Annotated in this window: 83 protein-coding genes, 1 tRNA gene, 10 pseudogenes and 1 riboswitch; of the genes and pseudogenes, 64 read left to right on the forward strand and 30 right to left on the reverse strand. The window is 61.0% G+C overall.

Translation table 11 applies throughout. The annotated features are described in order from the left end of the window. The 6 genes from ACM61V_RS00005 to ACM61V_RS00030 all read right to left on the reverse strand — a co-directional run. The coding region (locus ACM61V_RS00005; protein ID WP_419713682.1) for an alpha-D-ribose 1-methylphosphonate 5-triphosphate diphosphatase at positions 1-911 on the reverse strand (911 nt) is incomplete at its 3' end. A gap of 43 nt (positions 912-954) precedes the next feature. Further along, positions 955-1,788, reverse strand: a complete 834-nt coding sequence (locus ACM61V_RS00010; RefSeq protein ID WP_198356566.1) for an IS5 family transposase — start codon at positions 1,786-1,788, stop codon at positions 955-957. A 143-nt stretch (positions 1,789-1,931) separates the two neighbouring features. Beyond that, positions 1,932-3,032 carry an isopenicillin N synthase family dioxygenase gene (locus tag ACM61V_RS00015; RefSeq protein WP_419713683.1) on the reverse strand — a complete coding sequence of 367 codons (1,101 nt, stop codon included), beginning with the start codon at positions 3,030-3,032 and terminating at the stop codon, positions 1,932-1,934. Positions 3,033-3,055: 23 nt separating this feature from the next. Continuing rightward, positions 3,056-3,910, reverse strand: coding sequence for a phosphodiesterase (locus ACM61V_RS00020; protein ID WP_124811530.1), 855 nt, complete (start codon positions 3,908-3,910; stop codon positions 3,056-3,058). 14 nt (positions 3,911-3,924) lie between these two features. Continuing rightward, positions 3,925-5,061 carry a cobalamin-independent methionine synthase II family protein gene (locus ACM61V_RS00025; protein ID WP_419713684.1) on the reverse strand — a complete coding sequence of 379 codons (1,137 nt, stop codon included), beginning with the start codon at positions 5,059-5,061 and terminating at the stop codon, positions 3,925-3,927. 184 nt (positions 5,062-5,245) lie between these two features. Then, entirely contained in the window at positions 5,246-7,648 is a 2,403-nt protein-coding gene (locus ACM61V_RS00030) for a TonB-dependent receptor (protein WP_419713685.1), read from the reverse strand. A 296-nt stretch (positions 7,649-7,944) separates the two neighbouring features. Here ACM61V_RS00030 and ACM61V_RS00035 point away from each other — a divergent pair, with 296 nt between their 5' ends. From ACM61V_RS00035 to ACM61V_RS00085, 11 genes are all read left to right on the forward strand, one after another. Then, positions 7,945-8,709, forward strand: a complete 765-nt coding sequence (locus ACM61V_RS00035) for an IS6-like element IS6100 family transposase (RefSeq protein ID WP_001389365.1) — start codon at positions 7,945-7,947, stop codon at positions 8,707-8,709. A gap of 82 nt (positions 8,710-8,791) precedes the next feature. Then, the gene (locus ACM61V_RS00040; RefSeq protein ID WP_419713686.1) at positions 8,792-9,772 is read left to right on the forward strand and encodes a hypothetical protein; all 981 of its coding nucleotides are present in this window, start codon (positions 8,792-8,794) and stop codon (positions 9,770-9,772) included. Between the two features lie 83 nt (positions 9,773-9,855). Next, positions 9,856-10,806, forward strand: a complete 951-nt coding sequence (locus ACM61V_RS00045; protein WP_419713687.1) for an ArdC family protein — start codon at positions 9,856-9,858, stop codon at positions 10,804-10,806. Continuing rightward, a complete protein-coding gene (locus ACM61V_RS00050) occupies positions 10,775-11,167 on the forward strand; it encodes a hypothetical protein (RefSeq protein WP_419713688.1) in 393 nt (130 codons plus the stop codon). Before ACM61V_RS00045 ends, ACM61V_RS00050 begins: the two co-directional genes overlap by 32 nt. A 47-nt stretch (positions 11,168-11,214) precedes the next feature. Beyond that, positions 11,215-11,856, forward strand: coding sequence for a hypothetical protein (locus ACM61V_RS00055; RefSeq protein WP_419713689.1), 642 nt, complete (start codon positions 11,215-11,217; stop codon positions 11,854-11,856). 12 nt (positions 11,857-11,868) lie between these two features. Then, entirely contained in the window at positions 11,869-12,162 is a 294-nt protein-coding gene (locus tag ACM61V_RS00060; RefSeq protein WP_419713690.1) for a hypothetical protein, read from the forward strand. A 591-nt stretch (positions 12,163-12,753) separates the two neighbouring features. Beyond that, on the forward strand, positions 12,754-14,676 hold the full coding sequence (locus tag ACM61V_RS00065) for a reverse transcriptase domain-containing protein (protein WP_024018999.1): 1,923 nt from the start codon (positions 12,754-12,756) through the stop codon (positions 14,674-14,676). Next, positions 14,673-15,047: a DUF6927 domain-containing protein gene (locus ACM61V_RS00070; RefSeq protein WP_419713691.1), complete on the forward strand. Its 375-nt coding sequence runs from the start codon at positions 14,673-14,675 to the stop codon at positions 15,045-15,047. Before ACM61V_RS00065 ends, ACM61V_RS00070 begins: the two co-directional genes overlap by 4 nt. A 16-nt stretch (positions 15,048-15,063) precedes the next feature. Beyond that, on the forward strand, positions 15,064-15,264 hold the full coding sequence (locus tag ACM61V_RS00075) for a hypothetical protein (protein WP_058456862.1): 201 nt from the start codon (positions 15,064-15,066) through the stop codon (positions 15,262-15,264). A gap of 110 nt (positions 15,265-15,374) precedes the next feature. After that, complete coding sequence (locus ACM61V_RS00080) at positions 15,375-15,725, forward strand: antitoxin Xre/MbcA/ParS toxin-binding domain-containing protein (RefSeq protein ID WP_054590611.1); 351 nt, start codon at positions 15,375-15,377, stop codon at positions 15,723-15,725. Between the two features lie 4 nt (positions 15,726-15,729). Then, the gene (locus ACM61V_RS00085) at positions 15,730-16,224 is read left to right on the forward strand and encodes an RES family NAD+ phosphorylase (protein ID WP_419713692.1); all 495 of its coding nucleotides are present in this window, start codon (positions 15,730-15,732) and stop codon (positions 16,222-16,224) included. Between the two features lie 7 nt (positions 16,225-16,231). On the opposite strand, the gene ACM61V_RS00090 is transcribed toward ACM61V_RS00085, so the two are convergent. Next, a complete protein-coding gene (locus tag ACM61V_RS00090; RefSeq protein WP_419713693.1) occupies positions 16,232-16,729 on the reverse strand; it encodes a hypothetical protein in 498 nt (165 codons plus the stop codon). A 67-nt stretch (positions 16,730-16,796) separates the two neighbouring features. Between ACM61V_RS00090 and ACM61V_RS00095 the strand changes: the two genes are divergently transcribed. The 4 genes from ACM61V_RS00095 (at position 16,797) to ACM61V_RS00110 (ending at position 20,929) form a co-directional block, all read left to right on the forward strand. Continuing rightward, positions 16,797-18,083 (forward strand): hypothetical protein, encoded by a 1,287-nt coding sequence (locus tag ACM61V_RS00095; protein ID WP_419713694.1) that lies wholly within the window; start codon positions 16,797-16,799, stop codon positions 18,081-18,083. 47 nt (positions 18,084-18,130) lie between these two features. Continuing rightward, positions 18,131-18,766 (forward strand): DUF7007 domain-containing protein, encoded by a 636-nt coding sequence (locus ACM61V_RS00100; protein ID WP_419713695.1) that lies wholly within the window; start codon positions 18,131-18,133, stop codon positions 18,764-18,766. A gap of 103 nt (positions 18,767-18,869) precedes the next feature. After that, the gene (locus tag ACM61V_RS00105; RefSeq protein WP_419713696.1) at positions 18,870-20,543 is read left to right on the forward strand and encodes an ATP-binding protein; all 1,674 of its coding nucleotides are present in this window, start codon (positions 18,870-18,872) and stop codon (positions 20,541-20,543) included. A gap of 59 nt (positions 20,544-20,602) precedes the next feature. Continuing rightward, complete coding sequence (locus tag ACM61V_RS00110; RefSeq protein ID WP_419713697.1) at positions 20,603-20,929, forward strand: hypothetical protein; 327 nt, start codon at positions 20,603-20,605, stop codon at positions 20,927-20,929. Positions 20,930-21,185: 256 nt separating this feature from the next. Here the strand turns inward: ACM61V_RS00110 and ACM61V_RS00115 are convergent, their stop codons facing one another. Beyond that, positions 21,186-21,728, reverse strand: coding sequence for a transposase (locus tag ACM61V_RS00115; protein WP_419713698.1), 543 nt, complete (start codon positions 21,726-21,728; stop codon positions 21,186-21,188). 188 nt (positions 21,729-21,916) lie between these two features. Beyond that, a complete protein-coding gene (locus tag ACM61V_RS00120; protein WP_022684655.1) occupies positions 21,917-23,068 on the reverse strand; it encodes an IS110 family transposase in 1,152 nt (383 codons plus the stop codon). A 19-nt stretch (positions 23,069-23,087) separates the two neighbouring features. Between ACM61V_RS00120 and ACM61V_RS00125 the strand changes: the two genes are divergently transcribed. The 9 genes from ACM61V_RS00125 (at position 23,088) to ACM61V_RS00165 (ending at position 27,285) form a co-directional block, all read left to right on the forward strand. After that, on the forward strand, positions 23,088-23,225 hold the full coding sequence (locus ACM61V_RS00125) for a DUF3768 domain-containing protein (protein ID WP_120222518.1): 138 nt from the start codon (positions 23,088-23,090) through the stop codon (positions 23,223-23,225). Between the two features lie 72 nt (positions 23,226-23,297). Next, positions 23,298-23,648 (forward strand): hypothetical protein, encoded by a 351-nt coding sequence (locus ACM61V_RS00130; RefSeq protein WP_419713699.1) that lies wholly within the window; start codon positions 23,298-23,300, stop codon positions 23,646-23,648. A gap of 203 nt (positions 23,649-23,851) precedes the next feature. Beyond that, positions 23,852-24,352, forward strand: a complete 501-nt coding sequence (locus ACM61V_RS00135; RefSeq protein ID WP_066044081.1) for a DUF736 domain-containing protein — start codon at positions 23,852-23,854, stop codon at positions 24,350-24,352. Positions 24,353-24,535: 183 nt separating this feature from the next. Continuing rightward, positions 24,536-25,051 carry a hypothetical protein gene (locus ACM61V_RS00140; RefSeq protein WP_419713700.1) on the forward strand — a complete coding sequence of 172 codons (516 nt, stop codon included), beginning with the start codon at positions 24,536-24,538 and terminating at the stop codon, positions 25,049-25,051. Beyond that, positions 25,045-25,416, forward strand: coding sequence for a hypothetical protein (locus ACM61V_RS00145; protein ID WP_419713701.1), 372 nt, complete (start codon positions 25,045-25,047; stop codon positions 25,414-25,416). The genes ACM61V_RS00140 and ACM61V_RS00145 overlap by 7 nt, the downstream gene beginning before the upstream one ends. 33 nt (positions 25,417-25,449) lie before the next feature. After that, complete coding sequence (locus ACM61V_RS00150; RefSeq protein ID WP_419713702.1) at positions 25,450-25,794, forward strand: type II toxin-antitoxin system prevent-host-death family antitoxin; 345 nt, start codon at positions 25,450-25,452, stop codon at positions 25,792-25,794. Beyond that, the gene (locus ACM61V_RS00155) at positions 25,775-26,179 is read left to right on the forward strand and encodes a hypothetical protein (protein WP_419713703.1); all 405 of its coding nucleotides are present in this window, start codon (positions 25,775-25,777) and stop codon (positions 26,177-26,179) included. Before ACM61V_RS00150 ends, ACM61V_RS00155 begins: the two co-directional genes overlap by 20 nt. Before the next feature lie 469 nt (positions 26,180-26,648). Further along, a complete protein-coding gene (locus tag ACM61V_RS00160; RefSeq protein ID WP_419713704.1) occupies positions 26,649-26,984 on the forward strand; it encodes a single-stranded DNA-binding protein in 336 nt (111 codons plus the stop codon). Continuing rightward, a complete protein-coding gene (locus ACM61V_RS00165) occupies positions 26,935-27,285 on the forward strand; it encodes a hypothetical protein (RefSeq protein WP_419713705.1) in 351 nt (116 codons plus the stop codon). Before ACM61V_RS00160 ends, ACM61V_RS00165 begins: the two co-directional genes overlap by 50 nt. 31 nt (positions 27,286-27,316) lie before the next feature. Here ACM61V_RS00165 and ACM61V_RS00170 read toward each other — a convergent pair whose 3' ends face one another. Continuing rightward, the gene (locus tag ACM61V_RS00170; protein ID WP_419713706.1) at positions 27,317-30,286 is read right to left on the reverse strand and encodes a Tn3 family transposase; all 2,970 of its coding nucleotides are present in this window, start codon (positions 30,284-30,286) and stop codon (positions 27,317-27,319) included. A gap of 140 nt (positions 30,287-30,426) precedes the next feature. Here ACM61V_RS00170 and ACM61V_RS00175 point away from each other — a divergent pair. Next, positions 30,427-30,981, forward strand: a pseudogene (locus tag ACM61V_RS00175) (recombinase family protein); the annotation flags it as partial. Between the two features lie 45 nt (positions 30,982-31,026). On the opposite strand, the gene ACM61V_RS00180 reads toward ACM61V_RS00175, so the two are convergent. Beyond that, positions 31,027-31,791 (reverse strand): IS6 family transposase, encoded by a 765-nt coding sequence (locus tag ACM61V_RS00180; RefSeq protein ID WP_066522521.1) that lies wholly within the window; start codon positions 31,789-31,791, stop codon positions 31,027-31,029. Between ACM61V_RS00180 and ACM61V_RS00185 the strand changes: the two genes are divergently transcribed. The 4 genes from ACM61V_RS00185 (at position 31,751) to ACM61V_RS00200 (ending at position 34,594) form a co-directional block, all read left to right on the forward strand. Beyond that, positions 31,751-32,230, forward strand: a complete 480-nt coding sequence (locus tag ACM61V_RS00185; RefSeq protein ID WP_419713707.1) for a zincin-like metallopeptidase domain-containing protein — start codon at positions 31,751-31,753, stop codon at positions 32,228-32,230. The two genes, ACM61V_RS00180 and ACM61V_RS00185, sit on opposite strands and share 41 nt — an antisense overlap. A gap of 150 nt (positions 32,231-32,380) precedes the next feature. Then, the gene (locus tag ACM61V_RS00190) at positions 32,381-32,641 is read left to right on the forward strand and encodes a hypothetical protein (RefSeq protein WP_313922277.1); all 261 of its coding nucleotides are present in this window, start codon (positions 32,381-32,383) and stop codon (positions 32,639-32,641) included. Positions 32,642-32,644: 3 nt separating this feature from the next. Further along, the gene (locus ACM61V_RS00195) at positions 32,645-33,925 is read left to right on the forward strand and encodes a Fic/DOC family protein (RefSeq protein ID WP_419713708.1); all 1,281 of its coding nucleotides are present in this window, start codon (positions 32,645-32,647) and stop codon (positions 33,923-33,925) included. A gap of 324 nt (positions 33,926-34,249) precedes the next feature. Then, entirely contained in the window at positions 34,250-34,594 is a 345-nt protein-coding gene (locus ACM61V_RS00200) for a DUF3768 domain-containing protein (RefSeq protein WP_419713709.1), read from the forward strand. A 256-nt stretch (positions 34,595-34,850) separates the two neighbouring features. Here the strand turns inward: ACM61V_RS00200 and ACM61V_RS00205 are convergent, their stop codons facing one another. Next, positions 34,851-36,002 (reverse strand): IS110 family transposase, encoded by a 1,152-nt coding sequence (locus tag ACM61V_RS00205; RefSeq protein WP_022684655.1) that lies wholly within the window; start codon positions 36,000-36,002, stop codon positions 34,851-34,853. A 61-nt stretch (positions 36,003-36,063) separates the two neighbouring features. On the opposite strand from ACM61V_RS00205, the pseudogene ACM61V_RS00210 reads away from it, so the two are divergent. The 4 genes and pseudogenes from ACM61V_RS00210 to ACM61V_RS00225 form a co-directional block, all read left to right on the forward strand. Next, a pseudogene (locus ACM61V_RS00210) lies at positions 36,064-36,159 on the forward strand (DUF3768 domain-containing protein); the annotation flags it as partial. Between the two features lie 11 nt (positions 36,160-36,170). Further along, on the forward strand, positions 36,171-36,473 hold the full coding sequence (locus tag ACM61V_RS00215) for a hypothetical protein (RefSeq protein ID WP_313922280.1): 303 nt from the start codon (positions 36,171-36,173) through the stop codon (positions 36,471-36,473). 6 nt (positions 36,474-36,479) lie between these two features. Beyond that, positions 36,480-36,689, forward strand: a complete 210-nt coding sequence (locus ACM61V_RS00220; RefSeq protein ID WP_313922281.1) for a hypothetical protein — start codon at positions 36,480-36,482, stop codon at positions 36,687-36,689. Positions 36,690-36,757: 68 nt separating this feature from the next. After that, the gene (locus ACM61V_RS00225) at positions 36,758-37,219 is read left to right on the forward strand and encodes a hypothetical protein (RefSeq protein WP_419713710.1); all 462 of its coding nucleotides are present in this window, start codon (positions 36,758-36,760) and stop codon (positions 37,217-37,219) included. A 459-nt stretch (positions 37,220-37,678) separates the two neighbouring features. On the opposite strand, the gene ACM61V_RS00230 is transcribed toward ACM61V_RS00225, so the two are convergent. Next, on the reverse strand, positions 37,679-38,017 hold the full coding sequence (locus ACM61V_RS00230; RefSeq protein ID WP_313922283.1) for a hypothetical protein: 339 nt from the start codon (positions 38,015-38,017) through the stop codon (positions 37,679-37,681). A 96-nt stretch (positions 38,018-38,113) separates the two neighbouring features. Beyond that, positions 38,114-38,758, reverse strand: coding sequence for an SOS response-associated peptidase family protein (locus ACM61V_RS00235; RefSeq protein ID WP_313922284.1), 645 nt, complete (start codon positions 38,756-38,758; stop codon positions 38,114-38,116). Positions 38,759-38,932: 174 nt separating this feature from the next. On the opposite strand from ACM61V_RS00235, the gene ACM61V_RS00240 reads away from it, so the two are divergent. The 5 genes and pseudogenes from ACM61V_RS00240 (at position 38,933) to ACM61V_RS00260 (ending at position 43,478) form a co-directional block, all read left to right on the forward strand. Next, entirely contained in the window at positions 38,933-39,367 is a 435-nt protein-coding gene (locus tag ACM61V_RS00240) for a LexA family protein (RefSeq protein WP_313922285.1), read from the forward strand. An 8-nt stretch (positions 39,368-39,375) separates the two neighbouring features. Then, a complete protein-coding gene (locus ACM61V_RS00245) occupies positions 39,376-40,638 on the forward strand; it encodes a Y-family DNA polymerase (RefSeq protein ID WP_313922286.1) in 1,263 nt (420 codons plus the stop codon). Positions 40,639-41,219: 581 nt separating this feature from the next. Further along, positions 41,220-41,765 (forward strand): annotated as a pseudogene (locus ACM61V_RS00250) (DUF4942 domain-containing protein); the annotation flags it as partial. A gap of 872 nt (positions 41,766-42,637) precedes the next feature. Next, positions 42,638-42,955: a hypothetical protein gene (locus ACM61V_RS00255; RefSeq protein ID WP_313922288.1), complete on the forward strand. Its 318-nt coding sequence runs from the start codon at positions 42,638-42,640 to the stop codon at positions 42,953-42,955. A gap of 301 nt (positions 42,956-43,256) precedes the next feature. Continuing rightward, positions 43,257-43,478 carry a hypothetical protein gene (locus ACM61V_RS00260; protein WP_313922290.1) on the forward strand — a complete coding sequence of 74 codons (222 nt, stop codon included), beginning with the start codon at positions 43,257-43,259 and terminating at the stop codon, positions 43,476-43,478. Between the two features lie 93 nt (positions 43,479-43,571). On the opposite strand, the gene ACM61V_RS00265 is transcribed toward ACM61V_RS00260, so the two are convergent. The 3 genes from ACM61V_RS00265 to ACM61V_RS00275 all read right to left on the reverse strand — a co-directional run bounded on the left by ACM61V_RS00265 (position 43,572) and on the right by ACM61V_RS00275 (position 44,342). After that, positions 43,572-43,706, reverse strand: a complete 135-nt coding sequence (locus ACM61V_RS00265; protein ID WP_419713711.1) for a hypothetical protein — start codon at positions 43,704-43,706, stop codon at positions 43,572-43,574. 76 nt (positions 43,707-43,782) lie between these two features. Continuing rightward, positions 43,783-44,040 (reverse strand): hypothetical protein, encoded by a 258-nt coding sequence (locus ACM61V_RS00270; RefSeq protein WP_419713712.1) that lies wholly within the window; start codon positions 44,038-44,040, stop codon positions 43,783-43,785. An 11-nt stretch (positions 44,041-44,051) separates the two neighbouring features. Continuing rightward, on the reverse strand, positions 44,052-44,342 hold the full coding sequence (locus tag ACM61V_RS00275) for a helix-turn-helix transcriptional regulator (RefSeq protein ID WP_313922293.1): 291 nt from the start codon (positions 44,340-44,342) through the stop codon (positions 44,052-44,054). 259 nt (positions 44,343-44,601) lie between these two features. Next, positions 44,602-44,675: riboswitch (Fluoride riboswitch) on the reverse strand. 371 nt (positions 44,676-45,046) lie between these two features. Between ACM61V_RS00275 and ACM61V_RS00280 the strand changes: the two genes are divergently transcribed. From ACM61V_RS00280 to ACM61V_RS00305, 6 genes are all read left to right on the forward strand, one after another. Further along, on the forward strand, positions 45,047-45,718 hold the full coding sequence (locus tag ACM61V_RS00280; RefSeq protein ID WP_419713713.1) for a hypothetical protein: 672 nt from the start codon (positions 45,047-45,049) through the stop codon (positions 45,716-45,718). 146 nt (positions 45,719-45,864) lie between these two features. After that, on the forward strand, positions 45,865-46,980 hold the full coding sequence (locus ACM61V_RS00285) for an IS110 family transposase (protein WP_419713714.1): 1,116 nt from the start codon (positions 45,865-45,867) through the stop codon (positions 46,978-46,980). A 435-nt stretch (positions 46,981-47,415) separates the two neighbouring features. Then, entirely contained in the window at positions 47,416-48,585 is a 1,170-nt protein-coding gene (locus ACM61V_RS00290; RefSeq protein ID WP_419713715.1) for a cysteine desulfurase family protein, read from the forward strand. A 9-nt stretch (positions 48,586-48,594) separates the two neighbouring features. Further along, on the forward strand, positions 48,595-49,518 hold the full coding sequence (locus tag ACM61V_RS00295) for a DUF4007 family protein (RefSeq protein WP_419713716.1): 924 nt from the start codon (positions 48,595-48,597) through the stop codon (positions 49,516-49,518). Continuing rightward, positions 49,515-52,823, forward strand: a complete 3,309-nt coding sequence (locus ACM61V_RS00300; RefSeq protein ID WP_419713717.1) for a hypothetical protein — start codon at positions 49,515-49,517, stop codon at positions 52,821-52,823. Before ACM61V_RS00295 ends, ACM61V_RS00300 begins: the two co-directional genes overlap by 4 nt. Further along, on the forward strand, positions 52,820-53,659 hold the full coding sequence (locus ACM61V_RS00305; RefSeq protein WP_404479034.1) for a phosphoadenosine phosphosulfate reductase family protein: 840 nt from the start codon (positions 52,820-52,822) through the stop codon (positions 53,657-53,659). Before ACM61V_RS00300 ends, ACM61V_RS00305 begins: the two co-directional genes overlap by 4 nt. A gap of 48 nt (positions 53,660-53,707) precedes the next feature. Here the strand turns inward: ACM61V_RS00305 and ACM61V_RS00310 are convergent, their stop codons facing one another. From ACM61V_RS00310 to ACM61V_RS00320, 3 genes are read right to left on the reverse strand one after another with little or no spacing between them, the layout of a single operon-like run. Further along, complete coding sequence (locus ACM61V_RS00310; protein ID WP_419713718.1) at positions 53,708-59,119, reverse strand: FtsK/SpoIIIE domain-containing protein; 5,412 nt, start codon at positions 59,117-59,119, stop codon at positions 53,708-53,710. Further along, positions 59,116-60,657, reverse strand: a complete 1,542-nt coding sequence (locus tag ACM61V_RS00315) for a hypothetical protein (protein ID WP_419713719.1) — start codon at positions 60,655-60,657, stop codon at positions 59,116-59,118. The genes ACM61V_RS00310 and ACM61V_RS00315 overlap by 4 nt, the downstream gene beginning before the upstream one ends. A 2-nt stretch (positions 60,658-60,659) precedes the next feature. Further along, positions 60,660-62,465 (reverse strand): hypothetical protein, encoded by a 1,806-nt coding sequence (locus ACM61V_RS00320; protein ID WP_419713720.1) that lies wholly within the window; start codon positions 62,463-62,465, stop codon positions 60,660-60,662. Between the two features lie 146 nt (positions 62,466-62,611). On the opposite strand from ACM61V_RS00320, the gene ACM61V_RS00325 reads away from it, so the two are divergent. The 6 genes from ACM61V_RS00325 to ACM61V_RS00350 all read left to right on the forward strand — a co-directional run bounded on the left by ACM61V_RS00325 (position 62,612) and on the right by ACM61V_RS00350 (position 68,976). Next, entirely contained in the window at positions 62,612-63,037 is a 426-nt protein-coding gene (locus ACM61V_RS00325; RefSeq protein ID WP_419713721.1) for a transposase, read from the forward strand. Further along, the gene (tnpB, locus tag ACM61V_RS00330; protein WP_419713722.1) at positions 63,034-63,387 is read left to right on the forward strand and encodes an IS66 family insertion sequence element accessory protein TnpB; all 354 of its coding nucleotides are present in this window, start codon (positions 63,034-63,036) and stop codon (positions 63,385-63,387) included. Before ACM61V_RS00325 ends, tnpB begins: the two co-directional genes overlap by 4 nt. Before the next feature lie 49 nt (positions 63,388-63,436). Beyond that, a complete protein-coding gene (gene tnpC / locus ACM61V_RS00335; protein ID WP_419713723.1) occupies positions 63,437-64,990 on the forward strand; it encodes an IS66 family transposase in 1,554 nt (517 codons plus the stop codon). After that, the gene (locus ACM61V_RS00340) at positions 64,987-65,568 is read left to right on the forward strand and encodes a UPF0149 family protein (protein ID WP_419713724.1); all 582 of its coding nucleotides are present in this window, start codon (positions 64,987-64,989) and stop codon (positions 65,566-65,568) included. The genes tnpC and ACM61V_RS00340 overlap by 4 nt, the downstream gene beginning before the upstream one ends. Before the next feature lie 664 nt (positions 65,569-66,232). Then, on the forward strand, positions 66,233-67,165 hold the full coding sequence (locus ACM61V_RS00345; protein WP_419713725.1) for a hypothetical protein: 933 nt from the start codon (positions 66,233-66,235) through the stop codon (positions 67,163-67,165). Beyond that, positions 67,162-68,976, forward strand: coding sequence for a hypothetical protein (locus ACM61V_RS00350; protein ID WP_419713726.1), 1,815 nt, complete (start codon positions 67,162-67,164; stop codon positions 68,974-68,976). Before ACM61V_RS00345 ends, ACM61V_RS00350 begins: the two co-directional genes overlap by 4 nt. Before the next feature lie 4 nt (positions 68,977-68,980). Here ACM61V_RS00350 and ACM61V_RS00355 read toward each other — a convergent pair whose 3' ends face one another. Beyond that, on the reverse strand, positions 68,981-71,878 hold the full coding sequence (locus ACM61V_RS00355) for a Tn3 family transposase (RefSeq protein ID WP_288936969.1): 2,898 nt from the start codon (positions 71,876-71,878) through the stop codon (positions 68,981-68,983). Between the two features lie 94 nt (positions 71,879-71,972). Here ACM61V_RS00355 and ACM61V_RS00360 point away from each other — a divergent pair, with 94 nt between their 5' ends. Together ACM61V_RS00360 and ACM61V_RS00365 are read left to right on the forward strand one after the other, a co-directional pair. After that, positions 71,973-72,602, forward strand: coding sequence for a recombinase family protein (locus ACM61V_RS00360; protein WP_147037438.1), 630 nt, complete (start codon positions 71,973-71,975; stop codon positions 72,600-72,602). Continuing rightward, positions 72,599-73,387 (forward strand): HEAT repeat domain-containing protein, encoded by a 789-nt coding sequence (locus tag ACM61V_RS00365; RefSeq protein WP_267224365.1) that lies wholly within the window; start codon positions 72,599-72,601, stop codon positions 73,385-73,387. The genes ACM61V_RS00360 and ACM61V_RS00365 overlap by 4 nt, the downstream gene beginning before the upstream one ends. Before the next feature lie 684 nt (positions 73,388-74,071). Here ACM61V_RS00365 and ACM61V_RS00370 read toward each other — a convergent pair. Then, positions 74,072-75,103, reverse strand: coding sequence for a tyrosine-type recombinase/integrase (locus ACM61V_RS00370; RefSeq protein WP_419713727.1), 1,032 nt, complete (start codon positions 75,101-75,103; stop codon positions 74,072-74,074). A gap of 153 nt (positions 75,104-75,256) precedes the next feature. On the opposite strand from ACM61V_RS00370, the gene ACM61V_RS00375 reads away from it, so the two are divergent. Continuing rightward, positions 75,257-76,183, forward strand: a complete 927-nt coding sequence (locus ACM61V_RS00375) for a hypothetical protein (protein ID WP_060977766.1) — start codon at positions 75,257-75,259, stop codon at positions 76,181-76,183. A gap of 5 nt (positions 76,184-76,188) precedes the next feature. On the opposite strand, the gene ACM61V_RS00380 is transcribed toward ACM61V_RS00375, so the two are convergent. From ACM61V_RS00380 to ACM61V_RS00400, 5 genes and pseudogenes are all read right to left on the reverse strand, one after another. Continuing rightward, positions 76,189-76,470, reverse strand: coding sequence for a WGR domain-containing protein (locus ACM61V_RS00380; protein WP_082730673.1), 282 nt, complete (start codon positions 76,468-76,470; stop codon positions 76,189-76,191). A 1,012-nt stretch (positions 76,471-77,482) separates the two neighbouring features. Then, positions 77,483-78,736, reverse strand: a complete 1,254-nt coding sequence (locus ACM61V_RS00385; protein WP_067513343.1) for a replication initiator protein A — start codon at positions 78,734-78,736, stop codon at positions 77,483-77,485. A gap of 178 nt (positions 78,737-78,914) precedes the next feature. Continuing rightward, positions 78,915-79,931, reverse strand: a complete 1,017-nt coding sequence (locus ACM61V_RS00390) for a ParB/RepB/Spo0J family partition protein (protein ID WP_058803371.1) — start codon at positions 79,929-79,931, stop codon at positions 78,915-78,917. Beyond that, on the reverse strand, positions 79,928-81,127 hold the full coding sequence (locus tag ACM61V_RS00395) for an AAA family ATPase (protein WP_060978114.1): 1,200 nt from the start codon (positions 81,125-81,127) through the stop codon (positions 79,928-79,930). Before ACM61V_RS00395 ends, ACM61V_RS00390 begins: the two co-directional genes overlap by 4 nt. Before the next feature lie 319 nt (positions 81,128-81,446). Further along, positions 81,447-81,791: pseudogene (locus ACM61V_RS00400) on the reverse strand (IS6-like element IS6100 family transposase); the annotation flags it as partial. Positions 81,792-81,793: 2 nt separating this feature from the next. Here ACM61V_RS00400 and ACM61V_RS00405 point away from each other — a divergent pair. Then, a pseudogene (locus tag ACM61V_RS00405) lies at positions 81,794-82,222 on the forward strand (hypothetical protein); the annotation flags it as partial. A gap of 4 nt (positions 82,223-82,226) precedes the next feature. Here the strand turns inward: ACM61V_RS00405 and ACM61V_RS00410 are convergent. Continuing rightward, the gene (locus ACM61V_RS00410; RefSeq protein ID WP_419713728.1) at positions 82,227-82,496 is read right to left on the reverse strand and encodes a hypothetical protein; all 270 of its coding nucleotides are present in this window, start codon (positions 82,494-82,496) and stop codon (positions 82,227-82,229) included. A 223-nt stretch (positions 82,497-82,719) separates the two neighbouring features. Between ACM61V_RS00410 and ACM61V_RS00415 the strand changes: the two genes are divergently transcribed. The 5 genes and pseudogenes from ACM61V_RS00415 to ACM61V_RS00435 form a co-directional block, all read left to right on the forward strand. Next, a complete protein-coding gene (locus tag ACM61V_RS00415; RefSeq protein ID WP_419713729.1) occupies positions 82,720-82,959 on the forward strand; it encodes a hypothetical protein in 240 nt (79 codons plus the stop codon). Beyond that, positions 82,956-83,822, forward strand: coding sequence for a DUF7146 domain-containing protein (locus ACM61V_RS00420; RefSeq protein ID WP_419713730.1), 867 nt, complete (start codon positions 82,956-82,958; stop codon positions 83,820-83,822). The genes ACM61V_RS00415 and ACM61V_RS00420 overlap by 4 nt, the downstream gene beginning before the upstream one ends. A 34-nt stretch (positions 83,823-83,856) precedes the next feature. Beyond that, positions 83,857-85,755: a strawberry notch-like NTP hydrolase domain-containing protein gene (locus ACM61V_RS00425; protein WP_419713731.1), complete on the forward strand. Its 1,899-nt coding sequence runs from the start codon at positions 83,857-83,859 to the stop codon at positions 85,753-85,755. Continuing rightward, positions 85,721-86,218 (forward strand): annotated as a pseudogene (locus ACM61V_RS00430) (IS6-like element IS6100 family transposase); the annotation flags it as partial. The gene ACM61V_RS00425 and the pseudogene ACM61V_RS00430, both read left to right, overlap by 35 nt. 62 nt (positions 86,219-86,280) lie before the next feature. Beyond that, positions 86,281-87,092: pseudogene (locus tag ACM61V_RS00435) on the forward strand (IS3 family transposase); the annotation flags it as partial. A 214-nt stretch (positions 87,093-87,306) separates the two neighbouring features. Here ACM61V_RS00435 and ACM61V_RS00440 read toward each other — a convergent pair. Then, a pseudogene (locus ACM61V_RS00440) lies at positions 87,307-88,603 on the reverse strand (IS110 family transposase). Positions 88,604-88,757: 154 nt separating this feature from the next. On the opposite strand from ACM61V_RS00440, the pseudogene ACM61V_RS00445 reads away from it, so the two are divergent. From ACM61V_RS00445 to ACM61V_RS00455, 3 genes and pseudogenes are all read left to right on the forward strand, one after another. Next, a pseudogene (locus tag ACM61V_RS00445) lies at positions 88,758-89,075 on the forward strand (integrase core domain-containing protein); the annotation flags it as partial. 24 nt (positions 89,076-89,099) lie between these two features. After that, positions 89,100-89,372 (forward strand): annotated as a pseudogene (locus ACM61V_RS00450) (DDE-type integrase/transposase/recombinase); the annotation flags it as partial. 195 nt (positions 89,373-89,567) lie between these two features. Next, positions 89,568-89,644 (forward strand) — tRNA-Arg (locus ACM61V_RS00455). A 43-nt stretch (positions 89,645-89,687) separates the two neighbouring features. On the opposite strand, the gene ACM61V_RS00460 is transcribed toward ACM61V_RS00455, so the two are convergent. Then, positions 89,688-90,623, reverse strand: a complete 936-nt coding sequence (locus tag ACM61V_RS00460; RefSeq protein WP_226019448.1) for a phytanoyl-CoA dioxygenase family protein — start codon at positions 90,621-90,623, stop codon at positions 89,688-89,690. 29 nt (positions 90,624-90,652) lie between these two features. On the opposite strand from ACM61V_RS00460, the gene ACM61V_RS00465 reads away from it, so the two are divergent. Together ACM61V_RS00465 and ACM61V_RS00470 are read left to right on the forward strand one after the other, a co-directional pair. After that, positions 90,653-91,144 (forward strand): Lrp/AsnC family transcriptional regulator, encoded by a 492-nt coding sequence (locus ACM61V_RS00465; protein ID WP_221885205.1) that lies wholly within the window; start codon positions 90,653-90,655, stop codon positions 91,142-91,144. A gap of 86 nt (positions 91,145-91,230) precedes the next feature. Next, positions 91,231-91,995, forward strand: a complete 765-nt coding sequence (locus ACM61V_RS00470) for an IS6-like element IS6100 family transposase (protein ID WP_001389365.1) — start codon at positions 91,231-91,233, stop codon at positions 91,993-91,995. Positions 91,996-92,050: the final 55 nt, after the last annotated feature.

Here is a 92,050-nt window from a genome sequence, read left to right on the forward strand (position 1 = left end):
CTAAGGATGTCGACGAGACCGGCGTGCGCAAGTTCGATTGCGCTGACATTGCCCGAGTGGGACTTGCCAAGAACGACGTTTGGCGCGCCCATGACGTTCTTCATCCCATGATCGTGAGCGCGCTGGGCCGCTTCGAGCGTGGTCGGAAACTCGCAGATACCCACGCCGTACGTGTGCGACTGGTCGACATCCTCGACAGTGGTATCGTCATGGCTCGCCAGGGGCAGGCCATGAAGGGCAGCCTCTGCAAGGATTGCATCGCGGCTACGGGGGGTATGGGTCTGCTGGTTGTTCCGGCAGACTTCGAGATGCGCTGCAAACTCTTCATCATTCCAGACCCGCGCATGCTTTTTGCGGTAGTATTCGCGGTAGATGTCCAGGTTGCGCCATTGGCGCTGGCCGGGCGTGTGATCCATGAGGCTGATGAGGCGGACGGTTGGGTCTGCCAGCCTGCCTCTCGCAAACTCGAGGACACCGGGATCGGCAAGCTCGCAGCGCAAGTGAAGGTAGTGCTCAGCCTTCAGCAAGCCGGCGTCGCGCGCCGCTTTCAGACTGCTGATCGCTCCGTCAAGCATGGCTGCACGGGCACCATCGCCATCGTAGTCGCCGAGCGCGAGTGAATCGACAACCGTGGTGATACCGGCGCCGAGGAGTTCCCAGTCGTGCGTCAGAACCGATCCGATCGGGAACGGCCAGGTCACGCGAGGGCGCGGACGGAAGTGGCGCTCGATATTGTCGGTGTGAAGGTCGATCAGCCCCGGCAGCAAGAAGTCGCCTTCCAGGTCTTCGCCCGGGACTGCGAGTGTCGCCTCTGGTTCGACGGCAGCGATTTGCGCGCCGTCAAGGCGGATGCTGCCCGTGACGACGCGGTCGGCCAGAACCAGTTGGGCGTTTGTGAGCAGATCAGCCATTCAAGGGGCCTTTCGAGACCTTAGAGCCCGATTCAAAAGTTTCTCAATGGTTTGAGAATGTTGCGATCCTGCGGGTGAGCATGCGGATGCTGGCCACGGTGGCCCATGCGGTGGAGCTTTCGATGGATCGCTCCCAGTCTTTGGCCAGACGGCGGCACCGGCCCAGCCATGCGAATGTGCGTTCGACCACCCATCGGCGCGGCAAGATCTCGAAGCCTTTGGCGGTATCCGATCGCTTGATGATTTCGAGCGTCCACCTGCCGTGGCCCTTGAGCGCGTCCTTGAGTTTGCTGCCTGCATAGCCGCCATCGGCGAAGACGTGCCGCAGCCAGGGGAACCGGAAGCGGACGGCTTTGAGGACATCGGGCGCGCCATCGCGATCCTGGATGTCGGCGGCATGGACGAGGATGAAGATCAAAAATCCGCAGGTGTCGGTGAGGATGTGCCGCTTGCGGCCCTTGATCTTCTTGCCCGCATCGTAGCCGGAAACGCCGCCGCTTTCCGTCGTTTTGACCGACTGGCTGTCGATCACGCCCGCCGTCGGGCTCGCCTCCCGGCCAACCTGCTGGCGCGCTGTCATCGCCAGAAGATGGTTGATTGTCGTGAGCAGGCCACTGTCCCGCCAGCCGTAGAAATAACCGCGCACTGTCGAGATCGGTGGAAAGCATTTGGGCAACATGCGCCATGCACAACCGCTCGACGCTATGTACAAGATCGCGTCCATCACCGCGCGCAGGCGCGTTGTCCGCGGCCGCCCACCACTGCGAGCCGGTGGCAACAAAGGCTCGATCAGCGCCCATTCCCCGTCGCGTAAATCGCTTGGGTAGCCCGGCCCATTGCGCATATGCTGCCGCCGGGCGGTATCAGTCCAGGCCATGTGCTTCTCCATTCGTCTCGACAACGACGGTGAATCACATCCTGCTGATATCGCTCAACTACTTTCCGCTCGGGCTCTTAGGGAGACAACTTGCATTCAGCGTCTCTGCGAATGCAAACGAAAGCGTGATTGAACCTAGATGTCTAGACATCATTAACCCCATGGGTTTGCGTTGCCTTAGCGCTTGTGGCGGCATCGGGATCGATCAGGTCACCGTAATGGGCCCGCGCAACATCGGGATGCGAACGGATACGCGACTTCAGGTGGTTCTCACCGACGCTGCGGAACAGCGGGTTGGCCGGGTCAGAGCTCACGCCGCGGGCGACCGCCTTGAGTTCGGGCGGGAGGTCGATGAGAGGGATATGTCCTTCGTGGCTGGCACCAAGAAAGAACGGGATGGAGTACCGAACGATTCCGGAAGGCGGTGTCACCGCTGCATGGACGTCTGCGCGCACGAAACCATCCGTTGCAAGCTCGAGCAATTCCCCGGTGTTCACGACAAAGGTGCCCGGGATCGGTGGTGCTTCGACCCAGCTGCCATCCTGGCGCTGGACACGGAGACCCTCGGTGCTGTCCTGGAGCAGGATCGTCACGAGACCGCCGTCCTTGTGCGCCCCGACGCCCTGTTCAGAGCGGGCCACATCACGGCCGGGATAGCGAACGATCTTCAGGTGCTGACGCGGAGCCGATTTGTAGAGCGGCTCGAAAGCACCTTCCGGTTGCCCGAGAGCAAGTGCGATGGCTTTCAGCAAATCGATCGCGACGCGGGTCACTTCGGCCTGGTACGTCGTGATGATCGGCTTCAGGCTGGGCATTGCCGAGGGCCACTGGTTAGGGCCAATCGTCCGCTTCCATGCGGGCGTGTCCGGACCAATCTCGGCGAAGTCCTCCTCGCGGTCGAAATCGACCTGCTCGCGCCAATCCTGTCGGCCGCCGGTCAGTTCACCGCCGATACGGGTGTAGCCGCGGAATTGGGCCGATTTGACGATGTCGATTTCGAGCTTGGCCTCGCGCGGCAAGGCAAAGAACATCCTCGATGCCGTCAGGGCCTGCGAGATGAGGTCGGGCCTGACGCCGTGACCACGAAGATAGAAAAAGCCATGATCGAAAAGGATCTCGCGCAATTCGCCGACCAGCTGCTGACGGTCCTCCTGGCTGCCATACAGGAGTGACAGATCAAGGAAGGGCAACTGGCTCGTCGACACAGCTTCCGCCGACGTGAACTCGTTGGTGCGCTGGAGCACCGGATCGGGGAGTTGGGTGACAGTCACTGGGCGTTGTCCGTGATGCGGGTCTCGCGCGGCGCCATACGAACGACCTGCTGCTCCACGGGGAGGTCTGGATCGTACATGTACTTCGGGCTGGCATCGAGAAAGTCGTGGGTGTGAACGATGACGGCTCCGCCTTGCAGGAATGCGATGGCATAGGCCGGCGGCTCCATGCTGCAGGGGATGCCGCGCTCGATGGTGAAGTCGAGCCAGAGTTGGTGGTTGAGGCCGCGCAGGGTAGTGAAGGGAATGCCGCGCCAGCTCCCTGCGATCGGCCGGTGCACGTGGCCGAAGAAGATGTGCCGGATATCGTGTCCTTCAAGCACCTTTGCAAAGGCGTCCGGATCCTCGAGCATGATCTCGTCGACCGCGCGCAGGTTCACGGGCAGCGGATGGTGATGCATGAACAGGTAGCATGGACGACCCGCTGCCTCTTCAAGCCGCGCCTTCAGCCATGCCTGTCGCTTTGCGCAATAGGCGCCTGCGTGCCCGGTCGCCTTCTTGGTGTCGAGGAACAGGAGGCGCCCGGCGTCGGTGTCGATGAAAGACTGAACGAAACCATCTGCGTCGGTTGGCTCTTCGGGAAACACCTGGAGAAACTCGTCACGGGCGTCGTGATTGCCGATAACCAGGCGGACGGGCACCGGCAGCGCTTCTAGCGCTTCTCGCAGGCGGATGTATGCGCCGTGCTCGCCATGATGGGCCAGGTCGCCGGTAATGACACACAAGTCGGCATCAGCGTGGTTGGCAGCGATATCGGCGATGCAGGCCTCAAGCCGCACGCCGGGATCGTTTTCGAACAGACTTCGCCCTTTGGGAACAAGGTGCAAATCCGTAATCTGGATGATTTTCATCTTACGGGTCTCGCTCAGCGCCACAGGCGGCGCGAGGCGATCTCGGCGCCCTGAACCATCGCTTCGAGCTTACGCCAGCCAATTGCCGGATCGACGGTATGGAAGGAGGCGAAGCTTGCAAACCCGCAGTCTGTACCGGCGATCACGCGTTCGCGGCCCACCAGATTGGCGTATTGCTCGATACGCTGCGCCACCACTTCCGGGTGCTCGATATAGTTCGTGCAGGTGTCGATGACGCCAGGCACGATCACCTTGTCCTCGGGAAGCGGCGTCTCCTTGAACAGGCTCCATTCGTGGGAATGGCGCGGGTTGGCCGCTTCGAGCAGGATCGCCATCGGCTTGGCGGTCACGATCAGGTCGAAGATTTCGTGCAGGTCGATGTCGTGGTGGTGGGGCGATTCGTAGTTACCCCAGCACAAGTGCAGACGCAGACGGTCGGCCGGAATGTCGCGCAGGGCGTGGTTGAGCACTTCGACGTGAAGTGCGACTTCCTTACGGAAGTCCGCGACTTCCATCGGCTGCGCGCGGAAATGCCGGCCAAGCGCGAGTTCGGGACAGTCGATCTGAAGGAGAAGGCCGGAGGCGACGATGGCGTCGTACTCCCGCTTCATCGTGTCTGCGAGCGCGTAGAGGTATTCCTCCTGCGTCGCGTAAAACTTATTGGGCATGTAATGCGCCATGATGCCTGGCGAAGAGGCATTCATGAACGCGTCCTCAACCGCGACGCCTTCAAGCGCGGCCTTCAGGTTGTTGATGTCGGACGCGACATGCTCATCGCCATGATAGGAGAGCGGGCCGACGCAGGCCGGGGTCTTGATTTCCATCACGATCTTGCTGGCGAACTCGGGGAATTCGGTGAGCTCGGACAGGGCCAGCGGGTGATCGACGCCGGTGAGGCCGGTCATGCGGTCACGCGCATAAGTTGCATAGGCGTATTTGCTCATCTCGCCGTCGTCGACGATGGAGATGCCAAGATCGGCCTGCCGCTTCACCACGTCGCGAACCGCAGTCGTGATTTCATCGGGCATCGCGTCAAGCGATGCGGCGTCGAGTTCGCCGCGTTCGCGTGCCAGCAGCTTGGCTTCCAGGCTTGCCGGACGCGGCAAGCTGCCAACATGGGTGGTGAGAATGCGATCGGTGCTGATCTTCATGTCATACTCCTGAGCATTTTGCAGACCTGTTCCTGAGCAACCCGGCAGGTCTTCGCGCTTGTGCGCTCACTGTGAACGTTTTGATCGACCAGCGCCCATTGCGAGATCATGCTTAGCAAATCTGGGCGGCAATCGGGTTAAGAGGTCGGATCGACAAGCGCCGATCCGACCGTGATTATTGAACTTAGAACCGCTTCGATGCCGACATGCCGATCGTGCGGGGCCGGAAGGTGGTGTCAGTGAAGAGATCCGATCCCACCAGGTCCTGGTAGCGGCCAAGTGCCGGATGGGCGTTCAGCGCGTTGGTCATGAAGAGCGCGATATCGACGTTCTGCCAGTTCACGCCTGCACGCAGGTTGAGCTGGTTAGTCGCCGGGTTTGCCGGGATGTCGGGCTTGTAGAGCACCGGCGATGCCGGGTTCTGCGAGTTGAACGGTCCCGGATTACGGCTGTGGAAGACATCTTCTGCACGCAGATAGCCATCGATGTCGCCGGGCAGGACGAAGGTATATTCCGCGGTGGCGCGCAGGTCCCAGGGCGAATTGACCCAGGGCGGTGAGCCGATGACATCGCCCTTGGTGTTCAGGATGACGCCGTACTGCTCGATCGTCTCCTTCATGCGGGTGCCCGTGTAGCTGGCGGACACGCCCAGCTTGAACGCGTCGGTCACCTTGGCATTGAGGGTGAGATTGAAGCCGTTGACCTCAGCCTTGCCGGCGTTGGTCGTGTAGGTGTAGCCGCAGGTCGGGATATAGACACCCTGCTGGATGTCGTTCCAGTCGATATGGAAGGCGTTGGCGTCCACGCCCAGACGGCCGCCGAACAGCTTGCCCTTCAGACCGGCTTCGTAGCTCCAGACCGAATCCGCCTTGAAGGAGGCCGGCTGCGAGGGAACCGGGCAGCCAACGCCGCCCTCTTCGGTCTGCAGCGGGATCGGGATGTTGGTGCCGCCGACGCGGTAGCCCTTGCCGGCCGATGCATAGAGCATGAGGTTCGGGCTGGCATGATAGGTCACGCCCACCTTGGGGGTGAATGGCTTCTCGTGGTTCTTGCCGCTCGAAACCGGGAACAGGCCGCCGGTCCAGTAGCCGCTCTGCTCCTGGTAGAAGCTCGATTTGGTGCTCGCGATACGAGCGCCTGCCGTCAGCGTCAGGCCCTTGACCACTTCCCAATCGACCTGACCGAAACCTGCGATCTGCTTGTCGTAGGAGTAGAGGCTGCCGGTGAACTCGGACACGTAGGGATCCATGCCGAGGTAGGCTGAATAATACGGGTCGATCGAAACGTGGGTGTCGTGCTGGGTGCTGTCGGAGTAGAATGCACCAACGGTCCACTTTAGCGCAGCATCCGGGTTCGAGGAGGAAAGACGCACTTCCTGCGTGAACTGGTGCAGCGAGGTGGTGACATCCTTCCAGGCCGCGTCGGTTTGGCGCGCGGGATAGGCGAGGCCCATCGGGTTGCCATAACCGACAGTTACCGCGCCATAGAAGCTGGTGATGTCAGCGAGCACGCTGCCCTTGCGGTCGAGGTACGAGCTGACCGAGGTCAACGTAACACCGCCTAAATCGGCTTCGAGCTTCAGCGAGGGAAGCACGAACTGATCTTGGTTAGGCTGACGCAGAAGACGCCCGTTCTTGAACTTGCCTTCGCTCGGATCGGAAAGGTACTCGTAGTACGAAGCGCTGTCGTTCGTATTGACCTTCTGGAAGTAGATCGACGGCGTGATCTTCAGCCACTCCGTCGGTGCTGCTGTCACTGCAGCGCGAAGCGCATAGGAGTCGGAGAAATTCGAGTTCGCCTGCACGGTCTTCAGGTTGAACGGATCGACCCGGTCGATGTAACCGCCGTCGTGGCGATACCAACCGCTGACCCGGAACCCGAGCTTGTCATTGACAATGGGCCCGCCGAGCGCGGCGCCGGCTTCGTAGCTTGGGCTGCCGCCCTGCGTGAACGAGAGCTCGGTACGCGCCATACCCGTGTAATGATCGAGACCGGGCTCAGGGCTGATGAAGCGCAGCGCACCGCCTTCTGCGCCTGCGCCAAACAGCGTGCCCTGGGGGCCGCGGTCGACTTCGACGTGATCCACATCGAACATCAGGGGCAGAGGATTGCCGAAGCCCGAAATCCACGTGGCACGCGCCTGGATCGGGGTATCGTCGATATAGATACCGGTCGTGGAGTGACCGACGGACGAGTTGATGCCCCGGATGGCGATGTTGGTCAGCGCACCGCCGCCATAGTATCCGGCCGACTTGTCGAACTGGACGCCCGGCGTCATCTGGGCGAGGTCGGACACGCTGCGGATGGCTGATTTTTCCAGCGCTTCGGGATTGTAGGCCTCGACGCTGATAGGCACCTTCGAGATCTCTTCACGGCGCTTGGTTGCCGTCACGACGATATCGGAGCCATCGCTGTCAGCGGCGGCTTCGTCTGCGATGGCTGGCTGAGCGCAAATGCCAAGAGCCACGATGCAGGCCGCGCCAAGGAGGCTGGCGCGACGGGCGCCGAAAACTCGTTCGGATGAATAGTGCGACTTATTTGTGGTGGAGTCGTAGCGCTCCAGCAATTCGGTTGCGGAAACAGTCATTTGAACCCTCGTGAAATCCATGTTTGAACCGATTGGTCCGCGCAGCTGACCGTGCCCCCGGCCCGCCCCGGCCTGCGCGCCGGGACATCCCTGAAACATTCGAATGTCCCGCTAGTGTTGGATTATGATAGTTTCACGACATGGGGAAAAATTCATCCGAATGATTTGACGATCGCAGGTCAGACGTTCGCAAAAGTCCGCAGATTTCCGCGAGTTTTACCAGCCAACCTTCGACGGCTCTGTTGCAAAAATCGTGAAGCTTGAGCATGCTTGGCGGAGATTGGACGGACGGAACGATGACGGATTTCAAGTGGCGCCATTTCCAGGGTGATGTGATCCTGTGGGCGGTGCGCTGGTATTGTCGCTATCCGATCAGCTATCGCGACCTTGAGGAAATGCTGGCGGAACGCGGCATTTCGGTCGACCATACGACGATCTATCGCTGGGTCCAGTGCTACGCCCCGGAGATGGAGAAGCGGCTGCGCTGGTTCTGGCGGCGTGGCTTTGATCCGAGCTGGCGCCTGGATGAAACCTACGTCAAGGTGCGGGGCAAGTGGACCTACCTGTACCGGGCAGTCGACAAGCGGGGCGACACGATCGATTTCTACCTGTCGCCGACCCGCAGCGCCAAGGCAGCGAAGCGGTTCCTGGGCAAGGCCCTGCGAGGCCTGAAGCACTGGGAAAAGCCTGCCACGCTCAATACCGACAAAGCGCCGAGCTATGGTGCAGCGATCACCGAATTGAAGCGCGAAGGAAAGCTGGACCGGGAGACGGCCCACCGGCAGGTGAAGTATCTCAATAACGTGATCGAGGCCGATCACGGAAAGCTCAAGATACTGATCAAGCCGGTGCGCGGTTTCAAATCGATCCCCACGGCCTATGCCACGATCAAGGGATTCGAAGTCATGCGAGCCCTGCGCAAAGGACAGGCTCGCCCCTGGTGCCTGCAGCCCGGCATCAGGGGCGAGGTGCGCCTTGTGGAGAGAGCTTTTGGCATTGGGCCCTCGGCGCTGACGGAGGCCATGGGCATGCTCAACCACCATTTCGCAGCAGCCGCCTGATCGGCGCAGAGCGACAGCCTACCTCTGACTGCCGCCAATCTTTGCAACAGAGCCGTTCCTGGTTCTCACCACCCGCGGCGAGATGGTGCTCGAGGCCGATTACTACAGCGAAAAGCGCCTGTCGTTCGAGACCGATGAGAATGGCAAGGTGACAGCGACGGCCGAAGAGCCGGTGTCAGGTTCCACCAAGCGCGGTAACGCTGCACCTTCAAGGCCCGAGGCAGTTGCGCCGGGCACGGAGAAGCCGATCAGCGCCCGCCTGTTCGACGAGCTTTCCGTGCAGCGCCGCAATATCCTGTCGGCATCGATGCTCACCGATGCGGGGCTCGCGCTCGACTTCGCCATCTTCGCGCTGGCTGACAGCCGCAGCTATGAAGGCCGGGGAACCTCGATCAGGGGCGGACGACCCAGCGATCCGGCGACCGGAGAACTTTCGCAGTCCACAGCCGAAGGGATTCTCGCCGAGGCCGAGGGCGCGCTCGACACGGCATGGCAGGAACATGGCTGTGCAGCCCAGCGCTTCATTGCCTTCCGCGAACTTGCCGACGAAGCCAAGGCGGCGTGGCTCGCCTATGCGGTGGCCATCTCGCTCGAAGCCAAGAAGGGCTATGGTTCGGAATACCATCCGATCCATGCTGTCATCGGCAGTATGCTCGACATCGATGTTGCAGCGATGTGGCGCCCGACAGCCGAGAATTTCTTCGACCGGGTGAGCAAGACCTCGTGTCTTGCGGCACTGACCGAAGTCGGCGGCAGCGATCTTGCAGCGCGCTATGCCGCATCGAAGAAGGCTGACCTCGCCAAGACCTGTGAGACGATCTTCGCCGGTAAGGCCATCGTTGAACAGGACGTCAAGGAAGCAGCGCTGGCCTGGCTCCCCGAAGGCATGAAGTTCACGATTGGTGCCAATCCCGCTGATCCGGTCATCCCGGACACCGACGAAAACGACCCTGTCGCCGACGTCTGCGATGGCGATGACGGTGGAGCCGACAGCGAGGCCGACGAGCTGATCGGTGACCACGAACCTCAACACGCCTGTGAAGAAGCGGCGGTAGCCGCCTGAGGCGGTCAATCGCCCCTCCTGATGACCTGGCCCGGCCACTCGCCTGAGTGAGCCGGGCCTCTTTTTTGTTGAGGAGCAGGCCAATGCGCCAACGACCCAAGCGCGACGTCGCGCAGGAAATCACCAATCTGATCATCGCTACAATTGAGGCTGGAACACTGCCCTGGCGCCGACCCTGGAAGAAGACCGGGATGGGCGGAGCGCCGCTGCGCGCAGCAGGCGTCCCCTACACAGGGATCAACCGCCTCTATCTTTGGGCGGTCGCTGACCACTATGGTTATGGCTCACGCTACTGGATGACCTGGCGGCAAGCCATCGAGCTTGGCGGACAGGTCCGCAAGGGCGAGACCGCCGAACCGAGCATCTACTTCAACAGCACGAAGAAGACAGCGATCGACCATGCGACGGGCGAGGAATCGTCAAAAACAATCCGCTTCATGCGTGCCTACAGCGTGTTCAACGCCTCTCAGATCGATGGCCTGCCGCCGCATTTCTATCCGAGCCCCGTGCCCGAAGCGCCGCCGACGCCTTCGCAGAAGGCCGCTGCGATCGAGCGCTTCTTCTCACCCGTTCCGGCTGACATACGCCTCGGCGGAGACCGCGCGTTCTACTCGCCGGGCGCTGATTATATTCAGCTTCCGCACCCCAATGTCTTCAACACCGAAGACGGCTTCGTGGCCACGAAAGCGCATGAACTCGGACATTGGTCGGGCCATGCCTCGCGGCTCGCCCGCGAGTTTGGCAAGCGTTTCGGCGACAAGGCATACGCTTTCGAGGAGCTGGTGGCCGAGCAGGTGAGTGCCCGAGTCTGCTATGAATTGGGTCTGCCGGCAGACCTTCACGAAAGCCATGCCAGCTACGTCTCGCACTGGCTGGAGATCCTCAAGGCCGACAAAACGGCCATCATCACCGCAGCCGCGAAGGCCGATCAGGCGTTCAACCATCTTGCGGCCTATTCGGGCTACCAGAGCGAACCTGTGCAGGAAGAGAGGGAGGAAGCCGATGAAACGGCGCCAGTTCCGGCTTGTGCTTGAGCCGGCACCGGAGGAGGTCGTTCGCCTCACCCAGCTTCACCGTTATGCGGGCGATGTCGCAGGCCAGGGGAGGGCGCCCATCGGTGGTGTGCTGGCTGAGTATATCGCAAGCCTGTTCCCCCAGAGGGATCCACGCCAGGTGCTGGACGGTCTTCTCGGCAAGGGGGACGCCGGTTGGTCGCTTGGCACAGCTCCGGGTCAAGGCCGATCGCTCATCATCCAGACAACCGAGGCGGGCGTAGCGGTCTCGGCAATAGCGAGGATCCTCGAACAGATTGCGCCAGGGGCGCTCCTGCGACCGATGATCTACGAGCCGTTGCCGCTGGAGAACCCGAGCGAGCACCGCGGCAGCCTGCATTGAGGGAAGGGGGATGGGGCCATTGCATCTTGCAATGGAAAGGAAGCCTCATGTCCTGCGACATCGATTACCGTTACCGCCGCGCACTCCAGCCTGATGGACTGACAACCTTCGAAAATGCGCTGCGAGCATTGAACGAGGCCGTGGATGATGTTCGCCTTGCAGGCCGGCAGGCCGCAACCTGTCCGGCAGTGCTGCTGCTGACGCGCCACCTTCAACGCATTGCTGACGGAAGGCCGACCGAATGTGAGGCAGACGACCAGGCTCTGCGGTCCCAATGCATTGAACGCCTTGCCGAGCTCAAACACAGGCCTGCGATCATTGCGCTGGTCAAACGCGGGATCGACTATCGTCCCGAAGAACTGCGCCACTACCGGCGCGAGGGCACGCGGGCGCTGCGCCAGATCGCAGCAGGGATCGGGCTCGAGCACGCCGATTATCGCATCAGCTATTACACCTCGCAGGAACAGCTCGCGGGCGAGCATGTGCTGGAAGCCGACGGGATCTACGTCCGGATCAGCCCGGAAAGGTTCGGCGAGCCGGGTCTGGCCTGGCGCAACCCGTTCTGGAAACCGCCTGGCGCGGTGATGCGCAAAGCGCCGATCACCGCCCTTGCAGACATTCCCGCACTCACGGCGCGGATCGCGCGCGAATTGAAGATTGCTCCCCCGGTTCAGCCGGGGCTTATCTGAAGGAGAACGCACATGGGCTGGCTTTACATGCACCGTGCAGGAATGGGCGGCTTCGACACTCCCAAGGCCTATCTCGACAATCAGCTCACATGGGAGCGCGAGAATGAAGAAACCGGCACCTTCGAAGGATGCCGGGTCATCAGAAGCGTGTCCACAACCGGGGCCTATTACGCGGCTGTCCAGCGCTATGGACCGAACAACCAGACCCACGCCATCTCCGCGGTGATCTGTCTGGTGCGCTGGAACCCCAAGGCCGCAGACGGCTTCCTGTTCGGCTACAAGGACTGTGCGCCGTTGCGGCGCTGAAATGGAGTATCAGTGATGATGAGGTAAGTTGAGAATGCCTCTGCTCGCCGGACTAACCTCGGGCCTCACAAGGTCTGAAATCCCGAAAGGGACGGGGAACAATAGCATGTTCGGAAAAGGCCAGATGCGTCTTAGTCGCAAATGGAGGCGATGACGGTCAGGGCAAGGTGCGTATGGTGAAGGCTACACTGCTTAAATCCCAGTCTGCAGCAATCTATATAGCGATACTGGCGAAAGCGACTGTCACGCCAGGTCCGGATGATGACAGCGGTCTCATGTCTTGGCCGCCTGTTTCTCAGCCCATCCGGTGCGCCTCTCGTCGAGGGGTTTAGTGGACGAACGGGACACCTAACCGCGCCGCATCTCCATTCAGCGTAACTACGGGATGCCCTAAACAGGCGGCTTCTGCCGGCCTGCATGGGTACGGAGCCGCCATATTACTCAAATGCCCGGGGTAATGCCCGGGACATCGACCTCTTCGGAGGCGGCGGTGCAACTGTATAAGGTCTCGAGCGATCGGGCCGAAAGCGGGGAAGACCGGGGGAAGGGCGGCAGCTGTGATTCTTCAACCACCGATCATGGGGTGTGCTGATGCTGCCAGAAACTGTGAAAGGCCGGTTGGAGGCCATTCCGGCGCTCGTTGCGTCGGGCAAAAGGGTGAATGGACTCTATCGTCTGATGGGGTCTCGCCTCCTTTGGGAGGAGGGGCTCCAGAAGATCGGATCCAACAAGGGTGCGATGACGCCGGGTATTGACGGCGAGACCTTCGCGGACTTCGGACCGGAAGACCTCGACCCGATTATCGCCAGCGTGACGGCAGGGACCTATGATCCCAAACCAGTGCGTCGGGTGTTTATCCCGAAAGGCAAGGGCAAACGGCGTCCGCTGGGTATTCCCACGCGCGACGACCGCCTCGTTCAGGAAGTGGCGCGGCAACTGCTCGAACGGATCTATGAACCGGTGTTCTCGAACGCCTCCCATGGATTCCGGCCGGGCCGGTCGTGTCATACGGCGCTTGAACACGTCAAAGCCGTATGGACGGGGGTGAAATGGCTCGTAGATGTGGATGTCGCGGGGTTCTTCGAGAACATCGACCACGACATCCTCCTGCGGCTGCTGCGGAAAAGGATCGATGACGAGAAATTCATCGGCTTGATCGGCAGCATGCTTAAGGCGGGTGTTATGGAAGACCGGGTTCACACCCGGACCTACAGCGGCACTCCGCAGGGCGGTATCGTCTCTCCAATCTTGGCCAACATCTACCTCCATGAACTCGATATGTTCATGGCGGAACGGATCGCGGCTTTCGAGAGGGGGAAGGTCCGTGCCACGAACCCGGAATATGGGCGACTGGCTGGGCGCATCCAGAAACAACGGAAGCGCGTCACCATGCTGCGGGCCAAAGACAATGTCGACGAGGTGAAGGTTGCGGCCTCCTTGGCCAAAATCCAAACCTTACTGCCGCAAAAGCGGTCCATCCCGTCGAGAGACGCGATGGACCCCGGTTATCGCCGACTTCGTTACTGTCGCTACGCGGACGACTTCATGATTGGGGTTATCGGTAGCAAGGAGGATGCACGAAGCGTGTTCGCCGAAGTCAGGGCATTCCTGACCGAGGCGCTGGCGCTCACGGTGTCCGAGGAGAAAAGCGGTATCCGCAAGGCGAGCGATGGAGCCGCCTTCCTTGGATATGAGGTCCGCACATATACGACACGCCAACGGGTTGTCCGGAGCCGACAAGGTTCCGTCAGCTTCCTTCGTAGGCCGCCGTCGGAAGTGATGCAGCTGCATGTCCCTTGGGAGAAGGTCCACGCGTTCGCTTCTGCAAAAGGTTATGGTGATCTGTCGGTGTTGAAGCCGCGTCATCGTAGCCTGCTGCTCAGCTGCAGCGACGTTGAGATCGTCCTAGCTTACAACGCCGAATTGCGGGGTTTTGCGAACTACTATGCTCTCGCCAAGGATGTGAGCTTCAAGCTGAACAGGCTTGAGTTTCTCCAGCGGTGGAGCTTGTTCAAGACCTTGGCCAGCAAGCACAAAACCAATGTGCGAGCGGTCGTGGCCCGCATGAGGACGGGGCAGGAATTCACCATCGGCTACGACGTCGATGGCCAGCCCCGATCGGTCAAAGTCTGGAAACTGGCTCATCTGAAACGTGATCCGGCCACCTCGTCCAGGATTGATATCCAGCCTTGGACGCAGGTGTTCACCCACTCACGTACGGACTGGGTTGATCGTCAGAATGCCAAGCAATGCGAGGCTTGCGGTCGATCCGATGTTCCGTGTCAGGTGCACCATATCCGGGGGATGGCCGATGTTTCGCACCGCGGTTTTGTCGTGAGAATGAAGGTGGCACGCGCCCGCAGGACGGTGGTCCTGTGCGAGCAATGCCACTGGGATACTCACAGAGGCCGCCTGCCCGATCTACGGCAAAGTGATGGTTCGTCACAGTGGAGAGCCGCATGCGGTGAAAGCTGCACGTGCGGTTCGGCGGGGGGATCAGGGCTGACTCCATGAGCAGCACCAATCCTACCCGACTGGATGAAAATTCAGGGCCGGTCGAGGCCGGGTGTCCCAGAAGTATCCTCGAGGAGTTGGGGCCAACCAGTCACCCTTATGCCCTTGACTGGCGGAACCGGTGCTACCGCCAGCTCCGGCTCAAGGAACGCAAGATCGCCGATGGCGATATGATCCGGCTGCCTGAACCCATGAAGTTCACCGACGGCAGCGAACACGCTGAATTCAGGGTGACAAAGCGCGGCGCGAAAATTGAACTCAGCACGCCCGATGGCCGAGGCCGGTTTCGCATCAGCAGATTGATGGAGCGCCGATTTGAAGTCGTGCCCCCAAAGCGCGCGGTTCGCACATTCTTCCCGGCAACGCCGTAACGCTCGGGAGGTGATCATGCTGCCTCAGAGCCTGGACCCCAGAAGGGCGATCCTGTGCGGGCGCGCCAATGCCGAGCGTGTCGCCATTCGGATGACCGCAAATTCCGGGCAGAGCCATGCCGTGGTGAGGACGGACAGCAAGCTCCAGCCCTTCTGCGTTCTGCCTGCAGAAGAGGGCCTTGCCGGTGCAATCGAATTGCAGGTCGTGGTTCTGTAAGAGCGGGTAACCTCTTCGGCAAAACCGGAACACCTGCTGGGTCTGACACCCAAACCTTGATTACCGCAAGATTTGACGCTATATCGCGTCAGATTTCATGGGAAAGTGCAATGGCGATTCAAAACTACGCTGACAACGGCGCGTTTGCTCCGCGCAAGATCGTCGACGCGCTGCGGACGACCAGCGACGAACTCGCACGCTCGCTGGGCCTCGGCAAGGATGCGATCCAGCGCAAGGACCGGATCGCCTCTGATCGCACCCAGCGCCGCCTTCGCCAGATGGTCGAGGTGCTCAACAAGGTCGAGCCGCGCTTCGGTTCTGCGCTGCTGGCCTACGCCTGGTACCGCTCGGAACCACTGCCCGGCTTCTCGGGCCAGACTGCCATGCAGCTGGTGCAGAGCAACCGGGCCGATGACGTGCTGACCTATATCGACGCGGTCGACGCCGGCGTCCACGCTTAGTCCAATGCACTTTACCGGGCTGCTCTACCGCGCCCACAATCCGGTCTGGTCCCGTGAACCCCTCTCAGGGGAGGGGGCCGCCCGATTTGGCGGACGATTCAATCGCATGGGGCGCATCGCGCTCTATACTTCCCTCGCCCCTGAGACCGCGCTGCGCGAGGCCAATCAGGTTGGCACCCTCCAGCCCACCACGCTGGTCGCCTATCAGGCCGACATCGGGCCGCTGCTCGATGGCCGGGACACGGCTGCATTGCATCCCTTCGGCATCACACCGGCTGAGCTCGCCGACCCGTCATGGCGTGATCGGATGCTCTCCGGCAAACCGGTCCCGACGCAGGACCTGGCGGAGGCCGCGATCGCGCAAGGCTATGCTGGCATCGTTGTCCCGAGCTACGCCCGCGGTGCCCCCGCGGACGCGCTCAATCTTGTTCTGTGGGACTGGGACGGGCGCATCACGCTTGTTGATGACGACGACCGACTTGGCCTTCGCAATAACTGATGGCCTCTTATTCGTCGATCATCCCTCCGAGGCCGGGATCGAGATACCACGATGGGCCTTCGGTAAAGTGGGCATTGCGGGCAGGAACAGGGCCATCAGGCTCTGACGAGACGTAAGGGTTGAGCATCGGTGCCGGGTGCTGGCCCGAGCGCAGAATGTAACCCGACATCTGGCACCGCGGCCCGAGGAGCTCAAAGAGCCATTCGAGATCGTCGAGCATCTGGACCACTCCGCGCCCTGCCAGCGCATAGTAGAGGCAGCGCTGATAGTCATCGCAATGGCAGGACAGGATCTGCGTTAGCCGAGCCTTGGCATTGGGCAGGCCCTGAAACACGCCCTGCAAGGTCTCATAGAGCTCGCGCGCTGAGTAATAGGCATCGAACGGCTCCACTCCGATCGAGGCATTGGCGAGCATACGCTTGGTTGGACGGCAATTGGGATCCAGTGCCGCGTCGCGCAGCGTGACATCGAGGTCGAACTTGCCGATATCAAAGACCTTGTTCATTATTCATGGGCTCCTGCAGATTGTGAACATATCATGAACAAACAACAGGGTCAAGGCGTCACCATGCATGTGGCTGGTAGGTAAGGACACCACAGGAAAGACCGGCAGGGTCGCCATCAGCGACGAGCTGAAGGCTGCGCTGGTGCGCTGGTATACTGGCCGGGGCAGCGAGGCCGACCACCGCGCATCGGTCTCACTGGTCTCCACCGCGCGCGAGAACCACAAGTGGATCGCCTGCGATTGCCTTGGGGCAGAGCGTCCGCCGCCGCTGATGAGCGCGGCCTATCTCAGTTTTCAGGAAACCTACTATCTCAGGCGCCTTACCTCGCGGCCAGGCCACGATTCAGGCTGCCCGTTTCATCTGCCGCAGGCGCCACCGCGCATCCGCGAGACCGCAAAGGACTCGCTTTACGCTATCGGCCTTCCCAAGGGCCTGTTCAGCGCGCACCAGAAGGCACCGGAGAAGCTCGCACAGAGGCCAGAGGACATCGAGCCTGACGACCGCTCACGCGGCGTCGCGATCCCGCGCCTGGGCAAGCTACTCTGGCTGCTGCTCGAGCGGGCAGGTGCAAACGTCCTGCGCGAATTGCCGCCCAGTGGCCGACGCGAAGGCTCGATCAGCGCAGAAATGCGGCACCTCAAGCGCGCAGCCGAGGGCCTCGAGATCGCCCCGGGCATTCGGCTGTCGGATCACCTCTACACCAACGCCATCGATTACGAGAAGCGGCGTGTCCATGCCCGGTTACGCTCTGCCGCCGAGACCTGGCCGCTCGAGTTTGCGCCGCAGGCCTTTCTGCTTCTCGAAGCGAGCGAGGTGACGTCGAGCGAGGTCGTGACGGGGCTCGGCACCGTCGAAATCCGCAACCGCATCCAGCATACCGGGATCATCCGCGCCGAGGTCGAGCCACCGTTTCTGGTGCTTGCTGTCGTCGGCGAGCACAGCCGGCGCGAAGGATACCTTGCGCTGCGGGCCTATGCCCAGCCTGTGTTCAGCGGAAACCAGTTCGTGCCCGCCGAGCGCGACCACGATCGCGATGTGCTGCGCGCGCTCCAACAGGCCCAGTATGAACTGCGCCGCCTCGGTGTCAGGATGGCAGTCAAGAAGGTCCTCTTTGACATCACGCTGGATGCTGGCTCGGCGAGGCCGGATTTCTTGGTGGCGCTGCTCGATGAGCATAGCGGGGTTGAATGCAAGTTCGCGCTCCAGATCCTGCAGTCGGATGATGCTGACTATCTTGAGCTACGCAGCATCGAGCGCGAGCGTCTCTGTCAGGCCGGGCTTGTCGTATCCCTGCCGGTGAGCAGCGTGTCGCCTGAGGCAATTATCAGCGAAGCCCGCCGCATTCTCGAGTGAAGGGGAGGGGGAGGATTTGAGCGAACCTGAAGAAGGAGAGTTCGCTCATGCCATGCTTTGCTCCGTCGCCGCGCCCATCGACATCGATCTGGGGTGCTGTCCAGCAGGCCGATCAACTGGCACCCGGCATATGGTCCGTTATGACCGCCAGCCACGGCGGCATCATTCTGTCCGAACAGAGGCAGGCCGCCATGCCGCCGGCGCTAACGATCGAGGGCGGGTCCTACGAGGAAGACTGCGACTGGTCGCTCCCGATCCTGGCCTTCACCAGCGAGCTTGAAGGGCAGGGATCCTGTTCCGCAGGCTTCCTTCAGCTTGCCCGCGATACTGCCCGATGCTGGCACCCGGATCGCTTCAGCGCCTTTACCGGCGAGGCCGTAGAGGAGAAGCTTTGCGCGATCCTGCGAGCGCGCAAGGCCTACATCGCCGCGATCGGCGAATTCTGCGTCACCAGCGCCTGGGGCGATTGGGCCGAATGGGTGCCGGAAGGCAAGGTCGGCGTGATTGCCCGGCAAGTCGAACGCGTCGATCACCTTGGCCGGCCAACCTATGGCGAGGCCGAAGTCTGCGCGCTGATCGCCAAGGACCTCTACGCCGCGCGCGGCGAGGTCACGGCGCTGCGCGATACGGCGCACGAAGTGATCCCGATGCCTGAGGCCCTGCGGCCCAAACGAGTGGGCTGATGAGCTCGCCGAAGGTCGCCCGGCTCTGGCCAGGCATCAATCCGCCGATCTGAAGGGAAGGGGGAGGGGAAGGGCGAACCAGTGCGATGAAGGACCCCTTGCCATGAACCCGACAGTTATCCGGCCCAGCGTCAGCCCGAAGACGATCACCAAAGTCACGCGCCTTTTCAACGGTACCATCGGCGATATTCTGGGGGAGCTCCTCCAGAACAGTCGCCGCGCGGGCGCTTCCCGGATTGATATCACCTGCTGCGCAGATCAGGACGGAGCGCGACTGACCCTTGTCGATGATGGAAGCGGCGTCGCCGATCCCCAGACCATGATTGCGCTGGGGGATTCGGGCTGGAACCAGCACATCCATGAAGCCGAAGACCCGGCAGGCATGGGTGTCTTCAGCCTGGCGGGCAAGGAAACCCGGATCAGCTCGCGTCATACCGATGTCGACATCGGATGGTCGGTCCATGTTCCAGCGGATGGCTGGACCGGTGCGCAGGACATTGCCGTGCAGCCCCTTGCTCGCCCCATCGGGACGACAATCAGCTTCCTGATGCCCGGCGTGAGCGAGCAGACCACCGAGCGGATTCTGCGCGAGGTCGCGAAGTTCTACCCGCTGCCGGTGTTCTTCAATGGCACGGAAATGCCACGCGAGGACTTTCTCGCCAAAGCAATCTACATCGCCGAGTGGAACGGCAGCCAGATCGGCGTGTTCGAAGGGCGCGAATACCACCAGGACCCCACCACGAATTTCCATGGGATGGTGCTCACCCGCAAGCTTGCCAGCGTCTCGGAGAGCCTTGGCGGCAAAACATACCATGCCCGGCTCGATATCGGGGCCACCCCGGGCCTTGCCCTTGTGCTCCCGGCGCGCAAGGAATTCGTCGAGAATGCCGCCTTTGCGGCGCTTCAGGCGGCCTGCAGGCGCACGATCTATGCCGCGCTGACGCACAGAGGCCAGCACCGGCTTTCCTTCGAGAACTGGAAGGAAGCGCGCGATCTTGGGGTTGCCCTACCGGAGGCCGACCCCTGCCTGCCCCGCTGGCATGCTGCCATTGCGGAGAGCGACAACGTCAATGTCGAGTATGAGGAAATCGCAGCAGGTGCGGACACGATCCTTGTCGCGGATCTTGAGCCCGATATTGCCCAGGGACTGGAGCGCGCGCTGCGCGACCACCCCTTGCGCCCGCACCTCGTCGAGAACCATCCCGCATACGCTGGCTATGGCTGGTATGACGCGCTGCATCAGCTCGGCAACGTGCGCTTCTATGTTGAAGCGGGGGAGCAGGGCCACGTTATCGCCGAGAACGGCAGCTTCGCTCCGATCGAGGACCATGTGCGTGCCGAGACGATCGAACTGCGGTTCTGTGTCTTCCACCGCTCCAGCGAAACGCAGCGCGAGGAACGGATCTCGGCAGATGTCGCCTTCGTCGTCGGCGAGGATGGCTGGTACAGCGGCATCGACCAGATCCGCATTGCCTATGTTCCGGGTCCGGCGCTGACTCCTGAAACGCTGGTCGATCTGATCGAGAACGTCTGTTTCTGCGCGAACGACGACAGCGAGGCCGACTCCTGGGACACCCAGCACGAGCACTTCTTGCGCGATGCGCGCGAGCTCGCGGCCCGGGTGCTGCTCGGCGAGGACGAGGCCATTGCGGCGCGTATCCGCGACACGCTTGCCGGCATCCTCTGGGTCATTCCCAAGGACCGGCAGGTTGCCATTACCGTTGCTGCCGGGACCGCGATCGATGTTCAGCTTTCCGCTTTTCAACCTGCGGACTGAGTCCCGCGAGGCCGTCCGGTTGTCCGCTCGTCGTCTCTTGGATCAGGAGGAGGCCTCCAATGCATGACACATCTGACCTCACTTGCGCGCGGCAACGCACCGAGCGCATTGCGCTGCTCAATGATGCCGCGCGCCAGGGCCGTGACCGAACGGCCCGCATCGTCATGACCTCCGGGTTGCTTGCAGAATTCGGCGGCGACACCGTGGCACAAAGCATGATGGTTCAGGCTCGGTTGATGGCCGCTCTGCGCCATTGCACCTTCGCCCCGGATTCGCCCGAGCGAGACTTTGCAAGCATGGATGTCGATGGCATCAAGGTGCTGATGAAAGTCGATTTGTATGATCCGGGCCTTGTCAAGATCGCATTGAACGGTTCCTTCTGTTGACGGGTTGGGAGCCCCCACACGCAATGCTCAAGGATTGGCTTCATTCGTTCCGAGGTCAGCTGATGCACTATCCGTGCATAGACTTGTATCCGGTCGCGGCCGTGCCCGCGCACCATAATCCGTATTCACATCCCCGGATCGAGCAAAGGCGGATGCGGACCAAACTACTACTGGGCGTTTTCAGGCGCCATCAACTTTCCCGGTCACACATCACACCAATCCGCGTCGCCTTATCGAGCCTGTTGCAACATAAGCATCAGGCGGCGCGGAGCTCGGCACCTTGAGGGACCAGACCGGTCTCCACAAAGCGCCAAAGCGCGATTAACAATTTTCGGGCGAGCGCAACGATCCCCACCTTTGCCGCGCGAGCGCCGTTGCCTTTGAACCGGTTGCGATACCAAACGGTCAGTTCGCTACTTGGCTGATATTTCAACCAACACCAGGCAAGTTCCACCATCTGCACACGTGTGCTTCGGTTACCGGCTTTGCTGATGCCCTGATCACGCGACACGTCGCCGCTGGCGAAGGGCGCCGGAGCTAACCCAAGGAAGGCCGCGACGTGTCGTCGGCTTTCGAACTTTCGGCAAAAAACCTCTGCAACCAACATTGCCGCGCTGTTCGGACCAATGCCCTTCAGCTGCTCAAGGCGAACCGCTTTCTCTCGGCATGGGAAGGTAGACTTGTATGATCCGGGCCTTGTCAAGATCGCATTGAACGGTTCCTTCTGTTGACGGGTTGGGAGCCCCCACACGCAATGCTCAAGGATTGGCTTCATTCGTTCCGAGGTCAGCTGATGCACTATCCGTGCATAGACTTGTATCCGGTCGCGGCCGTGCCCGCGCACCATAATCCGTATTCACATCCCCGGATCGAGCAAAGGCGGATGCGGACCAAACTACTACTGGGCGTTTTCAGGCGCCATCAACTTTCCCGGTCACACATCACACCAATCCGCGTCGCCTTATCGAGCCTGTTGCAACATAAGCATCAGGCGGCGCGGAGCTCGGCACCTTGAGGGACCAGACCGGTCTCCACAAAGCGCCAAAGCGCGATTAACAATTTTCGGGCGAGCGCAACGATCCCCACCTTTGCCGCGCGAGCGCCGTTGCCTTTGAACCGGTTGCGATACCAAACGGTCAGTTCGCTACTTGGCTGATATTTCAACCAACACCAGGCAAGTTCCACCATCTGCACACGTGTGCTTCGGTTACCGGCTTTGCTGATGCCCTGATCACGCGACACGTCGCCGCTGGCGAAGGGCGCCGGAGCTAACCCAAGGAAGGCCGCGACGTGTCGTCGGCTTTCGAACTTTCGGCAAAAAACCTCTGCAACCAACATTGCCGCGCTGTTCGGACCAATGCCCTTCAGCTGCTCAAGGCGAACCGCTTTCTCTCGGCATGGGAAGGTAGACTCCTCATGGAGCACAACTTCAGCGCGGTTCCGCTCGATGTCCTTGATCTGATCGTTGAGCAACGCGAGCCGTTCGAAACAGCGCTCAATTTGTCGACGAAGGTTTGGTGGCAAAGGCCGCCCATCGCCGGTGCGCGTGTCGTCGAGCTGTTTTGACCAGTCACCACCCTTGATGGCCTTGACAGTTCGTATGCCCTGTAATGCAAGTAGCCCCCTGATCCGAGAGATAATTCGGGTGCGCTCGTGCACGAGATCGCCGCGCTCCCGCATTACTCTGCGTGCGTCCTCTTCTTCGGGGGAGGGCACGTCCACGACCCGGCACACGCTTTTGTCGCCAGCGAGATAGGCTTTGAGGATCCCGATCATGGCTTCGGCGTCGATGCGGTCGGTTTTTGCGCGCCTGCCTCGCCGCGACACGAGGAAGCTGGCGGGATCCAGCACATATGTATCGATGTCGTTCGACCGCAGTAGCCTTGCGAGCCAGAAGCCATCATATCCAATCTCGAAGCACAGGCGAATGGCGGCAGGTTCACCGATACGATCAGCGGCCTTGCACTCAAGATTGCGAAGGTGACTGATCAGTTCCGCGCTGTTCCCGGCAGGAATTGTCCGTAGCGAAGGCTTCGCCGCTCCTGGCGAGAGCGAAGCAACAAGCCAGTTGCGCTTGCTGAGCTCAACGCTGACAATGACAGAAGTCTTGGGGCAGTAATCTGACGACGAGTTCTCCATGTAGCGTTCTCCGTGAGGTTTGACGGAACAACGGCATAGCCGATCCGGCCTGCATAGGATCTATTACGACACCGAACTGGCATTTGGGTCCGAGGATCCGGCCAATCCAGCGATGACACGGCGCGTCATCACGCTGATGCGGCCAGCGGACTACTGATGAGTTCAGGGGCTGACATGTCAGTGCGCCGCGGGGCATCGGCCCAGTTAAGGGTGGGGAGGTAACGAGCGCATGAGCAGGCACAAAGTACCGCTTCGTGACGGGATTGCTGCTGCCAGTGCCTATGTCGGATGGGACCGACCGCTTCAGACCTATTTCGCGCAGGTTCTGAGCGCTCCTGACGAAGACGGGGAGGAAATCGAACTCGTATGGGTCGGAACCGCTTTCGGCGAGCTGCCCCGAGCGGTTGACGCAATCCGCGCGCTCGAGCCCTATTGCCATATCGAGGCAAGTCTTGCCGCACAGCTCGAGATCGACAGGATGGCCTGCCTCGCCACGCGCGATGGACCCAATCAGCTCGAAGCCAAGGCGTTTATGGCGCGCCTCAACCAGATCAAGGACGGGTCCGAGCCCGAACCTTAGGTCGGTACAGACCGCGCCTGGCTCGAAGCAGGGCCGGTTCAGCCCCAATCCACCTATCGAGACTCCTCAGCCCTCTGGGCTGGACAGGATGACGCGCGCCTGCGGTGGCTGGCGCACGGGCCGGGCCAGAGGCCCGGAGGAGAGGGGGGATGGGAGAAGGTGTTCCGAACAAGGGGTTCGGACGGCATCAGGAGAACTTCGACATGAACATCGGCACCCTCAAGGCCAACGCAGAAGGCGTTCACATCGGCCGCATCACCACCCTGACCTTCAGCGCGACGGTTGCGCTGCGGGCCTTCGAATCCACCAACGAGCGGGCACCCAAGTTCGACCTCATGGCGCTCTCGGCGGACCGCCGCAGCTGGGTCAAGATCGGCGCGCTCTGGGAATACTCGTCGAACGAGACCGGCGAGTGCTTCCTCTCGGGCCAGATCGACGATCCCAGCCTCTCGGCGCCGATCCCGGTCGCCATGTTCCAGCAGAACGATGGCAGCTACAACGTCGCCTGGCGCCGCTCGAAGCCCAAGGCCTCGCTCGACGGCTTCGGCAGCGAGAGTGAAGGCGCCCTGCCGCCGCTGACTGCCACCGGCGACGAACCGGCCAGCGACCGCAGCGTTGACAGCGCTGCTGCCACCGGCGACGGTCTGGGCGACAGCACTGCTCCGGCACCCAAGGGCAAGACGCGCGCGAGCGTCGACGCCTGACCGGGACAAGCCCCCGGTGACCGGTGCCGCGACCCGCGCCGGTCACATCGGGAAGGCCCGTCCGCGCATTCGTCGCGGGCGGGCCTTTTCTTTTGCCCGGTGCTTGCAAGCCGAGCCGACCTGCAGCGGAAACTCTGCCTGCGAGAGAGAAGGGGAGGTGCCGTTCAAGCAAAGGAGGCTTGAATGGCACAGACAAACTGGACTCTCGATCTTGGCGGGGCTCCGTGGAACGAAGACTGTGCGCAGATCGGCCACACCCAGAACTTCGACCTCGTGAATACCGCAGAAGCCATGCTCTACAGGGCTGCGCTGATCGCGGTGGCTGGGCCTCCGCCTCCGGGCGTGACCCTGCGTATCAAGGCTAACGCTCATGATTTCGGAACCTACCGGACGGTCGAGGCGAGCATCGACAATGAGCAGGACGATGGCAGCCATGCCAGCTATCTCGAGGCCCTCGAGACCGGCATCGCCTTCTGGCATCAGGCCGGGTTTGCACCGCCTGAATTCGGCAAGCTGACGGTCAGCGATCAGCTGGCGGGTTTCGTCTTGGATGCCGTCGCAAGCGCGCTGCGGATCACACGGCCGAGCAGCACCGGCGCATTCTTTCCGGCGTCCTCCGGGCCGCTCCACCGCAACCTCACCGCAGCCTTTCCGGAAGCGGCGCAGCGCGCCTTTTCTGAAGGGGGCCTGCCATGCTGACCGACAGCGAGCGCTTCGCCTTCAGCGCCTGGCGGATCCATGCGTTCGCTTCGACGGGCAATGCCTACGACGCCGTGCAGACCGACGAGACTATCGCTGCTGGCGATACTCTGCTCATTCTCGATGAAGGGATTGTCGGCGTCGCGATGACCTGGCCCTTTGCCATCACCGCAGAACCGGGCAAGCTTCACGCGGTCTGTGCGCCGGGCGCTGGCGAAACCCTTGGGCACATTGAAAGGGCGCTCGATGTTCCAGACGGGTCAATCGCTCGAGCCTGCCGCCTCGCACGGACTCTGGACTTTGCGATTGATGCGGGCCTCGTCCCCTTGTTGCCGGAGCTGCCGGTAACAGAGGTGGACAGCTAGCGCAGCTGGGGTCGCCACAGAAAACTTGCTATTTTGGCAATAATTGCTATTTTGGTGCCAAGAGGAGATACCACCATGCCAGCGGCGGCGAACGAGCACCCTAGGGTTCCCCTGACCCGGTTTCACAACAACACCGGCGAGTTCCTCGATCTCGCAACCAAACAGCCGGTCGTCCTGACCAGCCATGGCCGCGAGCGGCATGTGATCGCAGATAGCGAATATTTCCGCCATCTTGAACAGGCGGCGCGCGGTATGATCGCAGATCACATGAATATCGAAGCTGTCGCTTCGTCCGACATGACCGAAGCCGACCGCCAAGCTTTCGCCAATGCACGGCCCTCGGACAGCGAACTCGCCAATGACCGCTGGGAAGACTGACCGCCCCGCCGCAGGCCATATCCTCCGATACGTCTACCTCTTCGAGGAAGAGCAGCGCCAAGGCCGCGACGAGGGCGTCAAGGAACGCTTTGTCGTCGTCGTGGGTGTGGAGGGGTCACGCTATCTGGTCGCCGCGATCACGACCAAGGGTGAGGGGCGCAAGAACGCCATCGTGATCCCCGATGAGACTGCGCGCACAGCTGGCCTGGCTCCCGGTAGCGCCATCGTCATTTCGGAATTCAACCGGTTCACCTGGCCCGGGTTCGACATCAGACCCCTGATGAAGCAGCCCGGATACATTGCCGGACGACTCCCACCGCGGTTCACGGCAAAGATCATCGATGCCATAGCAGCCTGGAGATCAGCTCCCGTCGATCGGGATTGATTGGCGCAACGTGCAGACAGGCAGCCCCCTTGGGGCCTTGTCCGATTGTGCATCAGCGCCAGGCCAGTGGTGCCAACCTTGCGGATCGGCACCCCAGATAGCCAAGGTCAGGTGTTCCGGACTACTGCCGCAAAGGGACTATTCGCTCACCGAAATCAGCGAAAACGGACAATCAGTCCTGCGATCATCCTTGATAGCAGCAAGCCGAGACGCGGCGAGGTTGATGTCCAGGCACGCAATCAGCCCCTGTGCCAACAGCACGTCCGCCGTCCAGTGCCCATGCCTCTCTGGTCGAGCTTAGGGCCAACCTGCAGAAATGCGAGCCGTGTTGCCCGGCAAGCCGGGCTGCCCGCACCACCTCGATTTCCGAGGTTTCCCGCGCGCGAAGGCGCGCGGTGTCCCAGCTCTCCCGCCGAGGCTCGATAAGGGCACCGGCGGACGAGCCGTCGGCATCAAGGAGGCTCTTGCAATGAACATCGTCAACCTCGTCGGCCGTCTCGCCAAGGATCCCGTTGTCCGCGATCGCAGCGACACCCGCATCACCGAACTGATCCTCGTGACCGAACGTCCGGTCATCCGCGACGGCAAGGTCCAGAAGGATCCGGAAACCGGCTACCCGGTCAAGGATGCCGAATTCCACAAGGTCACCGTCTTCAATGGCCTCGGGCTCCCGCTGCGCCAGCACAAGGCCAAGGGTGACCAACTCGCCGTGACGGGCCGCATCCACTACTCGCGCTGGCAGGACGCCGAAGGCAATGACCGCTATGGCTGCGAGATCATCGCAGAGAACGTCGAGTTTCTCTGAACGGCAGGGCGGCGCGCAAGCGTCGCCCAACACCTTGTCACGATGGCGAAAGCTGGACGCCGGTGGCGTCCAGCTTCGTCCCACGGTGGCCGCAGCTGCAGCGCAGGTGTCGCGCAACGATCTCCAGTTTCATCGGAATGGATTTGGCAAAGCATCGGTCTCGCAGTTTGGTTGCGGGGACGATCACAACGCGGTGGCATCCGAGACATTCAACCTGTGCATTGAGGCCATGGCGAACCAGATCGGCGAGGGTATCGAGACGTTTGCTGCTCATGAGGGCATAGCGTGGATGGTACGCTAAACAACGCTAAGGGCGAACAATCAGCGAACGCTTATGCGACGCGGCTATCCGGCGGGAGATTGAGGGCCTTGCGGCCAGCGGAAGCGGCTGCGCGATCCCAGAGGAAATCGCCGGAGAAGGCAATATGCTCCCAACCCACGGGGGACGTATGGGCGAGCAGATAATCAGGCACCGCGACCGAGGTTGATCGTAGATGCTGGGCGGCAGCATCCATGTAGATCGTGTTCCAGTAGACGATCGCGGCGATGACTAGATTGAGGCCGGATGCCCGATATTGTTGCGCCTCATGGCTGCGGTCGATGATCCGGCCTTGGCGGAAGGTGTAGATTGCCTGCGTCAGGGCATGGCGTTGTTCGCTGTTGTTGAGACCAGCATGGCATCGCTGGCGCAGATCGGGATTTTCCAGCCAGTCCAGCATGAACAGGGTTCGCTCGATCTTGCCGATTTCCTGTAGCGCGACGTCGAGTTGGTTCTGCCGTTCGTACGCGGCGAGCTTTCGCAGCATGACCGATGGCGCGACATGGCCGGCCTTGATCGAGCCGACGAGGCGCAGCACGTCATCCCATTGTTCAGCGATGATGTCGGTGCGGATACGCTTGCCCATTAGCGGGGCGATGGCCGGATAGGCCTTAACCGGCGCGATCGGCGCGAGGCGCCGGTCTGGAAAGTCGCGCAGGCGCGGGCAGAAGCGAAATCCCAGCATCGCGCACAGGGCGAAGACATGATCGGTCGCCCCGCCAGTGTCGGTGTAATGCTCGACGATTTTCAGATCGGTGCCGTGGCTGGTGAGGCCGTCGAGAACATAGGGTGCCTCATGCGTCGCGGCAGAGATCACGTTGACGTGGTAAGGCGCACGCTGGTCGGAAACATGAGTGTAGAAGCTGAAGCCATGATCGACGCCATAGCGGGCGTTGATATCGCCGCCCGATGCACCGCGCTTCGCGCCCCTGAAGAACTGGCCATCGGAACTGGACGTTGTGCCGTCGCCCCATACGCGCGAGAATAGCAGGCGGTGATGCGCGTTGATGAGCACGGCCAGCGCCGCGCAGTAGCTGTCGTCGCGGATATAGGCGTCATGGGTCCACAGGAGCTGGTCGCGCGTCACGCCCTGGCTCGCGGCAGCCATGCGCGACAGGCCGAGATTGGTGGCATCCGCAAGGATGGTGGCGAGCAGCGCGTTTTCGTTGGGGCACGCTTCGCCGGTGCGCAGGTTCGTGAATGCAGCAAGAAAGCCGGTTTCCTGCGCCACTTCATGCAGCAGCTCGGTGATGCGGATGCGGGGCATCATCGCATCGAGCCGGTCAGCCAGCGCTTCGGCATCGGGCATCGCGATCGTGCGAACCGGGGATATCTGGAGGCGGCCGTCGCGGAACCGCACACCCTCCAGAGCGTCGCGCTTCAGGCGCTGGGCAAATTTCTTCAGTCGCCAGTCCAGTTCGCGGCCCCGTTGTTCGAGCCATTCGCTGGCTGTGGGTGGCAGACCAAGAGCCGACACGATTGGCTTCGCCTTCGGTTCGCTGAGCAGGTAGCTGTCGAACTGGCGGTATCCCGCCGATCGCTCCACCCAGACATCCCCCGAACGCAACTTGTTGCGCAGATGCGCGATCGTTGCGATTTCCCAGAGCCGCCGGTTGATCTTGCCGTTATCGCCAACGACGATTTTTCGCCATTCTTTACGGAAGGGCATCGGAGCGTCGGTAGGAAGATCGCGTTTGCCCGACCTGTTGAGGTCGCGCAGCATTTCGATGGCAGCGATCGTTTTCGCACTGCCCTTTCCGGCCCTGAACTGGAGCGTCTCAAGCAGGTCGGGGGCGAACTTGCGTAACGTCGCATAGCGGTCGGCCGCGACCGTCAGCGGATCGAGGTTGGCGGTTTCCGCGATGCTCGCCACTTCCGGCCTCGCCTTCATCAGGGTGTTCCACCCGACCGATGCGTCCAGGACCTCAATTGGATCTTCGCCAGTATCGACCGCATCGGTCAGCGCATCGATCGTTCTGCGAAAGATCAGCATCAGCCGCGCCACGTTCTTCGATGTGGCGGCATAGCTACGCGCCTGGGCATTCTTCGCGCGGGTGAAGATGCTGCCGATCAGCTTGTCCGCCATCTCCAGAGCGCTGTCGGTCAGCTGCTCTTCAAGATCGAGCAGGAAGGCAACCAGCGTGGCGCGCCGCCGGGAGGGAACGTATCGCTCGATCATATAGGCAGGCGATGCACGGCCTTCCCGGACATATTGCCGGAAGCGGTCCGCGTGGATGCGGCCAGCCACGTCCGGGGAGATGCCGATCTTCCGCACTTGCCGCAGGCGGTCGAGAATCTGGCGGATATGATCGGGCCTTGCCGCGATGGGAATGGTCTTGAGCGAAGCGAGCTGGCTCATGCCCCCGGCGTCGTCAAAGAGCTGGTCGAGGGCGTGGACCTGTTCAGCGCTGAGATCGTCGATCAGGGCATAGGCGGCTTGCTTGCGGGCACGCGCGCGCCCCGCGCTGCTGGCACGCTCGATGGTGGAGATGGACGGCAGCAGAATCCGGGCCTCACGAAGGGCGGTGACAACACCGGTCGCTATCGTCATCCCCTTGTCGGTCGCCCATGCCGTTTTCGTGGCCGCTTCGATCATGAACGGAATATCGGCACGCGTCGGCCCTCGCAGTCCCAAGCGCGCGGCTAGCTCGCGAGCATGGTCCGTCATGGTCTGGTCCCTCGCCGCATAGTCAGCCAGATCCGTGACGCGCAGGCCAAGCTGTTCTGCGACGAAGGCGGCGAGATCATGGGGCATCGCTCCCCTGTTCTGTATCAACTGCGCCAGTGTGATGCCCGGGTGGCGCAAGAGCGCGAGTTGCAGCGCGACGCCCAACTGGTTCCGTCGTTCCCGTCGCGCGCCGATGATCTCGATGTCCGCAGGCTCGAAGGTGTAGAGCCGAGCCAAGTGGTCGCGATCGGTCGGGATGGCAAGGATCTGATTGCGCTCGCTCTCGGTCAGGAGTTGATGCTTGCGCTTCGTCATGCCGATTCCCGTCCACAAAAGGTCAACTGCGCCTATGGACAGCCATGAGTAAAGAGACATAGTATGTGGACGGCTATGGGCGGGGTGAAGCGGTCGCCCTTCAGAGCGTCCACAGAACGACCGTTTGGGAGACACGATAGATGGGCGGCATTCTGGGCTACGCCCGCGTCAGCACCGGCGATCAGGATGTGGCGGGCCAGACCATGCGACTGGAGAATGCCGGCGCCATCAAGGTGTTCACCGATGTAATATCGGGAAAAAGCATGGAGCGGCCTGGACTGGCCGAACTGATCGCCTATGCCCGCAAGGGTGACACGCTCGCCGTGGTCCGCCTCGATCGGCTTGGGCGTTCGCTGACTGAACTGCTCGCCACAGTCGAAACTTTGCGCAGCCAAGGCATCGCCCTCCTGAGTCTTGAGGAAAAAATCGACACCTCGTCGGCCGCCGGCGAACTCATCTTCCATGTGTTCGGAGCTATCGCCCATTTCGAGCGGCGGCTAATCTCTGAGCGGACCCGCGATGGGATCGCCGCTGCACGCGCCAAGGGCAAGCAGCCTGGCCGTCAGCCGCTCGACATGTCCAAGGTGGATGCGGCCATCAAACTGGTCGAAGCCCGTATCTCGCCGACAGAGGCAGCACGGCAACTCGGCATCGGCAGATCCACCATCTATCGCGAAATGCGCCGCCTGGCTCTGTTGCAAACATGGGGGACTGCCGAGCGGCGTCACCCTGTTGGGGGATCAGGCAGCATTGGCGAAATGCTGATTGAGCACGTCCATGGCCTCGGTCATGACCGAGGGGCCAATGCCAAATGATCTTTCGATCAGACGCACCTCTCCCCTGATCCCTGGCTGCAGGCACCATGCCCGGGCCTGCCCTTTGCGCAGGGCGCGCATGACCTCGAAGCCCTTGATCGTGGCATAGGCTGTCGGCATCGATTTGAAACCACGCACGGGCTTGATCAGCATCTTGAGCTTGCCATGATCGGCCTCGATCACGTTGTTCAGATATTTTACCTGCCGGTGTTCGGTTTCCTCGGCGAGCTTCCCTTCTCGTTTCAACTCGGCGATTGCGGCGCCGTAGCTTGGTGCCTTGTCGGTGTTGAGTTTCGTTGGCTTCTCCCAGTCCTTCAATCCGCGAAGGGCTTTGCCCAGAAAGCGCTTCGCGGCTTTGGCGCTGCGGGTCGACGAAAGGAAGAAGTCGATCGTGTCGCCCCGTTTGTCGACCGCCCGGTACAGGTAGGTCCATTTGCCCCGAACCCTGACGTAGGTCTCATCCAGACGCCAACTCGGATCAAAGCCCCGCCGCCAGAACCAGCGCAACCGCTTCTCCATCTCCGGCGCATAGCGCTGCACCCAGCGATAGATGGTCGTGTGATCGACATCGATGCCACGATCCGCCAGCATTTCCTCGAGATCACGGTAGCTGATGCCGTACCGGCAGTACCAGCGGACCGCCCATAGGATGACTTCTCCGGTAAAATGCCGCCCTTTGAAATCGTCCATCACAACCGACCTTACCAATCCAAGGGCCCAACCTTGGCAACCGCATCAGAGTTTGCAACAGAGCCCCTACTATGATCCTCGCGCGGATTTTATTCAGATGCCGCCATTCGAGGTTTTCCATTCCGCAGATGATTATTACGCCACGCTGGCACATGAGGCGGTGCATCTTGCAGGACATGAGAGCCGCTTAAACCGTAAGACTCTGATTTCAACGAACCGCGCAGACTATGCGCGGGACGAACTTGTCGCGGAATTGGGAGCCTGTTTTATCGGCGCGATTATCGGCTTCAAGGTCGAGGATCGTGAGGATCATGCCGCATATATTGAGCATTGGTTGACCGCTCTTCGCAATGATAAACGCGCCATTTTCGAGGCCGCTCGCGAGGCTCAGAATGCCGCCGATTATCTCCTGGCGATCATGACCGACCAAGGGAGTTGAACGCCGCCCGTTCCACGGCAAAACAAAAGCCGCCGCGCAAGCGCGGCGGCTTACTCCCAAAGGGGTATTTTTGGGGGCGATTCAATGTGGTTTATATACATATCCCGAAATTTTAACTATGGTCGGGAGAAGGTCGTTTTCAGGTGCAAAATGGAACATATCATCGACACCTACCGCAGTAAGATCAAGGCGATGGGCTATAATCCCCGGCGGCAAGAAGATTTGCCTGCTGTGATGGATGCTTATTGCGAAGCTATCGCAAATGTCAAGATCGAAGGGTTAGAATTGCTTTCCAACGATCATGCGTTTTGCTTGTTGTTGGTGGAAACCGAAATACCCGTCGATGTAGCGATTGGGCTGGCACAGGAATATAATCGTGAAGTCCTGAATCGCCAGAAACTCGCTGCATGACAGGTGATTGACCCATACACTTGGCAAAACAGCACCGTTCTTCGGAATAAGCTGGGACTGCGCGACGATAACATTCTCAAAGAGCGGGAAGCCTTCTTCTCGGTATTCAGGCATGGCGAGCTGTTGGTTCAGCGCGCCGCGCCCGCTTCGACGGCGCGCGAGTATCGCGACCTTCATAAACATCTGTTTCAGGACGTTTATGATTGGGCCGGTAAATTCCGAAATGTGGACATAAGCAAACCCGGCAGCACCTTTGCACGGGCGCATTTCGTACCGCACAGCATCGAGCATGAGTTTGGCAAGCTGCCCGACCTTGCAGCGCTCAAAGCCATGGATCGCGACCGTTTTGCCGACGCCATGGGGCGGCACATTTCAGAGCTGAACGCCATCCATCCTTTCCGCGAAGGGAATGGCCGCACCATGCGGCTGCATTTGCAGCTTCATTCCGTGGCAGCTGAGAAGTTTCTTTCAATCCAGGCCATCGCGCCAAAAGACTGGATGGATGCGAGCAAAGACAGCTTTCACACCGGCAATCATGCATCGCTCACCAAAGTCATTCGCGATGCGATGCCATTGGAACACAACCGCACGGAGCCTTTGCGCGGCCCAGGTGGCATTGCGTTGCCGCCTTCTATGGAATCGCTGATGCCCGCAGGCGAAGGCCGTTCCATGAGCATCGAGCAGGCCAAGGAACAGATCAGCCGATACTTGCCCACGGCGCAGGCTGTGGCTTCTAGGCAGGTTGAGCAGTTGAACCGGATTGCCGAAACGTCGGCAGACATGCGCCAGCTGGCGACACGTTCGGCTCAGGAGCTTGCTTTCTTCCGAGATCCGAAAGGGCCGATGCATCATTTGCAGATGATCGAGCAGCGCCGCTATCACCAGATCGAGGTCAATTGGTCGGAGGGTATGGACCCACTACAACGGGTTCGCGCGATCAGCGGCGGCGCTGCTGTCTTTCTTACGAACATGAACGATCGCGACATTCAAGCCGCCGATCGCGCGCTTCGATTGCAGGCGATGCCTCCCGGCGTCAGTCAAGTTGATCTACGCCTTGCCGAGCAATTCCAGAAAAACACACCCGACCAGAATCGGGCCGATGAAAGATTGGCGCCGTTCCAAGCCGCCATTGACAAGCGGCTCGCTGACGCCGCCCAGCGGGGCGTGCCAAAGGATCAGATTGCGGCGGCGGGAGAAACCGCAAAAGCCAATGTGATAGCCGCGTTGCGCGAAGGCAGGGCAACGCCGCAGCCTACCGAGCAAACCAAGGGCCGCGAACGCTAAGAGTGTGCGGCCTTGGCCGCGCGCTTTTGGATTTGCCAGCTGCCACATAGGATCGAGCGGCCCAGGCCGCGCGCCGTTGGTGGTGGCAGCTGCCACCGGGGGAACACCAAGGGCACCTGCCCTTTCGTTCCCGAAGCATAATCGACAGGACCGAGTTGCACGACAAGTTCGGCCAGGCCGACGCGCTCACGCGCGCCGGGCCTCTCTAACCGTGCGGCCCGCACCACTCCCATCGATTTTGCTTCCCCTCCCCATCCCGCGCTTCGCCAGCGGGTCAGAGCCGCAGGCCGTAGGCAGCGGCTTCGCCTAAAAGGAGTGAGGAAAATGGAAGCAACCCCGGAGCAGATCGCGACGATTGCGGCGCTGAACGACCTTGCGCGGCGGACTATGGGGGTCACTTGCCGCACCGTCATTACGCAGGGCGTGGCGGCGCTGGACAGCAGCACGCAAACCAACATCATCAAGATGGTCGAAGCCTTTGAGGATTTCACCACCGACAACGATCCGAGGGGCGAGCATGACGCCGGTTTCCTTTATCGTGACTTGACCGGCCAATGGCACACCAGATGGACCGCAGAGGACGCGCGGCCTTCCCTCTCTGTCATGTGGAAGATCGACTTGTATGATCCGGGCCTTGTCAAGATCGCATTGAACGGTTCCTTCTGTTGACGGGTTGGGAGCCCCCACACGCAATGCTCAAGGATTGGCTTCATTCGTTCCGAGGTCAGCTGATGCACTATCCGTGCATAGACTTGTATCCGGTCGCGGCCGTGCCCGCGCACCATAATCCGTATTCACATCCCCGGATCGAGCAAAGGCGGATGCGGACCAAACTACTACTGGGCGTTTTCAGGCGCCATCAACTTTCCCGGTCACACATCACACCAATCCGCGTCGCCTTATCGAGCCTGTTGCAACATAAGCATCAGGCGGCGCGGAGCTCGGCACCTTGAGGGACCAGACCGGTCTCCACAAAGCGCCAAAGCGCGATTAACAATTTTCGGGCGAGCGCAACGATCCCCACCTTTGCCGCGCGAGCGCCGTTGCCTTTGAACCGGTTGCGATACCAAACGGTCAGTTCGCTACTTGGCTGATATTTCAACCAACACCAGGCAAGTTCCACCATCTGCACACGTGTGCTTCGGTTACCGGCTTTGCTGATGCCCTGATCACGCGACACGTCGCCGCTGGCGAAGGGCGCCGGAGCTAACCCAAGGAAGGCCGCGACGTGTCGTCGGCTTTCGAACTTTCGGCAAAAAACCTCTGCAACCAACATTGCCGCGCTGTTCGGACCAATGCCCTTCAGCTGCTCAAGGCGAACCGCTTTCTCTCGGCATGGGAAGGTAGACTCCTCATGGAGCACAACTTCAGCGCGGTTCCGCTCGATGTCCTTGATCTGATCGTTGAGCAACGCGAGCCGTTCGAAACAGCGCTCAATTTGTCGACGAAGGTTTGGTGGCAAAGGCCGCCCATCGCCGGTGCGCGTGTCGTCGAGCTGTTTTGACCAGTCACCACCCTTGATGGCCTTGACAGTTCGTATGCCCTGTAATGCAAGTAGCCCCCTGATCCGAGAGATAATTCGGGTGCGCTCGTGCACGAGATCGCCGCGCTCCCGCATTACTCTGCGTGCGTCCTCTTCTTCGGGGGAGGGCACGTCCACGACCCGGCACACGCTTTTGTCGCCAGCGAGATAGGCTTTGAGGATCCCGATCATGGCTTCGGCGTCGATGCGGTCGGTTTTTGCGCGCCTGCCTCGCCGCGACACGAGGAAGCTGGCGGGATCCAGCACATATGTATCGATGTCGTTCGACCGCAGTAGCCTTGCGAGCCAGAAGCCATCATATCCAATCTCGAAGCACAGGCGAATGGCGGCAGGTTCACCGATACGATCAGCGGCCTTGCACTCAAGATTGCGAAGGTGACTGATCAGTTCCGCGCTGTTCCCGGCAGGAATTGTCCGTAGCGAAGGCTTCGCCGCTCCTGGCGAGAGCGAAGCAACAAGCCAGTTGCGCTTGCTGAGCTCAACGCTGACAATGACAGAAGTCTTGGGGCAGTAATCTGACGACGAGTTCTCCATGTAGCGTTCTCCGTGAGGTTTGACGGAACAACGGCATAGCCGATCCGGCCTGCATAGGATCTATTATGATCGCGAACTTGAATATGGCAGCGCCGAGCCGTGGAACCCCGATGCCACAACCCGCGTGCTGACCATTCTTCTCGCTAACGAATATTGAGGGAGGCAACCATGAGCAAAATGCCCCCGGTGATAGAACTTAGCTGGCGCGATGAAAACTATGGTGCCGTCTGCGCCGTCGCCGCCTTTCGCAACTATGCCGGATCGCTCGATTGGAGCGACCGAACCCAACAGCGTTTTCGCGGATGCCTGAAACGAGCGGGCTTCGCGTTCCACGATGGCCGGTGCAGCTATATCGCCAGCAGCGGCACCCGTGAGGATCGACAGCGCGCCCTTTGCGACGAGCTGGCCCGCGCGGGCTTCCAGATCGACAGCGGCGACGTGCGCGCCCTTCCCATCAGCGAACAGGAGTGATCCACCATGCAACCCATGCGACACCTTGACCGGGACACCCGCCGCGCGCGCCTTCTGGCGGCGCGGACGCGGCCCGTTGGCGGCATAAACCGGCGCGGCATCTTCACCGGCCATTGGGACGGCGGCGATGTGGTGCGCCAGTTTCGCGGCGACAATGGTTCGTGGATTGGCCTTGCCACCTACAGGCCAAAGGATGACCCGGAGCCGCAGCAATGAGAATTAGCAACACCGCGAGCGCAGTCCGCGTCACTCTCTCCCCTACCGAGATAGGCGAGTTGCAATTCGTGATCGAGGCGGCAGAGCGCGCAGGGCATTATATGCCCGCGCGCGTCCCCAACATCATAGCGGCGCTGGCGAGCAGCGCCGCCGATGTTCGGACGAAGCAGGCCGCGAAGCGTGTGGCGAAAGATAGAGCGGAACGGATCGAGCGCGTTCGCCGCGAGCGCGAACAGCAGTTCATGCTGGGCGACCGTTACAGTGTCATGGCGAGCCGCGCCGACTACGCCGACGCGGCTCGCGATCCTGACGCCTGCCGTTGGGTTGAACTTGTGTTTCATGAGATCATGGGAAGGCCCCTCCCCGACCAATGCGAAATTCGGCGCGATGTGTGGCTTGTTCGCGTGGTCCAATTGGAGGGCGGGACATTCGGTGCGGTTGTGGGTTGCGATTGCACCGAAACCTCCGACCTGGCTGAAATCACCTGCGTAGCGGAACGCATGATTTCTCGCTTTGAGGGCGAGGTTTGAGCAACATTTAAGGCGTGTGGGGTGGTGGCAGCTGCCACCGCTTGGATTGTGGCTTCACGAAATTGTGACGCGCAGAGCGCCCGCATTTCTGAAAATCCGTTGTATAACCTCAATCGAGCGAGGGCGGGGCCTGTAGCAGCGGACCCCGCTAATCCTCTCGCTCAAAGGAGGTGATGTGATTTGACAGCATACGAAGCAGCACAATTGACGATTGCAGCCGTTGCGCTTGTGGTCGCGATTGTGAAGCTGGGGAGGTCCGATAAGGGCTAAGCCAGCGGGGCGGGTGGTCTAGCAGGGCTGCCCGCCCTAAAAGTTTGAACCCGCCGCGTAGCAGCGCGGCGGGTTCAGGTAGGTGTGTGACTGACGCCGCACACGAAGCAATCCCTATATAGCCTCTTTTCCCTGCCAATCCAATAACCGCCTTTTATAGCCCGATTTGCGGCTGACCCGGCAGATGCATCAAACTCCGATGGCCGATGGCAAAAGTATCAAACATGCAAGCTGGCCCGCCACATTTCCGGCCAATTGATAGCCACTGTCGGAAAACCCATCATCCCCGGCCATCCACGTCGCGATCAACCCAGCGGCCCAGCCAATTCCCGGCAAAAGCATGATTTTCATCACAGGTTGGGAGATCGCCAATAGCGCGGGCGTCTCAAAGACGCCGCTGAACCCCGCCAGTGATGAAACCGCATGGAGAACGACCGCCACGCCGACCAAGATCATTTGAGCCAGCATGATATACTGGACCGCTAAAAGTGACGTCTCGTTATAGGCGTATCGTGTTTCGCTCAGCATGATCTACTCCCTCTGAGCGCAGCATATCTTACTCACTTTTGAGAGCAAGCCATGAGCGGACAGGTCGCGGCGCTTCGCGCCGGTCACACGGGAGGGCTATAGCAAAGGCCCCGGTCGCGGTGCTTTTCGCTTCACCCAAGGAATATCAGTTCGCTCGACGGCCATCCTCTCAGCCGGATATGGCCGATCAAATTGATAAAGATCGGCAAGCGGCGCTGTTAGCCAGGTGCGCCAATGCTCTGGATCGAGGATAACCGGCGAGCGATCGTGAATGTCGGCAAACTCAATGCAATTGTCCGTCATGACGCCAGTGTATGAGAGGCCCCAATCCTCATTCGACCACAGCCCCGCCCACGCGAAAATCGGTTGATCGGGAACCGACAACCACGCTTCTGTCATCTTGCCCTTCGCACCGATGGCCTCTGCAAAGCGCGCCGTGGGAATGAGGCAGCGGTTGCCGGGGTCTATCGCCCAGCGCTTCCAAAATGCGCCCAGCTTGTCAAAGCGAGCATTATTGACTGGCTTCGGCGCGAGCGGCTGACCTTTGCGGCCCTTAAGCGTAACCGGGAAGCCCCAGGTCATCCGCTCTAGGACCATCTCACCGTCAACAAGCCGGACGACAGGGCCAAGCTCTTTCGGATGAACGCGATCGGGATTGGCGTTGTACTGCGCGCCATTTCCATTCGCGGGGATCACATCGAGAATTAGCTGGCGATCGCCGGGATTGTATCTGTTGCACATGAGAGGAAGCTGGTGGAGCAGCCTTTGGCTGTCAATCAGCCGGGTTAAGTGCCCGCGCGATTAGCAATGACTGTCTCCGAAAATGACCCCCCACAGGCCATCGACGTTTGAGCGGCGATCCTATGTTCCCTTTCCGTTCCCATATGCGTTAGAAGGGCAAAGAAGGGAATCACGATGTTGCTGCCACTCATGCAGCCGGTCCCGCTTGCCGAGGTGCCAGAGGGACTAATTCCCTTGCTCATCGGGGCGGCGGGAGCTGGCTTTCCCAGTCCCTCGCAGGACTGGGCTGAAGATCGCATTTGCCTGATCGAGTTGCTGCGGCTCGACCGCGCCGCCAGCTTTGTGTTCCGCATTAGCGGCACCAGCATGATCGACGCGGGTATCTACGATAACGATGTGGTGGTGGTCGATCGCGACACGCGCGCGGTCGAGGGCCATATCGTCATCGCCATAGTGGACGGCGGCTTTGTATGCCGTCAGCTCGCCCGCCGCCAGGGCGGCACTTTCCTAGAGGCGCGCAACAGTCGGCAGCACTCCGATCCGACCCCCGCCGAGGGTATCGAGATTTGGGGCGTGGTGCGAACCAGCGTCCGCGATTATCGGCTTTAGGTGGCCTCATGGCGCACGCGATTGCCGACATTTCAAATTTCTACGTCAGTGCAGAGCGGCTTTTCGACCCGAGTTTGCACGGTATTCCGGTCCTTGTTTTGAGCAACAACGACGGTTGCGCGGTCGCGCGCAGCGAGGAAGCCAAGGCCCTGCATATCCGCATGGGCGAGCCAGTTTTCAAAATCCGCGACCGCATCGAGCGGCACGGCATCCAGCTTCGATCGAGCAATTACGAACTCTATGCGGACCTCAATCGCCGTTTCAATGCGGTCATTGCTGAACATTCCGACACGGTGGAGATCTACTCCATAGACGAGAGTTTTTACCGGCTCCCCGCCCTACCCAATGGGCTAGGCGACGTGGCAGCGGCACATCGGTTGCGCGAGGACATATTGCAGCAAGTCGGGCTTCCGACCCGGATCGGCCTTGGACCAACGCGCACGCTATCGAAGGTTGCCAATGGTCTGGCGAAAGCCACCGAAAAAATATGGGGCGGCGTCGTCGATCTTCACGACACCGAATTGCGGCGGCGCCTATTCGAGAAATGGCCGGTTGGAGAGGTGTGGGGCGTAGGCAAGGCGCTTGAAGCGCGCCTTTTGCCCCTTGGCGTTCGCACCACCGCCGACCTGGCCGCGTTGCGGCCAGAGATCGCGCGCGACATTGGAACAGTCGTCCTCGAACGTCTCGTGCGCGAGCTGAACGGCATCGAGTGCATGGATTTTCAGGTCGAACCGGATGCGATGAAGGCTACCGCCGTAACCCGCCAATTCGGGGAGCCGGTCAAGACACTGGACGCGCTGCGCGAGGCCATGGCGCGCCGCGCGGCACGCGCGGCCGAGAAGATACGCGCCCAGGGCCTCGTCGCGAGCCGACTGATCGCCTTCGCGCATGGCTCACGCTATCGGCCTAATCCGCCATCCGCTTCGCGATCGGCGCGCCTGTCGCCGGCGACGAATGACCCCCGCGTGATTCTAGGCATTGTAGGTCAGATGACCGAGGCCATGTTTGAGCGGGGCGGGGTCTATACCAAATGCGGCGTGATGCTGGAGGATTTGACGCGGCAAGGCGAAGCGCAGGCTGACCTGTTCGCTACCGCCGACCCGCGCGGGCCTGCATTGCTGGCCGCAATGGACGGCCTCAATAGCCGGTTCGGGCGGGACACCATCAAGATTGCCGCGCAAGGTCACGGCGCGAAGGGCTTCGACACCAAACGCAGCCGAAAAAGCCCGTCATGGACAACACGGATCAGCGAAATACCCATCGCCAGATAGGCTAGGCAGATTGGCGGAAATGTGGCGGCTGAGCCGCCGCGTCGTTCGATAGTGTCGGGGCCTGTTCCGGCCCCCTGGCGCAAGGGCTGGACCGTCTCGACCGCTACGCGGCCTCGCTTGGCGATCATGGCGGTATCCCCGCCCTTCCTCCGCTGCGCTCCGTGCAGGACGGGCGATCCCCCTCCCCCATGACCGGCCCTCACTGCGCCATTCCCCGACCCAGCTCGCCACTTGGCAGAAGTCGATGGCCCATCGCCTTCGGCTTCGATTTTTAGGGAAAGGAACTGCATATGGGGCAAGAGCTTATGAACCCGCATCAGATCGCGGACATTTGCGAGGGGCGCGATAAAGCGATTTCCCTTTGGCTTGGTCTTTTCGATCAATACCACGCGACAACAGCCGAGGCGGGCAGCATCTGCATTGGTGGAAATCTTGGCCTGTCCGGTGCGCGCGATCATCATCGCGGAGAAGATACCTTAACCGCCGCATTCGTGCGCGCGCGCGCGCTGGACGAACGCGACCCCAAGACGGGCAAGATCACGACGATTGAGGCCCGCGACAATTTCGAGCGGATCGCGACCATGGAAATAGATCGGCGCTGCTGGTCGAACTTGATGGAGCGCCTTGGCTTCGATCAGTTGCTAGATGAAACGGCGCGCCGCGAGTTTTACGAGGGATTGCGCGAGGCACCGGCACCATTCACGACCGACAATTGCGCTGCAACGTTCGGGCATATCTGGGAGAACCGGCGCGACCTCTATTTGCGCGGCATCGCCACCGTTTTTTCAAAGCTGGATCGTCGCTTTCGTTCGCATGACGGTTTCAAGATCGGCGCGCGTCTCATCATCGACGGCGCAATGAACGAATGGGGATCATGGGAGCGTTACGAGCGACGCGACAGCTTGCGGGACGTGGAGCGCGTTTTCCTTGAGCTGGATGACAAAGCGCCCCTGCCCGAAGGGTTGAGCATGGCGGCAATTGTTGGAGAGGCGGCGCGGGATCGCGTGAATCTCCCGACAGTCGTTCACGGTGATTATTTCCGCGTTCGCATCTTCAAAAACGGCAATCTGCATATCTGGTTTGAGCGCGCGGACCTCTTGCAACAGGTCAATTTGCTTCTCGCTGAGTATTACGGCGAGGCGATTGGCGATAGCTACGACACGACCGAGGCAGAGGATGCCCCCCTGTTCCATGTCACCCCTGCCAAGGACTTTGGTGCTTTCATGACCTCACCCACGGTTGCGGCGCAAGTCGTCGAGCTTGCACGGATCATGCAGGGCGACCGCGTGCTTGAACCCAGCGCTGGCAAGGCTGCGATTGCGGGTCGCGCTCGCGACGAAGGCGGCACCGTCACTTGCATCGAGATACAACCCGGCCTGGCACACGAATTGCGCGTGATCCACGGTTTTGCGGACGTGAGGCAGGCCGATTTCCTCACGCTGGAACCGCGTCACTTCGCACCTTTTGATAAAGTGGTGATGAATCCGCCGTTCGACCGTGGGCGCGACTGCGATCATGTGCGCCATGCCTATCAATTCTTGAAGCCGGGGGGAGTGCTCGTTGCGGTCATGAGCGCACGGGCCGAATGGTCGGAGGATAAGCGGCACAAGGCATTGCATCGCATCATCGACAAATGCACCGCGATCTATGGCAACCGCAAATGGATCGACCTTCCCGCTGGATCATTTGCCCATGCAGGGACCAACGTGAACACGGTTTTGCTTGCCATCCGTAAGCCCGATTGATCGGCGCAGGCGGTGGCAGCTGCCACCGCCTAATGACCGCCCGTTGGGCGGACGTTCATTTGTTATATCCCCCCGTCAGTGTCTTCCTAGCATGAGAGACGCGCCGGATCGCATCAAGGATCGTCGGTCCCCCCAATTTGCTGCGCAAATCGGCTCCCCCGTCGCCCGCTATCGCGGCCGCTTCGCGGTCCCTGACCCGACCCGGCGCGGCTCTCCCCCTTGGCCCTGCCAATTATGGCAATAAGGAGGTTGTTATGTCCCATCGTCTGTTCGCCCAGCTTGCATTCGAGCGTGCGCTTGGAAATGCAGCGATCGAGGCGTTGAGGAACGCCCTAAACGATAAGGACCACTTCGACGCTGAAAGCATGTGGCCGAAAGATCCGATGTTCATCGGCAAATCGAGCGCCGATATAGAAGCGGTTTCGACTGAGCTTGCGCAGGTCATTGAAGATCGGATCAGGGACGTTCTTGATGGACCCGGCATTCGGAACATCGAGCGAGGCGATTGCTTCGACGCGCACCTGGTCAACATGATCTTGGCGGCGAAAGCTAAGCGCGAGCAGTCCGGCTGACACCGGACGGGGCGGGCTTAGCCCGCCCCACTTCGCCCTATGGGCGAAAAACCGATGATCTCGGTTTCAACACGGAGCGAGGAAGGGGGCATCGAACCCCCTTCCTCGCAATCTCTTCTCTCTGTGTGTCGTGGCAGTTTGGCATGGGTGCGCGCCAACTTTCAAGGATCGGCGGTTCCCCCAATTTGCTACGCAAATCGGCTCCCCCACCGCCCGCTCTCGCGGCCGCTACGCGGTCCCTGACAGTCGGCGCCGGGGCCCATGCCGTGTTTCTCCCGTCAACAACGAGAAGGAGAACCGGATGCACATCAAATTGTTTAGAGCACTGAAAGCGGCTAATCTGTCAGACGACGCCGCAGCAGAAGTAGTTGAGGCTATCGAGGAGTATATCGCAGTGAAGGTACAGGAGGCGAACAAGGGCCTAGAAAGCAAGCTGACCGCCCAAACATGGGTAATCGGCTCTGTCGGGTTCGTCCTGGCCGTCATCGGCCTCGCGCCAGCATTCGTCAAAATGTTCAACTAAGACCAAGGGGGGCTTCGGCCTCCCTTTTTTTACCCATCCGAGCGAGCTGCATACGCCCACTGTTCAATAGTATGTGTCGCCCAGCGAAGGTGGCTAGTCGTCTATCGCCTTGGCCCGTATCGCTTCGGCAATCTGCGCCAACAGTTCAGCCACCTCGTCAGACTCACCCGCCGAGAACGCTTCTACAATTCGGGCCGACTGTTCAAAGCCATCTGGCGCTTGATCCATTATAAATTGACCTTTCAGACATGGGTGGCATCAGCGCAACCTGACCTATCCAAGCGATTGCTTTTAAGGCTCCTTACTAGGCGGAGGGAGCCATATCTTGTAGTTCCGCTATATCACGCAGCATTGCCGCCCAGCTTCCCAGGATCATTCCTTCCTCTTGGTCGACCTCCCCCGCGGTGACGGCATACATGCCGAGAATATTGGCGACCTCATCCGTTTCGATCAGCCCCTTGCGCGCGAGCAACGTGGCAAAGATCGACAAGGCTCCGCCCATTGCGCGCACAAGTGAAGCGTTCTCAGGGGCATCAAGGCTTTCGCGGTTGTCGTTGGACAATGCACTACTCCCTAATTGGAATGTGACGTGGTTTTGATCGAGCCAGCGCCTTTGGCACTATCTTTCGACGCCAGCAGTTGGACGACCGGCATTCCAAGAGCATCGGCAATGCGCTCCAAAGTGGAAACCGTCGGGTTGGCCTTGGCGCGAGCGATGAATGAAATGTGTGATGCAGCAACGCCGGATCGTTCTGCCAATTCTGATTGTGTAATCCGCAGCTTTTTGCATCTGGCGCGAATGTTCGCGGCAAGCTGGATCATGAGCGGCGACTCTAGATCGCTCAGATTCAGATACACGGGCATGACGATCCTTCCTTCCAACCTGGCGCAGAATGTCGGCCCCGGCAGCATGGCGCAATAGGGTTGCGACGAGAGGTTATTGCGCCAAGGCTTTCGCGCCTAGCGCACATGGTATAGGTAGCGCGCCATGCCGATATATGCTCCCGGAGAGGCCCTGGCATCTCCCTTCTCAGAGCTAAATCGAAAGGTGTTCCGGTCTTGCCGCAGGCGTGATGCCCTCGTCTAATAGGCCAGCCGCCACCGAGACCAGCATGTTGGACGGCGACCGGTAGAAATCATCAGCCTTGACGGCGGTTCGGCCCGAAGACCCGGCAGAATTCCATTACCATTGGTTCTTTATGCCTTCGTTGCAGCGTAAACGGCTCGCGGCCGCCGAATTACCGAAAATGGGGGCGCCCTGACCGGGTGGCCAAAACCTAACCATGATGGGTATGCCTATCTGCAAAATTTCGTCACAGCCTGCTGACCCTCCCGGGCTGAGTGGGTACGGCGAGACGCCGAGCGTCTCGTACGAAGGGAGAAGCCCTATCTTCCCTGAGGAAAGCCAATGCATAGATAATTCTCACCGAGACCATTCGCGCACGAGATCCAGGGAATCCAATTGTCTCCGGCAACGAATCCAAAACCAATTGCCATGTGGTCAAATTTTATATATAATTTCGCCATCCTGACGGAATTGTTCTGCGTGGGATTAGGACCCGAAAGCCATGACAAATCATTCGCTGGAAGCCGTAACTCGAGACATGCTGATCGACGCCGCCCTGAAGGCCGTCACGGAGAAGGGCTACACCTACAAGCGCAGGCCCGGTCGCGGGCTGTCGAACACCTATGAGCTGACCAAGGACAAGGTGACGAAAATCGCCTGCGTGCGGACAACTAAAGATCGTGCCATCGCCTTCGTCCCCCAAGAGGGCGGCAAGCGCTGGAAAACGTTGAGCGACAGCGACCTGGTTCTGGTCAGCGCCATCGACAGCCGTGAACAACCCCGGTTTATCGCGGTACACCTGTTTGACGCGACGGAAGTGACGCAGCGGTTCGACACGAGCCATAAGGTACGCATCAAGAACGGTCACAAGGTCGAGGATGACTATGGGATGTGGGTGCCGCTCGACAAGGCCGACGACACTGTTCCCAGCCAGGCGGGCCACGGCCTTGCGGCCGATTTCCCGCCGATCGCCAATTACAATATCGACGATCTGCTTGAAGACGGGGATGCTGGCGAGGCGCTGGCCGAAGAGGTGGTGCATACCCCGGATGCGGCGCGCGCATTCGATTTAAAGACCGTGGCCGAGGTACTGACCTTTTCGCGTGAAAAGATTGCGGTCCTAACGGGCATGCCGATCGAAGGAATCAAGCTGGATTTGAAGATGGGTATGTGATGTGCCCCATGCTGGGGCAGATAAGGCCCTCATCAGCCTGGCCGTCGAACTCGAAACAGAGGTCTTTTAGACCCCATGACTGCCAGAGCCTCGGTGGCTCAAATCTGAGATGCTGATGATGGATTTTTCAGCAGCGGAGGCGAGTCATGGTGAAGGCAGTGAAATATGTTGGTCTGGACGTTCATAAGGAGACCATTGCGGTCGCAGTTGCCGAAGGGGAACGCGGAGGCGAGGTGCGTTTCGTCGGCACGGTCGCCAATGAGGACGATGCGGTCAGGAAACTGGTCAAGCGGCTGACGTCACCGGGCGTGACGTTGAATGTCTGTTACGAAGCGGGTCCCTGTGGGTATGGTTTGCATCGACTGCTGACAAAGCTGGGACAGAATTGCATCGTCATCGCCCCCTCAATGATGCCGCGACGCCCGGGCGACCATGTGAAGACGGACCGACGTGACGCAATGACGCTGGCGCGGCTTTTACGCGCCGGCGAACTCACGGCGATCTGGGTGCCGGACGAAGCGCATGAGGCGGTACGCGATCTCATCCGCGCTCGACGAAATGCGCAGGACGATGCCATCGGGGCCAAGCAAACGGTGCGCAGCTTCCTGTTGCGACACGATCGTCGTTTTGGCGGCAAGGCAGCCTGGACAAAGATGTACTGGCCGTGGCTGTCCGAGCAGCGGTTCGATTTTCCCCATCAGCAACTGGCATTCGAGGAAATGCAGAAGCGGGTGCTGGAGGCGCAGGCACGGGTCGGGCGCTTAGAAGCGGCGCTGGCTGAAGCGGTGGACGCATGGTGTTTTGCGCCGCTGGTCCGCAATCTACAGGTCCTGCGCGGTATCAGGCTGGTCAGCGCCGCGACGCTGGTGGCCGAGGTTGGCGATCTCACCCGCTTCGACAATCCTAAGCAGTTGATGGCGTATGTCGGCCTGGTGCCGTCCGAGCACTCCAGCGGTGCCCGGACCAAACGCGGCAGGATCACGCGGGCGGGCAACGCGCAGGCACGAACCATGCTGATCGAGGCTGGCTGGTCGTATCGACTGCCCGCACGCGAGGAGCGCCGCTATCGTGAGCGGGTCATCGAGATGCCCGAGGATATCCAAGAGATCGGGTGGAAGGCACAGGTTCGCCTGTGTCAGCGCTACCGGCGCCTGGCCGCCGCCGGCAAACCACAGCCAAAGGTGACCACTGCAATCGCGCGTGAACTGGTCGGCTATGCCTGGGACATCGCCCGTCGGGTGTCACCGGCGGTGGCTGGCTGATCGACGTACAACGATCGCGAGAGGAGGCGCCAGCGCACCAGCTGCATAGCCTTGGCTGGCGTGCCGCGGGCACCCGACTGTGATGGGCAATCCACGGTATACGGTGGGGCAGGTTCGTCCGACGCCCGAACTTAGACGGAGGATAGGCCCAGCGACGGATACGGGTAGTGCGGTAACCAACCCGCGGATGAGAGCATGATCAATCGTCGTCGATCAGGCGTCCGCGGCACACCCGCCAAGGTCAATGCGAACGCTGGTCTTGCGGCCAGCGAAGGGGTAAACTTGGTCAGTATCTCGGATGGCAGTCATGAGAGCGTATATCTTTGCCCGTTATATTTGGGGCCCCCGCCTCGTAGCTTGGTGCCTTGAATGTACTATGCTGGTACGAATGTTTTGGGAGGTACATTTGCCGAAATCCATTAAGAGCGGCAGTCTATGAGCGATCCTATCTACCTCGACGGCTTCTCGACCCTGCCGCTTGCCCCAGAGGCCCAGACCGCCATGGTATCCGCGTGGTCTAAGCCGGGTAATGCCGGTTCGCCCAATGCCGCGGGAGAACGAGCCGCGCGGATGGTGGCTGATGGCCGGGCGGCGGTGGCCGCACTGATCGGCGCCGCACCGGACGAGATCATCTTCACCTCGGGCGCGACAGAGGCCAATAATCTCGCTTTGCTCGGCGCCGCACGCGCCATCGCACGCGAAGCTCCGCATAGGCGGCGCATTCTACTTTCGGCCATCGAGCACAAGGCGGTGATTGAACCCGTGCGCCAGCTCGAAGCCGAGGGATTTGTCGCCACGATCGTGCCCGTGACGCCAAACGGCGTCACCGATATTGCCGCCCTGCGCGCGCTTGCGGGCAACGACATCGCCCTCGGGTCGATAATGCTTGTGAATAACGAACTCGGGACAATCCAGCCCGTAGCCCAGGCAGCGGACATCGTTCACGAGGCCGGCGGCCTCGTCCACTGCGATGCCGCCCAGGCGGTGGGCAAGATCCCGGTCAACGTAATCGATCTCGACATCGATTATCTCAGTTTGTCAGCGCACAAATGCTACGGTCCCATGGGCATCGGCGCGCTCTACGTGTCCGCGGCCGCCATCAGACCTGACGCGCAATTGTTCGGCGGTCATCAGCAAGGCGGCTTGCGTTCCGGCACAGAGCCCGTGCCCCTGATCGCGGGGTTCGGGGCGGCGGCTCGCTTGGCCGAGGCGAGCCTTGCCATGGACGCAGAGCATGGGAACGGTCTGCTTGGTCTGCTTCTCGACGAAATGCGCCGAGCCCAGCTTCGCTTCTCGATCGTTAGCGGCGACGCCGAACGCATCGCCGGAGGCGCTGCAATCGCCATTTCTGACGCCGATGGGGACATTTTGAGCGCACTACTCGCTAGAACAGTGGCAATCTCGACCGGGTCGGCCTGTACATCAGGCCAAATTCGGACATCTCATGTGCTTGAAGCTATTGGTTTTCCAGAGAAAAAGGCTCGATCTGTCATTCGACTTTTCTGCAATCGCTACACAGGTGAACAGGAAATTCGAAATGCTGCCGAACAGATTGTAGAGGCCGTCCACCGATGCGGACTTGCTACTGGTGACATTCGCCAGTAGCACATTTCCATGGCGCGGGATGATTTGAAAATTGATTCGAAGGTGCAGTTCACGGGACATGAAACGTTCCCGCTCCGACTGCTGTGGCTGAAAAAAGCGTATGACGCCGTCGGTGCTGAAGCTCCTATAAGAACATTCCAGGAACAAGAGGCCATAGCGCGCTTCGGCGTCGGCCGCAACATGGCCAATTCGATGCGTTATTGGGCCAATGCCTCAGGCCTGTTCGACGAGGCGGACCGGATAATCCGGCCCACCATGCTCGGCCACGCCATTCTAGCCGATGACGGCCTAGACCCCTTTCTTGAACAGGCCGCATCTATCTGGCTCGTCCATTGGCATATCGCGAGCATCCAGACCAAGGCCACGACGGCGTTTTATGCCTTCAATATCCTAAACGCGATTGACTTCGATCCGGCCAACCTCCTTGAGGAACTGATTGCCGCCGTCACCGCCAACGGTTGGCGCGCCACGCGCGGTACGCTGAAACGCGACATCGAAGTCTTTTTGCGCAGCTATGTGCGCAAAGGCGAGACATTCAGCGAAGACGCTGCCGAACCGCTGCTCGCCGAGCTCTCCCTCATCCGCGAAGCGCGGCTAGGTGGCTGGTATGAATTCGTCCGGGGGCCAAAACCAACGCTGCACGACGCCATTTTCGCCTATGCCCTTGGTGCCTTCTGGGAACGCAGTGGCGGTGCCACGACCCTAACTGCCGAACAGATCTGCTATGCGCTAGGATCACCGGGGCGCGTCTTCAAGCTCGACGAAGACAGCGTGGTTACCCGCCTTATGCGAATTGATGACGTGACCGATGGTGCCTGGCAATGGGTCGATACCGCCGGGCTGCGACAGATCCAGAAGATCAGGGACATCGACGCGAGAAGATTGGTCCCCGCCGCCTACCGCTCGGGAACGGCTTGGAAAGCCGCAGCATGAAGGCACTTGCTACACAGGTCGCGATCGACCGGCGTTTCGCGCGTTCGGCCAGGCTGGATGCCGATCTCAACGGCACGCCGCCGCTCGTCGGTTACGTCCTGCAGGCGACGGTTGCCAAGGCGCTGACCTTGCTCGCCGAAAGCCAGATGGAGAGCCAGCAGGGCGCCTTCACCTGGACCGGCCCCTATGGCGGTGGCAAGTCGAGCGCGGCGCTTTTTCTGGCCAATCTGGTCGCAGGGCCTCATGCTAACCGGAAGATCGCCCGCGAAATTGCCGGTGAAGAGCTCAGCGAGCTCTATGCAAAAGCATTCCCCAAGCGCGGAGGCGACTGGAAAGTCGTCGCCGTGACCGGCGGGCGGGTTCGGCTCCGCGAAGCCATCACTGAGGCGGCAGCGCAAAGCCTGGGATGGGACGGCCAGACAAAGCTGCGCTGTGGCGAGAGCGACGACAACCTGATAGAATCCCTCCTGTCAGCACAGAAAAAGCGCGCGAGCGGAATACTCCTGATCCTCGACGAACTCGGCAAAATGCTCGAGCACGAGGCGCTCGAGGGCGGTGACGTGCATCTGCTTCAGGATCTCGCGGAGCGGGCATCACGCAGCGACGGCAGGCTTGTCGTCATCGGTATCCTTCACCAGTCCTTCGAGCAATATGCCGCTCGCGCAGCGCGCGATGCCCGGCAGGAATGGGCCAAGGTCCAGGGCCGATACCAGGATATCGCGTTCCTCAGCGGCGCGGACGAAACGGTCGCACTCCTCGGGCGAGCCATTGCCAGCACGCCGCCCGCTATCGCGTTCGAGAATGCGCGGCTCGTATCTGAGGCCGTGGCAAAGCGCCGGCCAACGGAAACGGAAAGCCTTGCCCGCGCCCTCGCCGACACTTGGCCGCTCAATCCCGTCACAGCACTGCTTCTGGGGCCGGTTTCGCGTGCGCGCTTCGCGCAGAATGAGCGAAGCGTCTTTGGCTTCCTCAGTTCCGCAGAACCCGCCGGATTCCAGCAGTTCCTCACGGCCACCAAGGTGGGAGCAGGAACCTATGACCCGTCCATGCTGTGGGATTATCTCTCCGCCAACTTCGGTATGGCGCTCGCGAGCGGACCCGATGGCAGCCGCTTCAGCCTTGCCTTCGAGGCGATAGAGCGGGCCGGAGCGAAAGGGGGACCGCTCCATGTCGCCCTCACCAAGTCCGCCGCGGTCATCGAATTCTTCCGTAATGGTTCGGGCCTGGCACTTGCGAACGATTTCCTCGCCGCCGCGCACCCGATGGTCCCGGAGCCCGAACGGGCCGCGGCGATCAAAGATCTCCTCGACTGGGCGGTGCTAATCCGCCAGCCCCGACTGGGCGGATACGCTCTTTTCGCCGGGAGCGACTTCGATCTGGAAGACGCAGTTAACCGTGCAACCACGCCCATAGACAACCGGCAACTCGAACATATTCCCCAGCGCGCAGGCTTCGGGTTCGCGACCGCAAAGCGGCATTATTTTATGTCCGGGGCACTCCGGACCTTCGAGGTCGCACTGCAGATCGTCGGTGCCGATGAAACCGCCGAAACTCTCGCCGCCGCCCTGCTCGCCCGAAGTAAGCGCGGAAGCGGGTTGCTCGCTCTGACCCTCAGCGACGGGGCGCTCCAGCCGTCCGACCTCGACGCTCTTGCCAAGGCGGCAGCGAAACTCCTCAAGCGCAATGGCTGCGTGATAGCGGTAGGAGCGGCGGCGGACAGTTTCGCGCTGCGTTCTTCGGCTGCGGAATTACTCGCTGTCGAACGCGTGATCCGGGACCATCCCCAGCTCGAGGGGGACAGGATCGCGCGCCGGGAAATCGCCGCACGCCAGTCCCTGTGCATCGACGAACTCCACCGCACCCTCGAAGGGGCGCTCGAAACGGCGAGGTGGTTTCTCGCCCCCGCCCCCACGAAGGGATGGCGCGAGCCGCTTGCGGTTGTCGCGAGCGCGCTGGCCGACGCCGGTTATCCGTCCGCACCCATTCTCAAGAGCGAGTTGCTCCAGCGCGACAAACCCTCGTCCAACGCCATGGCGGCACTAAGGGATCTTGCCCACGCCATGGTCAGCCGTTTTGCAGAATCCGATCTCGGGATCACGGGTTACCCCGCCGAGCTTGGCCTCTATCTGACAGTCCTCAAGCCGTTCGGCCTGCATCGCAGCACTGTCAACGAGACTTTCGCCTTCGGTGAACCCGACGACAGCGCCGAAGGTAAATCCCTGCAACCAGCTTGGGATCTCATCGACAAGATGGGGGTGGATGGTCTCGACGTGGTCTTCAACCACTGGGCGCAGCCACCCTACGGGCTCAAAGCTGGTGTGATGCCCGTGCTGGCGCTCGCCTATATGCTGGCGAGGCGGGACACCGTCGCCATCTACATCGACGGCATCTACCAGACGGCGATCGACGACGTGGTCGTCGACAAATTGCTGCAAAACCCAGCCGAGTTCCGCCTGCGGCGGATAGACCGATCAGTTCGCGAAACGGCATTCCTGAGTGGCCTTGGGGAGCTTTTGGGCTGCACGTCGAGTGAGGGATCGCTGCCGGTCGCCGCTGCGCTCTTCCAGCGTTTTGAAGCGCTCCCCGACTATGCCACGCGCACGAGCCGGTTGGATGGGGATGCGCGCAAGGTTCGCTCGGTGGTCCTGAAGGCCGAGGATCCGGAAGCTCTTCTGTTCGACGCCCTGCCCGAAGCGTTCGGCGATCGGCTTTCACCAGACCTCGTCTTCAAAGGTCTTGTGTCCTGCGAGACGAGCTATTCGAATCTCCTTGGCGAACTGCGACAGGCCCTGGCACGAGCCCTCGGGATCGATGTCGACAGCTTTGGAGGCATTTCCGAGCGGGCCGCGACCATCAAGGGCCTGACGAACGACTATGCCTTCGATGCGTTCGCGGATCGCGCGGGCGCGATCGAGCAAGGTACCGGCGATCTGGAAAGCCTTGTGAGCGTGCTCCTCCATCGGCCCGCCCGCAACTGGTCCGACCGGGATCGTGAAGAGGCACTTACAGAAATCGCGCGCTTCGGCCGTCGTTTTCGTGAACTTGAGGCCCTCGCGGTGGTCCGGGACCGCAAGTCCCATACCGAAGCACTCGCGCTTGTCGTCGGCCTCGACCCCAAGACCCCGCCCCTGATGCGCAGCTTCGTGCTGAGCGAAAAGGAAAAAAAGGCTGCGGCGACGCTCGCGGACCGTGTCGTCGCAGAGCTGCGCTCTGATGACAAATCGGGACGCCTGAGGCTGGCGGCGCTCGCACGAGCCGTGGCAATGCTGGCTGCCGAAGCCGACGATGAAGTGGAGGCGGCATGACCAGGGAACGTCATATTCTGGGCCTCTCGGGCGGCCGCGACAGCGCAGCCCTTGCAGTCTATATGCGGCAATATCATCCCGAATTGCCGCTCGAATATTTCTTTACCGACACCGGCAAGGAGCTGCCGGAGGTCTACAAGTTCCTCGACAAGCTCGAAGGCTTTCTCGGACGGTCGATCGCGCGCCTGAACCCTGACCGGGACTTCGACTTCTGGCTCAAGGAATATGGCAATTTTCTGCCATCCCCGCGAACCCGTTGGTGCACGCGCCAGCTCAAATTGCGGCCGCTCGAACACTGGCTGCGACAGGATCTCGACGATGGAACGATCGTCCATTCCTATGTGGCCATTCGTGCTGACGAGCCGAGCCGCGAAGGCTACCAGGCGACCCACGCCAATATGCGCGTACACCTGCCTCTGCGCGACGCCGGCATTGACCGCGCGGGCGTACTCGAAATTCTCCAGCATTCGGATGTTGGCGAGCCGGAATATTACCAGTGGCGCTCGCGCTCGGGCTGCACCTTCTGTTTCTTCCAGCAGAAGATCGAATGGGTGCGTCTTTCAGAGGAACATCCCGATCGGTTCAAGGAAGCCGTGGACTATGAGAAGACGGCGCTACGCGACGGCTCGCCCTTCACCTGGACGCAGGGCGAGAGCCTGACCGAACTGCTCGCCCCCAAGCGCGTCGAGCAGATCAAGGATGACTATCAAAAGCGGCGCGAACGGTTGCTTCGCAACCGCCGCGTCAACCCATTGTCGGCAAAGCCAGCTCCGACCCTCGACGACATTTATGGCGTCGATGAGGGATCGAGCAGCTGCGTCATCTGCCACAAATAGAAGCAGCGTAACAGGCGACGATCCGCCGTCAGAGCATCCCCGCTTTCCCTATTCTGAAGTTCCGTCGCTGGCGATGATGGCATCGACCGCCGCGTCGATATCGTCGTCGGACAAAAACGGCGCCTGCGCGTAGATAATCGCCGGCTCACCGCTGAGGCGCGCGGCCAGATGACCAAGCCCGAGGAGCTGTTCCGCGCCCTTCACACCGAGCGCGATTTCCGAGGTCCCGACGCTTGCCACCTTCAGGATCAGCCGATTGCCGAGGTTATCCCTCAATTGCATCGGCATCACGTTCGCGTCGGGTCGCTGCGCCGCAAAAATGAGGTGCATCCCAGCCGCACGCGCCTTTACGCCGAGGCGCGAGACATTAGATGTGACCGCCGCCTTATAGTCATCCGTCAGCATCCACTCGGCGAATTCGTCGTGGATCAGGAAGACATAGGGCAGCCGCTCGGCCACGCTCACCTTGGTGTTGTAGGCCCGGACGTCGCGCGCGCCCACGACACGGAATTGCTCATAACGCCGCTCCATTTCGGCCACGAGCGATTCCATGACCTCGACGGCCCGCGTCTGGTCGACGATTACGCCGCCCTGCAGATGAGGCAGCCGTTCGATCGCTGCATAGTCCACTCCCATCTTGGGATCGATGAGATGGATATGCGCGAGCGCGCTCGGGTTGGTAGCCGCTATGTCGAGCAGCAGCGCCTGGATCAGTACCGACTTGCCCGAGCCCGTTGCGCCCGCAACGAGCGTATGCGGCTCGTGCTGCTGACCGCCCGCGAAGGGCCCACCCAGATTGAGATAGAGAATGTCACCGTCGAGCTCCTTCAGGCCGAGCACGAAGGAGGCATTGACCCCTGCCGCGTTGCGGTTGAGCTCGCGACGCCCCCACACGTCCCACAAGGACACGATTTGTCGCTGCGGCCGCGCGACTCCGACAACGATCTCGCCAGGATGCGGCGAAACAGAAATCAGGCGCAGGCCATGGGTGGTCAGAAGCGCCGATTGCTTCGCCTCGATGTCCTCCACGCGAAGCCGGTCGCTTCCCATAAAGCGGATCAGCGCCGCGTTGGGCGTTAGCCGCGTGCCGAGCACCTTGGCTTGCAGATTATATCCCATGAGCGCGGAGCGCAGCTTTTGCGCCGTGGCCTCTAGCCAGGCCTGATCATCCGACGAATCCTCCTGCGCGCGCTGCGCGCGCGTCGCGACCAATGCACTGAACGGTGATAAGCCGCCGGAAGGAAGCCTAGTGGGTTCTGAAGCTGGAGTGGCAGAACCTGCGGCGGATAGGCGCTCTACGGGGGACGGCTCGGACGCAGTGGTATCCGCGATAGAGGGGGCTGGCGGTTCGCCCGGAGGCTCTGGCTGCGCGTCCGCTGCGAGGGCAGAAGGCTGTGAAGGCGGTGTTATTGGAACCTGCGCGTAGGCAACCGGGCCTGTTTCCTCCTCGAGATCATCGTCATCATAGTCGTGGCGTATCGCCTCCAGGGCAATGGCCGCCTTGGGCTCGACGTTCACATCCTTGGTCCAGTCCACCCGCGGCGCGGGATCCCGATAGGCCAGTTGGTCCCAGCTATCATTTTCTCCGAGACCCGAGCGTACGGGTTTGAGCGGCTGTCCCGCCTCATAGGCCTTGAGCAGCTGGCGAAGACCCTCGCGCGAAAATGTCTCCTGAAGACCGCCACGGACATCCGCGACCCTCTCCTGCTCCCCGAGCGAACTCCCATCGGTTGCAGGACCGGTGATAAAGATATGGGAATAACCGCGTAGGTCGATTGGGACTGCGCCGCGGCGGATTCCGTCGCGCACCTGCTCGAGCAGATTGGCCTGCCCCAGCGCGGCCGTGCCGTCGAGCAGCAGGTCGGCAATGCGCGAGAGCCACAGATCGCGGTCCAGACGGCCCGGGTCCCCAAACAGCGCGTCATCGATGCGCGCCACTGTCTGGCGCAATTGTTGTCTCGACTTGCGGGTCGCTTCGGCAGCGCCGCTCTGTTCGACATATTTGGCTTCTGTGACGATCGCGCGCAGGCGCGGCTCCATGCCCTCGCCCCCTACCAGGCACAAGGCGAGGATGTCGGCAATGCCCTCTTCGCGCTGGCCCAGCCACTCAGCATAATCGTCGAGCAGGAACCAGGCAACGGCCGGTTGCGCGCCGAGCTCCTCGGCTACAAGTGCCCGGCTAAGGACCAGCCCAATGAGCTCGCCCGCCGACACGCCGCGCTTAGCCGCGCGCAGCACGATATCTCCCGATATCGAATTGGCGTCCTCGATCAGCCGCCTTGCGAGCTTCGAGAGGCGATCATCGTCAAGGCCGAGCGACAATTCGGTCAGCCGGCGGCGCACGAGGACGTTGAGGATCCGCAGTTCCGAAGTCGACGAGACCACCATGTTGCGGCCATGCGTGCGCTGGCGACGATACCGGATGACATTGATGCCTTGCGCGGCGAGTTGGCGCTTGTCCAGCAGGTCGTCATAGGTCGCGACCCACTCGGCAAGCTCATGCACCTCGTCGAACATCGCCTTGAGACCGGAATCCTGGAACGAGATCTGCCGCGCCGGTAGATAATGCTCGTGGCTCCCATGGGCCTGCCGGCGGATGACATTCGCCACGGCATCGACATAGGCCCAGCCTGCTTCAGGCTGCCGGGGACAGGTCAGGTAGACGGTCGCCTTCAGCTCATCCTCGGCCGTCACGCGGCGATAGGACCACCGCGCCGGCACATGTTCGAGAAGCGTGGGATTGCTCTCTGTGGCCGGAACGGCGAACCACTGTTCGCGCGCCTGGCGTGACACGACATCGTGAAGGAAGGCAACGTCGATCTCGCGCGCCGGGCTGCCGGGACGGGTCGCGCCGCTGTCCAGCAAGACACCGATGCGCAGCTTGGACATGAAGTTGCGCGACGTCTCGCTCACCACGACCGCGTCGGGATCGCCCTCAGACCGGTCGAGGAGTTCGCCGTAGACTCGGGCGAGCCTCGAGCGGTCACGATGGCGCACCAGGACGTTACAATGGACCTCTTCCTGGTCCTGGACCGAGCTCAGGCTGTTGACGGTCGCAAGCGGCAGACCGGCCGCATCGCAGTTGAACAGCATGATACTCAGGTTCGAGCGCTCATGGGGCTGTAAATCAAGATACCGCTCGAGAAGCCCCCGGATTTGCCGCGAGGCTTCGGCCGGATCGACATCGGTGGTCCCTTCGGAAGGATCCCGGACCGGCCGCTCAAGCAGGCTATAATCATTGATCGTGCCAGTCTCCGCGAGGAGCACGGCTTCCGCTCCGTCATATCCGACCGCGATTTCCGGATAGAGCGGATGCGCCAGTTCATCGCGGAGATCCGAGAAAAAGAGGCGCGAGTCGCCGAAATTCACATCGACGTCCGAGAGGAGATAGTCGGCGAGCCCCGCTAGCGACCGCATCCGAACGGCGCCGGCAGCCATACGCAGAGGGTGCCAGGGGGCCACGATGGCCGAGGGCGCACTTCCCGTGACGGGAATGACGCCAAGGCTGAGCACCGGCTCCCATAGGTCCCGGCGATTGAGGTCACCCGCAGCATGCCGCCCAAGTGTGTGGAGCAGCACGCCGAACGCTTCGGCTTGGGTCAGCAACGCCGGCGAGGCAAAGCCCGATGCCTGCAGGGCGGTGATCGCCTCGATATATTTTCCGGCAAAATCGGACCAAGCCGCCTCGATCGCGGAAAGTCCGGCCGTATCGATACGCCCAACCTGCCCCGCCATCTTCAGCGCCTTGAGAAAAGCCTTGGCAAGATCTTCACCTGCGCTGGTTCGCGGAATGAGCGAACCCGCGTCCTGGCCGAAGGCGGGCTGGAGCGTCCCCACATCGGCAAGAGAGACCGACTGCAAGGCCCCCTTGCGACTGACGGGGAGCCGGGCGACGCTGCTACGGGTCATCGGCCGCTTGACAAGCCGGCCGAGATCCTTGGGCAGTTCAAGCCCGATCGCGCCGGGCCGCGCGATCCAGATCAGCTGAACGGTGGCGCGCTCCGATCCGCATTCGAGCACGATGTCGAACTTGATCTGAAGGGCCGCACGCGACGTCGACTCGTTGCGCCGATATTTCTTCCGCTTCTTCGCCCGGTCGAGCAGTTCCTCATATTCGAAGAGGAAGGGCACGTCCCATTCGACCGCAGCCCCGGTCAGCGCCGGCAGGCCGCGATACCGCAGACCGAAGGCAAGCCCCACATCCGCATTGATATCAAGGAGCTGCGTCGGCCTGCGCCGCGCCGCGCGAACCTTGAGCGTACGCTTGCCGGCCGCGAGGTTGACCTGACCGAACAGGCGCTCGAAAGCGCGCAGCAATCCCTCGAGGAAATCGGTGCACTCGATCGGGCGACCGAAAATGAAGCGCTCCCATTTGACGCGCAGCGTCTTGTCCTGCCCCAGATCGTCCCTGTGCGCCTCGAAGAAGTCGCGATCGTCGTCACGCGTCTCCTTGAGCGAACGACCTTTGAGTGCTTCGAGATATTCGACGTCAGAAGGGCTTAGCCGGTCCGGAAGCGTGAACTCGAAGAAGGCGAGCGTCTCCTGCGGCAGCGTTGTCTTCTTGAGCTTGATCCCCGAAAACAGCTGAAGAACGCTTTGCGCCTCCCACTCAAATTGAGACAGCGCATCGGCGGCATCGTTCCAGCCCGGCGTCGCGGCGATGAAGGCCTCTATCGCGCCGTGCACTTCGGTTGGTATATCCTCCTGCACAGCCTCGAACTGCGAGCGCAACTCGTCGCTCTCGATGATCTGCCTATTAGGCTTCTGCTTCGCGAGTAGCGGCTTTCGGTCCGATACGAGTTTCTCGATCAACCGCTTCCAGCGCCGCGATTGTTCAAGCTCCTTGTCCCGGATCCCCAGGAAATAGCCGCTGTCGCGTGGGAGATGCAGGGCGGGCAGCGCCCATCCCAACGCATCGGGCACCGTCGCCGATTCCGCGGCGATCCTCTCTCGTGTGAGAGCGACATAGTTCGAGATCTGGTGGAGCGTCCAATCGTCAGCGGCGTTGAGACCCTTGAGAGCCGCCTTCCAGGCGCCGATCTGGCTATCGGGCAAGCCTAGGCCGACGGCTGCAGCCTCGACCCACGGTTCAGGATCTTCGGTAAGCTGTTTCGCACCTATCAGCATGACGTCGCCGAGTGATGCCCCCTGGTCGTCGTCAGTGTTGGCGATCAACAGCGCCGGACGGTCGCAGTCAGCGTGTCGGATCGCCACGGTCCGCTCGTCGGTCACGACATGATCGGGCAGACCCAACTCGCCTACCAGCGAGCGGGGAAGCGCGATTTTGAGAAGCGCATCCGTCGCCGGATCCTGCAGGAGCGCGCTCGTGATCGCCGCGACCTGCTCTCCGGTCAGGCGGTCGAGCAGATAGCGTGCGACCCCCTCGGTCTCAGAAGGGGCGGTTAGACGCTGGCGGATGGACGCGGCGCCGGCGGCGCCAATGAGATCAGATGGGGTCACGCGGCTTGGGCTCGCTGGAAGGGATTTTCAACATAGGCACAGGAGTCGGAGAGGCGCTTCAGCAGGCCGAGGCTCGCCAGGCGTTCCTCCAGGCGCCGGGCATTGTCGGAAAAATCCTCTTGGTCGGCGTCGCCACTATCGATGTAATTGCGCGCCTGCCCGTCGCCGATCACGATCCCGTATCGCTCGTGCAACAGGGTCAGGAAGTCCCTGAACTCGAGTCTCTTGCCGACACAGCAGGCGACGAGGGTCTTGAGCAGCCTGTCGGTCGGCGCATAGCGCACGCGCCGGCTCGATCGGCGCGACGACAAACCGATCGCTCGCGCCCAGGTCATGTGGATCTTGCCGATATGCTGCTTGTGGCGGCTGATCGCCTTGTCTGCGAGCCGGTCGATCAGAACTTGCGGGTCCGGCACCTGTTCGTCGTCCTCGCCGTCGGGCCAGCCGAAGGCCTTCTTCAGGATATCGGCGGCATGGAGGACCGAGGCGTCGGACGCGCAGGCAGCAGCCCATTCTTCCGTTTCGCCGACGCGGCGCACGAACCGCTCGACCGCCTGCTGCGGAAGACCATTGTTGCGCTGGTAGGAATCGGCCGAAAGATCGCGAACGACCGACTTCCTGGGGGAGACGATCTCACAGACGAGGCGGACCGGTTCGCTTGCGAGCACCTCACGCGCGCGTTCCAGTTGGTACAGGATGAGGTTGAGGCCGGTCATCGTAACCAAGTGCGGGATCGCGTCATAAGCCGGGATGGGGAGCTGCAAGACGGCAAGCCAGTCCTCGGCCAGACGATCGAAAAGGGGGTGGGCCGAGCAAGGGAGATAAGCGCCCCCCCGCTCGCCTTTCGAGAATTGGGCCTCTCCCTGCAATGCGGCGGCCATGCGATCGTAGGGCGCCGGATTTTCAAGGAAGCGAGATACCAAGAGCCCGCGCAGCGTGTCAGCCTCACGGCTACGGCAAAGCATCAAATAGAGGAGTTCGCCAGTGCGGGCGAAAAAGCGCCGGTCATTGGTCACCCCGCCACGGGGATTGACGTTGACATCCTCGTACAAGGCGTTCGGGCCGAAGGGAAAGACGAACTTGGAGCTCCAGCGCTTGTTGCTTGACCCCTCGATCGCCGAGCCCTGTAGGAATTCAATGACCGCCGCGAAATCCTTAAAGCTCTCGAACCTTTCACGAAGATAGGAAAAGTCGCGCTCCTCCAGCCCTCCGGCGGTATCCGCCATCTTGGCGAGCCAAATGGTCCAGGCTGCCTCGTCGGTACGGTCTTCGGCCATTACCGTCATGATGTGCGGATTATTGAATACCAGGTTACGCAGCCGCAACTGGAGCTGCGGGCGATAAGAGAGGCTATTGAGCGCCTCTTCGCGCAAGGTGCGTCCCGCCCGGTGCTCTGCAAGGAGCACAGTCATGAATTCCAGGAAGCTCAGCCAGGGGGTCTGTTCGTCATAGAGGCGATGGCCCCAGATAGCCTCGTCGATCCAGAAGTCCGGACCGGTGCGATCGTCGAAGCTCGTTGGGCGTGCAAGAATTTCCATGATTAAACCCGCACGATCACACGGCGCGCAACCGCCCGGCCGTCATTTCCAAGGTCGATGAAACGGAGCATCAATTCTCCATCGGCGATCTCGTCGCCATCCAGTTTACGCCGGTTCTCGGTCTCTCGCAGGAGCCGGGCCTTGAACGCCAGCAGATCCTCATGGCATTCGAGCGAAAAGCTGCTCGGCAGCGCGCCTTCGGCCACACGCCCGAGAAACTCGAAGCGGGTCGGCGACAGGGCTAGGCTGACCAGCGGGATCTCGCTCCCTCGGACGAGCTTCACACAAACGGAAAAACCGCCCGCGCCATCGCCGACGACGGTCACCTCTTCGCCGCCCTGGCGGGGCACGGATATTAGCTCGTCGAGCAAGGGGCTGCGCTTGGACTGCGAGTAGCTGCCCGATGTCGCGAGCACGAGTTCATCCTGGTTCTGGACTAGCATACCCGTGAAAATACGGTTCAGACCGCGGACGATCATAGTGATCGCCTGGCGCGGCACCTGCTCGCCGGCCTCCAGCTTCTGCGCAACCTCGAGATAGAGCCCGGCATAACGGAAGACCGTTAGATCCCACAGGTCGTAGTCCGCTGCAAGTTCATCGGGCATAGTGAAGAACAGCCGCTGTCGCTGGGATCGCAGATTTCCGAGGAACGCCGTGCGATCGGTTGTTTCAGCCCCTTCGAGATAGGCGCGTTGCGCCGCCGAATAGGCAGGCGTTGCACCATAGACCGGGTCGGACAGCACCAGACGTTCATAATCTCCGCGATAGGCGGGATCGTCGGCCCCGTAGACGAGGAGGTTGTCGACGCGATTGCTCGTTTCGGCGCCGATGCCAAAAGTGTTGAGCTTGCGGAACAACTCTGTTTTTTCCGCTTTGCTGGGTCGCAAATTTTCGCCAAATATATTCCGGTAGATGCTTGCAAGGTCGGCCCTGCCCTCCTGCACGATGCGCGGCACCTCGGCGCAGCTCATCAAGCCGTCCCGCGCTTCGGGATGGCCCAGGATGCTGTTGGCGACCAGTGCGAGGAGTTGGCGAACCGGGAAATGACTCCCATTGCGTTCGCTGAGCTCGATAAGCGCAGCGATGCGGCCCTTGAACGCATCCCCTTCGTCCTCGCCCATCAACCGGCGCCTGTTCTCATATATCGGGCATACAGCGTCGCCCATATTGGCCGCGCAGCTTCCGCAACCCTCCCAGCCATCATGGCTTGTCACCTCTTCGATAATGGTGGTCATCATCTGGGCAGCGGGTGATCGGCTCAGATCGTCAAGATCAACCGAAATGGCGGCGTCCGGGTTGATTCCCGTCACTAGAAGCTCTTCGACGACGGTGGTGACGCGCTCGATTTCGGCCGTGTGGGGCGCCGACTTCAGCTTTTCGAGCAACTGCCCGTGATTAGCGGCAAGGAGGTAGAAGGTCGAAGACTGCCGATTGGCGACATCGCGCGCAAAATCAGAGATTAGTTGCGCGCTTTCTTCGTCGCGCAGTTCGCTCATGTCCTTGACGATGACGAGCGTGCGGCTGCCGACAGCGAGGGTCTGTACCTTCGCACCTTTATTCCAGGTCGCCGGATCGCCCCCTAACGCGACCCATACCTCGCGGCAGTGATAAGTTTTTCCGTCGCCCGCCGTGCCCGTGATGATGTGCGACGCAGGAGCCTCAGCTTGAAAGTTCTCGACTAGCCGCGTTACGAGCGGAGCCGGGAGCGTGATCGGCGCAATTTTGTGTCGCTTCAAAGCCCTTTGAATCGACTCATCATACATATTGTCGTTGGTCGGAATCGGGCCGTAATTGCGCAGGAAGCGCACCCAAGCCGCAGCTGTCGTGTGAACTGACAAAAATTCCCCCCTTTGCGCGACTTATAGCTTCTACTTAGTAACCGCTGCACCGACCCCACGTATTCTGGTTGGTTTTTGAGGGGTAGATCTGCGCGAGACGTTGAGGAGCTCGAGCAGTGGTTGACGAAATTGATGCGGCGCCAAACGTTGGTTTGACGTGTGCGTCGCATAGTGCAAGTTCGCGTTTGACCGTTAGTTTGGAGCCAGTCCGGCGTCGGCACGAGCGATGGCCGGATGATGAGCGCGATCGTATTCTTGCGGAAAGCTTCACTTCCGGAAAAACGGTAGCGCAGGTTTCGCGGGATAACGGCGTCGGCCTTGGCCTGCTGCATTATTGGCGCCGGCAGGCGCGAGCGGCGGGGACCGTTGAAGAACTCCGGCTTGTGCCAGTGACGGTGGTTCGTGAGGAGCAAGCGCAAATGCCGGCCGTCCCGGCATCACCGCCCAGCATGGAATTGGTGGTGCGCGATGTGACAGTTCGTATTTGCGGCGCCGTCGAGGCGGAGCACTTGCGCACCGTTCTGGCGGCGATCCGGGAATGATCCCGATCGATGGAAGCGTGCGGATCTATGTGGCGACGCAGCCCATCGACTTCAGGGCCGGGATCAACCGGCTGATGGGACTGGTGACACATGTTCTGGGCCACGATGCCTGTGCCGGTGATGTGTTTGTCTTCCGCAACAAGGCGGCTGACAAGGTCAAGTTGGTCCGTCATGATGGATCCGGCGCGGTTATGGCGACAAAATGGCTCGACCGTGGGAGGTTCCACTGGCCCTCGTTGCAAGGAGGGACGCTTGCCCTGACGGGGCCGCAATGTGTGGCACTTCTATCGGGCCTGGACTGGCGCAGACTGCCGTTCCAGGAGGAAAGGCGCCCTAAGGTTTTTGGCTGAAATCTGCGGTTTTGAGTGGCGGCGCAAGGGTGGTGTGGTATAATCCGCCATGCCCTCGCGAGCCGATGACCTTCCCGAAGATCTCGAACAGATGGCCGCCCTTGTGCGGGAACTCCGGGCTGAAAACGCTCAACTGCGCTCGCTCCTCAAAGGCATGGCCCAACAAGCATTCGGCAATCGATCGGAACGCGCCAGCGTCATTCTGGGAGATCAGGGGCAACTGGATCTGGGCGATCTTGTGAGCACGCCGACGGTCGCGGCCAATGACGATGAAGCGCCAGAAGACAAGCCTGTGATCAAGCGCCCGCGCGCGAAGCGCGGCATAATGGCGCTGCCCGCCCATCTTGAGCGGGTAGAGCAGGTGATCGATCCGCAGACATTGGATTGCCCTTGCTGCGCAGGCAGGCTCCACAAAATCGGAGAGGATGCCAGTGAGGCCCTCGACTGGGTTCCGGCCATCGTACGCGTCATTCGTACCGTTCGCCCTCGCTATGCCTGCCGCAATTGCCGTGAGGGGGTTATTCAGGCACCAGCGCCCCGGCGTGCGATCCCGGGCTCGATGGTTACCACCTCGACGCTGGCCTGGATGGCCACAGCGCGATTTGCATGGTCAATCCCTCTCAACCGGCAGCTTCAGATGCTGGCCGGACAGGGCGCCATCCTCGATCGCGCCCTACCAAGCCGCTGGATGCGCAAGATCGCATGGTGGCTGAGATCTCTGTATGAATTGCAACTCGCGTACATCCACGCGCAATCGCGGATTTTCTGTGACGAGACGCGGATGCCGGTCCTTGAGAAAGGAAGAAAACGAACCCGGATCACGCAGTTCTGGGCACATGCCTGCGATGATGGTCCCTGGTCAGGCCCGGCGCGACCGGCGGTGGCATACATTCACGCGCGCGGCCGCGGGCATGCCGAAGCGCGCCAGCAGCTAGCCGGCTATCGGGGCATCCTCCAGGTCGACGGCTATGGCGCCTACAAGGCGCTGGTCCGCAAGGGGGCGGAAGGGATCGTGCTGGTCTTTTGTCTTGCCCATGTCCGTCGCAAGTTCGTGGACGCCTACCGTAAATCCCCGTCGCCGGTGGCCGCCGCGATCATCGGCCTGATCGGCGAGGTCTACGCGATCGAGGCCCGGGTGCGCGCCAGCAATGCCGCACATCGGTTAGCGGCCCGCCAGGCGGAAACCTGTAAGGTGATGGCTACGATCAAAACGCAGATCGACGACATGCTGCCCAGGCTCTCACCCAAATCCGATCTGGCAAAGGCGATGCGCTACACCCTCAACCACTGGAAGGGCCTGACGCTATTCCTGGAAGACGGGCGTGTCGAGGTCGATACCAACACCGTCGAGCGAGGGATGAGAAATGTTGCCCAAGGTAGAAAGTCGAGCCTTTTTGCGGGGAGCGAGGAAGGAGCCCGGACCTGGGCGGTGCTTGCCTCGCTTCTCCAGACTGCTCGCCTCAATGGCCTCGATCCCTACACCTGGCTCAACGATGTGCTCGAGCGGATCGTGAATGAGGAGGTGATGATCAACGATCTGCACAGCCTGTTGGCATGGAACTGGCGCCCTGCGACTGATCGGCTAGAAGCGCTGGCAGCATGAGCTTCAAACGTCAAACCGCATCCGGCAGAACGCTCTCATTAGAGCAGCTCGAAATCTGGCTCGATACGCTTGATCCGCCGGTCGCCGGTGTCTCCTCGATCGATGGCTTCCTCGCGGCGTTGGCTGCCGGCCCGTCCATCATCAATCCGGACATATGGCTCAAGAGCATCCTGCGCGAACACGTCCAAAGCGCCCGATCGGCACCCGCGCGCCAAACGATCCTTAAGCGCTACAACCAGATCTGCATCGAGCTTGCCGAGTGCCCTGAGGTCTATGCGCCGATCTATATGCGGACCGAGGACGGCGAGGTCCTGCTGGAAGACTTTGCCAATGGCTTCTTCACCGCAATGCATCTGGACATGGACGCATGGAAGCCCTTCGTGTCTGATCGAGACTTCGGCCTGCCGCTTGCAGCTATCCTTGGCCAAAGCACGATCATCGATGGCATATCATGGATCGACCAGCTCCAGGATCCTCTCGCAAATCAGGCTCTTGCAGATACCTGGCGGATGATCCCCCAGATCATCTCCTTCATCCATGACCAGTGTGCCTTTGCAAGAACCTTGACCGTACACTGAAGCCTCTCCACATCCCACGTGGGGTCCAAGCAGCGGTTACTCTACTTAATCAGCCAACACGATCAACGAAAAGTGTTAATCTGCCAATCGGTTCTCGCGAAGGCCGCTCCAGTATGTCGTCCTAGGTTTACGGAATCAGGTGCTTTACCACGGGTGAAACGGGCGAAGGCGTTTGGCGCATATGGTCTCGTTGCATTTCAAGATGCCGTTCAGATGGGTACTCAGTGACGGCAGGGATGTACACAAAACCGCTAATCTGAGGCTCTGTCACCGACCCGACGATTTCGAACTTTGAGGCGGTGCTTGAGCAAGTGGGCGACGGCTTCGATGCCGTCGCCTTGGCCCATAAGAGCCTGCCCGCCAGGATCCTAATCTCGCGAGCTTGACCACAATAAGGCTTGCGGTACGATCCAAATGTCGTTCCCAATGACCTGCGAGGCCCTGTACCCTGGTCAGTCCAAGCCTGTTCCCATCGCGGAACCCGGCACTGCACATTGATCCGGACTAGGACTATGTTGGATTCGTAACGGCATTCGCTGTGTGCCGGGCCACCTCAACCAACGGATCACTGGTTCTTCAGGATAGAACGCTGTTGCAAACCCGCGTTTAGCAAGAATAAAGCCGATGAAACGCGATCAAATCCGATCCGTACGAAGGATGCCATATGAGCGGCGGCGACGATTTGCTGGTATGGGTTGGCGATCTGGATAATTACGTCAACATTGACGCGATCAATCGGGCCAACCAGAGGGAAGAAGAAGAGGCAGCGCTTAGGCAAGAACTTCGAGAGATCGGCGAGTTGCGCTTGCTCGGCGGAAAAGCCACCTCGGCCAAAGATCTTTTCGATCGCAACATCGCACCGTCAGAATGGCGCCACGCCGTGCACCTGGCAGAGATGACCATCGGCCACGAAAATGCCGAAGGACGCTTTTTGAAAGGCCTGCTCGACCTGGGCCGATCCTATGCGATCGCCAGATATGCCCGCTGGGAAAAGCTCGATTATCCCTCGACCATAACGGCAATTCTTCCCCATGGCATCCGCGCATTGATAAACCAGCTACTATTGGCAGAAGGCATCGAACGTTCCCGCTACGTAGAGGACGTTGTCCGATCAGCGCTGATTAATACTGACAGAAATGGTCTGACTGCCTATAGCAGAACCGGGCAGGTCCAATCTGCATTGCACAAAATAACAAATGGGCCGCCATTTTTCGTGCGTACCAAAAATCTGGACCGATCGGGCATGAGGAACATCCTATCCCTCACCCGCCTTCATTTTTCCGTAGCGGAACTCAAGGCGATCTCGATCGACGATTTGAAATCGCTCTTTTTAGATTACGAGAAAGAAAGAGCAGCTGCTGCTAGGTGCGACAATCCTATCGTGCCCAATGGGAAGCCGATACGGGGGTGGAGCCAGCGCCACATCCAGCCTCTCACCAATCTTTATCCCTTTTGCATTCGCCATGCGCTGAAACGCGCCACTGCCGATGGTCAGGGCGAATTGGATCGGGCTGCGTTGGTAAATGAGCTCGCACTCACCCACTGCGGTATCCTGAGAATGAGGCGAGCCGGTCGCGACAGAACCAGATCAAAATGAACAAGACTTACCGTTTCCACCGCTCAGGCGACCTTCCAAACGACAGAGAACCGGTGCTTTTGCGAAAGCGCACGAGGAGCCAGCGTGGCCCGCTCCATCTTATCTCGGCAGACCCTTACACGATCACCGATGAGTTCGGCACGCGCCCTATCGAAACCTATGGAAATCTCACGGAAGCGCGCCCAATCACACTGACCCGTCGAGAAGCCGATCTAATTGCATTGGCCAATCCCGGCATCGTACCGCCGGCAGTTCTTGAAGACCTTCATCCATGGCTGCCAGAGCAGCGTTATCTGAATGACTCTGCATTAAGCTTTGACGCACTACGAACGATAGTCCGCAGGTACCATCACCATCTGGTTTCGCCTACATCGTACTGCGATGAGAAATGGAGCACGATCTGCAATGCGCTCCGTCGGAGAAGTTTGCTCGATGCACGCTTCTACACTGCTTGGCATCTGCCTATTCAGGATGTTCACATTCTTGAGGAACGCCGACAGGATCGGAGCGTCATCTCGATCGATTTCAACGGGATGTATCCGGCCTGCATGCAACAACTGTTTCCAAAACCGGCGGACCTTCGATTAATCAGCCTTGATAGAAGGCTTGATGAAACCGAAACCCTTGGGATCGGGCTGTACAAATGTATTCTCGAAGGTCCTTCAACAGATTTCATTACGCGCTACAATCCGCTGCGCAGCTTTCACTGCGGTCGTCACCTCCGCACCGGGTTGGACGAAGCGATTGAGGTCGACCTCAACGAATTCGAGGTTGAATTTTTCCGGAAACATTTTCGAGCCATCCATCTGGTGGAATCGGTCGTTTCCGACAAAACTGTACGCCATCCCTTGGCCAAGGAGGTGCAGCGGTCATTCGCCAACCGGCAAAGCTACCGCAAACAAGGAAACAAGGCGCTCGCAGATAGAGAAAAGTTTCTTGCGACGCTGATGGCTTCGAGCGCAAGCCGCCCTTCAAGACCACGTCGCAAATTCTCGACCAGGAGTCTTGCGATGGATGCGATGAAGGGAACCTATGGCATCGATGTGCCCCTTGATGAGCCGGACACCGCAACAGAAATATGGCTCCAGGGCAGAAGGGGCATCAGGCTTTTCGAAGAAGCGGACGCCGTGGTTGTGCAAGGTCCTAACCTGAGGGATGGCTCGGCGTGTCATCTTCTCGGGCAACGCATAGTCGCACGAGGTCGTATTATCCTCCTCGCGATGATGGAGAGAATCCATGCGTGCGCACCCGATGTCCAGATTTGCTACACGAACATCGATTCTATCCACTTCTCCCTTCCGACCGAACACCTCGACAAGGTACTCACCTGGCTTCGGTCCGAATGCTCAGAAGAAATGGGATCGTTCAAGATCGAGGCCGTCACCCGGCATGGACTCTGGCTGGAGCCTGGCCGGTATTGGCTCTATTCCGATGGCGTTGAAAAATTCAGGAACCGCGGCATCGGCGACCGGCGACAGCCATTCAAGGATCATGCAATCCATGTCGCCAGCCGCCAGCTGGACGAACTGCATGTGCCAATAAGAGCAACCTTGCGCATGGAGACAACCATGTCACCTTTGCGCTCTCTTCGAAGGAACCCTGAAAGCGGCCTCACCCATCAGTACCTTATGGAAACCGGTAGTTCGACCCCGTTCGCCGAAATTTTGAGCGGGTTGGAGGCAAACTCCCGGAACGCGATCCCGATCCGGATGGCTGCGTTCAGAAATTTAGAGCAAGAACTGGAATCTCCTCGCTTCGCTGCCACAAAGCGAGCTAAAAATAGGGGTCGGTTCCGGCTGAGGGCGAAATGACACCCTAAGCGTCGGCGTCTTTCGGCCAGAGGTATTCGCCGGTGAGGAGGATGTGCGCCCATCCGAGCGGAGAGACGTGGGCGAGAAGATGGTCCGGCGTCTCCAGCCCTTCGCGTCGCCGTGCCTCGACAGCATGACCAAGATGCAGGGTGTTCCAGTAGACGATGATGGCGGTGAGCAGGTTGAGGCCGGCGATCCGGTAGTGCTGGCCCTCGGTGGTGCGGTCACGGATTTCGCCCTGGCGGCCGATGCGCAGGGCGTTTTTCAGCGCATGATGCGCCTCGCCCTTGTTGAGTCCGACCTGCGCGCGGCGCTGCATCCCGGTGTCGAGAATCCATTCGATGATGAACAGCGTGCGCTCGATCCGACCCACCTCGCGCAGGGCTGTGGCCAGGTCATTCTGGCGCGGATAGGCGGCGAGCTTGCGCAGGATGCGGCTCGGCGCGACCTGCCCGGCACTCATGGTGGCGGCACAGCGGAACAGGTCGGGCCAGTTGGCGACGACCAGCGCCTCGCGCGCCTTGCCGCCCACCAGCGGGCGCAGTTCAGTCGGCGTGGCGGCAGGGTCGAAGACGTACAGCCGCTTGGACGGCAGGTCGCGGATGCGAAGTACGAGGCGATAGCCGAGCATCGCGCTGATCCCGAACAGATGGTCGGTGAACCCGCCGGTGTCGGCGTACTGCTCCTCGATCCGCCGCCCGGCCTCGTTCATCGTCAGCCCGTCGAGCAGATAGGGTGCCTCGCTGACGGTCGCGGGGATAGGCTGTGATGCGAACGGCGCGAAGCGGTCGTTGACATGGGTATAGGCCTTGATGCCGGGGTCGTTGCCGTAGCGGGCATTGACCGTGTTCATCGCCTCGCCCTGCCGCGCAGCGGGGTAGAACTGGCCGTCGGCCGACGCGGTGGTGCCCATACCCCACACCCGCGCCATCGGCAGGTCGCCCTGCGCGGCGACCACGGTCGCCAGCGCCTGGTCGATCGCCTCGCTCTCGACATGCCAGCGCGCGAGGCGGGAGAGCTGCCAGTAATCATGGGTGTTGCACGCCTCGGCCATCTTGCGCAGGCCGAGGTTCAGCCCCTCTGCGAGCAAAACGTTGAGCAGGCCGATCCGGTCGCTGCACGGTATGCCGGTGCGCAGATGGGTGAAGGCATCGGTGAAGCCGAGCGCGGCATCGACTTCGAGCAGCAGGTCGGTGATGCGGACAGGCGGCAGGCGACGGTACAGATCGAGCACCAGTTCATCGATCCCGTCCGGCGGATCGGCGGTAAGACGGTCGATGCGCAGCATCCCGTCCTCGATGCCGCCGTGGGGGATTGTGCCGTTGCGCGCGGCGCGACCGAGGCGGGCGAGGGCATCGGCAAGCCGCGCCTTGCGGTCGGCCAGCCAGACATGCGGGTCGGGCGGGACCGCCAGCTTCATGCTGCGTGCGACCGCCATGGGCACGAGGACATGGCGCAGGTCGCCGTAGCGATGCGAGCGGTCGAGCCAGATGTCGCCTGAGCGCAGCGCGTCGCGCAGGTGGAACATCACCGCGACCTCGCGGAGACGCGCATCGTCACTGCCCTTCACCCGCAACTGACGCCGCCACTTGGAATGCGGGCGCAGGAAATCGTCGGTCACCGGCAGTTCGCCTTTGGCGGCGATGGCCTTCACCGCGTCGAGCAGGGGGCGGGCGACCGGTGCGGCTGCGAGGTCAAGGCAGCGTAGCATGCGCGGCGCATAGCGGCGGAAGCGGTGATATCCCTGATCGACATGCGCCAGCGGATCGTCGCTCAGCGTGTCGGTCAGCGTCGTGGCTGTCGCGACAAGGTAGTCGAGCCGGTCCCAGCCCGCCACGCGCGCGACCGCATCCTCCAGCGACGCACCATAACCATGTGCGTCCAGCAACGACCGGCCGATCGCGGCGAACCCGTCCAGCGTCGCGGTGACCGCGCTTCTGGTTTCCGCGGTGCGGGCATCGTGGAGTTGCTTCGCCTCGCGCCAGGTTCGGCCGACGATGCGGTCATGCGTCTCGATCACCGCATCGGCGGTCGCGGCAGCCCATTCGACGACGCAGACCGCGAGGATGGCGCGGCGCCGGTCGGCGTTCAGATCGCGCAGGCCATCGGCGAAATAGCGTTCGCCCTGCCGGCGCAGCCGGGCGACGCGGTGCGGCGGGACGCCAGCGAGCAGGTCAGCGCCGAGGTTCATCGCGCGGAGAAACTCCAACCGGTCGAGCAGCCGGTTCGCCGCGGCGGAATTGTTGCCCGGCTCGATCCGGCGCAGCCAGATGAAGCGGCTGATCGCGCCTGGCAGCATCTCGGTCGTCAACCGATCGAGCCGGGTGCAGGCGACGCGATCGAGGCGCGCGGCAATCCGCTTCTCGATATTGCGCTCGGTCGCGACCAGCGCGTCGGCGCACAGTCGCTCGATGGTGGTGATCGCCGGCAGGATGGTCATGGTGTCGCGGCAGCGGGCGATGAAGCGCCGGGCGAGATCGTCATTCGAGCGCGCCTGTTCGGCTTGGCCAAGCAGCCAGTCGCGAAACGCGCGTGCCGGTGCGCCCTGACCGGGGAACGATCTGTAGCCGTAGGTCCGTCGCAACACCTCCATGTGCTGCTGGCGGGTCTGTCGGCGGACGGCATAGCGGGCGAGCGTGTCGCCGGTGATGCCGAGCTGGGCGCCGAGGAAGGCCGACACCGCCAGCGGGATGACCTCACCCGGTACCAACATCCGGCCGGGATAACGCAGCGCACACAGTTGCAGCGCGAAGCCGATCCTGTTCTCCGGCCGGCGTCGCCGGTCGATATGGACCAGGTCGTCGTCGGCCAGGATGTAGTGCCGCAGCAGCGATGCCTCGTCGGTCGGCAGGTCGAGCAGCACCGACCGCTGCCGGGCGCTCAGGATATGGCGGCGCGGCATGGCACAGTGTCCCGATTGAACAGAAGTCTGTTTTGGACAACACTGACTCCACGCAAATCAAGGGTTTTCGGGGCCGGATTTCGGGAAGGTTCAATTGGGACAACGCGCTGCCATCTACGCCCGGGTCTCGACCGCCGACCAGTCGTGCGAGCGGCAGTTGCGCGACCTTGCCGGTTTCGCCGAACGCGGCGGTTATGAGGTGGTCGAGGTGTTTCGCGAAACTGCCTCGGGCATGAAGGCCAACCGCTCGGCGCGCACTGAGGTGATGAAGCTGGCGCAGGCGCGGCACATCGATGCGATCCTCGTCACCGAACTCAGCCGCTGGGGGCGCTCGACGCAGGACCTGCTCGATACGCTCAACCGGCTGTCGGGTTGGCGGGTGTCGGTCGTCGCCATGAGCGGCATGACGTTCGAGGTCGACACCCCGCACGGGCGGATGATGGCGACGATGCTTGCCGGCATCGCGCAGTTCGAGCGCGACATGCTGAGCGAACGGGTTCGCTCCGGCCTCGCCGCAGCTCGCGCGCGCGGCCGCAAGCTCGGGCGGCAGACCGGCGACCGCCCCAAGTCCGACCGGCTCGCCCCCAGGGTGCTGGCGCTCGTCGCCGAGGGGCGCAGCTATCGCTGGATCGCGCGCGACCTCGGCCTCAGCAAGAACACCGTCACCGCGATCGTTGGGCGGTCGAAGGCGGACAGGTCTCCCGAGATCGAGGTAATAGCATGACCAGCCCGGCAGACGATAATCGCTCCATACCCGAGCTATTCAATGCTGCATTTGAAGGTGACAATGATGCAGCATGGGACGCTGTGGCTGCACTACATTGGCGCGGATCGAAGGATGTGCTGGACCGGGCACTTGCCCTGGCCTGCTCACGTGATCCTAAAGAACGCGGACGGGCTGCCGACATTCTCGGGCAGATCGGCATTCCAGATCGTACATTTCCTGATCAGTGCTTTGCGGCCGTCCTCCGCCTGCTCGCGGATGATGACCAGCAGGTGGTGTTTGATGCCATCTTTGCACTTCATCATATAGATCGGTCACGTGCTGCCCCGTACATCATCCCCTTTGCGCACCACAGCTGGGACAACATCCGGTATGCAGTCGCGTTTGCATTAGGAGCTGTTGATAGCGTCGAAGCGCAGACCACTCTGCTATCGTTGATGACAGATCGCGATCCCGAGGTGCGAAATTGGGCAACTTTCGGGATTGGTCAGCAAAGCGACGCTGACTCAGATGCCATCCGACACGCGCTAAAGAATCAACTCTGCGACGCTGATCCTGACGTTCGCTATGAGGCAATCATTGGTCTTGGTCGTCGCCGCGATCGACGTGCGTTGGGTTTCCTCAAAACCATGCTCCACGATGATCCAGATGACGTTTTTGCACGCGAAGCGGCAGCAAAGCTCTTGGGCATAAACGAAAGCGGGGATCGAGCAACTGACGAGCTGCTTGGTTCACTTCAGCGGCTTCAGCGATGGGGCGGCGACAGGAAGACCGATAGTTCATAACCGCTGCTGCAATCAGGCATGCATCGCGTGAAACGGCTTCGCACTTTCTCCAACCATGCTCTTTCGGCTTAGAGTGTCATTTCGCCCTCAGCCGGAGCCGACCCCAACTGGAATCTCCTCGCTTCGCTGCCACAAAGCGAGCTAAAAATACCGCTCTAAAGTGCGCTGAACGCGCCCCGTGAGGGGCGTATTCGGAGAACACCAGCTGCGAGACGGGCAAACCGGGCAGATCCGGCATTCAAGGCTATTCGTCAGCGACCGGGCAAAGTCATCTCGAATACGCACCCCGCATTTCTGCCAAAACGCGGGGCCGCATTACCAATGTCTTGTCAGGCCGGAGGCCCCCCGTGGGGGCGTGTTCGGAGAACACTCAAAGCAGGAACGGATTCACCGGGCAGATCCTACAGACGAGATCATATCTTTGCGCGTGCACGACTTCCACCAATTTTCGCTGCAGGAAGAATTGCCCTCGGCCTCGCTGCCACAAGCCCGAGGGAGATTGCCGATTGCATGTGCGGCGTAAGCCGTCCCGCGAGGGGCGTGTTCGAAGAACATTGGCTGCAGAGTCGGATGATCCGGGCAGATTCTGCGAAGGTGAATATAATACCAATCCCAATCGAAGCCATCACTATCGCGATAGCGCACGCCGGCATTGGTCGTTCTATGTAACGCACCTATCATAGGTCAAAGGAACCCAGCGCCGGCGTGATCGTCGAAGCGTTCGGCCGACCGCACATAGCCGAGCAGCACTGTCACCGACTTGTGCCGCGAGACCTCCTGCATCTTGGCGAGCGAGGCGCGGGTGCGCGCCGCCTCGGTCAGAAACCCCGCCCGCAACGAATGGCCCGCCATCACCTCAGGATCGAGCCCCTGGAGTCTGGCGTAGCGCTTGACGAGGCGTGCTACCGAGCGATCGGACATCGCTTCCATCGTAAATTCCCCCCTGGTGCCAACCCGGGTAAACAGCGGGCCCGGCGCGCCGCCGCGCACGGTTAGCCAGGCATTGAGATGGGCGGCGGGCCGCACTACCTTGCCTGCGGGCACTGCGATGGTAGTCCCCTCGCCTTCCTGATCGGTCTTGGAATGACCGATGCGCACCGTCACCCCGGCGTCGACAAGTTCGACGTCCGCCAGCTGCAGGGCCACCAGTTCGGAGCGGCGTAGCGCCGCGGCGAGGCCAAGCGCGAGGATCGCCCGGTCGCGCACTGCACGCGTGCTCAGCCCGTCCGACTTGTCGATCATGCCCGCCAGATCCTTCGCGCTGATCGCCGCTTTCTTGCGGGTGGGCCGCGCCCGCTGTTCGCGGCGAATCCCGGACAGCGTATCGACGATCAGTTGGTGGGTGTCGTGCGCCGTCGGCGGCGGGAGGCCTTCATGGCGGTGCTGCCAGACGATCGCGGCAACGTGGCGCGTAATGGTGCTGTCCGCGCGGCCCGCGCGGGCGAGCGATGCGAGGTAGGTGGCGACGACTTCGGGAGCCGCCGGGAGCGGCTCGAGCCCCCTGCCCCAGCACCAGTCCTGAAACTGGCGCCAGTCGCTGGCGTAGGCGCGCAGCGTATTGGCGCTGCGCGACCGCAGGCGATAGGCTCGGGCGGCCTTAACTTCTTCGACGAGTTCGGGGGCGGAAGCCGGAGACAGGTGGCCGGGGATGACCAGCGCGCTCACCGGGCCCAAAATTCCCGGCCGCCCTGCCCCTTCGTCAATCCGTTCTTCCACCCGCCGCCTCTTTCGCTTCCATTCGTGCTTTCACACGGAAAACACAAACCGTCATAGCCCCATTCATCCTATCCGTGAAGGACACTTATCGGACAGCAAAAGCGCCGTACAAGCTGGGTATACTTTTTTGGGCGTTTATATACTATACTGCCGATGGTATCCGCCCCAGCACCCTGGCAACTGACGCTTGCCCGCATCGAAGGCGCCCTCCCCTTCATCTCGCCTGAGCTGTCCGAATGCCTTGCGCTGGCCTCACTCCGGCGCCTCTGGCGCGTGCACGTACGCGATTATCCATTTGATAATCTTGGGATCGAACATAATCCCGGGCTCGAAGCGGGCGAGCTCGTCCGCTCGTGGCATTCCGAAGAACGCCGTCAGTTCTTGTCGTGGATCAGCCGGCGAGGCCACCCTCCCCTCGCCCATGCCGCCAAGCTGGTCATGGCCGCCAAAAGTCACTCCGAAGGATTCAGCGAGACATGCAGGCCTGCCGATGCCGCGCTCGAACGGCTCGACGCGCTGCTGCCGAGCCGCGATCCGATGGGCACCCTCCTTGAATGGTTGGCGGAGCTGCGCACTGAAGAAATCGATTTCCTTGAGGGTGGCAGTGAGATGGTCCAGGTCGGAGGGTTCGCGGTAACACGTATGGCACCGCGTGGGGCGGCCTGGGCGGCATCGCTCGCTGCTGCCATGCGGCCGCACTTGTTTGGGCTGGGCTCAGCGCCAATGGCGCTTGCTGGGGTCATGCCGCGGGCTCTGTTCCGTGAACTTCACGAGGAACCCCTGCCCGTCCTATTAGGCCGTGCGCTTCAGGCTACCGCTGAGAGTGCAGCCGCAGACCTCCGTGCCATGCAAAGGGCTCACCTGCAGGCTGAGGGAGCACTTTCAGGCCTGTACGTCTCCTCGACGGCTCCCCTGGCTTGGCGTCTGGTAGCCGGCATCGGACCTCTCACCCGTGCGGAGCTTGCCAGAGGCCTTGGGGTGACCAAGCGAACCGCTTCACAATCAGTTGCGGCTATGGTGACTGCCAACATGGTCAGCCTTCGAACTTCCGATAGCGCAATCGTCCCAACGGACACGTGAACGTATCATGGACCCCGGAATACTTCCCGGTAGCAAACGCCAATTCGATGATGTGAGGTCGCTCTGCGACACAGCAATTGTTCTACGAACTTTGTCGCCCTGCCTGCGTCGGCGAAGGATAACTTGCGTCGCTGTCCACGCGTTCCAATCCGCCCCCATGAGAATTCAACAATCGTGACACCGAACAGGTCCTGGCTTCGAGATATGACGTACCGCCTTGCAACATTGAGATCGGGATCTTTGGCTTCGAGCCAGATCTGACATTCCCTTTGTCCATCCTCTAACATGCGGAGGACTATGCGATAGCCACGTGAAGTTAGGCCAATCGGAAGTTTGAATCACAGGTCCCTGTCGTGATTCACGGAATCGATCTTAAGGCTGTCACCAGCGCTAATCTGCCGAGCTGCCATCCTAGTGGAATGTACGCATCGCACGCAAAGCGGTCATCGTCGAAGGGATATGTCGGCCTTCCCTAATCTTGAATCAAATCAATAACAAATCCGCCGCAGGCGTGAACGTTAGGGGATTTAGATTCTAAGGTTAAGAGGTTACCTGCTCGCGATCAGCCTGCAAACTCCTGATTTCTCGCGAGTCGGGGCGGCTATGCCGAATCTGAAAACACGATGTTCGGTTTCTGATAGCACGACCGCCAGATTCTAATAACACGTCATCTGATGCCTGATCACACGTTCGCCACCTCCTCGCCCTGTTGATAACTTTGAAAGCGCGGCTGAGAACGTGAGGCCAGAGGATCAGTTAGCGTTCCGATTCACATATGATGCGCCGATCCCAAACTTTCTGATCCCCCTTTTGCCCCTATGCTGAAACGAACGTGTTTTCGGAAATGTGGTATTTCCGGTCGAACGTGTTTTCAGGAATGGTTTTTGGAGGCATTTTCCATCGCCCAGCTTGAAGGCCGACCTGTCGGGTTTCTGGATCGCAGTGACCGAAGTGGAGCCTTAGGCGATCTGCCAGCTGGCTTGAGCGCTGCAGAGTAGATCGCTGATTTCAGTCAAAGATGGACGGCAGAAGCACGGCCGTAGTGTCTATGCCGGTGCTCTTGGGCCTAGTCAGCGATTTATTAGCAGGCGCCGAACGTAGACGCGGTCCGCTGATCGGGCGGGCTAAGCGAAGTGATTCCCGAAAACACGTTCGCTAGCTGCCGTGCATGATGAGACTGTTCTTAATGTTACGATAGATCGCTATGCCTGCGGCAGAGCGTAATCAGGCCTGAAGCCGAGCGGCAGCTCTACCAGCGCGCCGGGCGCCGCTACCAAGTCCTGCAGAAGGGCGCGATCTTCAAAAGCCCGGAAGCGTATGCTTGTTGCGCTCGTGGTGCTTCTTCATGAAGCCGTAGAACCGTTTCGAGTAGTTCCTTGGCAACTCATGCGGATTGCTGTTCAAGAAGGAATCGAATTGCCGCATCAGCACATCGAGATCCCAACCAGGACATTCAGCACGGATGGCCTGATAGATTTCGGGGTCAAGAGTGTCCTGCGCGCCCCCTCCCCTTCGTCGTGACTGAGATTGGCTTGCATTGCTGTCCAATGCCGCTGATGCATCGGCTTGCTGTTCGGGGCGCAAGCTCGCGCTCGTTGTTGCAAGGAGCTTGCGCACGAGGGCAGGATCAACGAATTCCTGCGGAGGGCTGACCTTGGCTGCCTTTTCGGGGGTTGCGCGCTGAATGCGCTGGGCTCTGCTCTCCGTGGTGACAGAGCCACTATCCTCGGTTTTTCCAGAAGGTTTTTCGAGATGGCGACGCATCACCATCTTTAGCTTTGGACGCGGCGTCTCTGCTCCAATGACCTCCAGACTGATATCCGGCAGGTTGTTAGCTCGCGCCAATTCAAGAATCTTGTTCTTGAACGAGGGTAGGGAGCTTTCGCTGCCGCTTTTCTGATGAAGAGTTTCGAAGCCGATCGTGAAACCTTCTGGCCCATTGCCACCAGCGTGCTTGCGAGCTGCGCGGTAGAGCCATTTCCCAAGTCCGCTCGTTATCTCGAAATACAAAGGCGAAATCGCAAGGACATTTCGCTTGTCCATGACCCCGTCGAAGAACCACTTGGAAAGCGTGATTTCCATCCCAAGCGAACGCTGGGTTCGCTCATCAACGAGATGAGTATAGCTATCGATCCACGAAAATGTGGTCTCGCGGGATTTGGAGTTTGCTCGGATGTTCGTCTTGATCGTCGTGGCCTGAAGACGATCAAGCGCTGCGATCAGTCGCTCATAGGCGCGCCCGCTTACACCCCAGCAGATTCGCTTGAGAAGATCGCCAGGTTGAACACGAATGGTCGGCGACAGGTCGTTGTCACCCCGCTCGCGCAATTCGTTGAGGTGAGACGCCAGATAGATCATGATATCTGCATCCCAGATGGTCGCCATCCCATAGGCTGGGTTGGCTGATACATGGACGGTGACCGACTTGTCCGGGCTGAGGTACTCAATGGGTTTCAGGCGCTTCTTCTTCGAAAGGCTGAAGAAAGGACGCTGCATGGTCTCCTGATAGTCCCGCAGCGAGATGTCGCTGAAATCAGGCAGCGTGAAGAACATCTCGAACTGCACCCGGCGACCGGAGGAGGACTGATCTTTCTCGCTCACGTTCTTCGCCTAGTAAATCTGCCGCTGTCCCACATGTGGGACAAGTGTGTTAAACATAGGAAATAAAACGATAAAAGCCACATTTTCAGAGTGGTAAAGGCATGGCCATAGGTGGGTTCGAAACCCTCCTTCATGGGGCAGGCCTTTTTAGAATCTTCGCCTTCTCAATCAGAGGGCGCAATGCATCGAGGATTTCGTCAGCGCTCAAATCAGTGGGGTTGATCGTTATCGTGAGCCCTCGTGCACGATCCTTTTCGATGACACCAATGGACGATCCTGCGGCTTCGATTACGGCTTTCTGGGCACGGCCAGGCCTGCCCGAAACTGCCTTGAGCAGACGGACAACAACCTGAGGGCCAGAAATTGGCTCTTCGTCTCCGGATTGCCGGAAACTTTGTTCCGCAGCGATTTGCTTTGCTGCTTCCTCCATCCTGGGGCGCAGCGATGGGTTGCGTATGGCTGGAAGGAGCTTGTCACCGTACCGGACCTGAAGTTCCATTGGCGAGGCAAATGCGCTTACGATTGTTTGCGGGATCTCTGTCAGGCCGATGTACCGGGCGAGCGTAGATTTCGAGATCTTCACGCGTTCAGCAAGCCGTGCCTGAAGGCCATCGTAATAGGTGTCGACTGCTGCCTTGTAGTTCAAACCGCGTTCTAAATCTGAGATATCTTCCCTCTCGCGGTTCTCGATATCAGCAAGGCGGAACGCAGCTTCGTCATCGAGATCTTCGATAATCGCTACGAGCTCGATATCCGGGTAGTGATTGGCGTTGAGCCACGCGACAGCCCAGTGGCGCCTTGTGCCAATGATCAGTTCGTACTGCAGCTCACCTTGCTGTTTCCGACGCACGACAACTGGGATGCGGTTCCCGTTTTCTGCTTGGATCGATTCAATCAGAGATCGCAAACGGGGTTCGGTGAGCTGTTCGTAATCACGGGCGTTTCCCGGCCAGATTGAACATTCTGCAGGTTTGAGCCGAATGGTCGGACGCTTGACCATCCGCGCTGCTTCCGTGAAGCCTTCAAGCCGACGTGTTGTGAAATTGCGCGATGCGGTTGCCCCTGCAGCGTCCTTGGCTTCAGAGACGGAAGGCTGGTCAGGGGCAGGGGAGGCGAGGGCCTCGCCAATCAATGAACGACGGCTCACGCTACAACACTCCCTGCCGTGTCAGATGACCGTCTCGAAATGCTCTTCGACGGCCACTGCTCATGTATTTCGTTCAGAACTTCTCCGAAGACTGCGTTGAGATTGTCCCGGCAACGCTGGTAGGTTGCGTGCGCAGCTGAAGGCTTGCTTTCATAGATCGACCGGAATGCCTGAGTGGCATTCTTGATTTCCTCAGAAGCCAGGATCGGCTGATTCAGCAGGAAATTGGCATATGTGGCCTTCATCATCTTCCACATGTCGGCTTCACCTGGCTTGCTGGGGGTGTAGGCCGAGCAGACGACGCGAATGAACCCATAATCAACAGGTGTTCCGTGATCCTCGAGGATCTCGATATTCTCGGCGATGGTGTCCATGAAATGGATGGTTGAAAGATAGTCGAGCTGCCTTGCCGGAACCGGGATGAGCATACCTGTTGCAGCGGCCATCACATTGAGGCCCAGGAACCCCATGGCCGGCGGAGGATCGAGCAAGACGACGTCGAAGTCCTTGATGATACTGTCGATGCCAATACGGAGACGCTGAAGTCCCTCGCGCACTGCTTGTCCGCCCTCCGTCAACGTTGCCGTGAGGTCCCACTCTGCATCCTGCAGGCCAAGGCTTGACGGCACTATTTTGATTGTAGGCCAAGCGGTTTCTCGGATTGCCTTCCTGAAATCATCGAATGTACTGCGAGGCGACAGGAAGTTTCCTAAAGTCTCCTCTTCATCGATAAGTGCTTCGGGCTGGATGTCGAACATAGTTGTCGTTGACGCCTGCGGATCGCAGTCGATCACGAGAACGCTATATCCGTTCAGTGCAAGAAAATCGGCGAAATGCTTGGTAATCGTACTCTTGCCGACGCCGCCCTTGAAATTCTGCACGGCTACTACGACCGCATTCTCATGGGCTAGCTTGCCCGGATGAATGTTCAGCGCCTTGCGAATATGAGTAAGGTCTTCGAGCGTGTAATAGCGACGGCCATTGTTAAGCTGCTTCGGAGGCGCGAGACGTCCCTCCTTCTCTGCCTTGGCAAGCGCTTCAGGCGTTCTTCCGACCAATTCCGCTGCCGCCGTAGGCCCAAACGTGATATCCAGGACCTTGCGTTCATCAGGTTTGAACACCACAGCTTTGACCCGATCGCGCATCATTTCGCAGGATCTGGTCATATTTCGCAGTGTGTTCACGGTGTAGGACATGCGTCTGCCTTTCGATGAATCGCAGTTCTGCGACCCAGTTCGTGTTTTATGATCATTTTTGGCGGTAGAAGTCAAACCGATATCATCGGGATGGTGCCGGTCCCGAATTCCCGGCGCTGCCGGGCACCCCTTGTCGCATAGCCTGTGGTGATCACGGGCTCATAACCCCGAGGCGAGAGGGGAGGGGGATGGCCTGATGCGGTTCAGCATCAGGAGCAGACCGTGACCGACCTTATTGAACAATCCAGCCAGAAGCTGGACGCAGGGCTCTGTTGCAAAGATTGGCGGCAGTCAGAGGTAGGCTGTCGCTCTGCGCCGATCAGGCGGCTGCTGCGAAATGGTGGTTGAGCATGCCCATGGCCTCCGTCAGCGCCGAGGGCCCAATGCCAAAAGCTCTCTCCACAAGGCGCACCTCGCCCCTGATGCCGGGCTGCAGGCACCAGGGGCGAGCCTGTCCTTTGCGCAGGGCTCGCATGACTTCGAATCCCTTGATCGTGGCATAGGCCGTGGGGATCGATTTGAAACCGCGCACCGGCTTGATCAGTATCTTGAGCTTTCCGTGATCGGCCTCGATCACGTTATTGAGATACTTCACCTGCCGGTGGGCCGTCTCCCGGTCCAGCTTTCCTTCGCGCTTCAATTCGGTGATCGCTGCACCATAGCTTCGTCGGCAAATATCCCGAGGCAAAGGGCTACGCGCCGCTGCGCGCCTATGCCCAGCCTATCCTCAATGGGCGGCTGTTCGCGCCCGTCGATTCCGATTTCGAGCGCGACGTGTTCCGAACCATCCTGCGCACTCAGCAGGAATTGCACGGCCGGGGCATAGACCTCGCGATCGACAAGCCGGTCTTCGACACCCTTACACCCGATGGACCGTGTCGCCCTGACTTCCTGATCGAGGCACGATCACGCGAGACCGGCGAGATCCGCAATCTTGTCGTCGAGGCCATGGGCTTCAAAACCGAAGAGTACGAGGCGAGCAAGGCCATCACGCATCCGCGCATGGCGCATCTTGGGCAAATCGTGACCATCGACCGGCAGGACGACGATGCGCACACGGGACGGCGCGCCCTGCTTCAGGGGCTCGGCCTTTGAGCCATCAGCGCCAGGAAAGGCTGGCCGCAAAATATCCGATGATGCCGAGCGTGACTGGCGTCGAGAGCAGATAGAGTTTCTGCCAGCGCCACCAGATCCGGGGCAGCAGCAATGCAGCACCTTTCACGCTGCGCACGTCCTGCCAGATCCGATCGTTCCAGATGCCGTGCAGCGCGACCGAGACCGACAGGACCATGGCTATCGCACAGCACAGGCTGGTTGCGAGGTAAATGGCCATCCAGTTGGCGATCTCGAGAGGCGTGAACTGCGACATCTATCCTTCCGCTATACCTGTAATTTTCTAACAGGGCACCCGATTCCATAGCCTACTTTCTTACAGGCAAATCGATAATATCCTTGGACTATCAGGCATTTTCACAGACAAATGCGGCAAGAGTGGAGAGGGAAGAGAGGGAGTGGACCGAGCAGATCGGCCAAACGCCCTTCAACCATAGCAGCTGCCTTGCCACGCATCTGCGTCATGGAGGTAACTCCCCATGGAACGCTTTGTTCTCTTCATCAGCGAGCCGGGATCTGATGACATCGTAGACATTCACCCCAACAAACCGGCGGCCGAAACCGCGCTCGTCGAATATGTGCGTGCCCGCTCCGCCATCATCGGCATGCCTGTCCATCCTGACGACGATTGTGCGGTGGCGTCCTATTTTCAGGATAGCGAAGCCATCTACGCCATCGCGCGCGTCATGCCGCTGGCCAAGCCGGGCAATGACCAATGACCATCGTCGCCCGTCGCCCCTCGCAGCAACTCATCGACATCGTCGGCACCCTGCGCGGCACCTGGCACGGAACCCGGGCCATGTGCCGCTGCCCGGCCCATGATGACCACGAGCCCAGCCTGTCCCTCCGGCAGGGGGATCGCGGCATCCTTGTGACCTGCTTTGCCGGTTGCGATTCCATCGACGTGCTGCGCGAACTCGATCGCATCGCCATCACGCGCCACTATGAGCCGCCACCAGACAATGTGCGCGCCGGCACCGCGAATATCGAACGGCTCTGGTCGCAGGCTCAGTCCGTTCCGGGCACGCTCGGTGAACGCTATCTGGGGTCGCGATTCCTGCTTCCCGTTCCCGGTGACGTCCGCTTTCATCCGCGCTGCCCGCATGGCGCAAAGCCCAACACCGTTTTCAAGCCCGCCCTGCTGGTCGCCGTGCGCGAAGGTCAGCGGCTTGTCGCCCTGCAGCGGATCTTCCTCGATCCTGAAACCGCGCGCTACACCGCCAAGGCGACCATCGGTTCGCTCGGCATGGGCGCATGGCGCGGGGGCGGTATCGGTCCCACCATCGGGCTTGCCGAAGGCTTCGAGACGGCCCGCGCGTGGAGCCGCATCAACAACCTGCCGTGCTGGGCAACGCTCGGCTCGCGCCGGTTCGGCCTGGTGACGATCCCCGACAGCGTGACCGAACTGATCCTCGCGGGCGATTACGACACGGCGGGGCGCCGGGCCGTAAACCGGGCATCGCACCGCTACGCCCATGACAACCGCGTGATCCGTGTCGATTTCCCGAAGGGGTACAAGGATTGGGCCCAGGCGCTCGAAGCCCTCGAGACGCAGAAAAGGGGAGGGGGAGGGGAAGGGTGATCTGCCGTTCGGCAGAGAGCCCAAGGAGACCCCCATGCGCGACCTTCTCGATCTCACGCACGTCAATGATGCGCCGGCGGCACGCACGATCGCCACCCTTCTCGCCGCCGATGCCGCCATCACCCGCCGCCAGCTGAATGACGCCATGGTACAGGCGTTCGGCGGCAGCGATGCCGACGGGCGCTGGACCCAGCGCGACAGCTTCGAGATGCTCGAGCATGCCCTGGCCCTTCATCTCGCAAGCGACGGCCATCGCATCAGCGCCCCTGCAGACATCGCCGTTTCGTCCGCGCTGATGCAGCGCCTGCCGACCCATACCGTGCGCAGCGAGGAACAGATCGAGCTGCAGCAGTTCTCCACCCCTGCCGATATTGCGGCGCTGGCCATGCTGCTCGCGTCGATCGGCGCCGACGACGTCGTGCTGGAGCCGAGCGCCGGCAACGGTCTCCTGATCGCCCAGGCCCCGCGCGGGCGCATGCTGCAGCTCAACGAAATCGACCCGCGTCGCCGTGAACGGCTCGCGCACATCTTCCCCGATGCGACGATCACAGGCCATGATGGCGCGGCGCTGGTCGCCCTTCACGCGGATCTCCCACGGCCGAGCGTCGTGCTTATGAACCCGCCGTTTTCCCGCAGCATCGGCCGCGGCGCCGATGACCTGGCGGCGCTGCGCCATCTGCAGGCGGCGATCAAGCGGGTCAGCCCTGGCGGGCGCGTCGTCGCCATCATGCCCGACTGGTTCACGCCCTGCGCGCGCCTGCGCACTGCCTACGAAGCGATCCTGAGCGGTTGCACGGTGCGCTCCTCTCTCCGCCTCGAGCACTGCTATCGCAAGCACGGCACCAACATTGCGGTTCGCCTCTATGTCATCGACAAGATCGCCGGCGACCTCATGCCTGCCGTCATCGAGCGCGCAGCCGTGCTCGACTTTCTCGACGCAATCGACATCCCCGCCCGCATCAGACTGGAGCCCGCCGCCAATCTTCCGGCTCGCGCGGTGCCTGCAAAGCCGACATCGCTGTTCGGCGCTGCGCGCAGGACCAAGGTGGCAGCACCACGGCCGTATCACGCGCCCAAGGCCAATGCGGTTCTACCCGTCGGCTATCGCAAGCTGGAAGCCCCGGCGCCGCTGGCCGAACAGGTCGGCGTCTACCTGCCGTACCGGCCTAGCCGCATCGTCTTCGACCAAGCCGGCGAGCACCCCACCGCGCTCGTTGAATCGGTCGCCATGGGCTCGATCCCGGCGCCGATCCCCGATCACGTCCCCCATCTGCCCGAGCGCACCGTTAGCGAGCGGCTCCTGTCCTCCTCCCAGCTCGAAACCGTCGTCTATGCAGGCCACGCCTGGAACCAGACGCTGCCGGGCACCTTCAAGCCCGCCAAGGAAGGCGTTGGCCTCGACATCGACCCTGAAGGACGTAAGTACCGCAAGGGCTTCTTCCTCGGTGACGGCACCGGCGCGGGCAAGGGCCGCCAGATCGCCGCCTGCATCCTCGACAACAAGCTGCAGGGCCGTCGCCGCCACATCTTCGTCACCAAGAACGAGCCCCTGCTCGAGGACATTCGCCGCGACGTCACCGCGCTTGGCGGCCTCTCGGCCGACGTGCAGCCACTTTCGAACTGGAAGATCGGCCAGCCCATCACGCTCGAAGAGGGCACCTTGTTCGTCACGTATCCGGGGCTGCGATCGGGCCGCTCGGATGCAACGCGCCTACAGCAGATCCTCGATTGGGCCGGTCCCGACTTCGACGGCGTGATCGCCTTCGACGAGGCCCACGAAATGGGCGGTGTCGCGGGCGGGGAGGGTGCTCTCGGCAAGACCGAAGGCTCCCAGCAGGGCTCTGTTGCAAAAATCGTGAAGCTTGAGCATGCTTGGCGGAGATTGGACGGACGGAACGATGACGGATTTCAAGTGGCGCCATTTCCAGGGTGATGTGATCCTGTGGGCGGTGCGCTGGTATTGTCGCTATCCGATCAGCTATCGCGACCTTGAGGAAATGCTGGCGGAACGCGGCATTTCGGTCGACCATACGACGATCTATCGCTGGGTCCAGTGCTACGCCCCGGAGATGGAGAAGCGGCTGCGCTGGTTCTGGCGGCGTGGCTTTGATCCGAGCTGGCGCCTGGATGAAACCTACGTCAAGGTGCGGGGCAAGTGGACCTACCTGTACCGGGCAGTCGACAAGCGGGGCGACACGATCGATTTCTACCTGTCGCCGACCCGCAGCGCCAAGGCAGCGAAGCGGTTCCTGGGCAAGGCCCTGCGAGGCCTGAAGCACTGGGAAAAGCCTGCCACGCTCAATACCGACAAAGCGCCGAGCTATGGTGCAGCGATCACCGAATTGAAGCGCGAAGGAAAGCTGGACCGGGAGACGGCCCACCGGCAGGTGAAGTATTGACGTGCTCCCCTGAAACTCCGCCAGTTTGAGCTAGAGTCCGCCTTCGTGAGGAGACGGACGTGAAGAAGACCAGGTTCAGCGAGGAGCAGATCATCGCGGTGCTGCGCGAACAGGAGGGCGGGATGAAGACCGCCGACGTGTGCCGCAAACACGGGATCAGCAGCGCCACTCTGTACGCATGGAAGGCCAAGTACGGCGGCATGGACGTGTCGCAGGCGCGCAAGCTGAAGGTGCTGGAGGAGGAGAACGGCCGGCTTAAACGGCTGCTGGCCGACGCCATGCTCGACAATGCGGTTCTGAAGGAAGTCGCGGCAAAAAACTGGTGAGGCCCGCCGCTCAGCGGAAGGCTGTTGAGCATGCTCGGCAGCTGTTCGGCATCAGCGAGCGTCGGGCATGTACCATCTTTGGCGTGGATAGGACGTCGGTGCGCTACGCGCCCCGGCGTAGTGATGATGGCGACCTGCGGTCGCGGTTGCGGGAGATCGCGGCCGAGCGTCGGCGCTTTGGCTACCGTCGGCTTGGGATCATGCTGGCCCGCGAGGGGCTGGTCATGAACCACAAGAAGCTGCTGCGGCTGTACCGCGAGGAGAACCTGCGGGTCAGGCGCCGGCGTGGCCGCAAGCGAGCGATGGGCACCCGAGCGCCTATGACGCTGCCCCAGGGACCGAACCAGCGGTGGAGCCTCGACTTCGTCAGCGACACGCTGATCAGCGGCCGGCGCATCCGCATCCTGGCGGTGGTCGACGACTTCACGCGCGAGTGCCTGGCGCTGGTGGTCGACACCTCGCTGTCAGGTGCGCGGGTCGCCCGCGAGCTCGACGCCGTCATCGCTGTGCGCGGTGTGCCGCCGCTGATGATCGTCAGCGACAACGTCCTATGTCGGGAAGCAGCGGCGGGTTTTGGCCAGCAGATATCCATGCGCCGACAACCGTCGGCGCGGCATGCAATCTGAGCCAGATGGCTCCCACCGTCAACGGGATCGCTCCCTGCCATAGCAAACACAGGATCCAGCAGCGCCGAGGCGGCCGTGGTCCTCACCATCCTTAAAACGAGATACGCACCCAGGTGGAAGGCCCGAACATTATCTACAGGGTCGCTCGACGAGCGCCCTCACGGCACTTGCAGAGAGGGGTCCTTCCACCTGGCATCCGACCGTTCGAGGAACGGCCGGTACTCTGTCCCCGTCTTGATGACGGCGTGAGCCACGCGCGCCATCTTGGCGGTGAGCGCCGTCATCGCCTTGCGGCGACGGTCGGCATCGTCCGCGTGCCCGGCGACATATCGTCCGAGCTTGTCGCGGAAGCTGTTGTCGCGCTGACGCGCGGCGACCTGGGCAGCCATCCAGAAGGTCCGGCGCAGGCGCGCATTGCCGTACTTGGACAGCTTCGTGCGGCCACGGAACGTGCCTGACTGACACGTTGCGAGATCGAGACCGCAGAACTTCAGGAACTGACGATGATGGTTGAAGCGCCGCAGATCACCGGCCTCGGCCAGGATGGTCAGCGCGTTGATCGGACCGATGCCCGGAATGTTGCGCAGCAGCTGGTAGTCGACGTCATCGGCGAGCCGCGCATGGGCCAGCCGCTCGATCTCGTCTCGCTGGTGGATGAGGCTGCGGCCCTGCGCGATGACCATGCGGAACATGGTGATGGCGGCTGAGTTCTCCGGCACCGGCAGTGCCGTCGAGGCGGACGCCGTCTCGTAGATGTCGTTGATGAGGCGTGCCTTGGAGACCTTGCGGCCGATGAGCGGCCATGCCGCGGCCGAGAACGCCTCGCGGTCCAGCGCCGTGATGGTGGCCGGCGTCGGAAACCGCTCGATGAGCGCCAGGAACCAGTCGGACCGGCTGTTGCCTGCGAAGCGGGCGATCTCGGGGAAGTACAGCGGCAGGTAGTGGGTCAGGATCCGATGCCAGGTCTGCGTCTTCATCCTTGAGATCGTCTCGTGAGTCTTCGAGAGCTCCTGCAGGTCGTTGATTCCGGCCACCAGCGGGTCGACGTAGCGCTGCGTCGCACCGATCCGCAGCATGTGCAGGATGACCTGCGCGTCCTTGGAGTCGTTCTTGTCCCAGCCGTTGTGCAGCGCCTCGCGCGTTCTGGCGAGCGCGACCGACGAGATGAGGCGCAGCTCGAACCCTGCCGTCAGCAGCCGGTGCGCCAGCGTACGATGGTAATTACCCGTCGCCTCGAACCCGACGATGATAGGGCGCCCGATAGCAGCGAGTTGCTCGGCAAAGCCGTCATAGTCCTGCCTGGTCGCCATGACGGTCATCCGCCGGCGCCGGCCGCCTTCCGGTCGCTCGATGAGAACCTCCTGTCGGCTCTTGGACATGTCGATGGCTACCAGCACGGCGCCGGCAGGCGTAGAGGTGAGCTTGGTCATGGTCGGTCGGCCTCCAAAGTGTTGTCTCGACAACCTCACTTTAGATACCTGCTGACCGGCCATGGCTTGCCCTGATGAAGTCTGCGGCCGCTACGCGGCCTTGTCTTCATCAGGGCCATAGCGGCTCCCGAACCAGCGCTTCCCAATGTGCTACGGCACCGAGCTGACCAGCCTGGCGATCCTGAGATGGACGCAGGAGCGACCTGTCGAGTGGCACTACATCGCGCCGGGCAAGCCGCAGCAGAACGGCTACGTCGAGAGCTTCAACGGTCGTCTGCGCGACGAATGCCTCAACGAGACGCTGTTCGTGTCGCTCGGCCACGCCCGCTCGGTGCTGCGGCTCTGGCGAGACGACTACAACCATGTGCGCCCGCATAGCGGTGTTGGCGGGCTGACGCCCGCCGATGCTGCCAGGCGGGTTGCGCAACCCCGCCCCGAGGGGCACCATAACAACCCCGGACTCCAGTTATGACTGGTAGAGCTTTGGGGAGCACGTCAGTATCTCAATAACGTGATCGAGGCCGATCACGGAAAGCTCAAGATACTGATCAAGCCGGTGCGCGGTTTCAAATCGATCCCCACGGCCTATGCCACGATCAAGGGATTCGAAGTCATGCGAGCCCTGCGCAAAGGACAGGCTCGCCCCTGGTGCCTGCAGCCCGGCATCAGGGGCGAGGTGCGCCTTGTGGAGAGAGCTTTTGGCATTGGGCCCTCGGCGCTGACGGAGGCCATGGGCATGCTCAACCACCATTTCGCAGCAGCCGCCTGATCGGCGCAGAGCGACAGCCTACCTCTGACTGCCGCCAATCTTTGCAACAGAGCCTCCTCACGGAAGCACCACGGAAGCAGTTTGCTACGCTTCGGATGTCGCAGAGACAAGCCGCCGGAAATGCGGTGAACTGGCATCGGCCCACACTGGTTTGCGTTGACCGGCGACCGTCGATCCATGTAGGGACGGCGGACTGCACCCGTAGCTCAGCTGGATAGAGCGCCACCCTCCGAAGGTGGAGGCCACACGTTCGAATCGTGTCGGGTGCGCCAGCTACCGTTAAATGTCGACGAGGCAGCCCCGGACCTCGACTGTCTAGCGCGTGCCCGACGTGCAGTAGTCGTCCAGCCAGGTTGTTCTTGCGCCGGCGGCGGACCACAGCATCGGGAAGAAGCTCTCGTTGAGGCCGGCGTCGCCGGTGATCTGATAGCGCCGGTAGATGTAACCTCCGCGCCGATCAGAAAATCGAGCTTGGCCGGAAACGAGATGAACCCCGATCGACCGGCGCATTTGGCCGGTGGAGCCGTTAGGTCCGGACCCATGCCAGGTTTCACCGGCGTGGATGACGACGGACCCCGCCGGAACCTCGGCATAGTATATGTCTGGCATCGGTGCGTTCGCGGCGTGGGCGGCAGCGCGAAGTTGGCCGCGATAATCCCCTGCCGCATGGAAGCTGGAAGGCATCGGCGTGCAAGGCCATTTGTGTGACCCGCGAGCGTATTCGAGGGTTCCGGTTTGGCGGGTCACATCGTCGAGGGCGAACCAGAAGGTGATCGTCTCTTGGGGATCAAGGAAGTCCATGAATGACGTGTCTTGGTGATACGCGATCGGCTTCCCACCGGGCGGCTTCCACCAGATCGTGTCCTGTCCGAGCTTTGCGCTTGGCCACCCGGTGAGACGGCAGGCGGCTTTGCCAAGGTCTTGAGACAGGCTGAGCGCGGCGATCGTGAGATCAGCTTTCCAGGCATTCGCCATGTGCCGCGTCACGTCAGGTTTGCTCAGTTCCTCTCGCCAGTACCACTCGTCCGGGTAAACGCCCGTATCAAAGTCTCCGGCGAAGAGCGGTTCAAAGCGGGAGCGGAGTTGTTCGACCGCCGTCATAGGCAAGACGTTCTCAACTGCGAGGAAACCCTCCTCGCGAAACTGCTCCACCTGCACGTCGGAGAGTGTTTCCAACCGGTTCATGGCAAGCGGCGACATGGCGATTTTCCTATGTAGTTTTCCTTCTGTTGACGTATAGAGGCGCTTCATCTGTCGTTCAAACGAACGAATTATGGCATTTGAGGCATATCATCGAACTTGACCGAATAGATTTCGCCATTCTGGGCATTCTGCAGGAAGACGCGCGCACGACGGTCAAAGCGATCGCTGCGGAAGTTGGCCTAGCCCCATCCTCCGCACATCAACGCATTCGCCGGTTGTGGGAGACTGGCGCGCTGAAGGGTCTGCACGCGGAAGCCGATCCAAAGGTTTTTGGCATCGGTCTCGAGGCGTTGCTCATGATCGGGCTGACCAAGCACAAGCGTCAGACGGTCGACGATTTCCTTCGGGATGTCACCGAGATCCCGGAAGTGCGATCGGCTTACCTAGTCACGGGACGCTACGACCTGGTCGTGCATGTCGCCGTCCGCGACACGCTCCATTTGAAAGACGTGGCGCTCGATCAATTTACGAGCCGGCCCGGCGTCACCCGTATCGAAACATCCATCGTCTTCGAGGCCCGTCGGCGCGACAGGTTGCCGAACTATCACAGCCCTCAAGACGCGACCTGACAGAGGGGGCGACCATGCTTTCGCAGGCTCTGTTGCAAAAATCGTGAAGCTTGAGCATGCTTGGCGGAGATTGGACGGACGGAACGATGACGGATTTCAAGTGGCGCCATTTCCAGGGTGATGTGATCCTGTGGGCGGTGCGCTGGTATTGTCGCTATCCGATCAGCTATCGCGACCTTGAGGAAATGCTGGCGGAACGCGGCATTTCGGTCGACCATACGACGATCTATCGCTGGGTCCAGTGCTACGCCCCGGAGATGGAGAAGCGGCTGCGCTGGTTCTGGCGGCGTGGCTTTGATCCGAGCTGGCGCCTGGATGAAACCTACGTCAAGGTGCGGGGCAAGTGGACCTACCTGTACCGGGCAGTCGACAAGCGGGGCGACACGATCGATTTCTACCTGTCGCCGACCCGCAGCGCCAAGGCAGCGAAGCGGTTCCTGGGCAAGGCCCTGCGAGGCCTGAAGCACTGGGAAAAGCCTGCCACGCTCAATACCGACAAAGCGCCGAGCTATGGTGCAGCGATCACCGAATTGAAGCGCGAAGGAAAGCTGGACCGGGAGACGGCCCACCGGCAGGTGAAGTATCTCAATAACGTGATCGAGGCCGATCACGGAAAGCTCAAGATACTGATCAAGCCGGTGCGCGGTTTCAAATCGATCCCCACGGCCTATGCCACGATCAAGGGATTCGAAGTCATGCGAGCCCTGCGCAAAGGACAGGCTCGCCCCTGGTGCCTGCAGCCCGGCATCAGGGGCGAGGTGCGCCTTGTGGAGAGAGCTTTTGGCATTGGGCCCTCGGCGCTGACGGAGGCCATGGGCATGCTCAACCACCATTTCGCAGCAGCCGCCTGATCGGCGCAGAGCGACAGCCTACCTCTGACTGCCGCCAATCTTTGCAACAGAGCCC

The organism is Sphingomonas sp. TX0543, assembly GCF_048565505.1.
Taxonomy (GTDB): Bacteria; Pseudomonadota; Alphaproteobacteria; order Sphingomonadales; family Sphingomonadaceae; genus Sphingomonas.

Bases quoted from the DNA above. Each gene is read 5' to 3' on its own strand.
- ACM61V_RS00010 (WP_198356566.1), bottom strand. From the start codon at position 1,788: ATGGCCTGGACTGATACCGCCCGGCGGCAGCATATGCGCAATGGGCCG.
- ACM61V_RS00020 (WP_124811530.1), bottom strand. From the start codon at position 3,910: ATGAAAATCATCCAGATTACGGATTTGCACCTTGTTCCCAAAGGGCGA.
- ACM61V_RS00025 (WP_419713684.1), bottom strand. From the start codon at position 5,061: ATGAAGATCAGCACCGATCGCATTCTCACCACCCATGTTGGCAGCTTG.
- ACM61V_RS00030 (WP_419713685.1), bottom strand. From the start codon at position 7,648: ATGACTGTTTCCGCAACCGAATTGCTGGAGCGCTACGACTCCACCACA.
- ACM61V_RS00035 (WP_001389365.1), top strand. From the start codon at position 7,945: ATGACGGATTTCAAGTGGCGCCATTTCCAGGGTGATGTGATCCTGTGG.
- ACM61V_RS00040 (WP_419713686.1), top strand. From the start codon at position 8,792: ATGGTGCTCGAGGCCGATTACTACAGCGAAAAGCGCCTGTCGTTCGAG.
- ACM61V_RS00045 (WP_419713687.1), top strand. From the start codon at position 9,856: ATGCGCCAACGACCCAAGCGCGACGTCGCGCAGGAAATCACCAATCTG.
- ACM61V_RS00050 (WP_419713688.1), top strand. From the start codon at position 10,775: ATGAAACGGCGCCAGTTCCGGCTTGTGCTTGAGCCGGCACCGGAGGAG.
- ACM61V_RS00055 (WP_419713689.1), top strand. From the start codon at position 11,215: ATGTCCTGCGACATCGATTACCGTTACCGCCGCGCACTCCAGCCTGAT.
- ACM61V_RS00060 (WP_419713690.1), top strand. From the start codon at position 11,869: ATGGGCTGGCTTTACATGCACCGTGCAGGAATGGGCGGCTTCGACACT.
- ACM61V_RS00065 (WP_024018999.1), top strand. From the start codon at position 12,754: ATGCTGCCAGAAACTGTGAAAGGCCGGTTGGAGGCCATTCCGGCGCTC.
- ACM61V_RS00070 (WP_419713691.1), top strand. From the start codon at position 14,673: ATGAGCAGCACCAATCCTACCCGACTGGATGAAAATTCAGGGCCGGTC.
- ACM61V_RS00075 (WP_058456862.1), top strand. From the start codon at position 15,064: ATGCTGCCTCAGAGCCTGGACCCCAGAAGGGCGATCCTGTGCGGGCGC.
- ACM61V_RS00080 (WP_054590611.1), top strand. From the start codon at position 15,375: ATGGCGATTCAAAACTACGCTGACAACGGCGCGTTTGCTCCGCGCAAG.
- ACM61V_RS00085 (WP_419713692.1), top strand. From the start codon at position 15,730: ATGCACTTTACCGGGCTGCTCTACCGCGCCCACAATCCGGTCTGGTCC.
- ACM61V_RS00090 (WP_419713693.1), bottom strand. From the start codon at position 16,729: ATGAACAAGGTCTTTGATATCGGCAAGTTCGACCTCGATGTCACGCTG.
- ACM61V_RS00095 (WP_419713694.1), top strand. From the start codon at position 16,797: ATGTGGCTGGTAGGTAAGGACACCACAGGAAAGACCGGCAGGGTCGCC.
- ACM61V_RS00100 (WP_419713695.1), top strand. From the start codon at position 18,131: ATGCCATGCTTTGCTCCGTCGCCGCGCCCATCGACATCGATCTGGGGT.
- ACM61V_RS00105 (WP_419713696.1), top strand. From the start codon at position 18,870: ATGAACCCGACAGTTATCCGGCCCAGCGTCAGCCCGAAGACGATCACC.
- ACM61V_RS00110 (WP_419713697.1), top strand. From the start codon at position 20,603: ATGCATGACACATCTGACCTCACTTGCGCGCGGCAACGCACCGAGCGC.
- ACM61V_RS00120 (WP_022684655.1), bottom strand. From the start codon at position 23,068: ATGGAGAACTCGTCGTCAGATTACTGCCCCAAGACTTCTGTCATTGTC.
- ACM61V_RS00130 (WP_419713699.1), top strand. From the start codon at position 23,298: ATGAGCAGGCACAAAGTACCGCTTCGTGACGGGATTGCTGCTGCCAGT.
- ACM61V_RS00135 (WP_066044081.1), top strand. From the start codon at position 23,852: ATGAACATCGGCACCCTCAAGGCCAACGCAGAAGGCGTTCACATCGGC.
- ACM61V_RS00140 (WP_419713700.1), top strand. From the start codon at position 24,536: ATGGCACAGACAAACTGGACTCTCGATCTTGGCGGGGCTCCGTGGAAC.
- ACM61V_RS00145 (WP_419713701.1), top strand. From the start codon at position 25,045: ATGCTGACCGACAGCGAGCGCTTCGCCTTCAGCGCCTGGCGGATCCAT.
- ACM61V_RS00155 (WP_419713703.1), top strand. From the start codon at position 25,775: ATGACCGCTGGGAAGACTGACCGCCCCGCCGCAGGCCATATCCTCCGA.
- ACM61V_RS00160 (WP_419713704.1), top strand. From the start codon at position 26,649: ATGAACATCGTCAACCTCGTCGGCCGTCTCGCCAAGGATCCCGTTGTC.
- ACM61V_RS00165 (WP_419713705.1), top strand. From the start codon at position 26,935: ATGACCGCTATGGCTGCGAGATCATCGCAGAGAACGTCGAGTTTCTCT.
- ACM61V_RS00170 (WP_419713706.1), bottom strand. From the start codon at position 30,286: ATGACGAAGCGCAAGCATCAACTCCTGACCGAGAGCGAGCGCAATCAG.
- ACM61V_RS00185 (WP_419713707.1), top strand. From the start codon at position 31,751: ATGACTTCTCCGGTAAAATGCCGCCCTTTGAAATCGTCCATCACAACC.
- ACM61V_RS00180 (WP_066522521.1), bottom strand. From the start codon at position 31,791: ATGGACGATTTCAAAGGGCGGCATTTTACCGGAGAAGTCATCCTATGG.
- ACM61V_RS00190 (WP_313922277.1), top strand. From the start codon at position 32,381: ATGGAACATATCATCGACACCTACCGCAGTAAGATCAAGGCGATGGGC.
- ACM61V_RS00200 (WP_419713709.1), top strand. From the start codon at position 34,250: ATGGAAGCAACCCCGGAGCAGATCGCGACGATTGCGGCGCTGAACGAC.
- ACM61V_RS00205 (WP_022684655.1), bottom strand. From the start codon at position 36,002: ATGGAGAACTCGTCGTCAGATTACTGCCCCAAGACTTCTGTCATTGTC.
- ACM61V_RS00215 (WP_313922280.1), top strand. From the start codon at position 36,171: ATGAGCAAAATGCCCCCGGTGATAGAACTTAGCTGGCGCGATGAAAAC.
- ACM61V_RS00220 (WP_313922281.1), top strand. From the start codon at position 36,480: ATGCAACCCATGCGACACCTTGACCGGGACACCCGCCGCGCGCGCCTT.
- ACM61V_RS00230 (WP_313922283.1), bottom strand. From the start codon at position 38,017: ATGCTGAGCGAAACACGATACGCCTATAACGAGACGTCACTTTTAGCG.
- ACM61V_RS00235 (WP_313922284.1), bottom strand. From the start codon at position 38,758: ATGTGCAACAGATACAATCCCGGCGATCGCCAGCTAATTCTCGATGTG.
- ACM61V_RS00240 (WP_313922285.1), top strand. From the start codon at position 38,933: ATGTTGCTGCCACTCATGCAGCCGGTCCCGCTTGCCGAGGTGCCAGAG.
- ACM61V_RS00245 (WP_313922286.1), top strand. From the start codon at position 39,376: ATGGCGCACGCGATTGCCGACATTTCAAATTTCTACGTCAGTGCAGAG.
- ACM61V_RS00255 (WP_313922288.1), top strand. From the start codon at position 42,638: ATGTCCCATCGTCTGTTCGCCCAGCTTGCATTCGAGCGTGCGCTTGGA.
- ACM61V_RS00260 (WP_313922290.1), top strand. From the start codon at position 43,257: ATGCACATCAAATTGTTTAGAGCACTGAAAGCGGCTAATCTGTCAGAC.
- ACM61V_RS00265 (WP_419713711.1), bottom strand. From the start codon at position 43,706: ATGGATCAAGCGCCAGATGGCTTTGAACAGTCGGCCCGAATTGTAGAA.
- ACM61V_RS00275 (WP_313922293.1), bottom strand. From the start codon at position 44,342: ATGCCCGTGTATCTGAATCTGAGCGATCTAGAGTCGCCGCTCATGATC.
- ACM61V_RS00280 (WP_419713713.1), top strand. From the start codon at position 45,047: ATGACAAATCATTCGCTGGAAGCCGTAACTCGAGACATGCTGATCGAC.
- ACM61V_RS00285 (WP_419713714.1), top strand. From the start codon at position 45,865: ATGGTGAAGGCAGTGAAATATGTTGGTCTGGACGTTCATAAGGAGACC.
- ACM61V_RS00290 (WP_419713715.1), top strand. From the start codon at position 47,416: ATGAGCGATCCTATCTACCTCGACGGCTTCTCGACCCTGCCGCTTGCC.
- ACM61V_RS00295 (WP_419713716.1), top strand. From the start codon at position 48,595: ATGGCGCGGGATGATTTGAAAATTGATTCGAAGGTGCAGTTCACGGGA.
- ACM61V_RS00300 (WP_419713717.1), top strand. From the start codon at position 49,515: ATGAAGGCACTTGCTACACAGGTCGCGATCGACCGGCGTTTCGCGCGT.
- ACM61V_RS00305 (WP_404479034.1), top strand. From the start codon at position 52,820: ATGACCAGGGAACGTCATATTCTGGGCCTCTCGGGCGGCCGCGACAGC.
- ACM61V_RS00315 (WP_419713719.1), bottom strand. From the start codon at position 60,657: ATGGAAATTCTTGCACGCCCAACGAGCTTCGACGATCGCACCGGTCCG.
- tnpB (WP_419713722.1), top strand. From the start codon at position 63,034: ATGATCCCGATCGATGGAAGCGTGCGGATCTATGTGGCGACGCAGCCC.
- tnpC (WP_419713723.1), top strand. From the start codon at position 63,437: ATGCCCTCGCGAGCCGATGACCTTCCCGAAGATCTCGAACAGATGGCC.
- ACM61V_RS00340 (WP_419713724.1), top strand. From the start codon at position 64,987: ATGAGCTTCAAACGTCAAACCGCATCCGGCAGAACGCTCTCATTAGAG.
- ACM61V_RS00345 (WP_419713725.1), top strand. From the start codon at position 66,233: ATGAGCGGCGGCGACGATTTGCTGGTATGGGTTGGCGATCTGGATAAT.
- ACM61V_RS00350 (WP_419713726.1), top strand. From the start codon at position 67,162: ATGAACAAGACTTACCGTTTCCACCGCTCAGGCGACCTTCCAAACGAC.
- ACM61V_RS00355 (WP_288936969.1), bottom strand. From the start codon at position 71,878: ATGCCGCGCCGCCATATCCTGAGCGCCCGGCAGCGGTCGGTGCTGCTC.
- ACM61V_RS00365 (WP_267224365.1), top strand. From the start codon at position 72,599: ATGACCAGCCCGGCAGACGATAATCGCTCCATACCCGAGCTATTCAAT.
- ACM61V_RS00375 (WP_060977766.1), top strand. From the start codon at position 75,257: ATGGTATCCGCCCCAGCACCCTGGCAACTGACGCTTGCCCGCATCGAA.
- ACM61V_RS00380 (WP_082730673.1), bottom strand. From the start codon at position 76,470: ATGTTAGAGGATGGACAAAGGGAATGTCAGATCTGGCTCGAAGCCAAA.
- ACM61V_RS00385 (WP_067513343.1), bottom strand. From the start codon at position 78,736: ATGTTCTTCACGCTGCCTGATTTCAGCGACATCTCGCTGCGGGACTAT.
- ACM61V_RS00395 (WP_060978114.1), bottom strand. From the start codon at position 81,127: ATGTCCTACACCGTGAACACACTGCGAAATATGACCAGATCCTGCGAA.
- ACM61V_RS00410 (WP_419713728.1), bottom strand. From the start codon at position 82,496: ATGTCGCAGTTCACGCCTCTCGAGATCGCCAACTGGATGGCCATTTAC.
- ACM61V_RS00415 (WP_419713729.1), top strand. From the start codon at position 82,720: ATGGAACGCTTTGTTCTCTTCATCAGCGAGCCGGGATCTGATGACATC.
- ACM61V_RS00420 (WP_419713730.1), top strand. From the start codon at position 82,956: ATGACCATCGTCGCCCGTCGCCCCTCGCAGCAACTCATCGACATCGTC.
- ACM61V_RS00425 (WP_419713731.1), top strand. From the start codon at position 83,857: ATGCGCGACCTTCTCGATCTCACGCACGTCAATGATGCGCCGGCGGCA.
- ACM61V_RS00460 (WP_226019448.1), bottom strand. From the start codon at position 90,623: ATGAAGCGCCTCTATACGTCAACAGAAGGAAAACTACATAGGAAAATC.
- ACM61V_RS00470 (WP_001389365.1), top strand. From the start codon at position 91,231: ATGACGGATTTCAAGTGGCGCCATTTCCAGGGTGATGTGATCCTGTGG.